This window comes from Sediminibacterium sp. (assembly GCF_051860225.1).
In the GTDB taxonomy this organism is placed as follows: Bacteria; Bacteroidota; Bacteroidia; order Chitinophagales; family Chitinophagaceae; genus Sediminibacterium.
Map to the genome: position 1 here is coordinate 251,280 of NZ_JBHYEI010000001.1, position 115,343 is coordinate 366,622.

Genomic DNA, 115,343 nt, shown 5'->3' on the forward strand with positions numbered 1-115,343 from the left:
TTCAATTTCATACACACCTGGCTTATTAATATTACCACAAGCAGAAATTAATTTGGTTCCGGTAGAACGACCTACCCCAATTTTAGCGTACTCATCTCCACCCATATTAATGATAGGAACCACGGCTGCCAAGGTTTCTACGTTGTTTACCACTGTAGGTCTTTTCCATAAACCTTCAATAGCAGGGAACGGAGGTTTAATTCTTGGATTACCTCTTTTACCTTCTAAAGATTCAATCAATGCAGTTTCTTCTCCACAGATATAAGCACCTGCGCCTCTTTGAACAAAAATTTCACAGTCGAATCCAGTACCTAAAATATTTTTACCTAAAAAGCCAGCTGCTTTAGCTTCATCAATTGCTTGTTCTAAAATATCTACAATCCATGCATATTCTCCACGGATATAGATATAGGTATCATTGCTTCCTAAGGCAAAAGAAGAAATGATTAATCCCTCAATTAATAAGTGAGGTAAAAACTCCATCAAGTAACGGTCTTTAAAAGTTCCTGGCTCACTTTCATCAGCATTACAAACCAAGTGACGAGGAACGCCTTCTGGCTTTGCAATAAAACTCCACTTCATTCCCGCAGGAAAACCAGCACCACCTCTACCACGAACACCACTCTTTTTTACTTCCTCAACGATGGCAGCGGGATCCATTTGCTTAAGCGCTTTTTCAACCGCTCGGTATCCGCCTTCTTTGCGATAAGTTTCAAAGAAACGAATCCCAGGTACATGCGCTTTATCTAATAATAATTTTACACCCATATTCTTAATTATTTATGGCAGCATTTTTTCTGCACTCATCAATAATGGCGTCAACTTTTTCTTTGGTCAAATGCTCCCGATAATGTTTACCTAATTGCATCATTGGCGCATAACCACAAGCACCAAGGCATTCCACCGTTTTTAAGGTGAACATACCATCTGTAGTAGTTTCCCCTGGTTTGATGCCCAATTTGGTACCGATATATTCTATAATATCATCCGACCCATTAATCATACAAGGGCCTGTTTGACAAACTTCAAATAAATGCTTACCAATTGGCTTTAGATTATACATACTGTAAAAAGTAGCAACCTCGTACACTTCAATAGGACTAATCTGCAAGAGTTCTGCAACATAATCCATGGTTTCGGCACTCAACCAACCACCAAAGCTATCTTGTGCTAAATGCAATACAGGTAGTAAAGCACTTTTTTGTTTGCCTTCGGGATAGCGAGCCACCAAGCGGCTAAACTCTTTCAGTTGTTCATCATTAAACTTACTCATACGGTCAAATTATTATGCATCCAATTCACCTGCAATCAGGTTTAAACTACTCATGGTTAAAATGGCATCCGATAACATACTGTTTTTTACCAACTCAGGATATGCCTGATAGTAAATAAAACAAGGCCTGCGGAAATGCAATCTAAAAGGAGTTCTTCCTCCATCACTAATCATATAGAAACCTAACTCTCCATTACCCCCTTCCACAGATTGATAGACTTCTCCCTTAGGCATATCTACCTCACCCATAATTATTTTGAAATGCCAAATCAATGCTTCCATTTTAGTGTACACATCTTCCTTCTTTGGCAAATAGTATTCAGGAACATCCGCATGGTATATTTCGGCTTCTGCACCTTTAAACTCTTGTATTTTATTGTAAGCCTGTTGTATGATTCGCATACTCTGCCACATTTCTTGATTACGAACTAAGAAACGATCATAGTTATCGCCAGTTTTACCAACAGGAATCTCAAAATCAAAATCTTCGTAGCTACTGTATGGGCTATGTACACGCACATCATAATCTACCCCAGCAGCACGTAAATTTGGACCAGTAAATCCATAATTTAGTGCGCGTTCGGCACTGATAGGACCACCGCCAATCGTGCGTTCCATAAAAATTCTGTTACGTGTTAAAAGACTCTCTAACTCACCCAAGGCAACAGGGTATTCTTTTAAGAATTTCTCGAGTTTCGTAAACGCTGTATTTGTGAAATTCCTTTCAAAGCCGCCAATACGCCCAATATTAGTAGTAAGACGGGACCCACATACTTCTTCATATATTTCATAAATTAATTCACGGTATTGCATTACATACAAAAAGCCAGTAAAAGCTCCAGCATCAACACCCACAATAGAATTACAAATTAAGTGATCGGCAATTCTAGCCAACTCCATAATTATCACACGCAAGTAATCTACTCGCTTTGGCGTTTGAACACCTAATAATTTTTCGCAGGTTAAGTGCCATCCCATATTGTTAATGGGGCTGCTACAATAATTCAAGCGATCGGTAATTGGTGTGATTTGATAGAGTGGCCTTCTCTCTGCCAACTTTTCAAAAGCGCGATGAATATAGCCTACGGTTTGTTCACTAGAAACAACCCTTTCACCATCTAACTCCATAATATTTTGGAATACCCCATGCGTTGCCGGATGGGTAGGTCCTAAGTTGATGGTAGTGGTTTTCCGCTCAATGGCGTCTTCTGCTAATGTTATATTATGATCACTCATATTTTTATTTTTATCCGCGTCCAAACATTTCGTCGTCCTTGTCAATTCTGGTTTGATCTTCAAGAGGGTATTCTTTTCTTAGGGGGAAATAATCCATCTCATCCACATTTAGAATGCGCTTTAGATTGGGATGCCCCACAAAATTGACCCCAAAAAAATCATAGGTTTCTCTCTCCATCCAATTGGCAGAAGAGAATAACTGAGTTGCTGTAAAAACATCAGGTGTAGCAACAGGGGTAAATACTTTGAAACGAAGACGGGTATTTTCTACTAGATTGTGTAAATGATAAACTACCGCTAATTCCCTGTTAGTGCTTTCAGGATAGTTTACTGCACACAAATCAGTTAAGAATTGAAAGCTTAAACTAGGCTCATCATACAAGTATTGCAATACTTTTAGATTTAGCTCTTTGGGTGCCTCAAAGCAAAGCATACCATAAGTGTCTTCAAAGTTGAAGACCTGGTCTCCAAACTTTTCAGTTAGTTTTTGCTGAATATATTCGTTGCTAATTGCCATATACTATTGTATTCCGTAACCGTTCAATAATGCTTTATAATGATCGCTATTTCTTCTTCTGATACTTTCTTGACCCACTAATTCCTGAATCTTCATGAATCCATCTAAAATAGCTTCAGGCCTAGGAGGACATCCTGGAACATAAACATCTACCGGAATTACCTGATCAATTCCTTGCAATACACTATAAGTATCAAATATACCCCCACTAGATGCGCATGCCCCAACCGCAATCACCCAACGTGGTTCTGCCATTTGCAAATATACTTGACGTAGAACTGGTCCCATTTTTTTAGCGATGGTTCCCATCACCATTAATAAATCGCACTGACGAGGTGAGTGGCTCATTCTTTCAGCGCCAAAACGAGATAAATCGTAGTGAGAAGCAGCTGTTGCCATAAATTCAATACCGCAGCAAGAAGTTGCATAAGGCATTGGCCAAAGTGAATTCTTACGCGCCAAACCCACCACATCACTCAATTTAGTGGTAAAAAATCCATCACCACCATAGCCATCAGGTGCATCAACATAAGTAACAGAATCAGCAATATTTGCCTCTATCGGATGAATATTATATCTAACTGGACGTGACATATTCCTTTATATTAAAAGTTTAAGACCTATTGATTAATCAAACAGATACCGCAACATTTAGTTCGGTTTAATCTTCCCACTTTAATGCACCTTTTTTAATGATATAGGTGAATCCAATCAAGAAAAATCCTACAAACATCACCACAGCAAGGAATCCATTCCATCCAAGCTCACGGAAATTAACCGCATACGGATAAAAGAAAATAACTTCTACATCAAAAAGAACAAATAAGATGGCTACCAGAAAGTACTTGATTGCCATGGGCTGACGAGCATTACCATGTGATTCAATACCACTGGTAAAGTTTTCTAATTTATCCGCAGTTTTACGCTTTGGACCTACCCAAGAGGAAATTCCAATCATGGTAGCCACAAAACCTGCAGCAAAAATTAACTGAATCGCAATTGGCAGATAATTAGATGCCGAATTGGAAGCACTAGCGTCTAACAAAGTGTATAAAGTACTCATAGCTCTGTTTAAGTCCGCAAAAATACGCTAGTAATAGATATAAAAGAAAAACTCCTCAATTTGAGGAGCTTTTTCTTTAAGTTAATTTTAAAGCAAGTACTTAGCTACCAGTTTTAGCGCCAGCAGCATTGCCTTTTGCACCAGGATTAGAGTAATAATCAATATTTTTCTGAATTGTAGCTTTTACATCTTGTGCAAATTTGTTGTTTTCCTCACCAGCTGTAGGATATAAAACCAACATTTTATCTGCAACAGCTATTGCTTTTTGACAAGTAGCTAAAAATTCTTCAACTGCTGGTGATTTTTCTCCTTTAGTCGTAACCTTAAAGTCTGGACGCTTTTTGATTTCATTAAACAAGTTCACATAGTAATTTATCTTAAAGTATTCATCTAAGAAAATAGCTTTTCTATGTTTTTCTAAATCTACTTTTGCGTAAACCGAATCCAAATAATCCAAATTACTAATGATTAAAGCGGTATCAGTTCCTAAAGCCATGGTAGCTCTTTTAAAGAAGCTATATGGTTGTGGCTTTTCAGGATGAGCAGCCATATAGGGTTTAGCAAACTCGATTACTTGGCTATATGCTTTCGCATTGAAAGCAGAAGAAGTCAACTTGTAATGATCAAATTCGGTTAATTCACCTTTCATTTGCATACCACGCTTCATCCAGTTGACACGCTTCATCCAGTTGAGTTGTGCATTATAAGATTTTGCTTTACCAAACATATCGGCTGCAGCATTAATCAGGGCAATTTGATTGGCTTTAACGGTATCTACCATTAAGGCTTTCTCAATATAGCTTGCTGCTACCGCCTCACTTCCAGGAAACTTGGTTAACACTTCAACTCCTAATTTGTAATCAGAAGCCTGTACCTCAGTAGCAGGTGCAGTTGCAAGAAATTCTTCAATGTATTTTTTAGAAGACAAAGAATCTCCTTTCCTTAAATAGTTATAAGCATACACCACTCCTAATCTTGGAACAGCTTTTAAACCAACTGCAGCATCTAGTTCTTTGGCTTTTGCTAAAGACTCGTCATATTTACCCGCACGGAATAAATAATCTGCTTGATACAATTCATTTCTTGAATCCTTATCAGCAGTTTGAACATATTGATCTAAATAACCCTTAGCTCTGGTAACATCTTTTTCAGAATAATATAGATACAATGCATAATATACAGGAGGAAATGCTGGATCTGCTGTTTTAGCATTATCAAAATATTGGTTAAACAACTCCTCATTGTTTTGGCTCTTGTAGATAATACCAATTCTAAACATAGCTAATGCGCTCTTAGGATCACGCGAAATGGCTTCTGTGTAAGCTTTTACGGCTTCTCCTCCATTTTCACCACCCAATTTCTGATAGCTAATACCCATGTAGATATAAATATCTGGGTTTACCAAATCAATAGCTGCAGCTTGCTTTAGCTTGTCTATACCATACATAGGATCACCCATTTTACTATCTCCATCAGCATTGGCACGACCAATGGCAGTAAGGATTCCAGCGTTAGGCTTTCCTTTGTTTTTTCCTTTTGTTTCAGTGGTTGCAGTAATAGCTTGTTCAAACTTTTGCTTAGCTGAGTTAAGGTCTCCACCTTCGCGTAATTCTACATGACCCATTCCAACTAACAACCAAGCATCACTGCCCAATTCTTGTAAACCTTTTTGATATAACGCTTTTGCAGCAGCCACATCTTCCTTAGACACTTCAATACCGTTGCCGGCTAGAAATGCTTGACCTAACCAATAAATGGCTTGAGGGTCTTTTGAATTGGCATCATAGTTTTTTTGCAGTACTTCTTTTGCACTCTTGTTTTTTTCATAATGCAACAGCTTTATGCCTTCGGCAACTTGTGCCGTTAAGCACTGTACAGCAAATACAGCTGCAAACATCAAAGCAACAGACTTCTTCATGTTCTCTCTTTTTTATAGTTGTTTTGTTATTCCTATTTTATACTACCCTGTCTTTTATGAAAAGCCATTTTAGCCGGAGCTAAAAAAGATCTTCGAAATATTAATTGTCCTCTTTCTAAACTCATGAAATTCATGAACCCAGTTCCTAAACCAGCATGATTCTCTTTTAACACATAAAACAAAGGCCGTGCCAAAGGGTACTGGCCATAAGTTATGGTTGATTGAGAAGGTTTTGCAAACATGCCTTTTTCTAAACAGGCCGTACACTCTACCCTAGCCAATCTAATTTTTTTCAAATATGCTTGTTGTTGTTCGTCGTATGAATCACCGATCCAACTCATCCCAACAAACCCAATCACATCCGTCCTTGAAGTAACTATTTCAATTACTTCTTTACTACTATTCGCAGCTACTACATTGGTTCCAAAATTTCCACCTTTCAACACACTGTCTTTTAAATATCGAACCGTACTTGTAGCAGATTTTCCATCCATTACTGCAGTAATATTATGCTTGCCACTCAAAATATCTTTTACATCTTCGAATGTAAATATGCTGTCAGTTGCATTGTTGTTAACAATTAAAGCTACCGCATCATAAGCCAATTCTGCATACTGCGGATTGTAAGATAAGGTGGATTTATAAAATGCTGCTTCTTTTTCGTCTAATCCTCTAGCAACAATAATCATTCGCGTACTGTCGTTTTGCAAATCACGAAAGCAATCTGCTTCTGACTTGTACGATGCAATGATATTAGCTTTAGGAAATGAAGACCGATGCACTTTAAGCTGCTCTTCAATTACAGGCTTAAAGCTTTCGTCTACACTTATACGAATCGTTCCCTCTTCGGTATTATCTTGAATAGCATTTTTTGATTCTTTAGAATCACAAGAAACAAAGAGCAAAGCAAACAACAAGCAACTAACCCAACTACACTTCATCATAACTAATAATCTTGCTTTATGCCTCTATACAATCTGAATGCGCCATACAGTAAACAGATACTACCAAACAAATTACGGTAAATCGGTTCTGCAGTAAACACCAAATCCATTCCCAATTTTTCTATAAAAAACACCGCCAATCCAACACCCAAAAACAATATCGACATAGAAATATCATAGATCCTTCTAAAGACACTGTACCGTTTTTGGTTTCTTTCTCTTAACGTATTTTCCATACAATCACTTTACGGGATGGGCAATTTAGTAAATATTTTACGTGAGATGCCCGAAAATTAAAAATCCATAAAAACTTTCCTTAAAATTTACTTTTAAACTAATGACTGTTAGCCAAAAACCGCTCGAAATAAGACCTCAAAGGATAGCTAAAGGATAATTACCACACAAACGTTAAATTTGCGGCCTTATGAGCAACAAACCAGCTATACCCCAAGGAACCAGAGATTTCAATGCCGCCGTTGTACAAAAACGTAATTATATTTTTCAAACTATACGAACTGTTTTTGAATTGTATGGATTTCAGCCATTAGAAACTCCTGCAATGGAAAATCTAGATACCCTAATGGGCAAATATGGCGAAGAGGGAGATAAATTGATTTTTAAAATACTCAATAACGGATTAGACAACCCAGCCAAACAAGAACAAATTGTAGCCGATTTTAATAAAGTGCTGGAAGGTAAAAATACCAAGGGGATTACAGAGCGGGCACTTCGTTACGATTTAACCATACCATTTGCCCGCTTTGTTGCTATGAATTTTGGTCAATTAACCATGCCTTATAAAAGATACCAAATTCAACCAGTTTGGAGAGCAGACAGACCTCAAAAAGGAAGATACCGAGAATTCTACCAATGTGATGCGGATGTGGTAGGTAGTAATAGTTTATTAAATGAAGTTGAGCTGACTGCAATATACGCCACTGTTTTTGAACGCTTGAATTTGCCGGTAGAAATTAGAATCAATAGTCGAAAAATATTAGCAGGTTTAGCAGAATTATGTGGTAGTCAAGATTTACTAGTACCTATTACAGTTGCTATTGATAAATTGGATAAAATAGGAATTGAAAAAGTTAAAGAAGAATTATTACAAAGAGGAATTAACCAGGCTCAAATATCCATTATTGAAAAATACCTATCTATTGATGGAGCCAATGAAGTAAAAATTGAGCAACTAAAACAGTTGATGGGAAACAATCCTACCGCTATAAAAGGCATTGAAGAATTGGAATATATTATAGCCTATCACTCCGACAAATACAGTTCCAAATTATTAGTTGATTTTACTTTGGCAAGAGGCTTGAATTATTACACGGGTGTGATATTTGAAATCAAAGCCATTGGCGCACAAATGGGAAGTATTGGGGGCGGTGGACGCTACGATGATTTAACTGGTTTATTTGGTGTTCCGAATATTCCTGGGGTTGGAATCAGTTTTGGCGTAGATAGAATTTATGACGTGATAGAAGAACTACAATTATTTCCTGAAGCAGTACAAAAAGGAACCAAAGTATTGTTCTTTAACTTGGGTATTGAAGAAAGCAAAAAGGCTTTTAACTTGATGCAAGCACTTCGCGAAACTGGTATTGCCACTGAATTGTACCATGAGCAAAGCAAGTTTGATAAACAATTCAAATATGCAGAAAAAAAACAAGTTCCTTTTGTTGTCATCATCGGCAGTACCGAATTAACAGAAGGAACTTGTATTATAAAAAATATTGTAACCGGAGAGCAGAAAACTATTTTACAACAGGAGCTGACAACACAACTTTTTTAGCGGACAAAAAATAAGTTGAGCTGGGCTCTTTTGTACCCACCAACTCATAACCCATGGCTAAGATAGTTACTCCTGTCACTTTCTTATTTCCGTCACGAGTAAACTTTGCAGTTCCCTGAAATTGAGTGATTACGTAAACATCTTCAGCAGACTTTTCTAATGTGGAAGAACCAGCTTGAGAGTTCATCATTAATACGCCGTTTTCTAATACAACAGTAACTTCGGAGACAGGACTTCCCTCCGCAAATTTGTATTTACCAACTAATTGATTTACGGTTGTATCTGTTTGTGCGTTGGTAGCGCTTATAAATCCAACCAACATGAGAGTGAACAAAAGCATTTTTTTCATTGTCAAAAACATTTTATGTAATACAAATTACGCAATTCGGAAATAATGGTTCAAACCTTTTATCACAATTAAGCTTTATTAAAGGCCTTCATAAATAATGGCCGCCCCCTGTCCTACCCCCACACACATGGTTGCTAGTCCATATTTTGTTTGAGTTCTATGCATCTGGTGGAGCAAAGTTGCCGAAATACGCGCCCCCGAACAGCCCAATGGGTGTCCTAATGCAATAGCACCGCCATTTACATTAACGATTGATTCAGGTAAGCCAAGGTCTCTCATACAAGCAATGCTTTGCGAAGCAAAAGCTTCATTTAATTCTACCAAACCCAATTGGCTAATCTGTAACCCAGCTCTTTTCAATGCTTTTTGCGATGCTGGAACAGGACCGATACCCATGATAGCGGGGTCTACGCCAGCAACAGCCATACTACTAATACGAGCAATGGGTTGAAGGTTAAACAATTTAACCGCTTCTTCGCTTGCCAACAATACTGCAGCCGCCCCATCATTAATTCCAGAAGCATTTCCCGCAGTTACTGTTCCCTCTTTAATAAACGCTGGTTTTAAGGTAGCCAGTTTGTCTAAACTTGTTTTCCGAGGATGTTCATCTTTATTCACCCAGCTTACCATTCGATCAACTAACATTTCTACGGCCACTATTTCATCGTTCCATAAACCAGCAGCTTCTGCAGCAAAATACTTTTCTTGAGAATTAAACGCAAATTGATCCTGTTCTTCTCTACTAATTCCCCATGTTTTTGCCACATTTTCTGCGGTTTCACCCATTGTGTAAGGATGATATATTGCAGACAATTTAGGATTGATAAAACGCCATCCAAAACTGGTATCATAAGTTTCTACTTTTCTACTCCAGGCAGCATCTGCTTTGGCCGTTACAAATGGAGCCCTAGTCATGCTTTCTACCCCACCGGCTATGTATAATAAACCTTCTCCACATTGAATGGCTCTTGCAGCATCCATAATGGCCTGTAATCCACTTGCACAAAGCCTATTTACAGTGGTACCAGCCACTGTTGTGGGTAATCCAGCTAATAAGGCAGCCATTCTGGCTACATTTCTATTGTCTTCTCCAGCCTGATTGGCCGCTCCGGCAATTACATCTTCTATGGCCGTAGGATCTATGCTGGGATGGCGTTCTACCAAAGATCGAATGACAGTAGCCAAGAGATCATCTGGTCTTACCGAACTCAGTTTTCCGCCAAAACGCCCAATTGGCGTACGCACTGCATCAATGATATAGCAAGCTTTACTCATATAGAATGGTTGAGGCTGCAAGATATAAGTTATCTTTGCAGAATGAGTGCCTCTTTACCCAATATTCGCCACCAAAGTCAACAAGATTTGGAAACTTACTTCGAAAGTATTGGCGAAAAAAAATTTAGAATCAAACAGGTGCAGGAATGGATATGGCAAAAGCATGCCCACAGTTTTGATGATATGAGTAATCTTAGCAAAGAACTGCGGACTAAAATGGCTGCCGATTTTTCCCTGCCGGCTTTACGTGTAGATGCAACCCAATACAGTAATGATGGAACCGTTAAAAGTAGATTTAAAACTTTTGATGGCCACTTAATTGAGGGGGTATTGATTCCTACAGACGATAGAAAAACTGCTTGTGTATCTTCTCAAATTGGTTGCAGTTTAAGTTGTAAGTTTTGTGCAACGGGCTATATGGAGCGGAAAAGAAATTTGACTTACGATGAAATTGTTGACCAAGTAGTATTGATAAACCAACAGAGTGAACAGGTATTCGAAAAAAAATTAACCAATATCGTATTCATGGGAATGGGCGAACCATTACTCAATTATAATAATGTGTTAAAAGCCATCGAACGCATTTCTGCAAAAGATGGGTTGTTCATGAGCCCTAGAAGAATCACTGTTTCTACGGCTGGTGTTGCCAAACAAATTAGAATGCTCGGAGACGATCAAGTCAAATTTAAATTGGCATTGTCTTTACATGCACCCAATGATGCCAAGCGCAATCAAATTATGCCCATCAATGAAACCAATAATATCAAGGTTTTAACAGAGGCATTAAATTATTTTTATAAGAAAACGGGTAATGAAATTACCCTTGAATATATTTTGTTTAAAAACCTAAACGACTCTGCAAAAGATGCAGAAGAGTTAACCAAAGTATTTAGACAAATACCAGCAGATTTAATCAATATCATTGAATACAATAGTATTGATGCGTTTAAATTTACCAAACCCGACGAGGAAGACACCCAAATATTCATGGATATTCTTGCTGCAAATAAAGTAAATGCAAGATTAAGAAGAAGTAGGGGTAAAGATATTGATGCTGCATGTGGTCAATTAGCAAATAAAGGCTAACATAAAATATATTTAATAATAAATCCTGTTGTAAAACAGCAAATCAACAAAATGCAAAAACGTACAGACAACTTCAGCAAGTTTGCCGAAAAGAAAAAAGGTGCAGCCATTAAAGAAGCCTATCGCCAAGAAAAGAGAAAGAATAAAGCAGATGCAAGAGCAGCTGGTGAAGAAATGAGGGCAAGAAAAAAAGCGAAAGCACGTGGCGAAGAATACATAGATTCCAAAAAAGTTGCGGCGCCACCAAAAGCTGGAAGACCAGCAGCAGCTGGCTCAGCAAAACCTGCAGCAGGTTCATATAAAGCATTTAAAAATGAGAAAGGCGGCAGCACATCCAATAAGGCGGGTAAACCAGCAAAAGCAACTTATCCAGGTAATCCAATGGATGCCGATAAAAAAGAAGCTACCACCAGAGAGTCTTTAATCCCCCTTAATAAATATGTTGCCCATTCAGGTGTTTGTGGAAGAAGGGAAGCAGCAGAATTAGTGAAAGAAGGAAAAGTAACCGTAAATGGCGATAAAATTTTTGAACCTGGTTACAAAGTTTCACAGGCCGATAAAATTTTAGTGAAAGGCAAGCCCATTTTTTTACAAAGAAATTCCGTTTATATTTTATTGAATAAACCCAAAGATTATTTAACCACTGCAAGTGACCCTCAAGGAAGAAAAACAGTGCTTGATTTAATCAAAGGTGCTACACCTGAAAGGGTATATCCTGTGGGAAGATTAGATAGAAATACTACAGGCGTTTTGTTGCTAACCAATGATGGAGAATTGGCGCAAAAGTTGACGCATCCTTCATTTGAAGTAAAGAAAATTTACGAAGTAACATTAGATAAACCTGTTACAAAGAAAGACCTAGATTCCATTGTAAGTGGTATCACTTTAGAAGATGGATTTGTTGCAGCAGATTCAGTAGGATATGCCGATAGCAAGAGTAAGAATGTAGTAGGCATAGAAATTCATAGCGGCAGAAATAGAATTGTACGAAGAATTTTTGAGCATTTAGGTTACGATGTTAAAGCACTAGATCGAGTAATGTTTGCCAACCTTACCAAGAAGAATGTAGAGCGAAGCAAATGGCGTTTTTTAAACGACAAAGAAGTGCGATTGCTAAAGTTCATGAACAAATCTTTTCTTAGAAAAAACAAGACAGAAGCCAACGCATGAGTATTCATATCATAGTAGAAACAGCCGATTTTGTTGCAGTTAACAAACCATCCGGCTTATTAAGTATTCCAGATAGAATGGGTGTAGAAAAGTCGTTAAAAGACTTATTAAAACAACGCTATGGGAATATTTATACAGTCCATCGTTTAGACAGAGATACCAGTGGCATTATCATTTTTGCTAAACACGAGGAATCTCACAAAGCCCTCTCACAACTTTTTGAAAGTAGGGAAATGGAAAAATTTTACCTGGGTTTAGTAAATGGTCAAATGATGAATACCAGTGGAAGCATAGATGCTCCAATAATGGAACACCCAGGTAAAACCACTAAAATGATGACCCATGTAAAAGGGAAACCATCTTTAACCGACTATGAAGTGGTAGAACAATTCAGATTGTTTTCATGGGTGCGTTTTCAAATACATACCGGTAGAACTCATCAAATTAGGGTGCATATGCAGCATATAGGACATAGCATTGTGTGCGATGAAATATATGGAGATGCAAAACCCATTTTGCTTTCTTCTATCAAAAAGAATTTTAAGCTGGCAAAAGTTGCTGAAGAGGAAAAGCCCATTTTATCAAGATTGGCGCTGCATTCTTTTCAATTGAATTTTACTTATAATGAAATTGCTTATCAACTAGAAGCGCCTTTGCCTAAAGATTTGCGAGCACTATTGCAACAATTAAAAAAATGGAAGGGGTAAATTTATTGTTTAAAAACTTTGCCTCCTTTCATTACAAATTGTACCCTGCCCATACTACTTACATCTTGTTGCGGATTACCATCCACCGCAATGATATCGGCCATTTTGCCTTTTTCAATACTACCGATTGAATCATCGCCTAATAAGTCAGCCGCATTTACGGTAGCACATTTAATGGCTTCTAAAATAGGCATACCAACTTCGGTCATATATTGAAATTCTAGCCAATTTTTCCCATGTGCATACACACCAGCATCTGTACCAAAAGCAATTTTAACACCTCGTTTATAGGCTATTGCAAATGTGCCTTGAATAAAATTTCCAATCACTAAAGCTTTGGCTTTTACAATATCTGGATAGTAGCCAGGCTTTTTTGCAGAATCTGCCGTAGACTTACCAGCTACAATAGTTGGAACCAAATAGGTTCCTTTTTCTTTCATTAAGTCCATGACTTCTTCAGTCATATAACTTCCATGTTCTATTGAATGAACTCCACCTAACACAGCTCTTTTCATACCTTCAGCACCATGCGCATGAGCAGCAACTTTAAATCCATAATCATTTGCCGTTTGAACAATCGCTTTTATTTCATCGATACTAAATTGTGCTCCACTCCCGTCTTTAGCCATGCTTAATACACCGCCAGTTGCTGTAATTTTTATTAGGTCTGCTCCATCTTTGTAACGCTGACGAACTGCTTTTGCCGCGTCTTCTACACTGTTCACCACTCCTTCTCTAGGACCAGGATCACCCATTAGGTCTTTTCTATAGTTATTGGTGGGATCAGCATGTCCGCCAGTAGAAGCCAAAGACTTACCTGCAGTATAAACGCGAGGGCCAACAATCCATCCTTTATTGATGGCATTACGTAATGCAATATTGACATTGGTACCTCCTAAATCTCTAACGGCAGTGAATCCACTCATCAAGGTTTTTTCTGCAAACATGACCGATTGAAATGCATAGTCTGCTGGGTTAAACGTAAACCCATTTAAATAACTAGCTGGGCCGGTTTCCGATTCTAAATGTACATGCATATCAATTAAACCGGGCATCACGGTTAACTTCTTTAAATCTATCACAGTGCTACCAGCTGTTGCAGCAGTATACCCTTTTTGCACTTCAACAATTTTATTTCCTTCCACAACGATGGTCATTGCAGACAGTTGAGTAGACGTTTTTACATCAATTAATTGACCGCAATGAATGAGTGTTCGTTGTGCAATTACAGAATTGCCGATTAATAAAATTGCCGCCAAAAAGTATTTACGCATAAAAGGATTTTCAGTAAGATAACCAATTTTGGTTATTTATTGGGCTGAGGAGTATAACGCAAATAAGGTTTAACTACAGTTACTCCTTTGGGGAATCGTTGAATAGCATCAGCTGTACTCACAGCAGGCACTACAATCACATCCTCTCCTTCTTTCCAATCTGCTGGAGTAGCAACACTATATTGCGCGGTTAGCTGCAAAGAATCAATTACCCGCAATACTTCATTAAAGTTTCTTCCAGTAGAAGCGGGATAAGTAATCATTAATTTCACTTTTTTGTCTGGCCCTATAATAAACAAAGAACGAACAGTAAAAGTTTCTGAGGCATTGGGATGAATCATATCATAAGCATGAGCAATGCTTCTATCTTCATCTGCAATGATGGGAAAATCAACCTGCGTGTGTTGGGTTTCATTGATGTCTCCAATCCATCCTGCATGTTTTTCTAAACTATCTACACTTAATGCCAACACTTTTACATTGCGTTTTTCAAATGCATCTTTTAAAGCAGCAGTTCTTCCTAACTCAGTTGTGCAAACAGGTGTATAGTCGGCTGGATGAGAAAACAAAACACCCCAACTGTTTCCCAAGTATTCATAAAAATCTATTGGACCTATACTGGTTTCTGCAGCAAAATTGGGAGCGATATCGCCAAGTCTTAAAGCCATAGTAATTCATTTAAGTTGCTAATATAGTAATTTCCTACCAAAGTAGTAGACTAATAAATTATCCTTTAGCTGAACCATCCTTTTCAGGAGATCTTACCGATCTGGCTTTTTGTAAAGCAGATTTACCAAACTTATTTTTAACGGCATCAATGGCTTTATATAAACTACCTTTTTTATCAGATTCATCAAACAAAGAGCCTTGTAATACATGAGAAGTAAGTTCAGATAAACGAACACCTAATAATCGAATAGGCTGGCCTTTTTGGTAAAGTTTATGAAACAAATCTATTGCAACAGGTATGAGTTCGTCATCGCGTAATGTGTAACTGATGGAAGCTTGTTTTGAAGTAGTATCAAAATTGGGATAACGTATTTTAACAGCAATACAACCCGCTAACTTACCATCTTGTCTTAATTCATAGGCCACTTTTTCGGTCATTCTTACTAGCTCACTCAATAAAAATCCTTCATCGGTTTTATTTTCTTCAAATGTGTTTTCAGTAGAAATAGATTTTGATTCATGATATGGCTGAACAACTCCATCATGTAATCCCTGAGATTTTTTCCAAAGATCTGCCCCTGATTTTCCTAGCACTTTTTCTAATAAGGCAATGGGAGTATTGCTCAATTGTTCTATCGTATAGATGCCCATTTGATTGAGCTTAGCATGCATCGAATCGCCAACACCAGAAAACTTATTGACGGGTAAAGGAGCCAAGAAAGCTTTTTCCATTCCAGGCTGTACAAATAAATAACCATTGGGCTTTGCTTCATCTGTAGCAATTTTTGCAACCATCTTATTGCTAGCCAATCCAAATGAAATAGGCAATCCTGTGGTCTCCGTTATTTCATTTCGCAAATCAATGGTCCATTTATATGGATCAAAAAATTTATCCATCCCTGTCAGATCAATAAAAAATTCATCAATAGATGCTTTTTCAAACAAGGGCGCTTTGGCGGCAATAATATTTGTCACCCATCTAGAATACCTGCTGTATTCTCCTCGTGTACCTCTCACTAAAATAGCATGTGGACAAAGCTTCATCGCTGTTTTCATGGGCATAGCACTTCTAACGCCAAATTTGCGTGCTTCATAACTACAAGTAGTTACCACACCCCTATCAGCACTGCCGCCCACTATAACTGCTTTCCCTTTTAAAGTAGGATCATTTAACATTTCTACACTCACAAAAAAAGAGTCAAGATCTAAGTGAGCAATATATCGTTGAGGAGAGTGCATGGTCTATACCAATATCGTACTTTGAACTGATAGTCTGTTATAATCCCCTGTAAATATCTAACAACCCATCAGGTAAAGTAACATATACTTTTTTTGCAACCCGGTCTATCTTATCTAATGTTTCTGCATGCAGTGGTATTAATGCCTCATTTCCTTCTAAAGTAACGCGCAACAATACTTGATGGGGTTGTTCAATAACTTCTTCAATAGGGCCTAAATTTTCCTCCTCATCTGTGATTACTTCATAGCCCAATAAGGAGATGGGTGCATCTTTACCAGCAAGCTTTCTAAAGTCTGCATCTAATAACCAAACTGGTTTTGCGGTAAATCTTGCTGCAGCTTCCTTACTATAAATACCTTCTAACTTAAGGAAAGTTTCTTCCGCGTCTTTTGCTTTCGCAGTTTCTACAAAATAAGGAATATAAGAACCTTTTGTCTCCTCCACAAAAATGGCAGAAGCTTCTTTTAAATTGGTTTTTTTACCTAATGAATGTTTTAAAATCAATTCGCCCTTTACTCCAAAAACGGCTACTAATTTCCCAATATGAATATAATCCTTCATGCACGCAAGTTACTAATGAATAAGGATAAAGAAAAAGGGCCCGGAAAACCGGACCCTCTTACAGATGTATGAATCATACAATTAAGCTTCTGCAGGAGCTGATTCTTCAGCTGGAGCAGCAGACTCTTCTTGCTTTTCTTCTACTTTCTTAACTACAGGAACATAAGCTCTTTTAGCACTTTGCTTGCTTTTGTGTTCACTGTTTCTGCGAGCGTTATTTTCCTCATGGGTAGCATGCCACTCTTGGAATTTAGTCATTGCAGTTGCATCATCAAACAGTCCTAATTTAACACCGCGTAATAAGTGTTTTAGGTACAATACTCCTTTGAAAGAAAGGATTCTGCGAACAGTGTCTGTTGGCTGAGCACCTTTGTTAAGCCACTCTAAAGCTTTTTGACGATCTAATTGAATGCTTGCAGGAACTGTTAACGGATTGTAAGTACCAATTTTTTGGATAAACTTACCATCTCTTGGTGCACGAGCATCAGCTACTACTATAAAGTAGAAAGGACGCTTTTTACTTCCGTGTCTTTGAAGTCTCATTTTTACTGCCATGTTAAATAGAAATTTAAAGGCGTTATTAAATAGGGTTAATTCCGGTTGAAACCGGGAGCGCAAAACTACATCATTCTAGATAAATTTCCAAAGATTAACGTTTCATGCCTGGGAAACGCCCCCCCATTGGCATATTATTCATCATTTTCATCATTTGTTTCATTTGTTCAAACTGTTTCATGAATGCGTTCACTTCCGTTAAATCTTTTCCAGCACCTTTAGCAATTCTGGCACGTCTGGATGGAGTAAGGCTGTCGGGGTTGGCGCGCTCGAAAGGGGTCATTGAACTAATCATGGCTTCAATCCCCTTAAAGGCATCGTCTTTTATGTCTATATCTTTTACCGCTTTACCTACCCCTGGAATCATACCCATCAAGTCTTTTAGGTTACCCATTTTCTTAATCTGCTGTAATTGGTCTAAAAAATCTTGAAAATCAAATTGATTTTTACGAATTTTCTTTTCCAATTTTTTTGCTTCAGCTTCATTAAATTGAGCCTGCGCTTTTTCTACCAAAGTGGTAATATCCCCCATCCCCAAAATTCGTTGTGCCATCCTCTCCGGATAAAACACATCCAAGGTTTCCATTTTCTCTCCACTGCTGACAAACTTGATTGGCTTATCTACCGTGTATTTAATAGAAAGGGCCGCACCACCTCTAGTATCCCCATCTAATTTGGTTAAAACTACTCCTGTAAAATCTAAGCGATCATTGAATGCTTTAGCCGTATTTACTGCATCCTGTCCCGTCATCGAGTCTACTACAAATAATATTTCTGAAGGATTAACAGCCGCCTTAATATTAGCTACTTCATTCATCATTACCTCGTCAATGGCCAAACGACCAGCAGTATCTATGATGACCACGTTCTTATTGGTTGCCTTTGCTTCTTTGATGGCGTTTAATGCAATGGCTACTGCATCTTTATTCTCCCGTTCGCTGTAAATACTTACCCCAATTTGTTCAGCCAATACCGTTAACTGATCTATAGCCGCAGGTCTATAAATATCTGCAGCTACTACCATTGGACTTTTGCCCTTTTTGGTCTTTAGATAATTGGCTAATTTACCTGTGAAAGTGGTTTTACCACTACCCTGTAAACCGGCAATTAAAATGACAGCAGGTCGGCCTTCTATTTCAAAAACAGCTTCTTGGCCACCCATTAATTCAGTCAGTTCATCCTGAACAATTTTCACCATTAACTGCCCTGGACTTATGGCATTCAGCACTTTTGCACCTACTGCTTTGTCTTTTACTTTATCTGTAAATTCTTTGGCAATTTTAAAGTTGACATCGGCGTCTAATAAAGCCCTACGGATATCTTTCACCGTATTGGCAATATTGAGTTCATTAATTCTTGCTTCCCCCTTGAGGTTCTTAAACGCCGACTCTAGTTTTTCTGATAAATTCTGAAACATGATTACCCACTTATTGATGAACGAGGTGCAAATATACTAGCTTGTGGAATTTGCGCGCATTCCTTATTTTCATATTATAAAATTTATCCTAAATAATAACGCAGTTGTCTGGCTCTGTTTGCAGAACGTAATTTGTTGATGGCTTTGTCTTTGATTTGTCTCACGCGCTCTCTAGTAAGATTAAATCGAGTACCTATATCTTCTAAACTGAGTGCTTGATCTACCCCAATTCCAAAGAAAAAGCAAAGCACTTTTTTTTGTCTATCAGTTAATGTACCTAAACTCCTTTCAATTTCAACATGAAGGGATTCATGGTATGCTAATTTTTCATCTGTTTTTGCTTCGTTGGTATTTTCTAATAAGTCAATTAAACTAATATCTTCCCCTTCAGCAATGGGCGAATCCATGCTTACATGCTTAAATCCTGCTTTCATTGTTGCTGTAACATCTTCAAGAGGCATTTCTAATAAATCGGCAATTTCCTGTGGTGTTGGCTCCCTTTCATATTCCTGTTCTAACTGTTGATATGCTTTGCTTATCTTATTGGATAAACCAACTTTATTGAGGGGCAATCTCACTATTCTACTTTGCTCAGCTAAGGATTGAAGAATACTTTGCCTAATCCACCAAACTGCATAGGAAATAAACCTGAATCCTTTGGTTTCATCAAAACGCATAGCGGCTTTGATCAACCCTAAATTACCCTCATTAATTAAATCAGGCAAGGTTAGCCCTTGATTCTGGTACTGTTTTGCCACTGATACCACAAATCGAAGATTTGCTTTTACTAAACGATCAAGTGACTTGGTATCACCCTCTCTAATTTTAAGGGCTAAACGAACTTCCTCCTCTGGTTCAATCAAATCAACTTTACCAATTTCTTGTAAATACTTTTCTAGACTTTGCGACTCACGATTGGTGATCGACTTGGTTATTTTGAGTTGGCGCATACCCATAACAACTAGATTAAGTTTGGTAAATAATGAACTTACCTAATTTAACATTTTCCTCAGTTTTTTAAAAATAATTTGATAACAATTTGATAACAAAGCATTTAGGCAATAAATAGTTCTTTTATACAAACTTTTATACGGGTAATTTTTGAATTTTGTAAAAAAACATTTGGGTAATAGGTATTATTTAATATCATTGCACCTACCTAGATGGTAAAAGAGAAATAATGAGTAAGAAGCAACTATTTACATTAGAATTTCCGGTAAGATGTTCTCCCGTTATATTGTATGAGTTTTTGGCGTCTCCTGCAGGCTTGCAGGAATGGTTTGCCGACAAAGTGGATGAGTGGGAAAATGTCTATAGTTTTTCATGGGACGGTGGTGTTCCTGAAAAAGCGGAAGTGTTGGATAAAGAAGAAAATAAATTCATTCGATTCCGTTGGTTACACAGCGATAAGAACGAATATTTTGAGTTTAAAATTGAAAAAACGGAGATTTCTAATCAAACCGTTTTAGTGATTAAAGATTTCGCTGAAAAGAGTGAGATTAAAGACCAAAGCCAACTTTGGGGCTACCAAACCAAAGAACTATTCCACAGATTAGGTTCTTAATAATCTGTTAGAATCGATAGCATTTTTTTAAAATTGCTTATCATAAAGTTTTCTATATCATCCCATTCTTCGAGTGGGATTTTTTTTGCCAATTTTAAAAAAGGTAATAATGTTACACTGTACCCATTCCAATCTTGTATAGAAGCATAATTATCTTTTTCAAAATGATGCTGCCATGGATCATTTGCCACACTAAAAAACCAGTCTTTGGTTTCAAAGCCATATTTGCCATAGAGTTGAAAATAACGGTCTATAGACGGTCCGTATTGAGCCAAAAATTTTCCCTTTAAAATCAAATGAATGCTGCAATGGTTGCCCCACCAGAAAAAGGTCCTAATGGCAAAAATATCTGTTTCAGTAAAATACCTAGGAAAATCTAACATTACATAGGGCAGCATTTGATATTGTTCCCCTTTTGAGATCTTTGGAGAAATGGCAAAAACCGGATTTTCAGCAAAATCATCTTGAAGCATATAGGCATCCCTATATTCATTGGCCAGTGAACCAAATAGTTCATAAACCTTCTGAATAATATGGTTCTTTGTTAAAATCCAATCGGCATTACTAACCAATTCCAGTTCCTTTGGCGAAAGTGTTACTTTTGCAGCGCTCATATAGCAATATTAAGCCAGCATCGTGATAAAAAAACTAGATATACTAATAATTCGATCTTTTATAGGTCCATTCATAGCTGCATTTGCTATTTCATTATTTGTGTTGACTATGCAGTTCTTTTGGTTATATATTGATGACTTAGTAGGAAAGGGACTAGACTTAGTTACCGTTTTAAAATTAGTGGGATTGGTGGCATTATTTTGGGTCCCCATGGCTTTACCTCTCGCCTTGTTGTTTTCGTCTATTATGACATTTGGAAACCTGGGTGAAAAGTTTGAATTAGTGGCCATAAAAGCAGCGGGGATTTCGCTAACTCGTTTTATGCGTCCACTACTTATTTTTACCTTTTTTGTTTGTGGAATTGCATTCTTATTTGCTAATAATATTATTCCAGTTACGCAATTGAAATTGTCGGCACTTAAGTATGATATCATCGTTTCTAAACCATCTATTGATATTAAAGAAGGGGTTTTTTACGATAAAATAGATGGGTTTATTATTAAACTTGGTAAAAAAGAGAAAAATGATAGCATCATTCATGATGTAGTCATTTTTGAAAAAGGATTTTATTTACAAGATAATATTATGGTAGCCAAGAGTGGCGTCATGCGTGTATCGAAAGACAAACAATTTTTAGAATTTATTTTAAAAGATGGCTGGAGATATCAAGAGAAAGGGCCAAGGGGGGTAGTAGAAACAGAGTTTACTCGAATGGGATTTAAGGAATATAAAAAGGTATTTGACTTAAAGAGTTTTCAAATGAATAAAACAGAAGACTCTGCATTTTATGACCCAAAAATGTTAAGTATTCGTCAGTTAAATTCGGCAATAGATTCTTTAGACCATATTGATACTTTTTACGCTAAAAAAGCAAAGCTCGAAATTAGCCCATACTTACGCTTCAGTAGATATTCAGATACTGGCTGGGTAAAGATTTTAAAACCTTTACCAAAAGTGAAACCATCCAAACTATTACCAGATAGTTTAAATGTGCAAATCATTGATGCTGCTGCTAATCAATTAGCAACTGTAAAAGGGTCAGTTAGCGTAATGGCCGAAGATTATAAAACAAAATATTTATCCATGCAATTGCATGAAATAGAATGGCACAAAAAATTCACTTTATCTGTTGCTTGTTTAGTCATGTTTTTAATAGGTGCACCACTAGGATCAATTATTAGAAAAGGGGGATTGGGGACGCCGATGGTTTTTGCGATAGTGTTTTTTGTATTATTTCATTTACTGAATACGTTTGGAGAAAAATTTGTTCGCTCAGGACAGACGAATGCCTTAATTGGAATGTGGCTTAGCACTTTTATTTTAGTTCCTATAAGTGCCTTTTTAATTTACAAAGCCATGCACGATTCACAGCTTTTTAACCAAGAATTCTACTATCGAAATTTTAAAGGGCTGCGTAAATTTTTGGCTACCTTTAAAAAATCAAAAACAAAGTAACATGCACAAGTACAATAGACGATTGTTCTTAAAGAACAGTAGCAAAGCAACTCTCGCGGCAGGTATTGGCATGAGTATTTTACCCAAACTGGCATCAGCTGCCAACAATAACCCTTATCAACAACAACCGTTACCTTATGCATACAATGCATTAGAACCCTTTATTGATGCTATTACAATGGAAATCCATTATAGTAAACATGCAGCTAGTTATGCAAAAAATTTAGCAGATGCCTGTTTAGCTGAAAAAGTAAATACAGCTGAGATTTCATTGGAAACATTAATGCAAAATATCAGTAATTATTCTGTAAAAATGCGCAATAATGGGGGTGGTCACTACAATCATGAATTTTTTTGGAAATGCATGAAGCCCGGAACAAGCAGTATGCCATCTGGAAAAATATTGTCTTTAATCAATCAATCATTTGGTTCATTTGAAGCTTTTAAAACACAGTTTTCCGATGCTGCAAAAAATAGGTTTGGCAGTGGCTGGGCCTGGTTAATACAGTCTTCAGACGGAATATTAAAATGCGGGTCAACGGCCAATCAAGACAATCCATTAATGGACATATCAACTTTAAAAGGAAAACCATTATTAGCCTTGGATGTTTGGGAACACGCTTATTATTTAAAATACCAGAATAAACGTCCTGACTATATTAATAATTGGTTCAATTTAGTGGATTGGAATTTTGTAGCAACCCAATTACAATAGGCTGTTTTGAATAATAAAATTGATTTGAAAAAAATTAAAAAGAATATATGAAAGTAAGTTTAAGTTGGAAAGAGGCTTTGGCATTTGATGCATCCGGTGAAGATGGTCATGTAGTAAGAATTGATACCAGTAAAGAAAATGGCGGATTAGATAGTGGCATGAATCCTAAGCGTTTATTACTTGCATCACTATGTGGTTGCAGCGCAATCGATGTAATTGAAATTTTAAATAAAATGAAAGTGACTTTTAGCAAATTAGAAGTTACCGCTGAAGCTGATCAAACAGAAGATCATCCAAAAACATTTACGCATATTGATTTAGTTTATCACTGTGATATAAACCCAGAAGACGAAGACAAACTCAAACGTGCTGTTTCATTATCTATGGATAAATATTGTGGTATTTCTGCAATGTTAGCAAAACATTGTCCTATTAATTATAGCACAGTTTTGATTTAAGAAACCTTTTCAATCCATTTGCGAATTGATTTATAACCTATCAAGTATTTAAAAAAAAGTAGTAGTGCATATTTAAGCGATACCCAATTGATATCTAAAACCAATGCACCCCAAGCTTGCTTCAAAGCAGCTCCTGTATCATTGAGTTCATGGTATACTTTATGTGATAATTGCGCAAAATGTTGAGAGAAGTACTTTTTAGATTTTGCGTTTACCTCATCTCTTATTTCTAATGGAAGGTACGCACGAATGATTCCAATAATCTTAGTAACATCTTCAATATTCCTACCAGACTTAAGCGCTTCAGAGTGTAGGGCCTTTCCATGAATTCTAAAGTTGGCCAGGACTTTTGGCACATAAGCCAACTCGGCATGAGCAGCTATTCTAACGGTCATTTCCCAGAACTCACCATGCTCAGCACCAAAATAGCTTCCTAACTTTTCATACGTGCTGCGCTTAATTACCATAGCAGAAATTTCTGCATTTTGTTTTAATGCAATCGTTCTTACCCAATTTTTCAAAAGACCTCTTTCACTCGCCAAAGGTTGGTGTTTCCAAATGGGTGTTCCTCTTTCGTTGATATATTGAAACTCTGTGAAAGCAGCCCCAACTCTTGGAAACTCATTAAATAAAGCTGAGATTTCATCATAAAATCCTGGTAATACATAATTATCACCATATAAAATATGGATGTATTTCCCTCTCGATAGTTTTATGCTGGTTTCTAAATTTCTTAACTTACCAACTTTGCTAGGCTGTCTAAAATATCCAATTCTTCCTTTTCCAATATCTTTTACTAGTTGCTCAACATCGCCATCCACACTTGCGTCATCTACTACCATCAATTGCATTACCCCTAATCCTTGGTCCATTTCAAGAACAGACAACAAAGTTGTATTCAAAAAAGAATAGGTATTGTCAACAACAATCATCACCGACCATATTGGTTGGTCTGTTACATCATGAAGCGGTGATATAAGCGGTGGCCTCGATGGGATTCGCTCTCTTTGTTCTGGTTTACGCATTTCGGGGGTTAGGTTTCCAAATAAAATACCCAAATTTGAATGTTAAAAATAATGGAATTTTAAATAATACCCACTAAATAAAGCTTTTATGTATGAAAGTAAACAGAATTTTCTAGTCCAAAAGTGGGTAACTGCACTAAGTGTAGTATTGTTTATCCTCAAAATAACCGCTTATTATCTAACCACTTCATTGGCCATTTTATCAGATGCCTTAGAAAGCATAGTGAATATAGTGGCTGGTTTTATAGGCTTATATAGCTTGTACGTTGCAGCAAAACCTAGAGACGATGATCACCCCTATGGTCACGGAAAGGCAGAATTTATTTCGGCAGCAGCAGAGGGAAGTTTAATTATTGCAGCTGGAATACTAATCATCTATGAAACCATTTCAACTATTTTATCCAAACACGCTGTTCAGCAATTAGATCATGGAATGTGGCTGATAGGTGTAACTGCTGTATTGAATTATTTGGCAGGCGCTTATTGCATTAGAATCGGCAGGAAAAATAATTCATTAGCGCTTGAAAGCAGTGGAAAGCATTTGCAAATAGACACTTATTCAACATTGGGTATTTTAATTGCTATTGTATTAATGTATTTAACTAAGCTTTATTGGATAGACAAAGTAATTGCATTGGCCTTGAGTGGATGGATTATGTATAATGGATATAGCATTTTACGTAAATCATTGGCAGGCATCATGGATGAAGCCGATGAAGAAATATTAAAGAAATTCATTCAAGTCTTAAATGTATCCAAAAAACCCAATTGGATTGATCTCCACAACCTTAGGGTAATCAAATATGGCGATTTACTTCATATAGACTGTCATTTAACGCTTCCCTGGTTTTTGAACATTCATGAAGCGCATCATGAAATTGACGAATTATCAAATTTAATCAAAACCAATTTTGGGGATTCAATTGAACTATTTGTACATACAGATGGTTGTTTAGATTTTAGTTGTGCAATCTGCACCAAAGATGATTGTTCCGTTCGGGTGCAGCCATTTAAAGAGCAACTAAATTGGAACTTAAATAATATAGTTTCTAATCAAAAACACCGTATTGCCAAGCAAGGCTAAAATGGTAACTTGCAGGCTCAAATTTTTATAAAATGGATAGCTGGAAACAATACCAAGAAGAGCACAAATCGGAATTTTTAGAAGAACTAATCGACCTACTAAAAATACCCAGCATTAGTGCCCGGTCTGAAAATAAAGCAGATATGCTGCGTTGTGCAGAAGTTGTAAAACAAAGATTAGCAGAAGCTGGAGCAGATACGGTAACGATTTATCCAACTGCAGGGCACCCTATTGTGTATGCAGAAAAAATAATTGACCCAAACAAACCAACCGTTTTAGTATACGGCCATTATGATGTTCAACCTGCCGACCCATTAGAACTTTGGCATAGCGGGCCATTTGAACCCGTTATTAAAGAAGGAAAGATTTATGCTAGAGGATCAGCAGACGATAAGGGACAGTTTTATATGCATGTAAAAGCATTGGAAACTTTTTCTAAAACCAATTCTTTTTATACCAATATCAAATTTTTAATAGAAGGAGAAGAAGAAATTGGCAGTCCTAATTTAGCGGAGTTTGTTAAGGCGAATAAGGAGCTTTTAAAGGCTGATGTAATATTAATCTCAGACACATCTATGTTAAGCATGGAAAATCCCTCTATTGATATTGGTGTAAGAGGACTAAGTTACATTGAACTAGAAATTACTGCTGCCAATAGAGATTTACATAGCGGTGTTTATGGCGGAGCTGTAGCCAACCCTATTACCATATTAGCACAAATGATTGCTTCTTGTCACGATGAAAATAATCATATTACTATCCCTGGTTTTTATGATGATGTAATAGCGGCAACACCTGCTGAAAGAGAAAAAATGGCCAAAGCACCATTTGACGAACTAGCGTATAAAGCAGATTTAGGGATTAACGAATTATGGGGGGAAAAGGGTTACACAACAAATGAAAGAACTGGCATTCGTCCAACATTAGAAGTGAATGGTATTTGGGGAGGTTATACAGGAGAAGGTGCAAAAACAGTATTACCCTCAAAGGCTTCAGCAAAGATTTCTTGCAGATTAGTACCCAATCAATCATCAGAAGTGATTACTAAAAAAGTTTTGGATTATTTCCAAAGTATTGCACCTGCTGGCGTTTCTGTTAAAGCAACTGAGCACCATGGAGGAGAGCCATACATGACACCAATCGATTCCATTGAATATAAAGCTGCAGCAAAAGCAGTAGAAACCTGTTTTGGAAAAGAACCTATCCCTGTTAGAGGCGGCGGAAGCATTCCAATTTGTGCTTTATTTGAAAAGGAATTAGGTTTAAAAATTGTCTTTTTAGGATTCGGATTAGATAGCGACAACCTGCACAGTCCTAACGAAAAATACAATTTAGAAAACTATTACAAAGGCATTGAGACTATTCCATACTTCCATCGCTTTTTTGCAGAAATGAAAGCATAATTATGGCCGCTGAAAAAGAGAAACTTCGGATTGATAAATACTTATGGAGTATCAGGCTTTTTAAAACAAGAAGTCAGGCAGGAGACGCATGCAGCAAAGGGAAAGTTAAATACAATGGAGACTCTGTCAAATCATCTAGAGTAGTTGCTATTGGGGATGAATATGAAGTGAAGACAGAAGCCAAAAAATGGGTAATTAAAGTAACTGGATTATTACATTCTAGAGCAGCTTATCCAGAAGCTATTAAACACTATATAGACATTACTCCTGCAGAAGAGTTAGATAGAATCAAATTTGAAGCTTCAAGTTTTCATACTGGTAAACGTTTAAGTAAAGTAGGGAGGCCTACTAAAAGGGATCGAAGAGATTTGGAAGAATTCATGGATTAAATTTTGATATTAAAACTTAAATATGATGACTATTGATATAATCACAGTGGTGCCTGCCTTATTGGATGGCCCCTTTAGTCATAGCATCATGAAAAGGGCACAAGACAAGGGATTGCTTACGGTTCGTACGCATAATCTTCGAAAATGGGCCATCAATAAACACGCACAGGTAGACGATTATCCTTTCGGCGGAGGTGCAGGTATGGTATTAATGTGCGAGCCATTGGCCAATGCAATTGAAGAATTACAACAAACTACTACTTACGATGCTATCATTTATATGACTCCAGATGGTAAAACATTTGACCAACCGATGGCCAATCAACTATCAATGTTGCAAAATCTATTAATTATTTGTGGGCATTATAAAGGAATTGATCAAAGAATCAGGGACCAGTTTGTAACAATGGAAATTTCTATTGGAGACTATGTATTAAGCGGTGGAGAATTGGCTGCAGCAGTGGTTGTTGATGCAATCGGAAGGCTAATTCCAGGTGTTCTAAGTGATGAAACCTCTGCCTTAACCGATTCTTTTCAAGACAATCTATTAGCCCCACCAGTATATACCCGTCCAGCTGATTTTAGAGGGATGAAAGTTCCCGAAATATTACTACAAGGTGACCCCAAAAAAGTAGAAGACTGGCGTTTTGAGCAATCTTTGGAAAGGACAAAAACAAGAAGACCAGATCTTTTTAAGGAAGATTGAGTTTTCGTTTATCCGTTCATTCTGCCATTAAGCAAATTATTAAGGCTTACTTGTATAATTTAAATCAAATTTGCGTTGGCTAAAACTGTTCCTTACAAGGCCATGTAGTTTATGAGAGTATTTATATTAATGTGTTTAAGTGTTTTATATTTCCAATCTTTTGGGCAATTAAGGAATGGAGAAACTTTCCAAAAGGATTATCAAATCAAGATCGCTAAAACCAATAGTCCAATTAAAGTTGACGGTATTTTTGATGAAGAAGTTTGGAGTAGAGCACAAAAAGTGAGTTCGTTTTGGGAGAAATATCCCGACGACAAAAAAAAGGCTAAACATTCAACCGTTGTTCAAACAGCTTATGATGATAAATTTTTGTATGTAGCTTATACAGCATACGATTCAGGTAAAGTATTTATACAAAGTCTTAAAAGAGATATTGGCCACGATGGGAACGATTGTGTAGCACTCGTACTTGATCCAGTAAATACCCGTAACAATGGCTTTTTCTTTGTTGTAAATGCTTATAATGCGCAAAGTGAAGACCAATTAATATCTGGTGGAGATGGGGTTTCATTCAGTTGGGATCAAACCTGGTTTTCTGAAACAAAAAGATATGGCGATCGTTGGACTGCTGAAATGGCTATCCCTTTTAAATCAATTCGTTATCCAGCTGATAAAAAATTATGGGGTATTAATTTTGTTAGAGTAGACACAAAAACCAATGAATATTCTACTTGGACCAATGTGCCAGTAAATTTTGCCTCACATGATGTTGGTTACACTGGTGCCTTGGTATGGGAGGATGCTCCACCAAAGCCAGGAGCCAATACTGTATTTGTGCCTTTTGTAACTACAGAAGTAACTGAAAATAGATTCAATGGAGATCCAATAAATGCCAAACCCAATACAGGTTTTGACGCAAAAATAGGGCTCACATCATCCCTTAACTTAGATCTTACGGTAAACCCCGATTTTTCTCAAATTGAAGTAGATAGACAGGTAACCAACTTAACTCGATTCAATATCTTCTTTCCTGAAAGAAGAACCTTCTTCTTAGAAAATGCCGATTTGTTTTCAAGCTATGGTATTGACCCAATCAGACCGTTTTATTCTAGAAGAATTGGGTTAGATAAAAACGGAAATAAAATACCCATTCTTTTTGGAGCTCGTGTTACTGGAAATATTGCCAAGAAAACACGTATTGGTTTCATGAATATGCAAACAGGCAGACAGGGTGACTATGCTCCAGAAAATTACACCGCTTTGTCTGTTGATCAGCGTGTATTTAATCGTTCAGTCATAAAGGGGTATTTCTTGAATCGAGCCAATTTCATGACTGATGCAGAGAAAGCGGCAAATCCCTTAGATGCTTTTAGTAGAAATGCAGGTATAGAATATAATTATTCAGATTTAGAAGGAAAATGGGGGGCATGGGCTACATATCATCAGTCGTTTAAACCAGGAATTAAAAAAGATAATGCCTACTATAGTATGGGTATGTCTTACAATAGTCGAAATTTTGGATTTGTTCAAGACCTTACCAATTTAGGAACAAACTATTATGCAGATATGGGCTTCATTGAAAGAATAGAAAACTATGATGCAGCCAGAGACACCTTAGTAAGAGTCGGATTTAAACATTCTTACACCAGTGCAGAGTATAAAATTATTCCTACAAAAGGGAAATTAATCGGAATTAGATTTGAGTTAGAAAACTATATCGTCTTTAACCAAGATAATAGTTTTAATGAACGCAATACCAGTTTTAGTAACAGTATAGAATTCAGAAATACTTCAAGATTTAGTTATGGAATTAACGATTCAGAAGTAGACTTACTATTCCCCATATCATTTACCGGTGCAACCCCATTGCCAATAAATAAGTACAGATACCAAAACTTGGAAGTGAATTATCGGTCCGATTTTAGAAGACCATTTAGTTTCAGGGTAAGTGGAGGAACAGGGGGATTTTATAACGGAACCAATCGAAGTTTATCTGCTGGCATTACCTTTAGGAAACTTCCGAATACCAATTTAGACCTCAATTTTCAATACAATAAATTAGAATTTCCCGACCCCTATGGGTCTACGGAATTATTCTTGATTTCACAAAGAACTGAAATCAATTTTTCTACCAAAGTTTTCTGGACTACTTTTTTTCAATACAATACGCAACGAAACAATATTAATATCAATAGCAGATTGCAGTATCGATTTAAACCAATGAGCGATCTGTTTCTAGTTTATACAGACAATTATTTTACATCGCCTTTATTTAAAAGTAGAAACAGAGCGCTCGTGTTCAAGTTGAACTATTGGTTTAATTTATAAATAATTTATTTAACGCCAATCACAGGAACCTGTTTGTCGTTGATCATTTTATTTAACTGCCTAATATCGATGTCCATGATTTTGCTAAGCTTGATTAATTGTTCATTTGCCTGACCACCTAATTCTGCAAATGCTTCGCGTACTTGTTTGCTAGGAGCATTTTGCCCACTCGACGCCACTCCATACAAACCGGCAATTTTATCATTCAATCGAATAGGGAAGTTTAACACATCTTGACCACTTTTCGCTTTTGTTTGATATAACGCTTCTTCAATAGCAGTTAATTGTTTGCTGATGCTGTCTGCATATTGCTTTAGCTCCTTATTAGCCTTAGCATCAATTCTTGTGGTTAAATCACTTATTTGTGTTCTTACTGTACGAATATTTTTAATCGCTTTTTGTACCTCATTAAATTTATCACGAACAGATAATAAGAAAGATACTTGTTCATCATAATCTGCTTCTGTTGCGGAATATACTGGATTAGGCTTAATAACAAAACTGATTTCTGTTGAGTCATTACCATATTTCAGTTTTGCAGTGTATTTACCTGGAGCAGCTTTAGCATAGCCAATACCTCCGTTCCATAAAATCATACCATCAGCTCTTTCTGCAGGCGGATAGTTTTGATCCCACACAAATTGATTTACTCCTTCACTAATTTCAATTTGATCTTCCGCTGTTTTTGTAAAGCTGCTGAAGGTTTTAATTGGTTTACCTTTTTTGTCCATTATGGTAATGGATAATTTTGAACTATCTGTTACACCCTTCAAATAAAAGTTAATTACAGTCCCCTGTGGAGGATTAGCACCTGCATTGGGTTCTGTTGCCGCAGCACCACGCCTTCTTCTTCCGCCACCTTCAGTTCTATAACTATCATTTACTGGAAATACATGTAAACTTTTTTCTAAGATAACAGCATTTTTTTGTTGTACAATCGTCAAATCATCAATCACCCAGAAAGAACGACCCTGCGTTGCAACAATTAGGTCATTGTCTTTTAAAGCTATATCGGTGATGGGCACAATAGGAAGATTTAACTGAAATGGTTTCCAGCTTAAACCATCATTGTAACTAATATACATGCCAAATTCGGTACCAGTATATAATAAACCTTGTACCTTTCTATCAGCTCTAATTGCACGAGTAAAATGCATATTATTAATACCAGTAGTTATTTTTGTCCAGGTTTTACCATAGTCAGTGGTTTTGAATAAATAAGGTGTGTAGTCATCCAACTTATATTTTGTTCCTGCAAAAAATGCAGTTCCCTTTCTAAAAGGATCTGTTTCAATACAATTCCACATCATCCATTTTCCAGCTTCTGGCGGGGTAACATTAGTCCAATTTTTACCTCCATCCATACTAACATGAATCAGTCCATCATCACTTCCCGTCCAAAGAACATCTTTTTCTAATGCAGATTCTGTTGCCGCAAAAATGGTTGAATAATACTCTACAGAGGTATTGTCTTTGGTAATAGGTCCACCACTAGGACCTTGTTTTGATTTATCGTTGGTTGTTAAATCAGGACTAATCATTTGCCAACTTTGTCCTTCATTTTCTGTTACAAATAAATGGTTGCCTGCAGTATATAATCTTTTAGGATTATGCGGTGAAAAGAAAATAGGAAAATTCCATTGGAAACGGTATTTCAATACATCAGCACCAGCACCCATTGGATTATCAGGCCAAACATTGATGGCTCTATTTTCTCCAGTACGATGATCGAGTCTTGATAAATATCCACCATAGTTTCCTCCATAAACAATCTCTGGATTCAAAGGATCTGCAACCACATGACCACTTTCTGAACCTGCTGTTACATCCCAATCTCTAGAAGTAATTCCAGCACCATTGGTTCTACTTTTAATACGTACAGTAGAATTGTCTTGCTGAGCACCTAAGATTCTATATGGAACAGAATTGTCAGTAGTTACGCGATAGTATTGACCAGTAGGTTGATTGTCCATCGTGCTCCAATTGTTTCCCCCATCAAAACTCACTTGCGCACCACCATCATCTGCAACAATCATTCGTTTTCCATCTTCTGGATCTATCCACAAATCGTGGTGATCTCCATGCGGCGTATTGATGGATTGAAAGGTTCTACCACCATCTGTACTCTTCATGAAGTTTACATTAGGACAGTAAACCAAATTTTCATTTTTGGGATCAACATATACTTTAGTATAATACCAAGCTCGTTGACGAATATTATTATCATTACTAGTTAATGACCAAGTTTCACCGGCATCTTCGCTCTTATATAAACCACCATTGCTGTTTTCAATGATTGCGTAAACTTTTTCTGGATTAGACGGAGCTACAGCCACACCCACAATACCCCATAAGCCCTTCGGCATTCCTTTTTTATTAATCAATGGAACCCATGTTTCTCCACCATCGGTGCTCTTATATAAACCACTTCCTTCACCACCACTCTCCATACTATACGGTGTTCTAATCACTCTCCACATTCCTGCATAAAAAACATCAGGATTACCAGGCTCCATTACTAAATCAGAAGCACCTGTTTGGTTATTGATGTATAAAGTTCTTTTCCAAGTTTTTCCACCGTCTGTTGTTTTATACACCCCCCTTTCTTCATTGGGTCCAAATAAATGTCCCATCACAGCAGCCCAAACTGTGTTTGGATCACGTGGATGAACCACTAAACGAATAATATGTCTTCCATCATTTAGTCCAATATTTTTCCAAGTTCTTCCAGCATCTGAACTACGCCATACACCGCCTAAACCCTCGGCTACATTGCCTCTCATGGTATTCTCTCCTTCTCCCGCATACACAACAGATTCATCACTTGGCGCAACAGCCACTGCACCCATAGTACCACCGAAATATTTGTCTGAAATATTCTTCCAGTTACTGCCACCATCAGTGGTTTTCCAAACACCACCACCAGTTGCACCGAAATAAAAGGTAGTTCTGTTTTTGTAACTACCCGCAACCGCAGCGCTTCTTCCACCTCTATAAGGTCCGATGGAGCGGTATTTTACTTTAGATAGTAATTGATCAGACTGATCGTCTTTCGGCGGAGCAACTTGTTTTACTCGTTCTTTTTTTTGTGCGTCTACTAATGTTGCTGTAAACAACATAAGCATGATTAAGAATATTTTTCTCATATCGAAATATATTTTTTTAAAACCACAATGTTTAGCAAGTAATTTACGGTATATTTAAATATGCACAATCATCGGTCAACATAATTCAATAATCGGCAAATGCACCAAATGGGACAAATAGAAGCAGAAGAGTTCGTTAAACTCTCCAAGCATTTGCCTGATATGATCTATCAGTTTGTTCGACGTCCCGATGGTTCCTACTGTCTTCCTATTGCTTCTATTGGGATAAAAAATATATTTGATTGTGACCCAGAAGATGTTCGCGAAAGCTTTGATCCTATCGTCAAAGTAATCCATCCAGAGGACCTGCCAAAAATGGTTGAAACAATAGAATATGCTTCCCAGCATTTAACAGAGTTTATTTTAGAATATAGGGTATGCTTACCAGGAAAGCCTATTCAATGGATCTATTCTAGATCAACCCCTGAAAAATTGCCAGACGGTTCAATTGCTGCGTATGGTTTTACAGCTAATATTACGGAGCAAAAAATTGCCCTTGAAAAAATAGAAAAACTGGCACAAAAACAGGAAGCGATTTTAAAGGCCATTCCTTTCCTCGTTTTCGAAATAGGAGCAGATAAAGTTATTTATGATTTTCATTCTCAGTCATCAGATATGCTATATTCATCCCCTGAATCGTTTTTAGGAAAGGGATACCATGAAATATTACCTAAAGAAGCAGCAGTGGTTATAGACATTGCGCTAGAAGAAACCTTACAAAAAGGATATTCAAATGGACTACAATATCAATTAGATGTGCCGCAAGGAAAGAGTTGGTTTGAATTAACCTTAACACCGATTAAACATAAATCTGTTGAAGACGAACGATTTATGATGGTAGCAAGAGATATTACAGAAAAAAAGTTAGAGAATGATCAATTATTAAGGCTCTCACACGCAGTTGAACAGAGTACTTCGAGCATTGTGATTACCAATTTAGATGGCGACCTAATTTATGTAAACCAGCAATTCTTAGCTATAACAGGGTATACAGAAGAAGAAGTGATTGGACATAATCCCAGAATTCTTAATTCGGGATATACCAAAAAAGAAGATTACAAAGCAATGTGGAACACCATCAAATCTGGGGGCACCTGGCGTGGTGAATTTTTAAATAGAAAGAAAAACGGCACCACGTTTTGGGAAGATGTAATCATATCACCTGTAAAAGACGATGAAGGTAGAATCATTAATTTCCTGGCTATAAAAACAGATATTACCAAACAAAAAAAGACAGATGAAAAACTAAGAAAAATAGTTTGGAACCAAAGTCATCAGGTACGTGGCCCATTAACAGATATTTTAGGAATATTGAATATCCTAAAAATGAATATTAGTGAAGAGGAAAAAATTACTTTAATGGAACAATTAGAAATTGCTGCCAAACAATTAGACCAGGTAATTCATAAAGTAATTGACGAAACCAAAAAGCCTGTTTAAAAATATTCCCATTTGTTAAGCTATATTAGCTTATGAAATTTACCTTAACTGCTCAGCTAGTTGATATTTATCAAAAGCAGATTTATCCTGCAAAAGTTTTTGTTGAAAATAAAATTATTACGCGAATAGAAGCTATTAATTCTGGGGATACCATTACCAAAGGTTTTTTAATGCCTGGTTTTATAGACAGCCATGTACATATTGAAAGCAGCATGCTGATTCCTAGCGAATTTGCGCGAATTGCCGTATTGCATGGAACAGTTGGCACAGTGAGTGATCCACATGAAATTGCCAATGTATGTGGCATGGAGGGCGTACAATTCATGATTAACAATGGCAAGCAAGTTCCTTTCAAATTTAATTTTGGCGCACCCAGTTGTGTACCCGCCACTGTATTTGAAACAGCAGGTGCAGCACTAAATAGTGATGATATTGAAACACTACTTGCCTCAGATGATATTAAGTACTTAAGTGAAATGATGAACTTCCCCGGCGTGCTGCACAATGACCCCGAAGTCATGAAAAAAATTGCAGCAGCACACCGGGCCGGTAAGCCCGTGGATGGGCACGCCCCCGGCCTTACCGGGGCAATGGCCAAACAATATATAGAAGCAGGCATTTCAACCGACCATGAATGCTTTACTTTAGAAGAAGCCGTAGATAAATTATCCTACGGGATGAAAATCATTATACGCGAAGGAAGTGCTGCTAAAAATTTTGAAGCCTTGGCCGAACTGATAGATGACCATCCAAATATGGTTATGCTTTGTAGCGATGATAAACATCCAGATAGTTTAGTGGAAGGGCATATCAATCAATTGTGTGCAAGAGCGGTGGCCAAAAGTTTGGATGTATTTAATGTGTTGAAAGCAGCCTGCATTAATCCAGTAAAACACTATAACTTAAATATAGGAACGCTACGCGTGGGAGACCCCGCTGATTTTATTATTGTAGAAGACTTGACTCATTTCAAGGTATTGCAAACCTATATTGACGGGCAAGCGCTTTTAACTACTGATGAAAAATCAGCTTCATCCGCGCCAACTGCATCAACTGCAACACCCGCAACATCGCGCCAATCACTCATCCAATCCGTTGCAGCAACCCCCATCAATCAGTTTACCTGCGCGCCCGTTAATGAAGTTGATTTAGCGGTACCAATCGCATCCTACCCCAATCAAGATGGACTTATTCCTGTTATTGAAGCATTGGATGGACAACTCATTACGAACAAATTGTATTTGCCCGCAACCGTTATCAATGATTGCTTTGTTAGCAATACCGCTGATGATATATTAAAAATGGTTGTGGTGAATCGATACCATATGGCGCCGGTTGCAAAATCATTTATTAAAAATTTTGGCTTCCGTACCGGCGCCATCGCCTCCACGGTAGCACATGATAGCCACAATATCGTTGCGGTGGGTGCAACCGATGAAGCAATAGCAGCAGCCATCAATGCGGTTATTGCAGCTGAAGGAGGAGTAAGCTGCGTAGATGGCAATAATGAAACTTTAGTACTACCCTTGCCTGTTGCAGGACTAATGAGTACGGAAGATGGATTTGAAGTGGCTAAAAAATATACAGCCATTGATGCCATGGCCAAAAGTTTGGGAAGCCCATTAAGTGCCCCATTTATGACATTGAGTTTTATGGCGCTTTTGGTGATACCCCATTTAAAATTGAGTGATAAAGGAATATTCGACGGAGATCGGTTTGCATTTCTATAAACTCGTATTTTCGCAACTCAATACTATCTAATGGTCATCAATTTAAGTGAGCAGCATAGCCTGCTAAGCAACTGGGTATCTGAGTTAAGAAATGTAGAAGTACAAGGCGACCGCATGCGTTTCAGAAGAAATTTAGAGCGCATTGCAGAAGTAGCTGCATTTGAAATAAGCAAGCAATTGCCTTGGGAAACAAAGGAAATCCCTACCCCATTAGGAATCCATGAAAGTAAGGTATTAGCCGCGCAACCAGTATTGGCCACGATATTAAGGGCTGGATTACCCATGCATACAGGCATGCTGAATTATTTTGATAAAGCCGACAATGCATTTGTTTCAGCATATAGAAAACATCATCGCGATGGTAGTTTCGAAATCAGTATGGAATACATGAGCTGTCCCGATTTGAATAACCGTGTAGTGATTATTTCAGACCCTATGTTGGCAACAGGCGCATCGGTGGTAAAAACCATTCAGCATATGAAAGCTGAGGGAAAGCCAGCATCATTTCACGTGGTAGTGGCCATTGCCTGTTCAGTAGGCATTGAATATTTAGAAAGAGAATGTGGAGATGATATCACCATCTGGTGCGGAGATATAGACGAGGAATTAACTGCAAAATCTTATATCGTTCCAGGTTTAGGCGATGCAGGTGACCTAGCATTTGGCTCAAAGCTGCAAGCATAGTTTAATTTGTATCTTTAAGACCAAGTTTGGCGTATGCGCAAAGTAATGCTTTTGTGGGTGGGGATGGTTTTTGCTGTGGTAGCTACTGCACAAGATCCGCATTTTTCGCAATTCTTCTCTTCGCCGCTTACATTAAATCCAGCATTTACCGGAAAATTTTTTGGAACTTATAGAGTTGCAGGAAATTACCGGAATCAATGGCCTACCATCAATAATGCATTTACGACAGGCACGGCCTCTATAGATTTTCAGGTAATGCCAAACAAAATGGCTACAGGAGATGCATGGGGAGTAGGATTCATGGCTTTGAACGACAACAGTAGTAATGGGGCAGTAAAATTTAATTATGGAAGTATTTCCACGGCTTATCATAAAAGTTTAGATGAAGATGGAATGCATCAAATTGGATTGGGCGTACAAGCCACTTATGCCAATATGCTCATCAATACCAACAGTCTGAATTTTGAAGATCAGTTAACTACAGCGGGTTTTACACGCATTACCTCTGAGATATTTAATGCAAGTAATCTAAAATCGAATTATGTAGATTTAAATGCAGGCTTATTGTATAACGGAAGTACCAACGATCGAAATAATTTTTACTTCGGAATAAGCCTATATCATATTAATCAGCCAAAGCAAACATTCACTGGTGCTGAATATTTATTAAAACCTAGGACTAATATTCATGTTGGCGCTTATTTTCCATTAAGCCAAACGATTACTATGCATTTGAGTGGATCACAAAGCTTTCAAGCAAAAGCAAGTCAAACCATATTTGGAGGTGCATTGCAGTTAAATGCCACTCCCAATCAAGACAATCCAACTAGTTTATATGTGGGAGGATGGATGCGATGGAGAGATGCTATCATCCCCTATATCGGTATAGAATTTAATAATTTAAGAATAGGGGCAACTTACGATTACAATGCCTCTTCATTAAGAACAGCTTCTATGAATAGAGGAGGAATAGAAGTCTCATTAATTTATATCAGAAGACCAAATACAGATAGACCAGTTAACTGTCCCAAGTTTTAGATTGCTATTTGTTATCTTTGGCAAAAACCCCCTGATTGCTAAAAGAAATTATTATATCCATTCAAGCATACGGTAAAGCACATCAATTTATAAAAGCCAATAAATTGTGGAAATGGATTATTGTGCCAGGCTTATTGTATATGCTATTGTTTATTACTGGCATGTTCTTCTTTAGTCAGAGTGCCAATAATGCCATTGAGTGGATTGCACTTAAAACAGGCTTAAAAGGCTGGCTAGATACAATCGACAATGGATTTTTAGGATTCTTATTTACGATGGGAAGCATGCTCTTATGGATTCTGCTCATGCTTTTTTACTTTTCCTTATTTAAATTTTTATTCCTGATAGTAGGCTCCCCCTTGTTTGCTTATTTAAGTGAAAAAACAGAAGCCATCATTGAACAAAAAGATTTCCCTTTTAATAAAGAGCAGTTTATCAAAGATATAATCAGAGGCGTAAAACTTTCTGTGCGCAATAGCTTGTGGCAAACAGTATACTTACTCAGTATTATCTTTCTTAGTTTGATTCCTGTAGTTGGCTGGTTAACTCCATTTTTAGCATTGTTATTAGAATGCTATTATTATGGTTTCTCTATGTTAGATTATAGTATGGAAAGACATAAAAAATCGGAAGCAGAAAGTATCGCATTTGTGAGTGCACATAAAGGGCTTGCCATGGGCAATGGAATCGTATTTTACTTGTTTCATTTTTTACCCATTATTGGTTGGATCTTAGCCCCTACTTATGCAGTAGTTGCTGCCACTTTAAGCATTTACCCACTAAAGAAAGAAGCCCTTGAACAATCCATCAGTAAAAACGGGTAAAGTCATTTTAATCCCAACGGTATTGCACGAAGATGCTTTGCACACAATTCCTGCATATATAACTGAGGCAATAAAAACCTGTTCGGTATTTTTTGTAGAGAACGAAAAAACCACCCGTCGTTTTTTTAAAAAGCTTTGGAAAGAAATGGTGATAGACAATTACCAATGGCATACCATACATAAAGCAGAAAACGCAGTTACCAAAGCATTCATTGAAGCATTAGAAAAAGGACATACCATTGGAATTGTAAGTGAAGCGGGTTGCCCAGGCATTGCAGATCCAGGACAAATCTTGGTAGAAGCCGCACAGGCAAAGGGTTTTAAAGTGACACCCTTGGTTGGGCCCAGCTCCATCCTAATGGCATTAATGGCCAGTGGAATGAATGGACAGTGCTTTCAATTCAATGGATACTTACCCATTGACTCTTTAGAGAAAAAGAAAAAAATAAAAGCACTCGAAGAAGATTCATTAAAAAATCAATGCACGCATATTTTTATTGAAACCCCATATAGAAACAATCAATTATTGGCAGAACTTTTACAATGTTGTAAGCCAGAAACCCGCATTTGTATTGCTAAAAATATTACGGCCCCTGACGAAATAATTGTAACTAAAACGGTAAAAGATTGGGCAAAAAAAATACCGGAACTTCATAAAATTCCGGTAATCTTTTTAATACAGGCTTAAATAAATAAACTCGCACCATCGCTGCACATGCATCATTGGTTCTTCGGCGCAATGATGGTTTCATTGCCTACGCCTCTTACTTCTAAGATGCTGTCTACAATATATTTTTCTACACCACGCCAAGGCAATGCACCTAAGTAGCGTTTATAATGCACATTAATTTCTCTGCCTGAATTTTGATTCAATACATTGGCTACTTTTTCATCTACTACACTAAACACAAATTCATTGCTTTGCACATTGGCCTTAAACCCACTCTGAATTAAATTGCCTTCATAGGTTTTAAATACGAATCCCTTTTGTTGAAAGGTATTTAGTATTCCAGCTTTGGTACCTTCTGAGTACACAAAATAAAAACGCCAATATATAAATGCAACTAGCAACAAAATGATTATGGTAGTAGCACTCCAAGCAAATTTTTTCATTGTCATATTACAATCCGTATTGATCAACAAGGTAGATTAATGCAGCCATATTCACTGCACCCAAATTCAATTCTCTTTTATTCACGTTTTCGAATACATCAGAACGAGCATGATGAATATCAAAATAACGCTGGCTATCTGGCATCAAACCAGCAATCGGTGTTCCAAAAGTTTTATTGAGTGGACCAATATCTGCACCACCTCCACCAGCTTGCAAGAAGTCGGTACCATAAGGTTTTAGCAAAGGCAACCAGTTTTGAATTTTAGTTAACTGCGCGGGAGAGACGGTGAAACCAAACCCTCGCGGTGTAAATCCCCCCGCATCAGATTCTAAAGCAAATACATGTTTCTCTTTATTTTTTTGTGCTTCTTCTGCATATTTATTTCCACCGCGCATGCCATTTTCTTCATTGGCAAATAATACAAAGCGCAGTGTTCTTTTTGGCTTGTAGCCCAATGTTTTTAATGCACGCATGATTTCGATGGTTTGTACGATTCCCGCACCATCATCGTGTGCGCCTTCATTTACATCCCAACTATCTAAATGACCACCTACAGTAATATATTCGTTTGGAAATTCAGTACCCGTTAATTCAGCCACCACTGAATGACCCACTACATCTGGGCCAAAAGAACCATTGGTGGTCATGGAAACTTTAATGGAACTATTTCGTGTAGTAGACCAAATATAATCAGCGTCTTCATTGCCTAAAGCAATCGCTGGAATTTTAGGATACGCTTCATCATAACCTGTTGTACCTGTATGTGGATTGTTATCGGTCGCTTCGGTTAAAGAACGAATCATTACACCAACCGCGCCATATTTTGCAGCACGGCTAGGGCCTGATCTTCTATATTGACCTGCCTCTCCATATGATTTAAATGTTTGAATATTGGTTGGATTGAATTTATTGTTGAAATATACAATCTTACCTTTCAATTGGTCTTTCTTGGCCTCCATTTCATCAAAATCTTGCACGGCAATTACTTCAGCTACCAAGGGTTTACCACCCGTACCCAATGAATTACCCAATGCCAATACATCTAATGAACGATTGGTTTTTTTTCCGTTCTGTAATACCACAGCAGCCAAGTCTTTGCCGCCTCTTTTCCAATTGGGCATCATGCATTCTTGTAAAAAAACTTTGTCTGCCCCTAATTTTTTAAGGGATGCTTCGCCCCACTGAACTGCTTTTGTATATTGAACAGAACCAGCTAAACGGCCTCCAATTCCTTTAGTGAGTTCGCGCAATAAATCATGGGCCTTACCATTGCGCATAATTTCATCACTTATTTTCTTGATATAAACCGAGTCCGCATTGCTTTGAGCGGAAGCCAGCATTGGAATAAATGCGGCTAGAATAAATAATTGCTTCATTGGCTAAAGTTAACGATTTGATCGATTTGTTATGCTTTGATGAACGGAACGAACAAAAGCGAAAAAAAGCCGTTCTTTACATAGATTAATCTAGCAGTTTATGCGTATAGGTATTGTGTGTTATCCCACATTTGGTGGATCTGGTGTTTTGGCGACCGAATTGGGTAAAGCCTTGGCCGATGAAGGACATCAGGTCCATTTTATTACGTATCAGCAACCCGTGAGATTGAATGTATTTAATACGAATATCTTCTATCATGAAGTGAGGGTACCTACCTATCCTTTATTCGACTACCCTCCCTATGAAGTAGCATTGGCCAGTACCATGGTAGACGTAATCATGAATTACGATTTGGACTTGTTGCATGTGCACTATGCTATTCCGCACGCATCTGCAGCATATATGGCGCGTCAAATTGTACAGAAGAAAACAGGCAGACATGTACCATTCATTACTACGTTACATGGTACAGATATTACCCTAGTAGGAAAGGATAAAACCTATGAACCTGTAGTTACTTTCTCTATCAATGAAAGCGATGCCATCACCGCGGTATCAAAAAACTTGCGCGATGAAACCTTTCAATCCTTTGCAATTGAAAAAGAGATAGAAGTCATTTACAATTTTGTAGACGTTAGCCGCTTCAATAAAAAACCAATTGATGCATTTAGAAAAGTGATTGCACCACATGGTGAAAAAATATTAATGCACGCGAGTAACTTTAGAAAAGTGAAAAGAGTGACCGATGTGATTAAAGTATTTGCAGCTGTTCAGAAAGTAGTGCCTTCCAAATTATTGATGGTGGGCGATGGCCCAGAGAGACCAGCTTGTGAAGAATTGGTGAGAGAGTTGGGGGTAGAACAAGATGTACGGTTCTTAGGTAAACAGGAACAAATAGAAGATATTCTTGCAGTAAGCGATGTGTTCTTATTGCCATCTGAATACGAAAGTTTTGGATTGGCCGCATTAGAAGCCATGGCAGCCAGAACCGTGGTAATCAGTACCAATGCGGGTGGATTAAGCGAAATCAATATTCAAGGTCAAACAGGGTTTATGGCCGACGTAGGCGATACCGCAGCCATGAGCAGTTTTGCCATTGAATTGCTGCGCGATGAAAGCCGACTCAACACCATGAAAGAAGCTGCGTATACACAAGCCACTTTGTTCGATATCAAAAATATCATCCCGATATACGAAAAACTATACGGCAGGTTTTGTAGGATGGGTTTGTGACAACTGCCCAAAAAATAGTACTGACTTTTTATAAAATCCTTACTATTTGTATACTAAAACCATGTGATTCGTCTGCAATGCGAAAAGGTTTCGGTGGCCAATACAAACCAAATTGAACCGCTGGTCGTAAACGGTACTTTTCAGCAACGTGAATATTTAAACCTAGTGGAATAAAAAGACGTTGTACTGAATAAGACCTTCCACTCCAACTGCGATTTTCATAATTAAGTGATCCTAGTACTTCAGCGCCTCCGTTGGTGCTTGTAAAAGTTAATTTGTCTATGCTGCTACTGTAAGTATGTAGAATTGATTGATGATACAAATATTGAATTCCTGAGAAAAAAGACGCTTTTTTCTCAGGACGAAAAATGTAAGTTAATCCAAGTTGCACTCCTAAATAATTGCGTCTTTCGGAAAAGTTTAAGGTTTCAATATTTCGTTGATTCACGGAAGGTATTGGATTTGTCATATATCGTTTCGACAAAAATCCAGTGGGGTGACTTTCTTCTAAACCCACTGAAATACCCAGATTTATTAATAACTTTTTGCTTAGTTTACTATTTCCTTTTAAAGAGAATGCTGTTGAAAAATTAATAGATTTTGTTAGACTGTAAAACCTTCCTGAACCACCAAGTGCATCATGCTGAAAGTTATTTATGTAGTTATTGAATTCAAGTGGATTTTTCATTAGGTAACTTATGGTCAGAGGGTTGTTACCAAAGCTTTGAGTTTCAAAAAAATTTGTGCCTATTTGAAGTTCAGTAAGTTTTTGAGCTCTTGTATTTTGTGAAATTAAAATGATAATTATCAATACATATTTTCTCATATCATCAGAAAAAGCTTAAAGAATATTTTTCTTAGTTTATGACATGAAATTATAATGCTTGGTAGATATTTCTTTATGAACAATTACTAAAATTGTGTTAACAACTGTTCAATACTATTCAACACAATATCACATAGCAGGTGTAGTTCTTCTTCTGTAATAATTAGCGGGGGCGCAATTCTGATTCTATCTGGCGCAAATAAAAACCAATCAGTTACTAATCCATTTTGTACACAAGCATGTGCGATGGCCTGTGCTTTTGCATCTGAAGCAAATTGCAAGCTTATCCACAAGCCATGGCAATTCATCGACACAATGGCTGGGTGTTGCAATCTTGTTGTTAATATATTGGCTTTGTGCTGTACTTGTTCAATCCATGCCCGATTTGCCAAGAGCAATTCAAAAGCCGCTTTGCCTGCAGCGCAAGAAACCGGGTGTCCGCCGAATGTAGTAATATGTCCTAAAACAGGAGCATAAGTTAAAGTATTCATGAGTCGTTGGTCGGCTATGAATGCACCCAGAGGCATCCCTCCCCCCAATGCCTTGCCCAATAATAAAATATCGGGCACAATGCCGTATTGTTCAAATGCCCATAAAGTTCCTGTTCTACCAAAGCCCGCTTGTATTTCGTCTAATATCAACAACACACAATGTTGATCACATTTTGCGCGTAAAGCTTTCATCCATGTTTCGGAGGGAGCAGTGACGCCGCTTTCTGCCTGAACCGTTTCAATAATCACACAGGCTGTTGCTGAATCAATGGCTTCAATCAATTCATCAGAACCATAATTAAAATGATACACATCGGGCAACAAGGGTCTGAATGCGTTTCTAAAGTATTCATCGCCCATTACACTCAATGCGCCCTGAGTACTGCCATGATAGGATTTATTGGCTGCAATAATTTTAGTGCGGTTGGTAATGCGCTTAGCCAGCTTCATTGCGCCTTCTGTGGCTTCTGCCCCACTATTGGTAAAATACACGCAGTTTAATGAAGCAGGTAAATATTCCGTGAGCAGTTTTGCATAAGCTACCTGAGGTTGTTCAATAAACTCTCCATACACAATCACATGCATATAGGCAGCCGCTTGATCTTGCACCGCTTTAATAACAGCGGGATTACTATGTCCAATATTGCAAACACTAAAGCCAGATATACCATCAATGTATTTTTTTCCGTCCGTATCAGTGAGCCACACCCCTTCTGCACTGGCCATTTCAATGCCAATGGGTTTGGGCGAAGTTTGTGCCACATGGTCTAAAAATAATTGACGATGATTCATTTGAGCCCAAACTTATACTAAGATTGTCGATTATTTATATCTTCATTGCAAATTCTATTATGGCTACTATTTTACCTGTACTTGGCAAACACCCTCAAATGGGTTCAGATTGTTTTATTGCACCCAATGCAACCATTGTAGGAGATGTAGTGATGGGCGATGAATGCAGTGTATGGTTTAATGCGGTCATTCGCGGAGATGTACATTATATTAAAATGGGTGACAAAGTAAATGTGCAAGATGGTGCGGTGATTCATTGCACTTATCAAAAAAATCCAACCGAAATTGGCAACCGCGTTTCTATAGGTCACAATGCATTGGTGCATGGATGTACCATTCACGATGATGTGTTGATAGGGATGGGATCAATCGTAATGGATCGCTGTGTAATTCATTCTAATTCAATCATTGCTGCTGGCGCTGTTTTATTAGAAGGCACAGTGGTAGAATCAGGAACGATCTATGCTGGCGTACCTGCGAAGAAAGTAAAAGACTTATCACCCGATATGGTACATGGGGAGATTGATCGGATTGCCAATAACTACGTTCAGTATGCTTCTTGGTTTAAGGATTATAACCACAACAATTTCTTGAAGCAATAACTAATACTTTTTGTCTTCCATCGTATCTAAGATGGTTAAATAACTCACGTATCGGTCTTCGGAAACTGAACCAATACCTACTTGTTGCTTCACTGCGCAGCCTGGTTCATTAATATGCATGCAGTTATTAAATTGACAATCGTTGAGCAATAAACGCATCTCCGGAAAATAATGCGAGAGTTCCGATTTGCTAACGTCTACAATCCCCAATTCCCTTACCCCTGGTGTATCAATGATATGGGTCTGTTCATCTATGTCGAACATCTCCGCAAAAGTAGTCGTGTGTAATCCCTTCCCACTCCAATCGCTTACTTCCTGTGTTCGCAAATTAAACTGGGGAAATAAATGATTGATAAAAGTGGATTTCCCTACGCCACTATGTCCACTTAACAATGTGGTTTTATTGGTCAATAGATTTTTTACTTCTTCTAGTCCTTGATTGTTCTCGATACTGGTTAGCAGAACTTGATACCCTGCATTGGTATAGATCTCTTTCAGCTCATGAAACTTCTCCATTTCTTTGGCCCTGTATAAGTCTGCTTTATTGAAAACAATAATGGCAGGAATATGATAAGCTTCGCAGGAAATTAAAAATCGATCTATAAAACCTTGAGAAGTTTTGGGGTCACGCAGCGTTGCAAACAATAAACTTTGATCTAGATTGGAAGCAATAATATGGTGCATCCGTTTGTTATGTGGAGACACTCTGGCCACATAATTTCGCCGATCATGAATTTGGTGAATGATGGCCGACTCTTCTTGAACATCTTCAATATCCATTTCTACCTCATCTCCTACTGCAATAGGGTTGGTAGATGTATGACCATCAATTTTAAAAATACCTTTTGCACGGGCATTATAAAATTGTCCATTTGCAGCTTTTGCTACATACCAGCTACCCGTTGATTTGTATATTTTGGCCTTCACAAGTACGAAGATACTAGCAGCACGCACAATTTTTGCGAAATATTAACCCAAATAAAGCCTAAGAGGGCTTAACAGAACTATTTCAAGGGATTAAAAAGAATATCTTTGACCCATGGCAAAATTTGCGCACGATGAAATAGTGCCTTTTAAAGAAAGTGAGCTGGCAAAAAAAGACCAGGTAGCAGATATGTTCAATAATATTGCTTATCGCTACGATTTCTTGAACCGTTTTTTGAGTGTAGGGATTGATGTGGGCTGGCGTAAAACGGCCATCAAGCAACTCAAAACAATCGCTCCAAAAAAGATATTGGATGTTGCAACCGGCACGGCCGATGTAGCATTATTAACCGAGCAGCTATTAAAACCAACAGAAATTGTTGGGATTGATATTTCTGATGGCATGCTCAGTTTTGGAAGAGAGAAAATTAAAGCTAAGGGCTTAGAAAACACCATTACTTTACTCAATGGAGACAGTGAAAATATTCGTTTTAACAACGATTATTTTGATGCCATTACAGTAGCTTTCGGGGTAAGAAATTTTCAAGACCTGAGTAAAGGTTTAAAAGAAATGCACCGCGTGTTGAAACCGGGCGGCAAGGCAGTTATCTTAGAATTTTCTAAACCCAGTTCAATTGGCTTTAAACAATTGTATCAATTTTACATGAATTATATCACTCCTTCTATTGGTAAACTCTTTTCAAAAAACAAAGATGCTTACCAATACCTCAACGATAGCGTGCAGGCATTTCCGGAAGGAGCTCAATTTTTAAATATACTGAATGAAGCAGGCTTTACCCAAACCTATTTGAAGAAATTAAGTTTCGGAATATGCACTATTTACTGCGGAAGCAAATAGTCCTGCTCGTAATTGGCCTAATGGGTCTTTTACAGTATAGCTATGCTCAAAAACAACTCTACCGGATGCACCGGGAAGATCAACTGTATTATTTTGGCATTACGCTGGGATATAACAGTTCTTATTTACAAGTAAATAAATCTAATTTATTTACCCAATCAGATAGTATTCTACTGGCCGAACCTGGCTCTAGTGGCGGTATAGCAATGGGATTATTAGCAACTGGCCGTTTGGGAGAACATTTTCAAATTAGAGCTAATCCGCAACTCATTATTGGTGGTGCTAGAAGTATTCGTTATGAATTGGGAAGTGCTAGAGTAGGTGAAGGAAGCACCCAAATTCAGCGGCTACCATCCACCTTGGTTAGCTTTCCCTTTCAACTGAAATTTAACTCAGATAGGATTGGCAATTTTAGAACCTATATTTTGGGTGGACTAAAATATGATATAGATCTGTCTTCTAATTCCACTGCAAGAAATGCAGATGATATCATTAAATTAAAGAGAAATGACTTTGGTTTTGAAGGGGGTATTGGGTTTAATTTTTACTTACCCTTCGTAACTATTTCTCCTGAAATTAAAATCAGTTACGGCTTAACCAATTTACATCAAACCGATGCGGCTTTGAAATACTCCAATGTTTTAGACAAAATCCAGTCTAGAATGATACTATTTTCTATACATATTGAAGACTAAGGTTATATGCTGCGGATTAAATAAATTGCAGCATGCAACATACCATAATTAAGAATGCGAGTATTGTTAATGAAGGAGTAATCATTCAAGGTGATTTATTGATTAGCAACGATAGAATAGAAAAAATTGGAGGTAGTATTGATATAAAAGCTAGGGCTACCGAAATAGATGGAACTGGTTTACACGTATTGCCTGGTGTGATAGACGACCAAGTACATTTTAGAGAACCGGGCCTAACCCATAAAGCCAATATTTATACCGAAGCAAAAGCAGCTGTTGCAGGCGGAACCACTTCGTTTATGGAAATGCCCAATACTTCTCCTGCTGCATTAACAGTCGATTTATTAGAGCAAAAATACAGTAGAGCAGCAGAATCATCTTTAGCGAATTACTCCTTTTTCATGGGTACTTCTAATGATAATTTAGAAGAGATTCTACAAATCAATAAAAAGAAAAATCAGGTTTGTGGAATTAAAATTTTCATGGGCTCTTCTACTGGAAATTTATTAGTAAACAACACTTTGCAATTAGAGAAAGTATTTGCAGGAACAGAATTATTGATTGCCACCCATTGCGAAGAAGAATCCTTGATTAAAGAAAATCTAGCCAATTTAAAATCAACTGGTAAAAAATTAACAGCTGCAGATCACCCTATTATTCGCAACGAAGAAGTGTGTTTTGAATCTTCTTTTAAAGCCATTCAATTTGCCAAAAGAAACAATAGTCGTTTACATATTTTGCATATTAGTACCGAGCGTGAACTACAATTGTTTACGAATATGTTTCCGCTGAAAGACAAAAGAATTACTGCAGAAGTTTGTGTACACCATTTACATTTTACCGCGGACGATTATGATCGTTTAGGCAATCAAATCAAATGCAACCCTGCCATTAAAGGACCGTCTAACAAAGAAGCATTGTGGAAAGCACTATTAGACGATCGTTTAGACATTATTGCTACCGATCATGCCCCACATACCTGGGAAGAAAAGCAAGAAGATTACGAACATGCCCATGCAGGTTTGCCCTTGGTTCAACATTCATTACAATTGATGCTACACTATGTAAAAGAGGGTCGTATCAGCTTGCCAAAAATGGTAGAAAAAATGAGTCATGCGGTAGCCGACTGTTTTCAAATACACGAGAGAGGGTATATCAGAGAAGGCTATATGGCAGATTTAGTACTGGTCAATCTGAATAAACCCTATACCATTCGTAAAGATAATATTCTGTATAAATGCGGCTGGAGTCCTATGGAAGGAATGACCATGCCTTCCAGCATCGAAAAAACTTTTGTAAATGGCCATATGGTTTATGGAAACGGAGTGTTCGATGAATCTAAATGGGGAGCAAGAATGGAATTCAGGAGAGATTAAAACCACTATAATAGCCAGCAGCCTATGCAAGTTGATAAAGTTACATTACATGATCTCTCTGTTTTTCATTCAGAGGAATTCCAATCGGTATTCCATCATATCAATTTAACCCATACCAATGGGGGTAGAGAATATTTGCGGCATATATTGGCCCATCCACTAGATAGTGTAAAAGCAATTGAGCAAACACAACAGACCATTCAATTTTTAAGTACAATCATTCATCAATATCCAGTAAGCCCAACCAATGGAACCGTGTTGGTCATGGAAAAGTTTTATGAGTCTCCCATCAATAACTATCCATCTGATATTGGAGTGGTCAACGCGTACATCTATAAATGGTTAAACCTTGCCGATTATTCCTTATCAAAGTTTACCGTAGAACACGCATTGGATTTTGTTCAAGGGATGGAAAAAATAGCTGCCTTGATTAGTACGGAAACTGCTTCGGTTTGGCTTTCACAAACGGCAGAAAGGATTCAACAACTGTTGAATAAAGAAATGGTACAGGCTATGATACAGTCCAATAAAAAAGACCTATCAACCACTACCATACTAAAGTTTGCGCAGTTCTTAAAAATGCGCTACCGCAATGCCACAGAAGAATTAATAGATATCCATAGTAAACTAGATGCTTACTTAAGTTTAGCAAAAGCTGCTAAAAAATTCCATTTTAGTTACCCCGAACTAATTGAAACCAACGAACCTTGTATTGAAGCAGAGGGCTTGTATCATTTTCTATTAGAAGTGCCTATTCCTTATCATCTAACCTTAAATAGAGACGCCAATTTTATTTTTTTAACAGGCGCAAATATGGCAGGCAAAAGTACTTTTATTAAAGCGGTAGGATTGGCTGCTTATATGGCGCATATTGGTATGGGGGTTCCTGCTACAAAAATGAAATTGAGTAGACTGGATGGCATACTGAGTAATATTCAGGTTAGCGATAATATTTTAAAAGGAGAGAGTTTCTTTTTTAATGAAGTACAAAGAATTAAAAAAACCATTGAAAGAATTAGTGACGGGAAAAAATGGTTGATTTTAATTGACGAATTATTTAAAGGAACCAACCAAGAAGATGCAGTTAAATGTAGTACCGTGGTCATTGAAGGATTGAGAAAGCTACCCAATGCATTATTTGTTCTTTCTACCCATTTATATGAAATAGGACATAACTTAAAACATCACTCTAATATTCAGTTCCGTTATTTTGAAACAGCCGTTCAAGACGATCAATTGGTTTTTAGTTACCAATTAAAAGAAGGGATTAGCAATGATAGACTGGGCTACCTTATTTTGAAAAGAGAAGGTGTGGTAGGCATGTTAGAAAATTTATAGTATCTTAACGATAAAATGATACTAGATGAAATTCCTTGTAAAATTGGTAGGCATTTCGATGATTTTGGTGGCCCTATACAATGTATGGGTTGTCATTGATGTTCCACCTCCCGATAAAGTATTGGCCAGCAGTGCGGTTGACAGCAATAGCATTGTATCTGCCGGAGTTGATTCGGGCAAAGGAAATTTGTTGGGGATTCAACCAGTGTTACAACCTATTCATTACGCCAATAAAGTTACCCTTAGAGAAAATTTACGTAGCTACCTGAAAGCTGCAAAATTGCGGGGATATCTCAATCCTAAAACAGTGGTTGTTTTTCCGGAATACATTGGCAGCTGGTTAGTTGCCATGGAACAAAAAAGCAGTGTTTATGAAAAAGCTGATTTAACAGATGCAATGACTGCTGTGATTACCGCGAATCTATTCAAATTTGCTGTTGCATATTTTTCTACACCTGATGGTGTAACCGAAAAAGATAAGTATGCGGCTTTTGCTATGAAAGCAAAACAAATAGCCAATGCTTATCATGAAATTTTTAGTGAACTCGCATCAGAATTTAAAGTAACCATTGTGGCTGGGTCTGTTGTTTTACCAGAACCTTCCATTAATGAAATGGGCAAACTAAAAATAAGCCGTGGTAAATTATATAATACCAGTGCGGTTTACAGCCCAGAAGGAAAATTACAATCTCCATTAGTTAAAAAAATATTCCCCATTAATGATGAAGCTGGATTTACTGCAAGTGGGGATCCAACTCAGGTTCCTGTATTCAACACCCCTTCCGGAAAATTAGCAGTATTGGTTTGTGCAGACAGTTGGTATCCTGCTGCTTACGCAAAATTAGGTACTGATATAAAAATGATTGCAGTTCCTTCTTTGGGTGCGGTTGATTCTGTTTGGAATGCTCCTTGGAATGGTTACAATGGATTTAAAGCACCCGACGATGTAGACACTTTAGACTACAAAAAAATCACAGAAGGAGAAGCTTGGCAGAAATATTCAATGGGGCCAAGAGCCAATAATGTAGATATCCCTTTTGGATTAAATGTTTTCTTTACGGGAAATATGTGGGGCAAAAAAGCAGAAGGAAGAGTGCTCGTCTTAGATAAAAACGATTTATCTGTTTTACCAGCTACCACCAATTCCGGTAGAATTGTTAACCTCTGGTTACATTAATTTATGCAGTACGATGTTGTGGTGATTGGTGCTGGCTATGCTGGATTAGCCGCTGGTTTGGCTTTGCAAAAAGCAGGAAAAAATATACTATTGTTAGAAGCTCGCAATAGATGTGGCGGCAGAATTTTAACCGAATATTTTAGTGAACAGGATTACACCGATCTAGGCGGCCAGTGGATAGGCCCTGGGCATGAAAGAATGTATCAACTGGCCGCCGAATTTGGCATAGATACTTTCCATACCTATGATAGTGGAAAGAGCACACTGCTATTAAACAGCAAAATAAAACACTATAAAGGGTTGATTCCGCCCCTGCCCTTATTTGCTTTATTGAGTTTAGATAGAGCCATCAGCAAAATAAATAAACTAGCAAAAACCATTGATCTAGAACATCCTTATCAATCACCCAATGCAGCAAAATGGGATGCCATGAGTTTGCAAGATTGGATGAACAGCCAAATGAAAAGCGAAACAGCTAGAAAAATGTTTGCGGTTGCAACGGAAGCCATTTTTGCAACCGACGCATCAACGATTTCATTTTTACACGCACTGTTTTACATCAAGAGCAATACTCATTTAGACTTCTTAATGAATGTAAATAAAGGCGCTCAACAAGACCGAATAAAAGGAGGAGCACAAAGCATTTGCTTTAAAATGGCAGCAGCTTTAGGGGATACCATTCACTATGAAAAAGTAGTAACGCATATACACCAAGAAGACAGTAAAGTAACAATTAGTGGTCAAGGATTTAGTTATACAGCTGCGCATTGTATAGTAGCAGTGCCCCCTGCTGTATCTACTGAAATCAATTATACCCCAGCAGTACCATCTAACCAATGGCAATTGATGAAAGCCAGTTTTATGGGTACGGTGGTAAAATGTTATGCAGTGTATGATCGTCCATTTTGGAGAAAGGAATTTAAAAATGGATTGGTAGCCGCCCCCGATGAATTAACTAGTGTGGTATTTGATAACTCTCCATTCAATGGTAGCAAAGGCATTTTAATGGGCTTTAGTTTGGCAGAAAAAGCCAAGCAATTAATGCAGCATAATCAAGCAACCAGAAAAGAAATAGTGAAAGAAGGATTTGTAAAAATGTTTGGACCAGAAGCAGCCAATATAGAATACTATACCGATAAAAGTTTTACCGAAGAACCATTTACCAAAGGATGTTATGCAGGCATGTTTCCTCCAGGCATACTCACCCAATTGCAAACATCACTAGCCACTCCATTCCAACGCATTCATTGGGCAGGCACAGAAACCAGTACCCAATTTAATGGTTATATGGAAGGCGCTGTTAGAAGTGGGGAAAGGGCGGCGAGGGAGATTTTGGAATTAAGGATTGATGCAGTAAACAAAATTGAAATTAATAAATTCTGAATATTTAGGATTTAAGATATTTAAAGCACTTTATAAATAATCAAGATAAAATTTAAGTACCACTAAAATTAAAAAAACTGTTCTTCGTATAAAATTTCTTCAAACTGATTGATAAAAGCTTTTTCCGCTTTTATGATTATTGATAATCTATATGATAAAATATTATCTGAAATAGAGTAATTTGATAATATAAATTTCTTAAGCTTTTCATCCAAGAAATAATTGGCCGAAAATGTATTAAAATCGCTTCGAGATAATAAACTTTTGATATTAAGTAATTTATCTTGAATTAAATTCCTTTCGTTGAATTCTGAAATGTAATTAATTGTAACAATAGCATTTTCAGGCGTTTGAACATGAGGAAACAAATAGAATATCTTGTAGTGGTCTACCTGTTCAGAACGAATAGGGTGAAAATTATTAGAATAATTTAACAAAAAAAGTACAAGTGCATTTGCTCGAACACTTCCTAATGCGATTTTCCTAGGAAAATCTGCAACTTGAAATTTGATAGTTGGTTTATCATTATATACTGGAGATTGATTATCTAGTTTTACGAAATCTTTAAAATGATTGAATGCCGCCCTCTGTTTACTCAAAGAGTAAATAGTAAAATAATTTGAATATGTGGTCACCCAAAACCATTTTTTTAAATTATTAAGTTGGAGTTTAGTTGGATTTTCAACTTCTTGAAAAAAATAAGATAAAAAGATGAGCTGACTACCATATGGCAGCAGTTTACTATCAATGACAAGCAAATCTTCAAACAAAAACTGTACTGCACGCTTAATACTTTTAATAGAAGATCTAGCTTTATTAACAAAGACTGGTTTGTCTTTAATTATATCATTTAGTTTTACATCAAAAAATAATTTACCATAAGATGTTTGAATACATTGTAAAATCAAATCCCTTTTAATTTCATCAAAATTGTAAATAGCTAAATCTTCAATCAAAGTATCTATTTCTTCACCAAGAGTAAATTTATTGTCATTATAAGTTAATGCCGAAAGCATCCAATCAGTTGATATTTTCATGCCCATAGAATTAATTCGAGAAAAAATATCTACAGCATCCTCAATAGCCCCCCCTATAATTTGTATTGCTGGCAATTCATAATCCAATAATGTTGAAGCCAAAACTCTCGCCCGATTAATAAGAAGATCAGCCTTTTTATTATCGTCATAAGCCCTTCTAAGTTCATCTGAGTAATTCAATAATGCAAACGTATCAATCAAGATATTCACGGGCAAATATGAAACTTCTTTGGGAGTTCCTCTAGATAAAGTGAACTCTTCATTTTCCAAATCATAATAAATGGAAAAATCACTTACAATATTATCTAATACATCTAAACTAGTTTTTTGGGGGCTGACTAAACATCCAAACAAAGTAGTTAATCTTTGAAAACCATCTAATATATAGAAGTATTCAAAATTTGGCTTAGTTGGTTTCATTTTATAGGGCCCAATAATGTCTTTGGTACTAAAAACCTCGTCGGGTTTCCAAAATAAAACAGAACCAATTGGGTACCCTTTTTTAAGGCTTTCAAAAAGATCTAACTTTTCTTTTTTTCCCCAAACAAAATTTCTCTGGAAAGAGGGCACTTTTAATCTTCCATTCTCTATATCTTCTATATAATTTATAAGCCTTGTAACCCTTGGTGTCACTTTTAATTTAGTACTCATAATCGTTGGCTTATTTCTGTTAAAATACTTACAAGCTCGTTAGGATCAACTTGATGGTTACATCTATTTTGCAAATCAGCACCCTTGACAACATCCAGATTGAAAAGTCTCGGTAATAACTGCTTGTAGTCATTATTTCCCTCCTTATCCATAATTATTGGGTATTTTCTTAATATAACACTAATATCTATTTTTCTCTTTCTGAATATCATATAATCTTCTTGAGATAAATCGCTATATAAATCTTGTATATTAGGATCAAGACTTTTAAAGTTAACATCTTTAAACCCATTTTCAATATCAAAATAATCTTTTTGCAATGATGTGAGCTTTTGATAAGCATTTATAAAAATATCTTCCTTTTCTAATTCTTGAAAAACAATATTCGGAAGGTAATTTTCTATTTCTCTTTTTTCTAATACATGATAAGATATATTCTTAGAATTCAAAAAATCAAAAACTTTATTTTTGTTAGTTACCGAATCTTCAGGGAAGGTCTTGTCGCTATCCATAATAACAAAAATTCTCAAGTAAGAATATTTATCTTTGGGAAGCCCTTGAAAACTTAAAGCCTTATTCTCAATGAAATTAGGAATATTATTACACCCCCCTGCATTACCATATTCAAACCAACCAAAATTTATAGAATGTTGAATTTTCTTTGCATGTTTTTTAAAATTTTTAATTAAAGAATTGATGAAATAAGAATCATTTAAACTATTCTCAAGAAGTAATATAAATGGGGGTGATAGATATCTTATTCCCTCTTCTATGCCCATTTTATTTTGATTAGTAGGGTCAATTTCTAAATCTGGCTTTAAGCTTCCTTCAACATATGAGCTAAAATAATTTTCAATTGTATCTCTACTATCAGAGTCTAGGCTTTTGAATATTTCGGTGTCCCTAACCAAACTCAATTCAACAAAAAAACTGTACCGATGATTAAATGAACATAACTTTAATAAATAACTTATTGACTGAAAGTTATTCTTATCCAAAAATGCTCGGTAGGAAATTTCAATTACCATTTTTCATTTTCAATTGAACAGATCTTAAGGCCAAAGTTTCATCTAGGGTCTCTTTAAAAATATGTTCAGGCCAAAAATCGACAGAACCATCATCATTGACATTAATTTTCTTAAGGGTACTCATGTTTAAATCATCATCACTATCAACCCAATAAATGGCAAGATCAGATTTAGGTAATGTACCTTCTGCAACAAGCCTCCTTAGTCTTAGTACAAAGCTTGGGGAATGTGTTTCAATTAAATATTTTTTGTCAAGTTGTAAGGCAGTAATTGCAAACAATTCGGCTAAATTAGCATGAGCAATTGGATGCAAATGTAATTCGGGTTCTTCAAAAATATTTAATGTAGGCTCTCCATTTGCTATAAAGGCACTAACGATAAGTGGAAGTGCTTGACTCATTCCTTGTCCAGCATCTGCAATATTTATAGAAAAATATTCAGGTACATCTTTAAACAAATGAATCTCAAAAAATGGCATTTTATCGTTTACAACTTTTAATTTCCAGCCGTTAAAATTTTGTTCAAACCAATTACTTACATCATTAATAACAGTACTTTCAGACTTTAAGGATTCAGCTGCAAGAATTTGATAAGCGTTAAGACCATCATTTCCGATATTTGGATCTTCAATATTACTAGTGAATTGAAAAATTCTTATACTCTGGGAAAAAACTCGAAATGGGCCTACATAATTTGTTTTAAATAAGAAAGAACTGATATCAATTAATCCTGGTGACGCTTCATTCTCAATGTAATTAATATGCTTCAATACAAACCCATTAAACAGACAACTATATTGTTTGTTATCTACATTATTAAAGTAGACTTGTGGTGACACGTATTTCAAATCATAATTAGTATCTAGCTTCCAAGAAAATATATTGGGCAATGAGTTCATCTCATACCCTGGAATTGTCACTTCAATTTCAAGTTCTTGCTGATTATGTGAAAAAAGATGAAAATAAATTGGTCGACTTGGCTGGCGATAACTGAAAACATCTCTGTACTCAGCACCAAGCATAACACCGTTATTATTAAACTTAAATGCCTCTGCAAATTTCCCCTTGACTGATTGTTCTAACAATGTGGGTAGCTTACATATTGCACTTTTTCCAGAGCTATTTTTCCCAATCAACACAGTAATTTTCTTGAGTTCGAGCTCCTGTATTTCTGTAAAAGATTTATATGATTTGAAGAGTAATTTTTCAAGCATATTTTAAAGTTCTAGTTCACAATAAATACTTTGCTAATTTATAATACTTCAAAGCTATTAAGGAATTAAAGGTCTCAGAGAAATAGTATAAATAGTTAAAGTTAAATAATATAAATAAATAATTTTTGATAAGTTAGCTAGAAGACATTAAAAATTCTTTTCCCACGAATCTAGAATGTAAAACTATAATAAAAGTATGCAAATATATTTTATCAATTTTTAACTTCTGAATACTCATAAAATCAACATTTTGAATGAATAGGTAGATTTTGTCATTAAAAAGGAGAACAAAACAGCCAATTTAAAAGTCAAGAAAAAGCATAAATCTCTTCATACTTACTTAAATATCAATCAAGTAACAATTCCTTATATGATATAATTAGTTTAATTTTTGTTTGAAATTGTTCTTGGTTTATAAGTTATAAATATCTCATCTAAGACTTACTCCTTTCTTCTAAGTAGATTTCTTTTGCTATTTTTGAAATTAATTTATTCAGAATGCTCTATTTATTTGGAATTGGCATTAATTTTTTTCTAATCCTTCTGCTTTTTTCAAAAAAAGACAAAATATTAGCTGATAAGTTTTTGTTAGCTTGGCTAATAATCATTTGTTGCCATTTATTGCTTTTTGTTGTTGCTACTTCAATACCTGGGAATAAATATATTGACGTATTTGCGATTGCTCCCCTTTTTCCTCTATTACACGGACCAATGCTGTATTTGTATTCAGCAGCATTGACGAATATGCTACCTGAAAATAAAAAAATATGGACTTTACATTTCATACCTTTTATTGTGGTTTTAATTATAATTAGTCCTTTTTTAATATTATCCCCAGAAGAAAAAATAGCTATAATTGATTCCGGAGGCAAAGGATTTGAAATTCAGATAAGAATTAATAATTATTCTACGTTAATTTCTGGAATCGTTTATGTAATATGGTTGTTTGTGATTTTAAATAAGCACAAACAAAATATTGCCAACCAATTTTCTTATGAAGAAAAAATCAAATTAAACTGGCTGCGATACTTAATTTACGGGCTGGGAATTATCTGGATAATTATAATTGCACAAAAAATAAATGAGACATCTTACGATAATCTGATTTTTGGCTTTGCTGTTGTATTGGTCATTATCATTGGTTATTTTGGTATCAAACAAGGAAGGATATATAGTAACACAATTAGTCAACAGCTAAATAACAACTTTGAAATAAGTTTAAATCTTGAAAAAATTGAAAATAATATAACTAATTCAGAGATTTCTGAGATTAGACTAAATCAAAGCTTAGATAAGAAAGGCCAAAATTTAGTTAAAAAGAAATATGCAAATTCAGGGCTAACAGAAATAACATCGCAAATACAATATGAAAAGCTGAATGAATTGATGCAAATTGAAAAATTTTATACGGAGCCGGAACTTACTCTTTCAGCTTTAGCGGAGAAATTGGATATTTACCCGAATCATTTATCACAAATAATTAATGAAAAAGAAGGTAAAAACTTCTATGATTATATAAATAAACTAAGAGTCGAGGAATTTATACGCCAAGTTCTTTTACCTGAAAATTCGAAGTTTACTATGATGAGTATAGCATTAGATTGTGGGTTTAATTCAAAATCATCCTTTAATAAGAATTTCAAGAAAGTCACTGGACAATCTCCAACAGAATATCTAAATAAAAGAAGTCTTGATTCGATTTTATAAGTACTCTCCTACACTGTAAGCCATATTTTTAGTTATTACTAATCTATTCGCCTGATAATCAATCGCTAAACAATAAGCCTCGCCATATAGGATAACCCCTCACTTGGAATTTTGAGTTTAATATTTGCATAAATCAAAAAGCAATGGTAATACAATCATTGTTTATTGCCATTCTATCTATTCAACTCAAAATCAAAAAAATGAAACAACTTATTCCTCTTTTTTTTGTTGGCTTGATAAGCCAGCACAGTTTAGCACAAAATAATGGAAGTGAGTCCATTCCATACATAAACCAAAGCTACTCCAATAGTGGGAAATTGTATACTGAACTGATTAATCCTCAAAACCCAGATTATCAACTTTCAGATAGTTTGAATAAGTATATAGGCAACTATCTACTTTCTGGGCAAACTGTAAAAGTTAACGTAAAAGATAATATACTAATTGCCTCAATTCCTGGTCAACCAGAATATGAATTAGTTTTTACAAGGGACCATATGTTTGAAGTAAAGGGAGCTCCTGGTTTTACGGTTTCTTTTGAAAAAAATAAGAGTGGGGATATAATAGGATTTACCCTAAATCAACCAGATGGAAAAATTAAGGCTAAAAAGGTTTCCGAAGAAATATTGAATAACACTGAAACACCAGTTAAACTTTCACTAGAACAGATAGAAAAATTTACTGGAAACTATATGTTATCAGGCAATATCATAAAAGTATACATCAAAGAGAATACACTTATGGTCAAAATTTCTGGTCAGCAGGATTTTGAATTAGTGGCTAATAGTGAAAGCAATTTTAGTGTAAAAGGAGTAGCTGGTTTTAGTCTACAGTTCCAAAAAGATAATAAAGGAAATGATACTGAATGCATTATTCGCCAACCTGGAGGAACTGTAATTGCTAAAAAAACATCTAATTAATCATTTTAAATATAAAAAAATAAAAGAAGTGATTATGAAAAATAGAACATTTATTATAAAAATAGTTTGTTTATTCTTATTGAATATAATTAGCAAACAAATATTCTGTCAAGTTCCCAAGTTAAAAGAAATAACTTATGAAGAAATAAAAGCTAATGGACAAGCTGTAAAAATAGTACACGGATTTATTGATGTACCAGAAAATAGAGAAAAACCAAATGACCGAATAATAAGATTGCCTGTGGCTATTTTAAAATCGCCACTAAAAGATGTAGGAGAACCAATATTTTATTTTGAAGGCGGACCTGGGGGCTCAAATATGTTAGACTTGAAAAGTCTAGGTTTAGTAACTAATCATGATATCATTTGCGTGGGTTATCGTGGTGTAGATGGAACAGTAAAACTACAATCAAAAAAAGTTGGAAAAGCAACAAAGGGATTAAATAATAAACTACTTAGTGATAAGTCTTTAGATAACTTAGAAAAAGCGATAAAAGAGTTTGCTGCATCAATAAAAGAAAAAGGTATTGATATAAGCAAATATACTATGCTAGATGTTATAGAAGATATGGAATATACCCGTAAGGCATTAGGCTATGTAAAAGTGAATTTATTTAGCGTTAGCTATGGAACAAGAGTAGCATTAATATATAGTTATAAATATCCAGAGGTAATTAAGCGATCAGTAATGGTAGGTGCAAACCCCCCAGGCCATTTTGTTTGGTTCCCTGAAAAAACTGAACAGATTCTTGATAAATACGACAGTATTTATAAGGCTACCAATATTTTCAACTATAAGGGTTCAATTAAAGCAGCTATAAACCAAGCATTTGATAAAATGCCCAAACGTTGGCGGGTATTTAAATTGGATGCCGATAAAATTAAAACTTCAACATTTCAAATGATGTTATCTAAAGAAGGAGCTGTTGAAGCGTTTGATGCATATTATAATGCAGCAAATAATAAGGATTATAGTGGTCTTTATATGATACAGACACTATTTGATAAGGGAATTACTAAAAATATGGCATGGGGAGATTATTTTCAAAAAGCTGCAAGTGCAGATTATAATCCAACTGTAAATTATCGAGATTGGTTAAGATCTACAAGAACCACTTTGGGACCTACATCCTCATTACAAGGTTGGGGAACTATCAAAGCCTGGCACTCATATTCAATACCAGAGGAATACCAAAAAGTTCAAAAATCAAATACTGAGACATTAATAATAAGTGGGAATCTAGATATATCAACCCCTTCTGATTTTGCCACTGAAAAGTTATTACCAGCAATGCCAAATGGTAAGCAAGTAATCCTAAAAGATTATTCACATAATTTATTAAGCGGGAAACAAAATGGTACAGTATTTGGATTAATATTTAATTTTTACGATACAGGAAAAGTAGACGAAACAGGTCTACTGTATGATCCTATAGATTTTTCAGAAGTTAGATCGCTAAGTACAAAAGCAAAAAAGAAATATTTCTCTCTTTTACTGAACAAGATTTTCTAAAAAATAAGATTCAAAAGCTGTTTGTTTACAATTTTCTGTTGTTTGTAGAAAGCATCCGCTTAGGGTTACAAAGTTTCTATAATCTTACATATAGAAAATCAATAAAGATATTATGAAAAGACTTGACCTGATTATAGTTTCTATTTTGTTTATTTCAACAAAAAGTTATTCCACTTTAAATAAAGATTCAATAAAAATTATAATTACTATAAGTGGATTTACTCATGGGTTTAATGATAGTACATGGCTTTACTTGGATAAAGCAGAAAATTTTGGAACACCAATAGATTCTGTAATGATAATAAATGGGAAATTTTCCTTTAAAGTAAAAAAGACTTTAAATGATATTCCACAAAACTTTGCCATCAGAACAAAGTCTTTTACAGACTATAAATTTTTCTGGGTAGAGAATAAATCTATTGAATTTAGTGGCATCAAAGGCAGCTTTAGAAAATCTTTAATTAATGGGTCTTTATCAGAAGAATTGAATCAATTGTTTGAAAAACTAAGAAATCCAATTGAAAATGAAATCGATAGTTTATTGAGAACTATTGGCAAAACTGATAGTTTAGCTTATAAACGAGTTTTACAACTAGAAAAGAAGCTTGATGAACAATCAGCACAATTAATTTTAAAATATCCTAATCAGTTTATAACGACTTATTTATTAAGTGTCTATTGTATCAAATGGGGTAAAGAGATAACGAGTTCTATATATGCCAAAATTCCCAGTAAATTCAAATTAACAATACACGGATCTAAAATAAAAAATTATTTAGATTTAAATAGGCAGATTAAAATTGGTGATCAATTTGTAGATATTCAGCAGAATAGTATTAATAAAGTCCAATTAAAACTCTCAGATTATCGTGGGAAATTTATATTACTGGAATTTTGGGCTTCTTGGTGTGGCCCATGTAGGAGGGACAATCCTTTCTTAGTTGAATTATATAATAAATATAAATCGAGTGGTTTTGAAATATTTGGAGTCTCTCAAGATGTAAATGAGCAAAGCTGGAAATCAGCGGTTGAAAAAGATAAACTTTCGTGGCCAAATGTTAGTGATTTAAAAGGAAGTGAAAATGCTGCTGCATTAGTGTATGGAGTTCATGAAATTCCAACGAATTTTTTAATAGCTCCTAATGGAAAAATTATTGGAATAAATTTGCGTGGCATAGAACTAGATAAAAAGTTGAAAGACTTATTTAATGTTAAAACCCTAAAAGATACTCTCGCTGAAAAAGTAATGGCTGAGCAAGATAAAGAAATTTATGGACTGAAAGGGAATACTAAATCAGATTTTCTTTTGAGTAGTACAACAAAATAAATACAAATATTAATTAACCTTAAAAAATTTGCTTCTTTGAAAGATATAATCCTATCGTTAGTTATACTAGGCAGCACAGTTGTGGCATGTAAAAAAAGCGATACCAACCCCTCTTGTGATCCTAATATAACAACTCTAACAGGCATATACAAAACTACCGCTATAATATACAAAGCCAATAGTTCAGGGACAGAGCAAGATATTTTTTCAACACTTGATGCATGTGAAAAAGATAATGAAATAATACTTAATGCCAATGGTATTGCGCAATATATAGATATTGGTTTAGTTTGCTCACTCAATGCAAATTCTACAAGTACATGGTCAATAAGTGGCAATACAATAACTATGGATGGAACAATTGGATCAATTCAGTTTTTCGATTGTAAAAAATTAATAGTAATAACATCGCCAGGAATTTTTCCAGGAGATATATATAGGGTTACCTATGAGAAAAAATGAGAATAATAATTACACTAAAGCAACAATTTAAAGAATGAAAATAATAATAGCAATTTTTACTACTACTTGTTTGTTGTTTTCCTGCAAAAAAGAGATGTATATAAATACACCAGGAATGTTGGTCCCTAAAACAGTTGACCAAAATACAACTATACCATCAATTACAATAAATGGAGCAAAATTACATTCCGAAACATTTGGTCATCCAGATAGTGCAATTATAATTGTATTGCATGGTGGACCAGGGAGTGATTACCGTTCTTTACTTAGATGCAAAGATTTTTCAAATCAAGGTTATAAGGTAGTCTTCTATGATCAAAGAGGATCCGGACTATCGCAACGCTTTTCAAAAGAATCATATTCAATACAGATAATGCTTGATGAACTCACTGGAGTAATAAATCATTATAAAACTATTGCCAACCAAAAGGTATTTCTGTTGGGACATTCCTGGGGGGCTATACTTGCAACTGCGTATATTAATAAATACCCTACTAGAATAAATGGGGCTGTTTTAGCTGAGCCAGGAGGCTTGATTTGGCAGGACATTCTTGACTATATTAAACGTTCGAGAGATATAAACATTACAAAAGAATTATTTAATGATTTGTTTTATATGGACCAATTTATAACAGGAAAATTGAATGAGCACGAAATACTAGACTATAAATTTGGTTTGCTTACTACTGCAGATGGGGCAAAAGATAATCCAACTGGAAACGAAGGTCCACTACCAATGTGGAGAAATGGAGCAATAATAAATAAAAGCATGTTTGAAATTGGTGAAAAGGAAAAACCAAATTGGACAACAAATCTCCATCAGTTTAAAGCTAAAGTTCTTTTCGTTTACAGCGAAAATAATAAAGCTTATGGCTTTGAATATGCGAAAAAGGTTTCAGCTCCTTTTTCAAATACCCAACTATTTAAAACATTAGGGGGTGGACATGATATGCTATCATTTTCAACTGGATGGAATAATACTTACCCCGTAATGTTAAACTATTTTAACTCAATTAAATAATTTATCATAATGACTAAATCGAGAAATAAAATAAAGCTACAGTTGACATTGGCACTAATAATTTTTTCAAGTTCCCTAATTGCTCAAAATATAAATTGGGCCAGCCTACAAAAAAATCAAAGACATATAATCAATATTAATACAGGTATTGACTTTGGGCTAACTTATGGCATTGGTTATGGGCACCAATTAAAATCTAAACATCCAATTATACTGTCGGGAGAATTTTCCCTTCCCTCGGGCAATAATCTACTAGACGATTTTAAAATAAAGATTGGCGGAACAATTCATCTTGCAAAAATTGAAAATTTTCAAGTCAGTGCTAGACTTTATAGTGTATTCAGGAGGTACGAAAATACCTTAGTAAGACTAGTGAACTTTGGAAGTGATATAAGTGCTACTGCAGGTTATTATAAATCTGGTTGGCATTTTGCTGTAGAAATAGGATTTGACAAATCCATTGTTACACACTTTAAACATTCAAAATTATATAAAGAAAATTATCCCGATGTACAAGATGGTTGGTTTGAACCAGCAACAGGTGGTAATTTTTTCTATGGATTTCAATCAGGTATTTCATTTAAAAAACATGATATATATCTAAAATTAGGTAAACTCATTACACAGGATTTTAGAACAACACCTTCTCTTCCAATATTAGTTCAGCTAGGATACAACTCTAAAATAAAATAAATTTTATAAATGACTCAAATAACTACAAAAAGCATTCATCTAATCCTTTTGTATATTTTTTTTGTTACCAATAATTCATGCACGTCTGCAAAAATACCTTTAAGCATACCACAAAATAGCACTAGTAAAAAAGTAAATACAATAAATGTTTCTGGTATAAAAGGCAAAAAATTGCCTGGTTCTAAAAGCCAACTTAGATTCGATAGTAAATTTTCAGGAACGTTTACAGATGGTTGGTCAGTAAGTAAAGGCACATATGATAAAACAACTGGAGGAATATTTACAGCCGAAGAAATTAAACGAACTTTACTATTGAATTTAGGCTTAGACATAAATGATGTAACTGCAAGATCTACCAATAAATTTCAATTTTATATTACTAATTTAACAGACTCAATTTTCATATTTTGCAAACAAGAGAAGACTGATCATAGCAAAAACTTTAAGTACAATAAAACAAAAGATTTTTCTATCCCTAAATCCGAGGAATCAAATTTTAGTGCAATTCTATTGACAAGTTCTAATACAAATAAAATTGAATGGAAACTTAATCTAAATTATAAAATAGAAATTACCCCTGGTTCATTTTCTACATTGTTGAGGGAAGGCACTACAAAGGAAAGTGGACTTTTAACTAATAACACAGACACTATATTAATCAAGCCATTAGTAATTAATCTTTCAAATCAAAAAAGTGAAAGCAATTCGATTACAACGCCCTTTAAAATTGTAGGTGGATATGAATTTATAATGCAAGAAAAAACAATTGGTATTGTTGACCTATATCATTCATCTTTTTCATTTTTCAGTGATACAAATGCAAATTATGAGCTAATAATTGCAGCTACTTCAACAGCTTTATTACTTAGAAATAGATAATAATTTATAACCAATTTAGATACTAATCATGCTAAAAAGAATAATACTAAACAGCAAGAATCTAATAAACTTTCCAGAATTTGAAAAAAGCTTAATTGAACTTTCTGTATTTGATAATAAAATTGAACAAATTCCAGATGAACTTTGGAATCAATCTACTTTAGAAGTCCTTAATCTTTCTTGCAATAAGATTAAATTCATTTCTGATAGAATAAGAAACTTAATAAATCTAAGAATGATTGATTTAGGGCATAATCAGCTTATTGAAATACCAAAAAGCATTGGTGAACTATTAAGGTTAGAAACATATTTGTACCTCCATGATAATAAAATTGAAAAGTTGCCAATAGAAATTTGTAACTTATCAAGACTGCAGTATTTAAATATCAGCAATAATAGAATCATTGAATTGCCAGTTGATATTGGTAATTTAACCAGCTTAGTGGAATTAAAACTTGAAAAAAATAATCTAAATATAATTCCACAGTCATTTGGCAATTTGAAATCATTGATTGAACTTAATTTGGCTAATAATATGATTTCAGATTTACCTGAACATTTTAATGAATTGAATAAGTTAAAGGTCTTAAACTTGGAAAGTAATTTCATTAGTAGTATACCAACTGAAAATAAATATTTGAGAGAAATACATTTACGGAACAATAAAATAAAAGCTATACCAGTATCCATAAAACAATTGAAATATTTGAGAAAAATTGATTTAAGAGGTAATAATATTTCTGAATTACCAATAGAGATACTGGAATTAGAAAACTTAGAGAGAATTGACTTGAGGTGGAATCCAATTGAAGTAATACCCAATTGGATTGAAGAACTAAAGAGAAAATGTATAGTATACCTATAAATCTATGTGTGGGAAACCAAGCGACTGGGTTAATCAATTTTTAATAAATCGATAGAAAGCATTTAATATCGTAGCAAAATGACAAAGACATTCTTTTCAATTCTATTTGTATTGACAGTATTTTCTGTTTCTTTTGGACAGACAACTACTAAAATGCGTTATGAAGACAAAATTAGAATACGCGAAGCTATCAATATTTCAAATCAGTTTGGGGAGGAAATTTGGAAAGGAATTAATCAAGTCCCATTTGTTGTTTTGCTCATCGAAGATAGCGTAGAGTATCTGATTAACCATCCTTATCCTTCTAACGATTTTAAATTATCGGAAAACGACTCAATACTAAAAACTAAAATATTTTACAGACCAAGAAAGTTTCCTGATTGGTATCTTGCTACCTTTCCAGCAGTAAATGGAGTAAACTGTATTGTAGTTGGTACACCAGAAAAAACAAATAAAAGTTCAACAGCTTGGATTGTAACGTTACTGCACGAACACTTTCACCAATACGAATATACATACCCCGATTATTACAGAAGTGTCGACAAACTAGAATTGTCAGGTGGTGACCAATCAGGCATGTGGCAATTAAACTATGCTTTTCCTTACGATAGTAGTATTATTATTGAACAATATAAAAAATACATTGCAGCATTGTCGAAATCATTTTCAAGTATTGACAATAGATCATTCAAAAAAGATTTCAAAATTTATATATCGGAACGAAATAAATTTAGGCAACTTCTTAAACCTGCCGATTACAGATATTTTTCATTTCAAGTATGGCAAGAAGGTATTGCAAGATATTCGGAGTATAAATTTTTGCAGGAATTAGACAATTATCAACCTTCAAAAGATATAATACAATTACCTGACTTTATTTCGTTCAAAGAATATAAAAGCGAATTTATTATTCGTGAAAAAAATGGACTCGAAAAGTTAAAAGTAAATATTGATAAAAGAATTTGTTTTTATGCAGTTGGATTTGTCGAAGGGATTCTACTTGACAAACTAAACCCAGAATGGCATGACAGGTTTTTGAGAGATAAATTTTATATAGAAAAATACTTTAAAAAATAAGAATCGGAAGAATATGTTATATAATTAACTTTTGACATTTTTGGTTAACCAATTCTCTATAAATTCAGCTACTTCTTCCCAACCCTCTTGTACACATATACAATGAGAACGTCCTTTAAATTCTTTAAAATCGGTTACACTTTTTTTGTCTTTATAAGCTTTAACATTTTTAATGTTCAAACTAATTGGAATGATATGGTCTTTTTCAGCACTAATAAACAGAAGTGGTTTATGTGGCTTATTAAAAGCAATTTCGCCATCATTAAACCTGCTGCTTCTTGGAATATTTCTACTTTCAGGCACAACAGCCTTTTCATAAATTTCATCTGACTCTTGTCGTGTCAAAGTGTTACAAATAGCATAATGAAACCATTCTTTTGTACCACAATACAAGCTATTACCTTTTAATGGATTTATCACTCCTATATTTGATTTAATAAAACTCCACTTTAAACTAAGAACTCCTTTGGGTGAAGCAGAAGTTATGCAAACTCCTACCGAACCTTTTTCAGCTTGAATAAGTTTTTGTACAATAAGCCCACCCATGGAATGCCCAATTAAAATAGGCATAACATCTCCCAAAGTTTCAATAAATTTTGCATAGAAATCAACAACATTGGCCATTCTAATATTGGCTAAAGCTTTATTTGGATTTTGCCTCAGTTGATTTGGAATGCCATCGTGGAATGGATAGTTTGGTGAATGGCAAATAAAGCCTGATGCTTCAAAAAATATTTTCCATAATTTCCAGCTTTCAGCATTTTCGTGAAGTCCGTGTATAAATACAATTATTTTACTAATTTTCATCTCAATAAATTTATAAACTATCAATAACATCTTTGTAGCCTCTACCTATTGGAATGCTTATGCCATTTACTTCAACCATTTCTGCAGTATATGATTCAATTTTTTTTATTGAAACTATAAAGGAACGGTGAATACGTTTGAAGAGTTCAGTAGGTAATAAAGATTCAATTTCATGTGTGCTCAATTTGGAAACGAATTCTTTTTTTGTAGTAACAATTTTGATGTATTCCCGCTGGCTTTCAATATAAATAATATCAGAGAATAAAATTTTTACTTTCTTTTTTTGAACATTCAAAAAAAGATATTCTCTAACGTGCAAAAGATCATTTGGCTGCAGTTTCTCTACCACTGTTGTTTTTACTTTATTTACAGCTGCGAGAAAACGTTCGAATTCAAATGGCTTTAAGAGATAATCTGTTACGTTTAAATCAAACCCTTCAACAGCATATTGATGATAAGCTGTAGTTATAATTACTGCAGGTGGATGGGCAAATGTTTTAAGAAAAGTCATCCCTTTTAATTTAGGAAGATGAATGTCTAAAAACATTAAGTCAATGCTATTTGAACGGAGCCAATCAGTTGCAAGGATTGCATCTTTAAAGCTTTTCTCTAATTTTAAAAATGGAACTTGGGATATGTAATCTGATAGCACTTTTACAGCTAAAGGTTCATCTTCAATTATAATACACTTTATTTCAGACATGGCTTAACAAATTGATTGTTAGGGAGGATGTAAAAACTGATGTTTCTTTCTGAACGGTTAAATTATAATCTTTATATAGGAGTTGCAATTGTCTACGCAAGTTCGAAAGTCCAATATTCTCTTTGACTTCATATAAATCAGATGATTCTTCAACAGAGTTTTTAACAATAAACAGCAATTGTTGATTGGAAATAGAAAGCTGAATATCTACAAATGGCTGGTTTCTCGTTTCTGAAACGCCATGTTTAAAGGCATTTTCTACTAATGGGATAAGAAGTAGTGGAGGCAGGGGTTGTTTTATATCTTCAACAACTTTATTAAACTTTATTGTTAATGAATCATCGTAACGAAGTTTCTCTAATGCAATATAATCACTCAGTATTTTAAGCTCTTCTTCTATTGCTATATATTCCCCACTGGTTTCATATAGCATAAAACGTAATATTTTTGACAATCTCAAAATAGATTCCGGTGCTAAATCAGATTTATCTCTAGATAGTGAGTAGATATTATTTAAGGTATTAAATAGAAAATGTGGGTTGGTTTGAGACTTAAGATAATTTAATTCTGCTTCTTGCTTTTCAATACGCAACTGCTTTGAAGTGCTTATCAATTTTGTATAATTGTAAATATGGCGCACAATTGTAAAAAAGAATAAATATGTAAAACTAAATTGAGAATGAACAAGAACATCATTGAGTAGAGAAGTATCAGGTATGAAAGATGTATAAACATCTGCCTGAATCCAAAAATATCTCCAAGCGTATAAACCAAATGTATAGAAGACCAAAAGGCTTGCTATAAGCAAGAACCCAATTAAAACCCACTTGAGAGTTAATTTTATAAACGGAAGAGTAAACTCAAATAATATAAAGTTGAGTACTGTTATGAACATAACAAGCAAAAAACTATTTATAACTCTTGGTATAATTGTTCCTGGATAAGCAAATGATTCTACGAATGAGTATAGCAACAAAAAAGCAGCTGCAGTCCATAAATAAAAGTTTAATTGCTTAATATCAAGGATTCTCTTCATTAATTAATTTATACTCTAAAAATAATTAAATCTTTCTTAAAATAATTATTAGTCTATGTAAATAGAATTAAGATATACTAATAGCCCGTTAGTGTAAATCAAAATGATCAAAATATATAGAGTTTGTTCAAAAATTATTGTACTCAATCTACTATACTATCTACCCTCAGATGTTTTTTGTTTACAAAAAGCTGTTGTTTATTGAACATGGTTTAAAATGTTGTAATAATTTATATAGTGTTGTATATATAACATTGCTACTATGAATCATATTATAAAATTTGGAGAAGATGTCAAGGGATTCAATATCTCAGTTTTAAACGAAAGAGAGATACGAGCTGCTGCTGGAATAATGTTCTTAGCTACATTCATTTCATGGATTCAAATATTATTTGAAGGGAATTTTGTCCCAATTAAATACGTCTTAACAATTTTTCTTTCAGATTTTAGTATTCGTTTATTTATCAGTCCAAAATTTTCTCCTATCCTAATTATTGGACGCTTAATTGTAAGCAATCAAAATCCAGAATATGTGGGTGCTAAACAAAAAGTGTTTGCATGGTATATCGGATTGATTTTATCAGCAACTATGTTTGTCTTGATGGCAATTTTTAATACATACAGTTATATCACTGGAACTGTTTGTTTACTATGCCTCATCTTAATGTTTTTTGAAACAGCTTTTGGAATTTGCTTGGGATGTAAAGTTTATAAACTATTTTATAAAGAAAGAGCACAATATTGTCCAGGTGAAGTTTGTGAATTAAATGAAAAACATGAAATTCAAAAGGTTTCAAAAAATCAAATATTTGTCTTCTTTACTTTTGTTTCTATTGTATTTATTGCAGGAATCTTGTTCAATGAAAAACTAAATGAAAGACCACGTGACCTATTCCAAAAACATATCAAATCCAAAGTTACTCAGCCGTAATTATATTTCTTAAAAGATAAATCTATGAACTCAAAAAAAACAAGCAATTTAGAAGATACTAAAGTAAATATCAAAATTAAACTGTCTGCATTATGGGCTTCTGTAACACTTTGCTATTTGTATGGAGATTATTTTGAGTTATATGTTCCTAGAAAAGTAGAAGGATTGATAAATGGAGAAAATTTATTGAATACCCCAACAAATTTATTTGCAGCTACTTTATTACTCGCAATTCCGGCTATGATGGTTTGTTTATCAATTATTCTAAAATCTGTAATAAACAAATGGCTCAATATTGTTGTAGGATTATTTTTCACTGTTATAATGGTATTGATTGCATTTACTTCAATTATGCCTTGGCGTTTTTTCTATGTGTTCTTAGCAATAGTGGAAAGTGTAATCACTTTAATAATAGTTCAGTATGCATATAATTGGCCTAGGCAAATTAAAAATATTCAAAATTAGGCATTTCATTATATATACATCTTCCAGCAAGCATTGGTGAAATCGGAATATGTTTCTGCATGTTAATTATTGGTACAAAGTTTAACATGTCTTCACAAAATAAAATAGAAATTGACTAAACAATACCTACAAAAAAAAAGAAAGCTTCTAAACACAGTTATATCAATATGGTTCTTAGTAGCAGTATTGGGGCAATGGATTTTTGCTACTTACGTGATTTTATTTTATGGAAATGCAACTGCAAAAGGGAATTTTGAAAATTGGAATAAAGTGTTACCACGTGGGTATGTTGCAGGTGAAACACTTGGAAATCTGATTGTTGGAAGTCACTTATTTTTGGCGGCAATAATTATTATAGGTGGGCCACTACAGTTGACTCCCCAATTAAGAAAATATGCTCCAGTTTTTCACAAATGGAATGGTTATCTATATATTTTGACTGCCATAATACTAAGCTTAAGTGGACTTTATATGGTATGGATTCGAGGTTCTATAGGCGGATTGATACAACATTTTAGTATTAGCATTAATGCAATACTGATTATGATTGCTGCAATTTTTGCAGTAAAATATGCTATTATTCGAGATATTAAAAATCATCGTATTTGGGCGATCCGATTATTTCTGGTGGTCAATGGTGTATGGTTTTTTCGTGTTGGCTTATATTTTTGGTTGTTTATTAATCAGAAACCAGTTGGTTTTAATCCTTATACATTTGAGGGGCCATTTTTATATTTTCTTACTTTTTCTCAATACACTTTACCATTAGCAATATTTGAACTTTATTTAAAAGCAAATAAAAGTTCAAAAAAATGGCTTTTACAAATTGCCACTTTTGTAATATTCATTTTCACTATGCTAATGCTAATTGGGATTTTTGCTGCCTCAGTAGACTTATGGTTTCCAAAAATGAATGAATAGATTTTAAAAGTTTAATGAAACAATTCAAATTTATAAATCCCGCAAATAAACAAATATGAAAAAAATTAATTTATGAAAAAAAAATCTATTTATTTCTAATATTTTTATTAGTAACGCTATTTTCTTACGGTCAAAATTAAATGATTGATTTAGCAAAACTTTATAAGGAGAATAAACTTATTACGTTCAATCGAACTGTTTCTGTTGTAAATGACGCTAATGGAGAATTTTTAAAAATTTCAGAAGCCAAAGATCAAGGACTAGTTTGGCTACCAATTAATATGTTCACAACTGGTATAATTAAAGTTGAAATGCGAGGAAAAGATGTTCTCCAACGAAGCTTTATTGGAGTAGCATTTCATTCAACAAATGATTCAACATACGATGCAGTTTATTGTCGTCCATTTAATTTTAAATCTACAGATTCAATAAGGAGAATTCATGCTATTCAATATATTTCACATCCATTTTATACATGGAAATATTTTCGAGAAAATAAAAACACCGTATTTGAGAAAGAGATTAAAAATACACCAGACCCCAATGATTGGTTTGAAATGACCTTAGTAATCAAAAAGAAGAGTATAGATGTTTTATTAACGACTCTGATAATCCCGTTTTAAGCATATCAAAACTTTCCAGCATTAATGAAGGAAAAATAGGTCTTTATATAGGAGATAGTAGTGGTGCCGATTTCAGAAAAATTTCAATTAGCTCAACTAATTAATGTAAATTAATTAGATTAAGTATTTGAAGTTATTCCATCGATTCAACTACAATAGGTGCAACTTTTCCTCAATCACAGAAAGCTATTCATCCTATAATTGTTAATGACCCAGCACATTTATGGAATCATCCATTTGGAATTTCCTGCAGTACAGCAGTTTTGCCAGAGTTAATCATGCATCCAAAGGTTAAGTTAACAGACCTTATTTGTTCCGTTACAACAGACGGCAGAATAGTATTTAATGAAAAAATAAAATGCCTATTGGCTGCTTCAATAAATCCAGATATGGGAGACTTAATGCCAATAAAAGTTTGGCACAATAGAAGACCGTATGAATATTGGATTTTTAATCCTGCAGGATATCAATTAGATGTTATAGATTTTGAACGATCGGAAATTTGGTTAGTAAAGTCAGGGGTAGAGCAAGAGCAACAATTCTTTACTGACCCTAATATTTTTTTGATAGAATTAAGAATACCCTCTATCCAGAACAAAAGGTAATCAAGAAGCTCTCCTTAAAAGATACAATTGAAAAAGATTTCATTGTAGTCCATTTTTTAAATGACGGACTTGGGTATTTTGTATCGTAATCTTTAAAAGTTAAAATTCTAAATGAGAAGTGTACAGGTATTATACTCACTTAAACATTTAGTTATTCCTATTTAGATTAACAAGGCAATAAGATATCCATCAATTCTTTTTTGTTGTATGCTTTATTCCCCACCCCTCTTTATCTAAACATCTATAGCGAACTGCTTCTGCAAAATGATCAAAACTAATTTGTTCGCTACCTGCTAAATCTGCAATGGTTCTACTGACTTTTAAAATTCGATCATAAGCCCTTGCACTGAGGTGATTTTTTTTCATAGTGTCTTCTAACTCAACTGACTTGGTGTGCTCTATTTTGCAGTACTTCCTCAAATGCTGTGTGGTCATTTGTGCATTGGTATAAATACCCGACTTTCCTTTGTAGCGGTCTGCTTGAATGGCTCTTGCATTGATGACTCTTTCCCGAATAATGGATGAATCTTCTTCAACTGTATCCTTAGTCATATCATTAAATTCAATTGCATCTACGGTGATATGCAAATCAATTCGATCCAATAAAGGGCCAGACACTTTATTTAAATAACGATTTACTTGACCCGATTCACAAGTGCATTCTTTTTGTTTATGGTTGTAATAACCGCAAGGACATGGATTCATTGAAGCCACCAACATAAAGCTGGCCGGAAATTCTTGCGATACCCTGGTCCTGGCAATACTAATGGTGCGTTCTTCTAATGGTTGTCTTAGCACTTCTAATACCGATCGATTAAATTCAGGTAATTCATCTAAAAAAAGTACACCATGGTGTGCCAGGGAGATTTCGCCTGGCTGCGGATTTGATCCACCCCCTACCATGGCAATATCTGAAAGCGTATGATGCGGCGAGCGAAAAGGTCGCTGACTAATTAATGCTGCGTTGTGTTGTAGCTTACCTGCCACACTATAAATTTTAGTGGTCTCTAATGCTTCGGCCAAATTCAAAGGCGGTAATATGGTGGGCAATCTTTTGGCCAACATGGTTTTGCCTGCGCCTGGGGGACCAATTAAAATAATATTATGTCCACCCGCTGCAGCCACTTCCATTGCACGCTTCGTGATTGCCTGCCCTTTTACTTCATTAAAGTTGGAATTGAATAGATAACGATCATTAAAAAATTGATCGCAGGTATCCATTTCTTCTCGCTTCAATATTTGCTCGTATGAAAAAAATTCAACCAATTCTTTTAAAGTACTCACCCCATATACTTCTAACTCATTCACCATACTGGCTTCCTTCGCATTTACTTTAGGTACAATCAATCCCCTAAACCCTTCTTTTTGTGCTTGTATTGCAATGGGTAAAGCACCTTTGATACCATTGACTGTTCCATCTAAGCTTAACTCACCCATGACCACAAAATCTTTTAGTTTTTCCGCATGGTCTAATTGTTCACTTGCACCTAATATTCCTAATGCAATTGGCAAGTCTAATGCTGAACCAGATTTGCGAATATCGGCTGGTGCAAGGTTTACAATTACTTTGGTTCTTGGCATATGAAAACCCATATTCTTAATGGCGCTTTCTGTTCGATGCAAACTCTCTCTCACCGCACTATCTGGCAAACCTACCACTGCGTAGCCTTGACCCATACTCACATTCACTTCAATACTAATGGTAATGGCATCTACGCCCTGTACCGAACTTCCAAATGCTTTTATAAACATATACTGATATTAATAACACAAAATGAACATTCAATTTGACATTACTAATAGTAATTATACCTAACTTTCTACCATGAAAAAACGGTTGCTTGTACTCATCTTTCTGATGGCAGTAGTGCATGTTCATGCGCAATGGAAGCCTTTTCGATTTGCATTTATTTCTGACACACATATAGGATCTCCTAACGGGCATGCAGAAGAAGACTTGCGTAGAACAGTGGCAGATATCAATAGCATGAATGATATTGCTTTTGTAGTGCTTACAGGCGATATCACCGAATTGGGTACCGACGCAGAAATTAAATTGGCTAAAGAAATTTTGTCCGAACTAAAAGTTCCCTATTATATTCTAGCAGGAAACCATGATACAGGATGGAGTGAAAGCGGCGGGGTTAGTTTTGGTAAGATTTTTGGATACGATAAATTCAGTTTTAATTTTAATGGCATTCAATTTTTAGGTTGTGCATCGGGGCCTTATGTAAGAATGAGTGACGGCCATATTCCGCGTGATGCGGTGAATTGGTTAGACCAAGAATTAAAGAAATTAAAACCCAATCAACCAGTTGTTTTTTTAAATCATTATCCATTAGATAAAGATTTAGACAATTGGTATGAAGCAGTAGATCGTTTAAAAAATCATCGCACGTTGGCTGTTCTAAATGGACATTGGCATACCAATAGAAGATTGGATTATGAAGAACTACCTGCTGTGGTAGGACGTTCCAATCTCAGGGCCAAAGCGGCTTTCGGCGGATACAATTTAGTAGATGTAGGTTTAGACTCGATGATTTTTTCAGAACGTACACCAGGTATTGAAACCAAAAAAGCATGGACAGGAATTGATTTAGCGGAAAAAAAATTCAGTGCTAAAAAATATGATCGCCCGAACTATTCAATGAATGACAGCTTTCCTTCGGTAAAAGCACGTTGGATATATGCTTCTGATGCGAATGTAATTTCAACACCTGCTGTTACATCAAACCTAGTCATTTTTGGAAATAGTGTAGGAAGTATTGATGCCATTTCTAAAACTGATGGTAAAAAGAAATGGGCTTTTAAAACCAAGGGCGCTATTTATTCAAGCCCTGCCATTTTTCAAAATAAAGTAGTGGTTGCATCAGGTGATGGAAGTATTTATTGCTTGAATAATAATACCGGAAAATTGATCTGGCAATTTAAGGCTGATGCTGCAGTATTGGGGTCTCCACTTATTCATGACAACAAAGTATATATAGGGGGAAGTGATCACCATTTCAGGTGCTTAGACCTTGCTACTGGCAAACAACGTTGGAGTTTTGGAGCGCTGGAAGGACCTGTGGTTAGTACCCCCATTTTCAGTAATGGAAAAATTATTTTTGGCTCTTGGGATCGTCACTTATATGCCCTAGATGCTTATACAGGAGTGCTTTCCTGGAAATGGAATAATGGCTCTATGGTTCGCAATTTTGCTCCAGCTTCTTGTATACCAGTTGTGCAAGATGATATTGTTTATATAGTTGCCCCTGATCGTTATTTATCTGCTATCGATATCAATACGGGTACCACTTTATGGAGAAGTAAAGAGGTAACTGTAAGAGAATCCATTGGTATTTCTGCAGATGGAAAATGGTTGTATTGCAAAACGATGTCCGATGGATTTGCTGTATTTCCAACAGGAAGAAATATGCAAACATTGGCATGGAAAAAAGATTACGGCTTTGGTTATGAGCATGTACCTAATATGCCTGTTGAAAAAGACGGCAAAGTATATTTTGGTACAAAGAATGGCATCGTGTACGGCATTGATCCTTATACCCGCGAAAAATTATGGCGCTATAGAATTGACAACTCAATGGTGAATACAGTGAACCCAAGTGCTGCCAATGAGTTGGTTGTTGCTACAATGGATGGTAAAGTAACCTTACTCGAATTGAAATATTAATATTGACCGGTACTTAACATGACCAGCGTACAAGCTTCAATAGTTTCAATACCATTCTGCTGAGCAATCGCTTCTAGTTCATCGTTTTCAGTGCCTGGATTAAAAATAATGCGTTGCGGTTTTAATCCAACAATATAATCGTAGTAAGGCTTTTGTGCAGTTGGATTTAAGTATAAAGTTACTGTATCAATTGCATGTGCTGAAGGTGGTTCGGTTTCAATTTGTACTCCTGCAACCATAGCGGCTTTCCTTCCCACGGCTATCACTTCATGCCCATATTTGCGCAATCGAGTGACTGCTTCAAAACTATACCTAGCAGGGTTTTCAGAAGCACCTAAGACTACTGTTTTTTTCATTATTCGTTCTCCTTAATCAAAGACTTATGAGAAGCATCACAATAAGGTTTATTCTTAGATAAACCACAGCCACAAAGTGATACTTTTTCTTTTACATCCACCGTACCATCTGGCTTATGAATATAAGATTTAGAAGTAACTACAATAGGGCCCAAAGGCTTAATTAAAATATCTACTCCGTCTTTTACAATTGGTTGTTCTTGTTCCATATAGTAAAGATACGAATGCTTTACTTGATGGTATAACGAAACCCTAAAAATCCTCGGATTCCTTGATTAGGTGCAAACATATACGTGGGATCAAAACTGAGCGCATAGGGATTGTCTGCAGTTGCACGAACCTGTCCGTTGGGCTGAAATTGCACCCCTTTATCAAATGGATCATTGGCCCTTGCAATCAAAAATGGACTAAAGCGGGTTGGCAAAAAGTTCAATAAGTTTTTTACACCACCATATATTTCAATACCGCGCCAATAATGAAAAGTAAACTGCACATTTTGCAAACTATACCAGGGGGAGTAAGGCTGCCGTGGATCGAGCGATCCTAACAGAGGCATACGCATGGGACTGTAAACATTACCTGTGTAATCAATATCTAAATGAATCGATGGAATACGATAAGACAAAGACCAGGTTCCCGAAAATCGTTCCGTTAAAATCTGCTGTTCTTTTTGACCGTTCTCATGCAAAGCAACATCCATATAAGTTGCACCAATATTTAATTTGATCCCATTGTTCAATGCAATATCTGCATTTGCGGAAACCCCTTTACTAATGGCATGTCCATTTAAATTAGCATAAATAATCTGATTAGGATTTGTTTCAAAATCACCTACAATTCGATTATTGAAATAAGTATAGAATGCAGAAAAATCAAGGGTGGTAGCAGTACTACCCTTTCCATATAGTTTATGGATATAATTTAAATTAACATTAAATGATTGCTCAGGTTTTAACTGTTCGGCTAATACCACTTTTCTAGCACCTGATAATGCAGCATGGTCTTCGGTAAATATATTCACTACCCTAAAACCAGTCCCCATATTTAAGCGTAGGAACTGATGATTGTTAATGGTGTATTTATAGGCAACCCGTGGAGTAAAAATATTTCCATGTGCCGTATTGTAATCGTAGCGAAGACCTAGTAGCAATTTATGTTTTTCATTGAACGTAATTTCATCCTGCGCAAAAATGCCTGGCAATACAATGCGCTGTGGTTGTGTTCCAAATTTGGAAGGATCGATTGATCCAGTTGCGGGGGTATTATCATTATAATAAGTATAACGCAAGGCAGAACCTAATAAGAAGTCGTGTTTACCAATCGTCTTATCCCATACCATTTGCGCAAATCCTACTTGTTGCTTACCCATGTACAATGTATTGCCATACATGCTATTTTGGTGATGGTGATTCAATGAAAAAGCAAGACTAATTTTTTCTGTAGTAGGCAATTGATAATTACCCATTAACTCCACCCGATTGGTGAAAATACTTTCTCCATAAACTTCGTCTGTTCCCCTAAAACGCTTGTTCCAATTCATCTGTCCACCCCAACGATCTTCATAAAAATAACGAGCAGCTAAATTAAGTGCACGATTATTCTTTTGTTGGATGGACCATTTTTGAAAAATTGAAACCCTTTGTTGCAAAGTCAAATCAGTGAATCCATCTTTATTGTTATCAATTGGATTACTGTAATTAAAGTAGTTAAGCCCAGTTAATACGGTGGTTTTGCTCCCCACTTTAGTGGTAAAACCTAGATCGGTATTTACTTCTCCCCAAGTAGTTGCCATCATATCTGCGGATAGATGAGGGGCTGTTCCTGTTTTTTTAGTAATCACATTAATTAGTCCACCAATAGCTTCACTACCATACAAAGTAGAAGCAGGTCCTTTTACAATTTCAATTCTATCTACCATTGAAGCTGGGATACCGGATAAACCATACACGGTAGATAAACTACTCATAATGGGCATCCCATCTATTAACACCATTGTATAAGGACCTGGCAACCCATTGATTCTAATTTCCCCTGTGTTACAAATATTGCAATTGTTCTGAGGCCTTACGCCATTGATATGTAACAACCCTTCAAAAATATGGAAGGCAGGATTCTTTTTTAGAAAAGCTGCGGTATACACTTCAACAGGCACAGGACTTTCTACTCGCTTCACTTCTTTTAGCGTACCTGTTACCACTACTTCATTTAAGACCCCCTCATTGGGTTTTAATAAACGGGACGTATCTGCAGGAACCTGCGCTATTAGCTGTTGCAGCAAAATTAAATGCAGACATGACAGTCCTATTATAAGCTTATAAAAACGCATTGAATTGTAGCTGTTTTAGTTAAAAACTGCGTAAAACTATATTTGTTAGACTAGTCTAACAAATTTTTATTTTGATTTTAGCTTACTTTTAACCCATGCAAGCCTTATCGTATACCGAAGAAAATTACTTAAAGGGATTATTTAAACTGACCGAAGAGCTCGGGGCAAAAGAGGAAGCGGGCACCAATGAAATTGCCAACCACTTAGGCGTAAAGCCCGCTACGGTAAACGATATGCTGAAGAAACTGAAGGACAAAAAATTGATTCATTACGAACGCTATGGTAAATCTTCTTTAACTAAAGAGGGTAAAAAAAGAGCTATTGAGATTGTAAGAAAGCACCGATTATGGGAAACTTTTTTACACGAGAAGTTAGCATTTAACTGGGATGAAGTGCATGAAGTTGCAGAGCAATTAGAACATATACAAAGCAAAAAATTAATTGATAAATTAGATCAGTTTCTCAATTATCCATCAGCAGATCCGCATGGTGATCTTATTCCCAATGCAAATGGCGAGCTCAATATTCTTCCCCATAAAACCTTAATAGAAGAATTAGTAGGGCATCACTGTAAAATGGTTGGTGTAAAAGATAATTCTGCAGAATTTTTAAAATACGTAGATAAATTAGGCCTATCAATTAACCAACCCATCAAGGTAAAAGCAAAACAAGCTTACGATAATCAAATTGATATTGAAGTAAATGGCAAGAAGCACAGTATCAGCCCCAAGTTTGCCGAGCAGATCATTATTGTATGCCCAACTTGTAATAAAAAATAAATAAGAATACTTTAATCGATATTTACTTCACCCTGTTTCATTTTATTCAATACTGTTTCAAATGCTGCAGCAGAAAAACGCATAGTAGTTCTTAGTTTAATGGCTTTTTCTTCCCAATTAATGGCTTCAGCTTTATTGCCTGTTCTATATAGTAACCTTGCATAGGTATCCATCAATTCTGCCGATTCATAAAACTCTAACCCTCGTTTAGCTAATAATAAGGCCTTACTTAAGTATGCAGGATTTTTAGAAAAAGTATATACATCCCATGCGCCTTCATTCAACGCATTGGCATAAAATTGTCCTCGGGGTGCAAATGGTATCACACTTCGTTGTACGCCTTGAACACGAACAGTTTTACCTAACTTATTACGAATGCTATCTGGAATTTGAGCAAAAACTTCAGGGGGAATCCCCGAACCAGTAGTATTGAGCAACTTTAGTTGCGCCAATGAATCTTCTTTGCGAATATCTTCAGGTTTTATATTCATAAAGTAACGTTCATAAAAAGAAAATACATTACGCATATAATTAACCGTATCATTGACGCCTTTATAATAGGTAAGCATTAGCTGCATATTGGCTTTAGGTCCCTCTTCTGGCTTGTCTGCAGCAAAAGTATTTTGCCTAAATGCAGCAACTTGATACGCAAAACCGAGGTTTTTATCTTCAATTGCTTTATTGATAGACTTAAATGCAATTCTACTATTAATGACCTGACGTTCTCTCAAAGGAATATTATACCAAGCTATCATGTAATTATCTTTTTGCTTTTCTACAAATTTTTGTGCTGTAGAACCAACAATAGGTGCGCATCTCAAAACATATTGAAGAAAAGAAATAGAAGCTGCTGAATCATACGGTGCTTTTTGTGTGAGTTCGTCAATAAGATCTGGATGAGGTTCAAATCCAATCTTTACTACTTTGTCTACAAGCTTTCGAATCACTACAAAATCACCAACTTTATTATAATAGTCTTGTTTCAATTCTTTGAATGAACCAGTATTCGAACGCATTTCTGCAATGGCACGTTGAATACCCTGAATATAGGGATACGCAGACGTAGAGCTTGAAGGTAATATTTGTAAAATATTCAACTGTGCATCAAACCAAATAATACCAAAAAAATCTTTAGGTACTGTATAAATAGAATTTGCTACAGTAAATTCAACAGGAAAACGAGGTTGCCGAATTAAAATACAATTGCTATCTATGCTTTTTTTTGCAGCCACCAATCCTGCTTCTGCAACATCATTACACTGAACACATTTTTCCGATGTAATTACTAGCATTACTAATTTATTTTCCTTATCCGCTTTTTTAGCAGCTTCTTCAAGAGTAAGTGTAGAAAAATGAGGCTGCGCAAATACACCAACTGAGCATAATGCTAGCAGGATAAAGAAATAAGACTTTAACATAGATTGATTATTGGAACATGAATATAAGCATCAATAATCAATCTCCAAACGCAGTTTGTCTTTAAGTTCACGAAGCAAGGGATATTGTTCAGCAATCCGTTCAAATTTTTGCTTACTATTCAATCGCATATACAAAGGCACATCTTCTTTTTCACCCTCTTCTACTAAAACAGTAAAACTAATCGCTCGATTATTAAACTGCGTTTGTAACTGATCTAATAAAACGGTCTTTTCGCTCTCCACAAATTTCTGTGCAGTAACTGCAGAAACACGAACGGTAAAATGAATATCACTATCTATTTCTAAACTAGCGATTTTAAACGTACCAACTGCAGAATGTTTTAATTGCTTTTCTAATTGCAAAATATAAGCATCCCAAAATGAGCGGAGACCTTCTTCCGTTAATGGCATTGCTTCTTTTACCTCTTCAATCTGGTAATTGCTGCCCGCTTTTTCTTTGAGTGCTTCTAATAAAGACTTCTTAGGTCCTGTTTTGATGGTACCTACAGGTGCAGGTGATTGAGTAGGAACCAAATTTTCTTTTACGAACAATTTAGGACCCGCTGCATTCGCAGATACGGTAGTAGTTCCATTTCCCGAACCCTGTGCCGGATGAACAGTATTGCTTACACTGGTAGCAGCAGGCGGTGCTGGTGGTGCCAGTGGCTGAATCATTTTTGTTTTGAAAGCAATTGGACCGTCAACTCGTTTTTTTTTAACTACAGCTCCCTTATCGGTCGTTAATTCAATTGCTTGTTGCAAAAAACTCAACTTAATTAAAGCAAGCTCTACGTGTAAACGCTTATTGCGAGCCATCTTATAATTAACTTCCGTATCGTTTAAAATATTTAATGCACTTACCAAATAGCTTAGAGAGGTTTGTTGTGCTACCTGTGTATATTTTTCTTGCATACCTTCCACTACTTCTAAGAGTGCAGCCGACTTCGGGTCTTTACAAACTAATAAGTTTCTAATGAATTCTGCAAATCCATTCAACACCAAATCACCTTCAAATCCTTTGCGGTTGATTTGATCAAATAGCAACATCGCTCCTGCCATATCTTGTTGATGCATGCATGCTAGCAATTGGAAGAAATAATCTTCGTCTAAAATATTTAAATGCTCTAAAGTATTTTGATAAGTAACCGTGCCATTGGTGAAACTCACAATTTTATCTAGAATACTCAGCGAGTCTCGCATACAGCCTTCACTCTTTTGAGCAATCACTTGCAATGCTGCTTTTTCTGCATTAATATGCTCTTTGTCTACAATTTCTTGTAAATGTTCAACTGTATCGTTATTAGTAATTCTTTTAAAATCAAAAATTTGACACCTACTTAAAATGGTAGGTAGAATTTTATGTTTCTCTGTTGTGGCTAAAATAAAAATAGCGTAGGGAGGCGGTTCTTCTAATGTTTTCAAAAATGCATTGAACGCACTTGAACTGAGCATATGAACCTCATCCACTATATACACTTTGTATTTACCAGCTTGTGGAGCAAAACGCACTTGTTCTACTAATGCCCTTATATCATCTACAGAGTTATTACTAGCAGCATCCAACTCATGTATATTCATTGAAGTGCCTGCGTCAAAAGAAACACAACTATTACATGTATTACAGGCTTCACCTTCTGCCGTTTGATTGGTACAGTTAATGGTTTTTGCCAAAATACGTGCACAGGTCGTTTTACCCACCCCTCTAGGTCCACAAAATAGAAATGCATGTGCCAATTGATTATTACGAATGGCATTCTTTAGGGTAGTAGTAATATGCTGCTGCCCCACCACTGTATTAAAGTTTTGGGGACGATATTTACGTGCTGATACGATGAAATTGTCCATAAAAATTGCTGCAATATAACTTATTTATAGTCCATCTCAGGATGCCGTTCAAAAGGATATTTTTCATTGAATATATAACGGAAAGTAACCATTCTTCGGCTTTGTGTTCCGCCCAAACTTTTGTAAATATTGACCATTTTAGGATTCCAATCTCCTGCCCAACCCATCTCATACTGCTCGTACCATCCTTTACCCTGCAAAAATAAACCAGCTGCATAAATTAAGTAGCTATCAACGCCCAATGCCTGGTATTTTGGTACAACGCCAAAAGCCAAACCAGTTAAACGTTTATTGGTTCCCCTCCACTTCATCCACAAAAGTTTCAGTTTTTGGATGATCCCAAATTGTCCGTTGAAATGTTTAAAATATTGATTTAGATCGGGAATATTAATAAACATAGCTATCGGATCTTCTTTGTAATAAGCAAACCATACTACTCGCTCATCCATAATGGGCTTCATTTTACTAAAGAGCTTTACTACCTGTTCTTTGGTAATTTCTTTGGCTTCTCCATGCTGTGCCCATGCAGCATTGTATACCGTAGCAAAATCTCCTGCATATTTATTGAGTTCACTCAGCTTTACATGCTTTGCTGAATAATCGGGTTTTGCATTAAACTTGGCATATCGCTCTGGAAATTTTTCTGGCAAAGGATCATCTACATTCATGTAATAGTAGTACTGATTGTAATAATTCTTAAACCCATATCCCTCAAACAACCCTTCATAATAAGATGGATTAAAAGACATCCCATACATGGGTTCTTTGTCAAAACCCTCTACCATTAAACCCCACCATTTATCGCGGTCGCCAAAATTGATTGGACCATCCATGGCTTCCATGCCCATTTCAGCTAACCATTGTTTTGCCGTATCAAATAACAAATTAGCAGTTGCTTGGTCGTTGATACAGTCAAAAAAACCAACTCCGCCAGTTTTATATTCCGTTCCTTTATTGATGTACTTATCGTTCGTAAAAGCTGCAATTCTACCAACCAACTCACCACCATCTGTATAAGCAACCCAGCGTATGGCTTTTCCCCATTTGAAATATTTGTTTTTTGTAACATCAAATACCTCATTTACTTCATTGTTTAAGGAGCGGATATAATTCGGGTTTGATGCATTCATGATTGCATTTACAGTTAAAAAGTCCTTGACTTGTTCTGCGTCTTTTACTTCTACTATTTGCATATCCTTCTTTTACTTTTGAAATAATTTTTGAGCCATTTTTTGATCGTGCTGATAAATATCTCTTCTAAAATGCAACACACCAGCTTGATCTACCCATGAAGTAAAATAAACAAGAAAAACCGGAATTTTCTTTTTTAAAGTAACCCATTTTTCTTTCTCCAAATACATCAAGCTATCAATGGCTGTACTGGTATAATTCGGCTGATCACGCAATAAAAACTCAGCAAATTTTTTAGGCTCTGCAATTCTGATACATCCATGGCTTAGCCCTCTATTAGTTTGAGCAAATAAATTTCTATTGGGCGTATCATGTAAATAAATATTAAACTCATTAGGAAATAAAAACTTAACTCTTCCTAAAGCGTTATTGGCACCAGGCTTTTGCCTAATCTGTGGAAGTCCTCCTACATACTGGGTGATTTCCATATTATGTTTGGCAATGTATCCTGAATTTTTTCTAATAGCTGGCAACAATTCCTTACGCACAATACTTTCTGGCACATTCCAATATGGACTAAATACAACATACTGAAGATTCCCTTTAAATATAACTGTATTATTAGCTGATGAACCCACAATCACATTCATTTGCAACAGGTTTTTGCCTGCTTCAAATACACGCAATCTAAATTCAGGAATATTCACCAACACATATGTACTATCTTGTTGCGGTGGCATCCACCTAGCCCGTTCCATATTAATTAATAACTGCTCAATTCTTTTTTTAAGCGGAACATTTAAATCGGCAATCAATTTATTCCCAATAACCCCATCCACATCAATACCATGACGTTCTTGAAATTTTTTAACCGCCAATACTAGGCTTGTATCAAAAATGGGGGTATTGGTTAATGAGTCATTCTGCAAAAACTGAAGTCGCTTCTTTATTCGAATGATTAATTGACTTGTATCATTACTACGCAAAGATTTTTTAAGATTAGGTATTGAATCAAGCACTTCTTTTTTTTGCATTTCTACTAAACGAAATAGCCATTTTTCCATCCGAGGGTATTGCAAACTTACTGGCGCATAATTAATCACATCGGTGGCTTTTTTCTCAATAATAGAATCTAATAAAGCATGAAGATTTAATTTTTTTCTAGGTATATACCATCCCAAATCTGCAAGATTAATATCTGCCCCTTTATACATTTTTGCAGCATATTTGAAAAACTGTCCAGTAAACATTAGTTCAGTAAATAATACTTCTTTGTTAGGTTTTATTGCTTTAGCTGGTTTATTTGAATAAACAGCATATAAGTCACGGAATTGTTTATTAAATAATGCACTATCTTCTAAACGAGTAATATAGTCGTTTTGTAAATTGTAAAAGTGGTGAGCTTGCTCAGATAGACCAGTAGAATCAAACCAAGCATATTCATAGTTTCGATCGGTATAAAAATCAACAAACTGTTGCTCAAATTCTTTCACCCAATTATTTTCTGCTATAAATTGTTGTAGTGATGCGCTATCTAAGAATAAGGGATTGTATGAAGTAGTCAATGTAATTGAACTATCGCGGATTACTTTTTTATCTTTCACATTATTCCACCCACAAGAGAATGCAATCAAAATTAACAACCCTAAAAAAGAAAACGAAGATTTACCCATTTTGCTAAGGTACAAATTGTAAGTAGGATTATCTGTTCTGTAAAAGCACAGCTGCCGCTATCCCTGCAGTTTCTGTGCGAAGACGGGTATAACCCAAGCTAATCATAGTGGCCCCAGACTGAGCCGCCAACTTAATTTCGTCTGGTGTAAAATCGCCCTCAGGGCCTATCAATAACAAAGTATTAACGGACCGATCTACTGATTGAAGTGCCTTTTTCTCCCCTGGCTCGCAATGTGCCAAGAGCAATTGAGCATTGCGGGGTTGTTGTATCAATGATTTAAACGCAATCGGATCATGCAAAACTGGCTTATAAGTTTGTTGGCTTTGCAACATGGCTGAAACTAAAATATGTTCCCAACGTTCTTTTTTAAAGTGTGTACGTTCCGTTCTATCCGCAATCAAAGGATAAAATGATGCAATTCCAATTTCAGTTGCTTTTTCTAAAAACCATTCCATTCTTGCAGCATTTTTCACAAAAGAAATGGCAATACTATTTTGAGGATTCGGTGAAGCAATTTGTTCAAATGCCGACAATTGAACAACTGTCTTTTTTTTATCGGAAGCAACTATTTCGCCCGAGCATTTTAATCCAAGTCCGTTGGTTAATAAAATAGAATCCCCTTCTCTCATTCGTAATACCATGCTACAATGTTTACTCGATTCGGCTGAAAGAGAAAACAAACCAGGCATTACTGGCAATTGAGGTTCATAAAAAAAAGGGGTAGACATCTGAGTTGAAGTTTAAGCTATTTCAAAACTAGCACCATGATTCCTTCACTGGCAGCTTTTATTTTAGGCAAATAATAATGCTTGCCGTTATATAAAATATGTACAGGTTTAGTATCGTTGGGATCTAATAAAAAATCAATTCCATTCATGAATGGAATTGATTTAAAAGTTGGAATTAAATTACCAGTACTATTACCATCCCCATTTTCAAAAATGAAATGGGCAATTGCAGTTTTTGTTGCAGGAGAAATGGTTTCTGAAGCTAAATTAAGTCCGTCAATTGTTAATGAATCTCTTCCTGCTATAACGGCTCGATTACTACTAAAAATAGCCAACACTGATTGTTGATCATTAGAAGGCAAAGTATTTAACAACAAAGCAGTCATCCCAGTTTTTGGCAAAGCCCTTAAATAAACCAATGGATCATCTGTAGTAAAAGGTTCATGAAAATAATGTACCGTTCTTTGCCCGCCAGCAGGTTTTAAAACAAACTCATAAGCAACAGCTGCTTGTGCTTTAAAGGGCCCCCAATTTCCTTGCTGATCAGTATTATATTTAAAAATTGGCTTTTCATCCATTCTTTTCCCTCGGTTTAAACTGAAGCCATACACTTCTACAACAGCATTCGCTAAAGGGGTGTTTTCACCCATTAAACAAGCTTTACCGGCAATGATTGGTTGCTTTTTAATTTTAACCTTTTGTTGGTTGGTGATTGACGGATTAAAGAAATGAAACATTTCCCAAAAAGAAGCCTCACTTGTTGCAACTTCATAATGATCACTCTCTTTTTGTTGCACATTTAATGCCCCGGGTATATCACCTGCTTTCACTACTTTATCACCCAATGAATAGATATTCAGTGTACTAATTTGCCCGTTGTTACCAGCGGGTTTCGTTTGCTTACTACTTCCTATATGAACATATTTGGCCACTTTTAAAGCCCTATCAGCATCATTTAAATACCCATAGCCAACACCGCCTCCTGCAGAATGACCAACCAAATTAACCCGATTAGCTCCTGTATTAGCTAATACCATATTGATAAAAGAATCTAATTGATTGATGGTATTATTTTTTGCGCCAACACTATTCCAATCAAATACATGTAATTGAGATGGCAGATAGCCATTAGCAATGAAACGTTGAAATTGTGTTGAATAAGTATCCCCACTTCCTAAAAATCCATGTATAAATACTAGGGGTAATTTCTCTTCTGCATTTTGAGCAACAACTGGCTTAATTAAAATAAGCAACACGAAAAACAGCAAGCTATATTTCTTCATGCAATAGGGTAATAAATTTATTTAAAACTAGAAAGGTTGATCATTGTCTATTCCTTCATCAAAATCAGCTGAATTATTCATCTTACTGCCCTTTTGAATAAAGAAGGCTGTTTCCCCATTTCCTTGTGACATAGAAGAAGTACCCATAGATTTCCAATTACTAGGGCCTGGATCAACATCCATGTCCTCAAATTTTTGAATCTCCAATTTAGCACGCAACTTAATGGTTTCTAAAGAGCCATTCCTGTGTTTAGCTATTCTAATATGAGTTTCACCACTAATACTTTCTCCCATTTCATTATTATTTACCTCGTAATACTCAGGACGATAAATAAACATAACCATATCAGCATCTTGTTCAATAGCACCCGATTCACGAAGGTCACTCAATTGTGGCATTTTACTTTCCTTACGGGTTTCTACCGCACGGCTTAACTGGCTTAATGCAATGATGGGAACTTTTAACTCTTTAGCCAACGATTTTAAATTTCGAGAAATATTGCTGATCTCTTGTTCACGGTTTCCTCCCTTATCATTGCTTCCGCTCATTAATTGCAAATAGTCTATGATGATGATTCCTACATGATGTTTGTTCACCATTCTCCTAGCTTTGGCGCGAAACTCAAAAATATTCAGTGCAGCTGTATCATCAATAAACAAAGGGGCATTTTCTAATTTCTTTATCCCTTTACTATGCAGTTGTTGATATTCATGGTCTTCTAATTTACCACGACTAATTTTTTCCATTTTGATTTCACTCTCTGCACTCAAAATACGCTGCACCAACTGTGCTGCACTCATTTCAAGCGAGAAGAAACCTACTCCAACAGGTTTAGTAGGATGTAACGCTGCATTACGAGCAAGGTTCAAGGCAAAAGCAGTTTTACCCACAGAAGGACGAGCTGCTAAAATAATTAAATCGGTTGGCTGCCATCCATAAGTCACTTTATCTAACATACTAAAACCGCTAGGCACCCCAGAAATTTCATCTGTCTTAGTTCTAAGTTCATCAATACGAGTAATCGCTTCAATTAGCACACCGCCAATATCTTCAAAGTTTTTCTTTAAATAGTTATTAGTGATATTGAACATCTTGGTTTCAGACTCATCAAGTAAATCAAAAACATCTGTTCCTTCTTCGTAAGCATCTCCAATAATTTCACCGCTAATTTTAATCAACTCACGTTGAATAAATTTTTGCAAAACAATACGAGCGTGTGCATCAATATTTGCAGTAGATACAACAGAATTAGTTAGTTTGGTTACAAAATAAGGTCCCCCAACCAAATCTAATTTTTCTTGCATTTTCAATTCTTCTACCACCGTTAAAATATCGATTGGTATTGATTTTTGTTGCAAGCTTTGCATCGCAAGAAAAATATATCGATGTGCATCAACATAAAAACATTCTGGCTTAATGATTTCAGAGACGGTATCAAACGCACTTTTTTCTAACATCAATGCACCCAAAATCGCTTCCTCTAACTCCTTTGCTTGAGGAGGTATTTTCCCGTATACCATGGTACTCAAGTCTATGGCTGGTTTTCTTCTTTTTCTGTCTTTATTTAAACTAGTAATCTCCATTGGATTTTGTACTTATACTTTTAAAAAACCTGTTTTTAGTTCCCTACCTATGTTACCGAAACGTTAACAAACTAGTAAGGGGGAGCGAATATAATGGTATGGAATTGGTACTGGAAATTTTTTTGGGCTCTATTTATTCCACAGCCAATTCCCAGCTTATCCACAGCAAAACCCCTTGAATTCACACAAAGTACTAAGCTTATCCCCCATTTACAAAAGTTTTCCTCTATAATTTGAAGAAATTAACATTAGTAGGTTAACAAAGAAAAATTAAAAAAACAGGGTTGGTTTGAACGGAATGAATTAAGTATAAATACAGTTGGTAAAAACTTAGCCTAACTTTAAAGGGAATAGTCCAAAATATCCAAAATGAAACAACCCTATAATTACGATACTGTTAGTGAAGCATTAAATGACCTAGCAAAACGCGGCTTTACACACGACTTTAATATCCACGAAGAAGCTGATTGTTTAATCTGCACAAATACGATGACTCAGCTTTCACCTGAAGAATTTGAAATAGTAGAAACCTATCGTTTTGAAGGAGATACAGACCCTGCAGACGAGATGATTATTTTTGCCATTTCTTCTAGAAAACACAACCTTAAAGGAACCTTATTAAATGGCTATGGTATATATGCAGATTCATCTAATTCAAAGATTGTAGAAAAATTAGTTGAAAATACTGCAGCAGTAAAACCGATAAAACGAGCAACATTCTTGATACCTATTAGTCGAGAACACCACCATGGATTATTACTTTGTTGGAAAATAAAAACAGGTTTATCAAAAAGCATTTCCCCCTTAAGAATTAAAGCATATGCAGACTGGTTTTTTAAGTCTCATTTACTACCACATTTTGAACTAGAAGAAAAATTAGTTTTTCCCATATTAGGTAAAGACCATCCCTTGATTATTAAAGCATTGGATGATCATAAAAAATTAACAGCGTTATTTAACGATTCAACTGAAGTTGAAAAAGCATTAAAAGAAATAATGACCAATTTAGAAAGTCATATTCGATTTGAAGAAAGAGTAGTATTTAATCAAATACAAGCAATCGCTTCACCAGAAAATATTCAAAAAATAGAAGAACTGCATGCTACAGAAAAATTTATTGACAATACAACCGACCCATTTTGGAACTAACTACAAAAAAGAAAAATAATTGTAATAGGGGGTGGTTTTGCTGGAGTGCAGCTTATTAAAAATTTAGATGAAACCCTTTTTGATATTTTATTAATTGATAAGATTAATCACCATCAATTTCAACCATTATTTTACCAAGTAGCAGCTTCACAGTTAGAGCCAGCAAGCATTTCCTTCCCATTAAGAAATATATTCAAGAATAAAAAGAATCTTCAAATAAGACTAGCGGAAGTATTATCTGTAAACAAAAGAGAACACACTATTGACACATCAATAGGATCGTTCAATTACGATTTTTTAGTGCTTGCTGTTGGATGCACCACCAACTTTTTCGGGAACGAAACAATAAGACAACACAGTTTTACTTTAAAAACAACTAATGATGCAATTGAAATTCGAAATCATATTCTGCAAACATTTGAAAACATTATTTCCGCAGAAGACAATGATAAAGAAGCATTATTGAATTTAATCATTGTGGAAGCAGGGATACTTTAAATAGCATGAGTGAGCTTGCAAAAAAGACTTCTAGAAAATACCTAGGAGAAATGGGCGTTCACCTCATTACAGAAACATTTGTCAAGAATTATGATGGGCTTACACTTGAATTAAGTAATGGGAATACCCTACAATCAAAAACAGTTATTTGGGCAGCCGGGGTGATTGGTAACAAAATAGATGGATTACCCACAACTGCAATAAAACAAGGAAATAGAATAGCGGTTAATAGAAACAACTTAGTAGAGGACACGCAAAATATTTATGCCATTGGAGATATTGCTTTAATGGAGACCCTCAAGTATCCGAAGGGACATCCACAACTAGCCAATGTAGCCATTAATCAAGCGAAGAATTTAGCGAAAAACCTAAAACGCTTAATAAGGAATAAGCCGCAAAAAGAATTTGAATACACTGATCTGGGATCCATGGCTACTATTGGACGAAATAAAGCCGTAGTAGACTTACCGTTTTACCATTTCAAAGGATATTTTGCTTGGTTAGTTTGGATGTTCTTGCACCTAATGCTCATTTTAAGCGTAAGAAACAAACTCATCATTTTTATCAATTGGGTATGGGCTTATTTTACCAAAGACAGTTCTCTTAGATTGATATTAAAGCAGAAATAATCCACTTACGCCGAATACCTTAAATTCGCATTTTAAACCATCGTCGCTTTACTATGACTATCAGTTACAATTGGCTTTGTGAATATTTACCGGATGCAATAGAACCAGCTCAACTGTCTAAAATCCTTACTTCCATTGGTTTAGAAGTAGAGAGTTTAACACAGTATGAAAAAATTAAGGGGGGATTAGCGGGCGTGGTGATTGGAGAGGTATTAACCTGTGAGCAGCACCCTAATGCGGATAAACTAAAATTGACCACTATCAATATAGGTAAAGAAGCACCATTGAAAGTGGTTTGTGGCGCAGCCAATGTAGGAGTAGGACAAAAAGTAGCCGTAGCAACAATTGGTGCAACCATTTATCCAATATCAGGTGAACCCATGACCATGAAAGCCGCTAAAATTAGGGGTGAGGAAAGTCAGGGAATGATTTGCGCAGAAGATGAACTTGGATTGGGTTACAGCCATGATGGCATTATGGTATTGCCAAATAGTTTAACGCCAGGTACACCTGCAGCAGAATACTTTAAACCTTATTCGGATTATATTTTTGAAATTGGGCTTACGCCTAATCGTATGGATGCCATGAGTCATTTAGGCGTTGCGCGTGATGTGGCTGCTTACTTAACCCATCATCAAAAAGAAACCCGTGTTAAACAGCCTTATGCCAATGGATTCAAGGCTGATAACCAGGAGACTCCAATTAAAGTAACCGTTGAAAATACCCATGATTGCCCTAGGTATGCGGGAATAACTATTTCCGGAGTTACCGTTGCACCTTCTCCAGAATGGTTGGTCAATAAACTGACCGCTATTGGGGTAAGAAGCATCAACAATATTGTAGACATCACCAATTTTATTCTGCACGAAACAGGACAACCGCTTCATGCATTTGATTTGAAAGCCATCACCGGAAACGAAATCATTGTAAAAAATGTAGCAGCTGAAACAAAATTTACGACCCTAGACGAGAAAGAAAGAAGTTTACATGCAGAAGATTTAATGATTTGCAATGGCAATGAAAGCATGTGTATTGCAGGTGTTTTTGGAGGAAGCAAAAGTGGTGTAACAAACGAAACAACTGCTATCTTTTTAGAGAGTGCATGTTTCCATTCTACTACTATTCGCAAGACTTCTATGCGTCATGGCTTAAGAACCGATGCAGCCACGCGTTTTGAAAAAGGAATAGATATTTCAAACACCGTAAATGTATTAAAGCGTGCAGCCCTTCTAATTAAAGAGGTAGCAGGTGGAACCATTTCTTGTGATTTGATTGATGTTTACCCCAGTCCAAAACCAAAGACAACGGTCACCATCAAAAACCATTACCTTAAAAAATTAAGTGGAAAGAATTACCACGCAGATAAAGTAAAGCGCATTTTAACTTCATTGGGTTTTGTGATTGCCAAAGAAGGATTAGATGAGCTAATGGTGGAAGTGCCTTATAGCAAGCCAGATATCAGTATTCCGGCAGATATTGTTGAAGAAATTTTACGTATTGACGGCTTAGATAACGTGGAAATCCCAACCATGATTAGTATCAGCCCTTCGGTAGAAAAACTAGGCATCAAAGAAAACTTAAGAGAAAAAATAGCTTTGTTCTTAGTTGGGAAAGGATACACAGAAATACTTACAAACTCTATAACCAATAGTAAATATTTTGACGAAGCCACCGCGGCTAAAACGGTCAAAATGATGAATAACTTGAGTGCAGAGTTAGACGTCATGCGCCCATCTATGTTAGAGAGTGGGCTTGAAACCATTGCCTATAATGCAAATAGAAGAAATACCAATTTGCAATTATTTGAATTTGGGAAAACCTATTTAGTAGACGGGGAAGGTTTTAAAGAAGAAGAACATTTCTGCATTTTTGCAACAGGTAATAGCACAGAACAAGGATGGAGAAACAAAACTACTCCTATTGATATTTATGCCATGAAGGGATTGGCAACCGCTGTACTACAATGGTGCGGGCTACAAAATATCAGCATGGAAGAATCGGCCGAAAACCCTGATACCATTGCGATTTTTACCAATAAACAATTATTGGGGACCCTACAAATGGTGGGCAAAAACAAATTGAACCAATTTGATTTAAAGCAGCCAGTATTTATGCTAGACCTCCCTTTTGCACAATTGGTAAAAGCTGTACAAAAATTAAAAATAGTTTATAAAGAAGTCAACAAGTTTCCAGCTGTTCAACGTGATCTGGCATTGGTAGTAAGCAAACAAACCCGATACGAACAAATTGAGAAAGCAGTACAGGGGCTTAAAATAAATAAGCTACAGCAAATGAATTTGTTCGACGTATTCGAAAGCGATAAACTAGGTGCCGATAAAAAATCGATGGCAGTCAATTTTACTTTTTCAGACGACACCAAAACCCTAACAGATAACGAGATTGATGCAATGATGAATAAATTAATCAAGTGCTTTGAAAACGAAATAAATGCTGAAATCAGAAAATAACAACTAATTTTCTTCTATGTCTCAGCTGAATGAACATATTATAGAATTGCAAGAAAAACTGCAAACCCTATTGAAAGCTTATCGCCAAGTTCAAAAAGAGAACCAGCGATTAGAAACCGAGCTCAACAGTATGAAGCAATTACAAGCAAGTAATAACGCTGCTTTAAGTGTATTGGAACAAAAATTAGTTGCTGCAAGAATGAGTACGGGCAATTGGGATCCGGAAGAAAAACTTAAACTGCAAAAGAAAATAGACACTTACCTTAAAGAAATAGATAAATGCCTGGCGTTGCTGCACGCTTAATTTTATGTCTGAATTAATACCTGTAAATATTGTTGTTGCCGACCGAACTTACCGCTTAAAGATAGAGCCAGAAGATGAAGAAATGGTGCGCAAAACCGCTAATACCATCAACGAAAAAATAACAGAATTCAAAAGTAATTTCGCAGGTAAAGACACCCAAGACTATTTGGCCATGGTTTTGCTATGGTTTGCGACCGAACAAAAAGACAATGCAAAATTGGCTTTATTGGCAGACGAAACTTCTAAACAAATCAAAGAAATGGCTCAAACCATTGATAAAGCGTTGGAAGATCAACCTTAATTTCTATTCCTATTCTAAAATCTCCTATCTTCTTGTTATCTTCGTAACTAGTCAATTACTTATTATTATAAAATGAGGTTTGATCTGTTAAATAGAATTGTGAACGTTTTAAACACTTGCCAACAACATGGATCCAATAATTATTTCCATCATATCAGCTGTAGTAGCCCTTGTAGCGGGGATTATAGCGGGTAAAGTCATTTTTGCAAAAAACACTAAAAAACAAGTTGAAGAGGCCGAATTACAGGCACAATCGATCTTAAAAGAAGCTGAACTAAGAGCCGAAACCCTTAAAAAGGAGAAGCAATTAGAAGCAAAAGAAAGATTTGTACAGCTAAAGTCGGAACACGAGCGTGAAGTAAACGATCGGAACCGTAAAATTGGTGAAATAGAGAACCGCATCAAGCAAAAAGAGATTACAATTAACCAGAAAGAAGCCAGCATAGAAAAGCAGGTGAAAGAAAACGACGCGATTAAGGAAAACTTGAATCGTCAAATAGAACTGGTTAACAACAAGCGTACAGAGCTAGAAAAGCACCAAGAAGAACATATCCGCCGCTTAGAAAAAGTGGCTGGGTTAACTGCAGAAGATGCTAAAGCTCAGTTAATTGAAAGCTTAAAGCAAGAAGCACATACACAGGCATTGGCTTTACAGCAAGATATCATTGAAGACGCCAAGCAAAAAGCCAATAAAGAAGCGCGTAAGATTGTGATTCAATCTATTCAACGAACTGCTGCAGAGCACACTATTGAAAATACCGTAACCGTATTCAACTTAGAAACCGACGAAATCAAGGGTCAAATCATTGGTAGAGAAGGGCGTAATATCCGAGCAATTGAAGCGGCTACTGGAGTTGATTTAATTGTAGATGATACGCCAGAAGCTATTATCCTCAGCAGTTTTGATCCACTTAGAAGAGAAATTGCCCGCTTGAGTTTACAGCGTTTGGTATCAGATGGACGTATTCACCCAGCTCGTATTGAAGAAGTGGTAGAAAAAACCCGTCGCCAGCTAGAGGACCAAGTAATGGAAATTGGAGAGCGCACTGTGATAGAAATGGGTATCCATGGCTTACACAAAGAATTGATTAGAATTGTTGGTAAAATGCGTTTCCGTTCTTCTTATGGCCAAAACTTACTGATGCATAGCCGTGAAACAGCCAATTTATGTGGGATTATGGCTTCCGAGTTAGGCATGAACCCTAAACTGGCTAAAAGAGCTGGATTATTACACGATATAGGGAAAGTTCCTGATGAAGAAACCGAGTTGAGCCACGCATTATTAGGGGCTAAATTAGCCGAGAAATATGGCGAAAACCCTGCGGTAGTTAACGCAATTGGGGCTCACCACGACGAAATGGAAATGCTTTATGTGATTTCTCCAATCGTTCAGGCTTGCGATGCCATTAGTGGTGCAAGACCAGGTGCCAGAAGGGAAATTATGCAGCAATACCTGCAAAGAATCAAGGATTTAGAGAATCTTGCGCTGGCTTACCAAGGGGTAGAAAAAGCCTATGCAATTCAAGCGGGACGTGAGTTACGCGTGATTGTAGAAGCAGATAAAGTAAGCGATGTAGACAGCGATAAACTCAGTTTTGAAATAGCACAAAAAATACAAACAGAAATGACCTATCCAGGTCAAATTAGGGTAACGGTAATCAGGGAAAAGCGAGCAGTAAATGTAGCTCGATAGAAAATTCAGGAAAATTTGCATTTTTTAAAATATTCCCATTACCTTTGCCGTCCGATAAAAATAAATGTTATGCAGGCAGCAGTACAGTTTGTTCACGAACAATTAACCGCTAAGAAAGAATTACCTAGCTTCAAAGCTGGTGATAATATTACCGTTAACTATAAGATTGTAGAAGGTGGAAAAGAGCGTATCCAGTCTTTCCGCGGAGATGTTATTAAACTACAAGGTGTAGGAGCTACTGCTTCATTTACCGTACGTAAAATCTCTGATGGTGTAGGTGTTGAGCGTTTGTTCCCTATCCTTTCTCCAAATATTGAGTCAGTTATCTTGAACAAAAAAGGTAAAGTACGTCGTGCGAAGTTGTTTTACCTACGTGAAAGAAGCGGTAAGAGCGCTCGTATTAAAGAAAAACGTTTCTAGTAGAACGTTAAATTATAGAGAAAAGCGTCCCGATTTATCAGGGCGCTTTTTTTATTTAATATCCTCAACTATAATAATATCATTTGATTTTGGGTAAATTTTTTCGCCTGATTTATACTTGTAAATATATTGGTGTTTGCCGCCTTTTTCAATAATGTATTCCCATATAAGATCATTTTCATGAGAATATCTGTCAATATCTTTTCTGTTCATTTTTAAGTGACTCAGATTTGTAATTTTAGATTCTTTATAGAAAAGAAAGTAGAAATTTAATGTGCTATCAAAATTCTTTGTTTTGAAATAGTCAACATACTCTTTAATCAAAGAATCTCTGTCGCTTTCTTTAACAGATTCATCTACAACATAGTATCTCAGTTGGTTAATCGTATGTTTACTCGCATTTATGAATGTGTCGTTATGATTAAAAAAATCTAGCTCTTTTATGTTTTTAAATGATGGATTCTTTTCATAATTAGTACAACTTATGATAAAAAAAAATATGAGAATGGATGAAAGAATTTTTTTCATAGCTAATTTCAAAGTTGAGAATAAATCTTTTCCTTAACGGTAATAACAGTTTTAAATGGGACATAATCAAGAGTTCTTTGTAAAATCCACCAAGATGAAAAACCGCCATGATAAAACTGATATTTTAAAACATCAGTTTTATCAATCCCAAAGTGATCAAATATTGTAATTGTTACTTCAGCACTCCAACTTCCTGATGCCCCCATTTGGAATTTATCTATATGAATATCTGTAGATTCTGTATCATTTATCAAAATCTGTAACCCGTGAAATTTATTGAATAAGCCATTAAATTTTGGTCGATAAGTCAAATTTAACTCTGAAATAGAATTTAAATTACCACCAGTTTCCCTTAGTTTATCATTTAACTCCTTGCCAAACTTTTTGATATAGTTTATCATGGCACTGCTTTGAGCTACTTTAGCATTAAGTAAAGGATTGGTGTATTCACCTCCTGTTCTATCTTTAAATTTTTGAATCATTTCATCTGCAACAGATTTTAATTGAAAATCAAAAAATGTACAAGCATGAAAAAGATCCTTCATCTGATTAAAATGCCATTCTTTAGGCATTATTGGATATAAATTTAAAATCCCAGTAGTATTGCCGTCTGTCCCATGAAGCATATCCTCAATATTTGGCTGTGTTCGACGAGATTTAGCAATTAGTCTCCCTGGTGGGGTTAAGCTTCCATTTCCTGGATCTACTTCATCTGATAGGCTAACCCCATTATTGATTATTGGCTCATCGGGAGCATCATATGGTTGCTCTGGATAATTAAATGGATAATCATAACTATATACCACAAATGGTAACCAACCACTTGTTCCATCACAAGCATTATTTTGTTTTATTTGTTGGAATGAATTAGGAAGTGATGCCTGTGATGGTGGGCCTTCGCATGGAATTGGTGGGAGATCTGATCCTCCATTGTTATTTCCACCCCCAGATGAGCCTCCGCCCTCTGATCCGCCTCCTATATCCCCATAATTAAACCCTAACCAAGTAAAGTCCCCACCGTTTAAATCCTGAGTCCAGCCACAAATTGGGGTAGCTCGTAAGTAACATAATCCACAATTATTTAGGTAATCACAAGAATTTCCACAATACCAAGGAGTACCACATATGTAAAAATCAAGACAAACTAAATTCTCTATGTCTGACCCTAGGATTCCGTTAATTGAAATTGTATTTTTAACTAAAATTCCTAGCTTTCTATTATTGGTACTTCGAGTTGAAGGCGATGTAAATAAATTATTATCCTTAATAGTAAATTCTTTATGTCCAAATGTCCTGTAATCAAGCATCATAAAAAACAATGCATGTCTTTCCGCAGTAGAATCTACAGATGTTGATCCATGAGTTTTGTTTTTATACTGCCAATCGCTAATATAGTTTATTGTTGTATCAGAAATTGCAGCTTTAACAACCATTACTGCGTTTACATTATTTTCATCTTCTTTCACAAATGGTATATAATATGTATCCTCTATAACCTTTGAAGGATTGGAACTTGATTGAACGTAACTAGAATTACGAATTCTTGATACGTTTACGGTGCCTGTTGCTTTGAACATTTTATCCCATAATGGGTAACCTATGCGCTTAACTGTCTCTTCTACAAAATGGGATTTACTGTTTCTGCGCTTTACAAATTCGAGAATTGCATTTTCTTCTACTCTCAAACTTCGATGAAACGCAAAAAATTTACTTTCCACTGATTCTGTTTTCATTGGTTTTTCGACAATGAGCATATCAGTTTTACGGCAGGATACAAATACAATGGTAACAACTAAAACTATAAGCGCACTCCAATTAATTATTTGTATCAACCGTTACGAATTCACACATCTATATCGAAAAATTCAGGTGCATATGATGTTGGGGGAGCATTTATGAGCAGGAATTACTACAAAAATGTTTTAACTGAATTGTAATTGGGATTTATCATTCATTTTGAAAATTTCCAAATAAAAGTAAATATTTTTTAATATCAAATACTTTTGGGAAAATATTGAGCTAAATACATGTTACATTCAACTTATTTATCAGAAATTAGTTGCAGAGCCTGCTATTTATCTTAACTTTACTTCATTAAAATAAACACTATGGGAAGTTTAGGTTTTCAGGAATTACTGATCATTGGTATCGTAGTCCTAGTTTTATTTGGTGGTAGAAAAATTCCTGAGTTCATGAGAGGTCTTGGTAAAGGTATCCGTGAATTTAACGACGCCAAGAACAACGTGAAGAAAGAATTAGAAGAAGGCATTAAAGAAAAAGACAGCACAACCGCGTAATGTTTGGTTTTACTACAATCAAAGCATTTCATACAGCATTGCAAAACGGCCAAACCACTTGTGTGGAGGCCGTTCTTTTTTATACTAAGGCCATCGCTGAAAATGCACACTTAAATGCATTTTTAGAAGTGTATGAAACCGAAGCACTAGAAAGAGCTAAGCAGTTAGATGCAGCAGCAGCCAATGGCGTGCTAACAGGTCCATTACACGGAGTAGTAGTGGGACTTAAAGATGTGATTGCCCATAAAGGGCATACCCTAACTGCCAGCTCAAAAATGTTGGGCAATTTTGAATCGGTTTACAACGCCACAGCTACTCAAAAATTATTAGACGCAGGAGCCATTATTATTGGCCGACAAAACTGCGATGAATTTGCCATGGGGAGCAGCAATGAAAATTCTGCATTTGGCCCCGTGCGCAATGCAGCCGATACCAATAAAGTTTCAGGAGGTTCTTCGGGGGGATCGGCAGTTGCCGTTCAAGCCGGACTCTGCATGATTAGCCTGGGCAGCGATACGGGTGGATCGGTAAGACAGCCAGCAGATTTTTGTGGCGTAGTGGGCATCAAACCAAGCTATGGCAGAATTTCTCGCTATGGATTGATTGCCTATGCGTCTTCCTTTGATCAGATAGGTATTTTTTCTAACACTGTTGAAGATGCAGCATTGGTTTTGGAAGTAATTGCAGGGGCAGATGAATATGACAGCACGGTTTCAGAACTTCCTGTTGAACAATACAGCCAAGCAGTTGCAAGTGGCATAGCCAATCTTGCAAGCGACTCGCATGGCAACCCTAAAAAATACAAGCTCGCTTATTTTAAAGAAGCATTGTATCATCCTTCTTTAGACCCAGCCATACAAGCACAAATATTATCTTTCATACAAAGCATGCAAGCAGCAGGGCATACCGTTGAAGCCATTGATTTTAATTTATTGGAATATGTGGTGCCCACTTATTATGTATTAACCACTGCAGAAGCATCCAGCAATTTATCTCGATACGATGGCGTGCGCTTTGGACATAGAACCAACAAAGAAGGAATTGATTTAACCGAAATGTATAAAGCTTCTCGCTCAGAAGGATTTGGCGAAGAAGTAAAAAGAAGAATATTACTCGGCACATTCGTGTTAAGCGAAGGATTTTTTGATGCTTATTTTACCAAGGCACAACAAGTTCGTCAACTGCTGAAACAACGCACCGACGCTATTTTCAGCGAATACGATGCCATACTCTCTCCAACTGTTCCAGCCACCGCATTCAATATTGGAGAAAAATCGGACGATCCTATTGAAATGTTCTTGGCAGATATTTATACCGTGTACCCCAACCTAGTAGGTATCCCCGCTATATCCATTCCCTTGTTTAAACATCCCAATGGAATGCCCTTTGGTTTGCAACTCATGACGCGTTCTTTTGATGAAATGAATCTATTACAGTTGAGTGCTCAATTGATGGAGCTTAAATCATGAAAAACTGCAGTTATAATCCACCTATAATAAAACAAACGGGCTTAGGTTTTTTAAATCGAGCGCTTTTCTTGGCGGCAATTTTTTGTTTAATATCGATAGCATTATCCGCACAAAAAGACAGCACCACCGATAAGTTTGGTTTTAAATCACTCTTCAAAAATAAGTTTGATGCATCCAAGCCTTATGCCGCACAACTCAATCCCAGAGCGGTTTCCTTTGTACAAGAATACATGCGCAAGCATACCAAGTCGTTAGAAAAAATGAAGCTATGGGGTAAGCCTTATTTTGATTTATACGATGGAGTACTGACACAATATGGCATACCTAAAGAGATGAAATACCTCAGTGTAATTGAAAGTAATTTAGGTGCAGGGGTGGTTTCTTGGGCGGGTGCTGCAGGCCCTTGGCAAATCATGGATTTTGAAGCCAAGCGTTTTGGATTAAGTGTGCGCAACCCCGATGAACGCATGGATTACAATAAGAGCACCCATGTTGCTGCTAAAATAATGCGTGAATTATTTGCGCAGTTTAACGATTGGCTTTTAGTAGTAGCTGGCTACAATGGAGGTGCAGGAAGGGTTAGACAAGCCATCAAAAAAACAGGCAGCAGAGATTTTTGGCAATTGCAATACCATTTACCCGAAGAAACGCGCAACCATGTAAAGAAATTTATTGCAACACATTATGTAATGGAAGGGGGGGGTGGATGGACAACTATGACTGCTGCTGAAACCAAATACCAAAAAGAAAATACCCCACAAAGCGGGAATACATCATTACTTAGCGCAGAAGAGCTGGCTAACTCAACTGAAATTTTGATAGCTGGAAGGTATCAATCGTTAATACTAGCAAACGAACTGAGTATCGATATACAACAGTTTAATCGTTGGAACCCTGGATTTGAAAAAACCTTGGCTTCGGGAAAAGAATACACCATGCGCCTTCCTAATGAGAAAGCAGCATTGTTTCAAGCTAAGAAACAAGCCATATTAGGAGCTTCACTTAGGGCATTGCTAGGCAGCAATTAAACACAGTGCACGGTCGCATTTAGTTCACAGCTTTATCAGCACAACAACTGCTCGCAAATGCATCAGGCTTGGCTTTGAAGGCAAATCCCATTCCCAAAATATAACCCATGGCTTCGCGCAACGCATCATTGCTTTTAAACATAGGATTCGTATTAATGTCTGCATGCACTTCCATTTCAATATGGTGCTCAATAAATAATGGACAAAGCTCATAGGCAATTTCAATGCTCTTGGCCACTTCGGTTAGCATACGCTCTTTTAAATGATACCGCTGTTTTGTTTTTTCGTTGTGGATGTACATGAAGCCTCCACTATGTTCTCTCAAAAAAACAATCACGGTTGCAAACTCCGTGTCTTCGCCTTTTACTTGGCTGTCGGTACCAATACAAACTTTCAATTTAGTGCCATTTGCAGCTTCTCTTTTAATGGCTTCTTCTACTGCATCTTTGATGGGTAAGATGATGTTTTCTCCATTGAATTTTCTCCAACGCATAAAATAGGGTTTTCTGAAGTTACCAATTAAAAGCCCTATTACCCGTTAAACAAGATGATCTTATTATTAACAGCGGTGGATAAGGCCTCAAATGGTAACTTTGCGCTAACCATGAAACTACTGTTACAATACCTGAAACCCTATAAATGGCTGATTGGACTAGCCTTGTTATTGGCAGCCATTAACCAGAGCTTTAGCATGCTCGATCCCTATTTTTTCGGAAAGCTATTAGACCAATATGGCATGCACCCATTGCAAACAGGCTATTTTAATGAGCAAAAACAATTTGTTGCAACAGGCACGCGTACCGAATCAGAATTTATTTGGGGCGTTCTAGGGTTTTTAGGCATCTTGATTAGTGTAGCCATGATCTCTAGAATTGCCAAAGCATTTCAAGATTATTTTAGCAATGTAATTGTACAAAAATTTGGAGCAAAAATTTTTACGGATGGATTAAAGCATTCGATGCAGTTGCCTTATCAAGAATTTGAAGACCAACGAAGTGGCGAGACCTTATCGATTCTATCTAAAGTAAGAACCGATACAGAACGATTCATTATTGCCTTCATCAATGTACTCTTCAGCATATTAGTAGGCATTGTATTTATATCGGTTTATTCATTCCGATTGCATTGGAGCATCATGCCCATTTATGCAGTAGGCATTGTATTTCTTTCTTTGCTTACTAGCTTTTTAAGCAAGCGCATCAAGGCCATCCAAAAAGATATTGTAAAAGAAACCACCACCCTAGCAGGCACAACCACAGAGAGTTTGCGCAATATTGAACTGGTAAAAAGTTTGGGATTAACCGAACAAGAAATTGGGAGGCTTAATAAAAATACTTACAAAATATTAGGACTTGAATTACGTAAAGTAAAGAGCATTCGTTCTTTAAGTTTTGTACAAGGCACATTTGTAAACTTACTTAGACAAATCATCATGTTCACTTTGTTGTGGTTAGTGTTCCAAGGAAAACTCACCGCAGGAGAAGTAATGACATTAACTTTTTACTCTTTCTTTATTTTTGGACCATTACAAGAAATAGGAAATATTATTCTAAGCTATCGCGAAGCAGAAGCATCCTTGAATAATTTTCATAACCTGATGCAAAAGCCATCAGAACCCAAACCTGCAAATCCCAAGGCAATTGGCGCAATTAATGATTTGTCCTTTAAAGACATCCGATTCAAACACCAGTCGGCCAGTTTTCATGCACTCGATGGCATATCGTTCCAAGTAAAAAAGGGCGAGACAATAGCTTTTGTAGGCCCATCAGGTGCAGGCAAAAGTACCTTAGTCAAATTGCTCGTGGGACTATACCATACGCAAGAAGGATCAGTAGAATACAATGGAGTTCATGGGCATGAAATAGACATGGAAGAACTTCGTAACCAAATTGGATTTGTAACACAGGATACCCAATTGTTTGCAGGTACTTTAAAAGAGAATTTATTGTTTGTGGCGCCCAATTCCAGTGACGAAGAAATAAAAGCCGCATTGCATAAAGCCAGTTGCGATAATTTATTGGCCAAGGCCGATAAAGGCATCGACTCATTAATCGGCGAAAGTGGATTGAAGCTCAGTGGTGGAGAAAAACAACGATTGTCGATCGCCCGCGCCTTAATCAGGCAACCCAAACTATTAATTTTTGACGAAGCTACTTCAGCCTTGGATAGTATTACCGAAGAAGAAATTACCAATACCATTCGATCTATTTCGGCATTAAAGGAACAGATCACCATTATGATTGCGCACCGCTTAAGCACCATCATGCATGCCGATCGAATTTATGTGCTAGAAAAAGGCAAAGTGGTAGAAACTGGTAGTCATGCAGAACTCTTAACTGAGAAGGGTTTATACTATGCTATGTGGCGTCAACAAATTGGGGAGAGGAAGGGGTAGGTTATTGGAAGATTAGAAAAAACCAACCACTTCAAAGTGCAATCCCCCCCCGGAAATGACACTCGTCAGTGGCTGGCTGATTTGTCAAAATCTAATACAAGGTAAACATCTAAGATTCTCCGACTAGTAAAAAAGGTAAAGGAACCGATTACCAAATAGGTTATTTCCTATATTTTGCAGTGTATTTGGACCAAATCCTGCGAAAAGTGAAAAAACTACTTGTTTTGTTATTAGGACTATTTATGTCTGGAAGCATTTTTGCAGCAGAATTAGATAGCGTATTAACAGTAAAAAATTCCCCTTTCTTTAAAGACTTACTAAATAAAAAAGATCCTATACAACCCTTGAGGTCGCCCAAATTTGGATTTATCAATCCGCAACACAAGGATTTAAAAAGACGTACATTTCAAATTTTTACCCTTCAACAAAGGCTTTATTTACACTTTAATGGATCGGGATTATTGTACCAATTAGACAATCCCAACGACTCCATCTTAACATTTAAGCGAATAGACGATACCGAAAATTATAATTATAATCTTGAAGCCTTTTTATTTACGCATGGTAATGAGATTTATAATATTGGGGGATATGGTTATTGGAGAACCAGCGGAACGCTTAGAAAATATAATAACAAAGACTTTGAGTGGGATGCAGAACCTGTTGACCAAGAAATTCATATGCCGTATGCCGATCAATTAGGAACATTTGGTCAATTAGCTTGGTTTAATACTCATACCCAGCACTTATATATTCCATATCAGCGGATCATTAATGAAGGAGTTAAAACTAACAAAGAGGATGAGCAGTATGAAAAAAAAGTGTACCGTTTAGACTTAAAAACCAAAACATGGAAAAAGCTAGGGAAAACCCATCCCGATTATTTTGAATTATTGCAAAACACAAAATGGGTATTACCCACCGACTCTGGTCAACTCATTTGTTTTAATCATAAAGTGTATCAAATCAATTTTGAAGAAAATACTATTAAAGAAAATGATGATCCAAGTCTTATGCAAAGCTTAGAAAGAATCAATTATGACCACGTAGCTTATTATCATAACCAAACCATCTATTATCTGAATGGAAAAACGCAGCAGTATGATTCTGTAAAAGTTCGTTCAGCAAGTTTTGAGAAATCCGATTTCAAGGTTTGGAAGAAAAGTAATACTGGAACAATATTGGGCATTGCACCCATTTTTATCATACTAGCTGCTGCAGCTGCCAGAAAAAGAGAAGCTAAGAAAAAACGAGCTGAAGTATTGGAAAGCGCTCAGCAACAAAAGCCAATTGGGGCTGCTGTAAAAATAAAGTTCAATCAAACAGAACGTCAATTGCTAAGGCTTTTATTAGACAAATCCAAGCAAAACGAAACCACTAACATCACAGAGATCAATTATGCTTTGGGCATTAAAGACAAAAATATAGGTCTTCAAAAAAAGGTTAGGAGCGATGTAATGAACAGCATCAATGAAAAGTTCAACTTTTTACAGGAAGATGATACCGACCTTATTTGTAATCTAAGAAGTCAAGAGGACAAGCGCTACTTTGAATACTTTATAGATAAGAGCAATATTGAATTGCTAGAAATTATGTTGAAAGAGGGGGACGATTAATTACATAATGGACCCATCCCATAATTTTTCTAAGAAGATTTTCCACGGCATTACTGTGATATCACCTATTTGTCTTTCTAGAGGGTCATTACTTACCACAATTAAATTTTTAACTTTGTATTCCTCTGCAAACGCTTTAAGTCCTTTTAAATGGCGGGTTTGAACATTATCTGTCCCTTTTACTTCAACAGCAACTTCATGGTCGCCTAAAATAAAATCAACTTCAATTTGTGAAGTAGTTCTCCAATATGAAATTGGGTAATTTTTATCAGAGTAATTGCTGTGTGCATACAACTCTTGGTAGATGAAATGCTCAAATGCATTTCCGAATGACTCACTGCCCATTACAATTCTACCACGTTTCAATAAGTTATTTGCTATACCTATATCAAAATAATAAAACTTAGGGGCCACAATAACTCTTCGTTTGGGCTTTTTCTGAAAAGCAGGCACGAATCGACCAATCAATGTATCTACTAAAATTTGAAAATACTCTTTCACAGTCGTATGACTAACGCCACATTCAGTTGCGATATTAGTGTAGTTAACCATTTCTCCATTTGAAAAAGCAGCAGCTTCTAAAAACTGTGTGAAAGCATTGATATTTCTAATTTTTGCCTCGGCAATAATTTCATCTTTTAAATAATTACCTATATAAGCATCTATTAACTTTTTGGGATTATCTGATAAATAATGCCTTGGCAATAACCCATTGTTTAAAGCTTTAATTAAATCGAATTCTGGAATTTCTGATTGTAATAATGGATATAGTTCGTAACGAAGTGCCCTGCCCCCTAATAAATTTGAACCAGCTCTTATAATTTTTCTAGGACTAGATCCACTCAATATAAACTGAATCGAATGATTGACTATTAGCCAATGTATTTCATCTAGTAATTCAGGAATTTTTTGAATTTCATCAACAATTACAATATTTCTTGTTTCACTTGCTAAGATGGTTTCTCTAAACTGTGAAGGGTTTGCTTGATATCTTCTATAAACGTCAGATTTAAGTAAATCAAACCATATAGCATTGGGAAAAAGCGATTTCAATAAGGTACTTTTCCCCGTTTGACGGGCACCCCATAAGAAAAGGCTTTCTTTACCAGCCCCCTCAAATACCTGCTTTCGTGTGAACATATGCCAAATATTTACTTTCATTTTTCATGATATTTGAAAGCAATACTTTCAAATATCATGTTTTTTGAAGGTTAAATATACAACTAATCTTTGTCTTTATCAAACTTGCTCTTGATGTATTCGATAACAGTAGGGTCTTCTAACCCCTCCATATCACTTAATTCCAATTCAAGGGCTTTAGTACTGAGCTGAATCTCCCAAAGCGAAATGGCTAAAGAACAAGAAAAACTTAATAAGCTAAAAGCAAAAACCCAGTGACTCATGACCATCCATTCTATGTAAATAAAATACATACAGATAATGCAGCTTAAAAATGCCATTACCCCTAATGCCTGCATTTGCTTGATGAGCTTGATCCGAAATCGTAGGTTTTTAATTTGAGCATGAACCACTACATTATTTTGGGTTTTATTGTATTCACTGTGTAAACTTCTTACCCTGGTTGCCAATGCTAAAAATCGATTGGTATACGCCAACATAATTAAGCTAATTGCAGGGAATAAAAGTGCAGGAGTGTTGATGCTTATGTCCATAGAGTTTAAATTTAAGCAATAAACACAAACGCACCCCTTTCACAAGGAGTGCGTTTTCTTCTTTGTAAAACCAAACCAACAAAAAACTATTTCAATTTCCACTCTAGTGGAATATTCAAGCGGAGGGTAAAATTGCGGCCCATATTAAATACACCTGAACGTCTGGTTACTAAATTATCTGCTGTGTACTTTAATCTGCTCAAATGATTTTGATAGGCAACATCGGTAATATTATTCGCAGCTAAATTAATAGTGGCAAATGTTCTTCCCTTGCTTTGGATATCTGCACCAATTCCAAAATTGAGTAAAGAGAACCCTTGTGTTGCTGTTTCAGTATTATAAGTAGTGAATACCCTGTTTTGGGTAAACATATTATCCAACTCTAGCTTCACATAAAAATTTCTTAATGCACCATTTGCTGCTTTTGCAAAGTCTCCTCTTAATTCGGTAGTCCATCTTGCAGGTGGAATAAATGGTAAGCGATTGTTTCCTTCGTAAAGTGTATTGAATCTACCTGCTACATAAGAGAAAGTGCTAGCCAAGTGCAACCAGTCTAATGGATGCGGATGTATATCTATCTTGGTTTCAAAACCATACAGTCTTGCATTGTTTTGTCTAAATTGAAATGCCATAATATCTTCTCCATCTACATTCACTAATGAATCTCCACCAAACACACTATTCAATTTAGAATAGAAAATATAATTGCTGATGCTATTGTAAAAAGCGGTTACTTGAAAACTAAAATGTTGGGTATTTACTTCAATACCTGCATCGGCTTGTATAGAAGTTTCATTCTTCAAGTTTTGATCGCCGTGCTCGTATCGATTCGTTCCTTCATGGGTTCCATTGCTGGCTAACTCAGAAACTGAAGGCGCTCTATAGCCTCTAGATAAATTGGCTTTCAATGTTACCGCTTCAGATGCGTTGTAACTTAATCCAACTGATCCACTGATATTGCTAAAGGTTTTGCTGAAACTATTAAACTTCACTTCTGTTCCTTCAGTAAATCCTTCGCTATTTAATTTTCTATAATCGCTTCTAAGTCCTCCACTCAATGTCAATTTATCATTGAATGTTTTTCGAGTGTAAACAAATAAACCCGCATCAAATAATTTATATTCTGGAATCAATACTTCATCTGCTTTATTTTGATTTTGTTGCTGCATTCCATTCACACCAATACTGGTCTTCCATCCGTTCATATCGGCAAAATGGTATTGGAGATTATAGTTGACAGTACGCAAATCAAAATACAATTCAGGACTAGTGGGCGCTTCTGGGTCTCCAAATTCTTTTCGCTGGTTTCGCTGATAGCCAATATTAAATTGAAGTCTTCCTGTTCCCAATGCAATATTATTGTCTAAAGCAATTTTGAAATGATTGATTCCTTGTGATGGGGTTTGCAATTGGCGTGAATTCAAATCTGCATCAGAAGCGATTCTTTCTAGTGGAGAACCTGCAAACAAAATAAATTTCCCTGTTGCATCATCCCTGTCTCCTTCTACTAATCCTAAGTTTTGATTAAAATTACTTACCATCAAATGACTGTAACCCCATCTTTTATTGATGCCAATATATCCACCAAAATTTCGTTCATTAAATCTGCTTCCTAATACCCTTCCATCGTATTTATTTTGATAGTCTTTTGCACTTTTAAATGAACCATACATATTGTAATTGAATCCATTTTTAAAATGAGCTGCTGTATTAAAATTATTACTGATTAATCCATTATTGCTATTGGTTGAAACATTGTAATTGGCTCTAATACGGCCCTGTTCTATTGGTACATTCGTAATAATATTTACTACTCCTCCCATTCCATCTGATCCATATAATAAGGAGGCTGGACCTTTTAATACTTCTACTCTTTGAACACTTGCTTCATCAATTTCAATACCGTGCTCATCTCCCCATTGCTGTCCTTCTTGTCTAACACCATCGTTTATAGTAATGACTCTATTGTATCCTAATCCTCTTATGATGGGTTTGCTAATAGCAGGCCCCGTGCTCAATGCACTCACTCCTGGAACCAATTTGCTCAACGCATCAATAATATTGGTTGAACTTCCACGCATCAAATCTGTTTTTCTAATAACTGAAATGGCTTGTGGATTTTGTGAAATTCTTACTGCAGATGCAACACCTGTAACAGTGACTGCTTCATGCTCTACTACCGATTGCTTTAATGCAATGTCTAAAACTTGTGCTTGAGTAATGTCAATTGTTTTTAAGAATGCAGCATAGCCCATAAAACTAACTTCTACCAAATATTTTCCTGAAGGAATTTGGGCTGTCTGATAACTCCCATCAGCTCCTGTGATGGTACCCGTTTTTAACTCATGCAAATAAATGGATGCTCCCGCCAATGGCTTGCCCGTTTGGGCGTCGGTCACTTTACCTTTTAATGAACCATTAGCTAAAGCGGTGGCCGTAATCCAACCTAAACAAAACATTGTCAACACAATTGATTTCATATGCATCTATTTTTGCTACTATGTTGCAAATATAGGAAGGCATTTGATTTTTTACATCATTGTTGCAAAAATATTTTTAGGAGTGGATTTTACCTGACTTTTAGCATAGGCCGCACTTGCTGTACTGCCATATTTTGAAAGCGTGCATAATAAACACCTGTTGGTAAAAAGCCACTATTAAAGCTAACAGTATAAGTACCTGCTGGATATTCTTTATCCGTTAATACCGCCAATACTCTTCCAGAAGTGTCAATGATTTGTATCATTGTATGTCCACCTGCAGTTTTAAATGTAATAACTGTACTCGACGTAAATGGATTGGGATAGTTACTAATTAACTGCTCTGTCGACAATGGCTGTGGACGTTTGCATACTGTTCCACTCACCAATGGTAAGTTCTGATAATTCTTGAGCATGATTTGTTGTAAATCGGCGTCGTCTACGCATAACCAATTGCTTAACAAAGTTGAATACACCGACCTGAAATCGTATTGAAATGGTACATTGTCTCCCACTCCTACATTCGCACCAAAATTAGGGGTATTGCCAGTAACCCCTCCAATCACTTGTTTCCCAAAAACAAATACAGGGGCGGCTGCGCCGTGATCGGTGCCACTACTTGCATTACTCTTCACACGTCTTCCAAACTCGGAGAATGTCATACCCACCACTTTATCATCCACTCCTAAAAATGCTAAATCATTTTGAAATGCTTTGATTGCATCGCTTACCCTTCCTAATAAAGTAGCATGTGTTCCGGTAGTTGTATCACTAGCATTCACTTGTGATGCATGCGTATCAAAACCTCCAATACTAACCATATATACCCTAGTTTTCAATCCTCCTTTAATTAATCTGGCAACAATTTTTAACTGATCGGCCAATGTATTATTACTAGGATAAGAAACCTGTGTGGGCACTTTGGCAGCAGCATCTTTTATCACTGATGCATATTGTTGTGTTTGTTGAGTAACCTGTCGAATATAAGTAAGTTCCTTCCCTGCAGGAGTTGCTGGTGCTGGATCCTGCACCCCATTAATTAAGTTATAAAAGTTATTAGGATTACTGATACTCATCGCCATACTTACAGAGGGGCCTTGCATAGTGAGTGATGTAGCCGATCCTATTTGTATGGCCAAAGGGTCTTTCATGTTTGCATTGGGATAACCAGTTGGAAAATTGGGATACTGATAGTCTAAGTACCGGCCTGCCCATCCACTGTTCACAACATTATTACTATCGCTCGCACTCATCCAAATATCCGTTGCTCTAAAATGGGAGAAGCTAGGTTGTGGATAGCCTACTGATTGTATGATATTGAGTTTTCCTTCGTTATATAAACTTTGTAATCCAGTCATGGCTGGATGCAATCCTGCTTTATCTACACCCGTTAATTTTAATACCTTATTTTCTGGTATAAAAATATTTGAGCGTGCGTTGGCGTAGTTGGCAAAGTTCTCAATAGGCACTACCATATTCAATCCATCATTGCCTCCATTTAATTGTATGATGACTAATATATGATCGTTCTGTTCCGCTTGCATTTGAAGGGCTGCAGCAAATACAGAGGAAGCACCAAATACTTTAAAAGAAAATCCACTGACCAATGAGTGTAAAAGAATACCAGCTGGCAAAGTATTTTTTAAAAAGTCTCTCCTTTTCATAAAATTGGTTTTAGGCAAGTTGGTATTCGGCCAGGTTCATTAAATATTTTATTAGGTCGCGAACTTTATTACGCACAGTAGTAGCATTAGCGGTATTGGTGGGATTACTGATGAATAGATTCCAAGCATCAGTCCAATAATGATCGCTGGTTTGTCCACTCAATAAAATATCTCTTTTAATTTGAGCTTTTGATGTTTCTGATAAATCAATTCGAAACAAATGAGCAATCAATTCATTCAACAAAATATTTGGATCTGCTGGATTAGTGAATGTTCGTATAAGGCTTACTCCATCAACTTGTATACGGTTCCCATTAAAGCTATACCCATTAATTACCATGGTATCTGTAAATTGGTTGCGCTTTGGTAATGTATCGCTATTAATCCAAATTTGATAAAACTGCGGTTCTTGATAATATGCTTTCCACCCACTTACATCGGGTGGATCTCCTATATTTTGTTGCATATTACTCACCCAATTAACCAAATAATTCCAATGTCCATAATTAGTAATGTAATCTGCACTCGGAGGAAATTTTAGATTTGTTTCTCTGCAAAATCCTACTACTAAATCAACTGGACTTTTTATTTGACAAGCTCTAGAAAGTGTATCAAAAAAATGTTCACTTTGCAAAAGTGCACGCAGAACCGGTTTAACTTCATAATTACTGGTACGGAATAAATTCGCTAATGGAGTGATGATATTAGTTTCCACCGAAGCGTCAATATCATAATATACAAACCAGCGATACAATCTTCTACAAATATATTTCGCTACTTCTTGTACATTAAAAATCATATTAATAAATTCATCCAGTTCAATATCGCCTGCAGTAGCACCCGTTCTTCCAGCTATTACTGTATTGTTATAAAAAGAAGAAAATATTTTTGGATTAGTATCATGCCTATTGGGATCAAAAAATGAAGTAAAAGTGTTTGAATTATTTCTCCAGCCTGTTAATACTCTTGCAGCTGCTTTTACATCTGCTTCTGTAAACAAGGAATCAGGACCTTTTCCACAACAAAATAATTCTTGAATCTCACGTGCATAGTTTTCATCTGGAGCTGTTCTTGAATTTAGTTGACCATTTAAATATACCAGCATTGCTGGATTAACAGTGACCGCTCTGGTAAGGGCCTTAAAATTTCCTAAAGCCTGTGTTCTTAATAATTGATGATGCTTATAAATATATTGTGCATTACTTACATCATTCATTTCAGTTGCAAAATGATTATGCCAAAACAGGGTCATCTTTTCTAGTATAGATCTATCTTGATTGATCATTCTACCCATCCACCATTTCTTGAACGATCCTCTTCGTTGGCTTTGGACTGTTCCATCATTGTTTACATCTCCCACCCAAGTAGTCCCTTGTAAAATACTAGTGTCGGGTGAAGTTGCTGTGGTAGAAGTTGTATATTCCTTTAATGGTGGTGGTGGATTAGTGTTTACTGGATTCAAAAGCTCCTCAAGCACATCAGCTAGTGTTTTCCCCCCAAAATAATTAAGGTCATCCTTACTTACACCAAATAAAGTCCTTTTTAGCAAATGTTGTAATTCTATTTGTGTAAAACTACCCGTATAAGGGGCTAAACCAGTAAGCGGCGGGG

The 115,343-nt window shown here is 35.9% G+C and carries 108 protein-coding genes (2 of these 108 cut by a window edge); 57 read left to right on the forward strand and 51 right to left on the reverse strand.

What is annotated here, in order from left to right; all coding sequences use genetic code 11:
* The 9 genes from nuoF to ACTIEI_RS00960 form a co-directional block, all read right to left on the reverse strand.
* Positions 1 to 768: the 5' portion of an NADH-quinone oxidoreductase subunit NuoF gene (gene nuoF / locus ACTIEI_RS00920; protein WP_439504394.1), read on the reverse strand. It extends 585 nt beyond the left edge of the window; only the first 768 of its 1,353 coding nucleotides appear in the window; it begins with the start codon at positions 766 to 768; the stop codon falls past the left edge of the window.
* 4 nt (positions 769 to 772) lie between these two features.
* Positions 773 to 1,273: an NADH-quinone oxidoreductase subunit NuoE family protein gene (locus ACTIEI_RS00925; protein WP_439504395.1), complete on the reverse strand. Its 501-nt coding sequence runs from the start codon at positions 1,271 to 1,273 to the stop codon at positions 773 to 775.
* A 12-nt stretch (positions 1,274 to 1,285) separates the two neighbouring features.
* On the reverse strand, positions 1,286 to 2,509 hold the full coding sequence (locus tag ACTIEI_RS00930) for an NADH-quinone oxidoreductase subunit D (RefSeq protein WP_439504396.1): 1,224 nt from the start codon (positions 2,507 to 2,509) through the stop codon (positions 1,286 to 1,288).
* A 10-nt stretch (positions 2,510 to 2,519) separates the two neighbouring features.
* Positions 2,520 to 3,026, reverse strand: a complete 507-nt coding sequence (locus ACTIEI_RS00935) for an NADH-quinone oxidoreductase subunit C (RefSeq protein ID WP_439504397.1) — start codon at positions 3,024 to 3,026, stop codon at positions 2,520 to 2,522.
* A gap of 3 nt (positions 3,027 to 3,029) precedes the next feature.
* Positions 3,030 to 3,620, reverse strand: a complete 591-nt coding sequence (locus tag ACTIEI_RS00940) for an NADH-quinone oxidoreductase subunit B (protein ID WP_295188770.1) — start codon at positions 3,618 to 3,620, stop codon at positions 3,030 to 3,032.
* 67 nt (positions 3,621 to 3,687) lie between these two features.
* Positions 3,688 to 4,089, reverse strand: a complete 402-nt coding sequence (locus ACTIEI_RS00945) for an NADH-quinone oxidoreductase subunit A (RefSeq protein ID WP_439504398.1) — start codon at positions 4,087 to 4,089, stop codon at positions 3,688 to 3,690.
* Between the two features lie 100 nt (positions 4,090 to 4,189).
* Positions 4,190 to 6,007: a tetratricopeptide repeat protein gene (locus tag ACTIEI_RS00950; protein WP_439504399.1), complete on the reverse strand. Its 1,818-nt coding sequence runs from the start codon at positions 6,005 to 6,007 to the stop codon at positions 4,190 to 4,192.
* A gap of 32 nt (positions 6,008 to 6,039) precedes the next feature.
* Positions 6,040 to 6,951 (reverse strand): PstS family phosphate ABC transporter substrate-binding protein, encoded by a 912-nt coding sequence (locus ACTIEI_RS00955; protein ID WP_439504400.1) that lies wholly within the window; start codon positions 6,949 to 6,951, stop codon positions 6,040 to 6,042.
* 2 nt (positions 6,952 to 6,953) lie between these two features.
* On the reverse strand, positions 6,954 to 7,187 hold the full coding sequence (locus ACTIEI_RS00960) for a hypothetical protein (protein ID WP_439504401.1): 234 nt from the start codon (positions 7,185 to 7,187) through the stop codon (positions 6,954 to 6,956).
* Positions 7,188 to 7,375: 188 nt separating this feature from the next.
* Between ACTIEI_RS00960 and hisS the strand changes: the two genes are divergently transcribed.
* Complete coding sequence (gene hisS, locus ACTIEI_RS00965; RefSeq protein ID WP_439504402.1) at positions 7,376 to 8,743, forward strand: histidine--tRNA ligase; 1,368 nt, start codon at positions 7,376 to 7,378, stop codon at positions 8,741 to 8,743.
* Here the strand turns inward: hisS and ACTIEI_RS00970 are convergent.
* Positions 8,706 to 9,092 (reverse strand): hypothetical protein, encoded by a 387-nt coding sequence (locus ACTIEI_RS00970; protein ID WP_439504403.1) that lies wholly within the window; start codon positions 9,090 to 9,092, stop codon positions 8,706 to 8,708. The genes hisS and ACTIEI_RS00970 overlap by 38 nt on opposite strands.
* Before the next feature lie 78 nt (positions 9,093 to 9,170).
* Complete coding sequence (locus ACTIEI_RS00975) at positions 9,171 to 10,367, reverse strand: acetyl-CoA C-acyltransferase (protein WP_439504404.1); 1,197 nt, start codon at positions 10,365 to 10,367, stop codon at positions 9,171 to 9,173.
* A gap of 42 nt (positions 10,368 to 10,409) precedes the next feature.
* On the opposite strand from ACTIEI_RS00975, the gene rlmN reads away from it, so the two are divergent.
* The 3 genes from rlmN to ACTIEI_RS00990 are packed head-to-tail and all read left to right on the forward strand — an operon-like array spanning position 10,410 to position 13,330.
* Positions 10,410 to 11,453, forward strand: a complete 1,044-nt coding sequence (gene rlmN, locus ACTIEI_RS00980) for a 23S rRNA (adenine(2503)-C(2))-methyltransferase RlmN (RefSeq protein ID WP_439504405.1) — start codon at positions 10,410 to 10,412, stop codon at positions 11,451 to 11,453.
* 51 nt (positions 11,454 to 11,504) lie between these two features.
* Complete coding sequence (locus ACTIEI_RS00985; protein WP_439504406.1) at positions 11,505 to 12,623, forward strand: pseudouridine synthase; 1,119 nt, start codon at positions 11,505 to 11,507, stop codon at positions 12,621 to 12,623.
* Complete coding sequence (locus ACTIEI_RS00990) at positions 12,620 to 13,330, forward strand: RluA family pseudouridine synthase (protein ID WP_439504407.1); 711 nt, start codon at positions 12,620 to 12,622, stop codon at positions 13,328 to 13,330. Before ACTIEI_RS00985 ends, ACTIEI_RS00990 begins: the two co-directional genes overlap by 4 nt.
* Before the next feature lie 2 nt (positions 13,331 to 13,332).
* Here ACTIEI_RS00990 and ACTIEI_RS00995 read toward each other — a convergent pair whose 3' ends face one another.
* The 7 genes from ACTIEI_RS00995 to ACTIEI_RS01025 all read right to left on the reverse strand — a co-directional run bounded on the left by ACTIEI_RS00995 (position 13,333) and on the right by ACTIEI_RS01025 (position 19,996).
* Entirely contained in the window at positions 13,333 to 14,604 is a 1,272-nt protein-coding gene (locus tag ACTIEI_RS00995) for an amidohydrolase family protein (protein ID WP_439504408.1), read from the reverse strand.
* A gap of 32 nt (positions 14,605 to 14,636) precedes the next feature.
* Positions 14,637 to 15,272: a peroxiredoxin gene (locus ACTIEI_RS01000; RefSeq protein ID WP_439504409.1), complete on the reverse strand. Its 636-nt coding sequence runs from the start codon at positions 15,270 to 15,272 to the stop codon at positions 14,637 to 14,639.
* A 58-nt stretch (positions 15,273 to 15,330) separates the two neighbouring features.
* Positions 15,331 to 16,512 (reverse strand): DNA polymerase IV, encoded by a 1,182-nt coding sequence (gene dinB, locus ACTIEI_RS01005; protein ID WP_439504410.1) that lies wholly within the window; start codon positions 16,510 to 16,512, stop codon positions 15,331 to 15,333.
* A 37-nt stretch (positions 16,513 to 16,549) separates the two neighbouring features.
* Complete coding sequence (rimM, locus tag ACTIEI_RS01010; protein ID WP_439504411.1) at positions 16,550 to 17,074, reverse strand: ribosome maturation factor RimM; 525 nt, start codon at positions 17,072 to 17,074, stop codon at positions 16,550 to 16,552.
* An 81-nt stretch (positions 17,075 to 17,155) separates the two neighbouring features.
* Positions 17,156 to 17,629: a 30S ribosomal protein S16 gene (rpsP, locus tag ACTIEI_RS01015; RefSeq protein ID WP_439504412.1), complete on the reverse strand. Its 474-nt coding sequence runs from the start codon at positions 17,627 to 17,629 to the stop codon at positions 17,156 to 17,158.
* 94 nt (positions 17,630 to 17,723) lie between these two features.
* The gene (ffh, locus tag ACTIEI_RS01020; protein WP_439504413.1) at positions 17,724 to 19,046 is read right to left on the reverse strand and encodes a signal recognition particle protein; all 1,323 of its coding nucleotides are present in this window, start codon (positions 19,044 to 19,046) and stop codon (positions 17,724 to 17,726) included.
* A gap of 83 nt (positions 19,047 to 19,129) precedes the next feature.
* The gene (locus tag ACTIEI_RS01025; protein WP_439504414.1) at positions 19,130 to 19,996 is read right to left on the reverse strand and encodes a sigma-70 family RNA polymerase sigma factor; all 867 of its coding nucleotides are present in this window, start codon (positions 19,994 to 19,996) and stop codon (positions 19,130 to 19,132) included.
* Positions 19,997 to 20,226: 230 nt separating this feature from the next.
* On the opposite strand from ACTIEI_RS01025, the gene ACTIEI_RS01030 reads away from it, so the two are divergent.
* Positions 20,227 to 20,610, forward strand: coding sequence for an START-like domain-containing protein (locus tag ACTIEI_RS01030; RefSeq protein WP_439504415.1), 384 nt, complete (start codon positions 20,227 to 20,229; stop codon positions 20,608 to 20,610).
* On the opposite strand, the gene ACTIEI_RS01035 is transcribed toward ACTIEI_RS01030, so the two are convergent.
* Positions 20,607 to 21,224: a hypothetical protein gene (locus ACTIEI_RS01035; RefSeq protein ID WP_439504416.1), complete on the reverse strand. Its 618-nt coding sequence runs from the start codon at positions 21,222 to 21,224 to the stop codon at positions 20,607 to 20,609. The genes ACTIEI_RS01030 and ACTIEI_RS01035 overlap by 4 nt on opposite strands.
* A 22-nt stretch (positions 21,225 to 21,246) precedes the next feature.
* Between ACTIEI_RS01035 and ACTIEI_RS01040 the strand changes: the two genes are divergently transcribed.
* From ACTIEI_RS01040 to ACTIEI_RS01050, 3 genes are read left to right on the forward strand one after another with little or no spacing between them, the layout of a single operon-like run.
* Positions 21,247 to 22,680 carry an LptF/LptG family permease gene (locus tag ACTIEI_RS01040; RefSeq protein WP_439504417.1) on the forward strand — a complete coding sequence of 478 codons (1,434 nt, stop codon included), beginning with the start codon at positions 21,247 to 21,249 and terminating at the stop codon, positions 22,678 to 22,680.
* Between the two features lies 1 nt (position 22,681).
* Complete coding sequence (locus ACTIEI_RS01045) at positions 22,682 to 23,395, forward strand: superoxide dismutase (protein ID WP_439504418.1); 714 nt, start codon at positions 22,682 to 22,684, stop codon at positions 23,393 to 23,395.
* Between the two features lie 47 nt (positions 23,396 to 23,442).
* The gene (locus tag ACTIEI_RS01050; protein ID WP_439504419.1) at positions 23,443 to 23,853 is read left to right on the forward strand and encodes an OsmC family protein; all 411 of its coding nucleotides are present in this window, start codon (positions 23,443 to 23,445) and stop codon (positions 23,851 to 23,853) included.
* Here the strand turns inward: ACTIEI_RS01050 and ACTIEI_RS01055 are convergent.
* Positions 23,850 to 24,878, reverse strand: a complete 1,029-nt coding sequence (locus ACTIEI_RS01055) for a glycosyltransferase family 2 protein (RefSeq protein WP_439504420.1) — start codon at positions 24,876 to 24,878, stop codon at positions 23,850 to 23,852. The two genes, ACTIEI_RS01050 and ACTIEI_RS01055, sit on opposite strands and share 4 nt — an antisense overlap.
* A gap of 88 nt (positions 24,879 to 24,966) precedes the next feature.
* On the opposite strand from ACTIEI_RS01055, the gene ACTIEI_RS01060 reads away from it, so the two are divergent.
* The 5 genes from ACTIEI_RS01060 to ACTIEI_RS01080 all read left to right on the forward strand — a co-directional run bounded on the left by ACTIEI_RS01060 (position 24,967) and on the right by ACTIEI_RS01080 (position 30,788).
* Positions 24,967 to 25,962, forward strand: coding sequence for a cation diffusion facilitator family transporter (locus tag ACTIEI_RS01060; RefSeq protein ID WP_439504421.1), 996 nt, complete (start codon positions 24,967 to 24,969; stop codon positions 25,960 to 25,962).
* Positions 25,963 to 25,994: 32 nt separating this feature from the next.
* Positions 25,995 to 27,365, forward strand: coding sequence for a dipeptidase (locus ACTIEI_RS01065; protein ID WP_439504422.1), 1,371 nt, complete (start codon positions 25,995 to 25,997; stop codon positions 27,363 to 27,365).
* Positions 27,366 to 27,367: 2 nt separating this feature from the next.
* A complete protein-coding gene (locus tag ACTIEI_RS01070; RefSeq protein WP_439504423.1) occupies positions 27,368 to 27,754 on the forward strand; it encodes an RNA-binding S4 domain-containing protein in 387 nt (128 codons plus the stop codon).
* Between the two features lie 22 nt (positions 27,755 to 27,776).
* Positions 27,777 to 28,460, forward strand: a complete 684-nt coding sequence (trmD, locus tag ACTIEI_RS01075; protein WP_439504424.1) for a tRNA (guanosine(37)-N1)-methyltransferase TrmD — start codon at positions 27,777 to 27,779, stop codon at positions 28,458 to 28,460.
* A 111-nt stretch (positions 28,461 to 28,571) separates the two neighbouring features.
* Entirely contained in the window at positions 28,572 to 30,788 is a 2,217-nt protein-coding gene (locus tag ACTIEI_RS01080) for a DUF5916 domain-containing protein (RefSeq protein WP_439504425.1), read from the forward strand.
* A gap of 5 nt (positions 30,789 to 30,793) precedes the next feature.
* Here ACTIEI_RS01080 and ACTIEI_RS01085 read toward each other — a convergent pair whose 3' ends face one another.
* Entirely contained in the window at positions 30,794 to 33,934 is a 3,141-nt protein-coding gene (locus tag ACTIEI_RS01085; protein WP_439504426.1) for a WD40/YVTN/BNR-like repeat-containing protein, read from the reverse strand.
* 108 nt (positions 33,935 to 34,042) lie between these two features.
* On the opposite strand from ACTIEI_RS01085, the gene ACTIEI_RS01090 reads away from it, so the two are divergent.
* From ACTIEI_RS01090 to ACTIEI_RS01115, 6 genes are read left to right on the forward strand one after another with little or no spacing between them, the layout of a single operon-like run.
* Positions 34,043 to 35,374, forward strand: coding sequence for a PAS domain S-box protein (locus ACTIEI_RS01090; protein ID WP_439504427.1), 1,332 nt, complete (start codon positions 34,043 to 34,045; stop codon positions 35,372 to 35,374).
* Positions 35,375 to 35,406: 32 nt separating this feature from the next.
* Positions 35,407 to 37,104 carry an adenine deaminase gene (gene ade, locus ACTIEI_RS01095; protein WP_439504428.1) on the forward strand — a complete coding sequence of 566 codons (1,698 nt, stop codon included), beginning with the start codon at positions 35,407 to 35,409 and terminating at the stop codon, positions 37,102 to 37,104.
* 30 nt (positions 37,105 to 37,134) lie between these two features.
* Positions 37,135 to 37,788, forward strand: a complete 654-nt coding sequence (gene upp, locus ACTIEI_RS01100) for a uracil phosphoribosyltransferase (protein ID WP_439504429.1) — start codon at positions 37,135 to 37,137, stop codon at positions 37,786 to 37,788.
* A 33-nt stretch (positions 37,789 to 37,821) separates the two neighbouring features.
* Positions 37,822 to 38,826 (forward strand): PorP/SprF family type IX secretion system membrane protein, encoded by a 1,005-nt coding sequence (locus ACTIEI_RS01105; RefSeq protein ID WP_439504430.1) that lies wholly within the window; start codon positions 37,822 to 37,824, stop codon positions 38,824 to 38,826.
* Between the two features lie 35 nt (positions 38,827 to 38,861).
* Positions 38,862 to 39,650 (forward strand): EI24 domain-containing protein, encoded by a 789-nt coding sequence (locus tag ACTIEI_RS01110; RefSeq protein WP_439504431.1) that lies wholly within the window; start codon positions 38,862 to 38,864, stop codon positions 39,648 to 39,650.
* Positions 39,622 to 40,338 carry an SAM-dependent methyltransferase gene (locus tag ACTIEI_RS01115; protein ID WP_439504432.1) on the forward strand — a complete coding sequence of 239 codons (717 nt, stop codon included), beginning with the start codon at positions 39,622 to 39,624 and terminating at the stop codon, positions 40,336 to 40,338. Before ACTIEI_RS01110 ends, ACTIEI_RS01115 begins: the two co-directional genes overlap by 29 nt.
* A gap of 32 nt (positions 40,339 to 40,370) precedes the next feature.
* Here the strand turns inward: ACTIEI_RS01115 and ACTIEI_RS01120 are convergent, their stop codons facing one another.
* Positions 40,371 to 40,763 carry a hypothetical protein gene (locus tag ACTIEI_RS01120; RefSeq protein WP_439504433.1) on the reverse strand — a complete coding sequence of 131 codons (393 nt, stop codon included), beginning with the start codon at positions 40,761 to 40,763 and terminating at the stop codon, positions 40,371 to 40,373.
* Between the two features lie 7 nt (positions 40,764 to 40,770).
* The gene (locus tag ACTIEI_RS01125) at positions 40,771 to 42,141 is read right to left on the reverse strand and encodes a M20/M25/M40 family metallo-hydrolase (protein WP_439504434.1); all 1,371 of its coding nucleotides are present in this window, start codon (positions 42,139 to 42,141) and stop codon (positions 40,771 to 40,773) included.
* A gap of 100 nt (positions 42,142 to 42,241) precedes the next feature.
* Here ACTIEI_RS01125 and bshA point away from each other — a divergent pair, with 100 nt between their 5' ends.
* Positions 42,242 to 43,375, forward strand: coding sequence for an N-acetyl-alpha-D-glucosaminyl L-malate synthase BshA (gene bshA, locus ACTIEI_RS01130; protein ID WP_439504435.1), 1,134 nt, complete (start codon positions 42,242 to 42,244; stop codon positions 43,373 to 43,375).
* 28 nt (positions 43,376 to 43,403) lie between these two features.
* On the opposite strand, the gene ACTIEI_RS01135 is transcribed toward bshA, so the two are convergent.
* Both ACTIEI_RS01135 and ACTIEI_RS01140 read right to left on the reverse strand, forming a co-directional pair.
* Positions 43,404 to 44,201, reverse strand: a complete 798-nt coding sequence (locus ACTIEI_RS01135) for a hypothetical protein (protein WP_439504436.1) — start codon at positions 44,199 to 44,201, stop codon at positions 43,404 to 43,406.
* Positions 44,202 to 44,287: 86 nt separating this feature from the next.
* Positions 44,288 to 45,484 carry an aspartate aminotransferase family protein gene (locus ACTIEI_RS01140; RefSeq protein ID WP_439504437.1) on the reverse strand — a complete coding sequence of 399 codons (1,197 nt, stop codon included), beginning with the start codon at positions 45,482 to 45,484 and terminating at the stop codon, positions 44,288 to 44,290.
* Positions 45,485 to 45,543: 59 nt separating this feature from the next.
* Here ACTIEI_RS01140 and ACTIEI_RS01145 point away from each other — a divergent pair, with 59 nt between their 5' ends.
* Positions 45,544 to 46,086, forward strand: a complete 543-nt coding sequence (locus tag ACTIEI_RS01145) for a gamma carbonic anhydrase family protein (protein ID WP_439504438.1) — start codon at positions 45,544 to 45,546, stop codon at positions 46,084 to 46,086.
* On the opposite strand, the gene rsgA is transcribed toward ACTIEI_RS01145, so the two are convergent.
* Positions 46,087 to 47,013: a ribosome small subunit-dependent GTPase A gene (rsgA, locus tag ACTIEI_RS01150; protein ID WP_439504439.1), complete on the reverse strand. Its 927-nt coding sequence runs from the start codon at positions 47,011 to 47,013 to the stop codon at positions 46,087 to 46,089.
* A gap of 112 nt (positions 47,014 to 47,125) precedes the next feature.
* Here rsgA and ubiE point away from each other — a divergent pair, with 112 nt between their 5' ends.
* Genes ubiE through ACTIEI_RS01180 form a run of 6 tightly spaced genes read left to right on the forward strand, consistent with a single transcriptional unit; the run spans position 47,126 to position 53,838 of the window.
* Positions 47,126 to 47,869 (forward strand): bifunctional demethylmenaquinone methyltransferase/2-methoxy-6-polyprenyl-1,4-benzoquinol methylase UbiE, encoded by a 744-nt coding sequence (gene ubiE, locus ACTIEI_RS01155; protein WP_439504440.1) that lies wholly within the window; start codon positions 47,126 to 47,128, stop codon positions 47,867 to 47,869.
* Between the two features lie 20 nt (positions 47,870 to 47,889).
* Positions 47,890 to 48,564 carry a porin family protein gene (locus ACTIEI_RS01160; RefSeq protein WP_439504441.1) on the forward strand — a complete coding sequence of 225 codons (675 nt, stop codon included), beginning with the start codon at positions 47,890 to 47,892 and terminating at the stop codon, positions 48,562 to 48,564.
* 32 nt (positions 48,565 to 48,596) lie between these two features.
* Positions 48,597 to 49,940, forward strand: coding sequence for a dihydroorotase (locus ACTIEI_RS01165; RefSeq protein ID WP_439504442.1), 1,344 nt, complete (start codon positions 48,597 to 48,599; stop codon positions 49,938 to 49,940).
* 24 nt (positions 49,941 to 49,964) lie between these two features.
* A complete protein-coding gene (locus tag ACTIEI_RS01170) occupies positions 49,965 to 51,278 on the forward strand; it encodes a MutS-related protein (RefSeq protein WP_439504443.1) in 1,314 nt (437 codons plus the stop codon).
* Between the two features lie 25 nt (positions 51,279 to 51,303).
* Entirely contained in the window at positions 51,304 to 52,455 is a 1,152-nt protein-coding gene (locus tag ACTIEI_RS01175) for a nitrilase-related carbon-nitrogen hydrolase (protein ID WP_439504444.1), read from the forward strand.
* Positions 52,456 to 52,458: 3 nt separating this feature from the next.
* Positions 52,459 to 53,838 carry a flavin monoamine oxidase family protein gene (locus ACTIEI_RS01180; RefSeq protein WP_439504445.1) on the forward strand — a complete coding sequence of 460 codons (1,380 nt, stop codon included), beginning with the start codon at positions 52,459 to 52,461 and terminating at the stop codon, positions 53,836 to 53,838.
* 68 nt (positions 53,839 to 53,906) lie between these two features.
* Here the strand turns inward: ACTIEI_RS01180 and ACTIEI_RS01185 are convergent, their stop codons facing one another.
* Genes ACTIEI_RS01185 through ACTIEI_RS01195 form a run of 3 tightly spaced genes read right to left on the reverse strand, consistent with a single transcriptional unit; the run spans position 53,907 to position 57,767 of the window.
* Positions 53,907 to 55,526 carry a DUF262 domain-containing protein gene (locus ACTIEI_RS01185; protein WP_439504446.1) on the reverse strand — a complete coding sequence of 540 codons (1,620 nt, stop codon included), beginning with the start codon at positions 55,524 to 55,526 and terminating at the stop codon, positions 53,907 to 53,909.
* A complete protein-coding gene (locus ACTIEI_RS01190) occupies positions 55,523 to 56,554 on the reverse strand; it encodes a hypothetical protein (protein WP_439504447.1) in 1,032 nt (343 codons plus the stop codon). The genes ACTIEI_RS01185 and ACTIEI_RS01190 overlap by 4 nt, the downstream gene beginning before the upstream one ends.
* A complete protein-coding gene (locus tag ACTIEI_RS01195; protein WP_439504448.1) occupies positions 56,544 to 57,767 on the reverse strand; it encodes an AAA family ATPase in 1,224 nt (407 codons plus the stop codon). Before ACTIEI_RS01195 ends, ACTIEI_RS01190 begins: the two co-directional genes overlap by 11 nt.
* Positions 57,768 to 58,265: 498 nt before the next feature.
* On the opposite strand from ACTIEI_RS01195, the gene ACTIEI_RS01200 reads away from it, so the two are divergent.
* The 10 genes from ACTIEI_RS01200 to ACTIEI_RS01245 all read left to right on the forward strand — a co-directional run bounded on the left by ACTIEI_RS01200 (position 58,266) and on the right by ACTIEI_RS01245 (position 68,231).
* Positions 58,266 to 59,474, forward strand: coding sequence for a helix-turn-helix domain-containing protein (locus ACTIEI_RS01200; protein WP_439504449.1), 1,209 nt, complete (start codon positions 58,266 to 58,268; stop codon positions 59,472 to 59,474).
* Between the two features lie 200 nt (positions 59,475 to 59,674).
* Positions 59,675 to 60,394 (forward strand): hypothetical protein, encoded by a 720-nt coding sequence (locus tag ACTIEI_RS01205; RefSeq protein ID WP_439504450.1) that lies wholly within the window; start codon positions 59,675 to 59,677, stop codon positions 60,392 to 60,394.
* 34 nt (positions 60,395 to 60,428) lie between these two features.
* Positions 60,429 to 61,907, forward strand: a complete 1,479-nt coding sequence (locus tag ACTIEI_RS01210; RefSeq protein ID WP_439504451.1) for an alpha/beta fold hydrolase — start codon at positions 60,429 to 60,431, stop codon at positions 61,905 to 61,907.
* Between the two features lie 112 nt (positions 61,908 to 62,019).
* Positions 62,020 to 63,234 (forward strand): redoxin domain-containing protein, encoded by a 1,215-nt coding sequence (locus tag ACTIEI_RS01215; RefSeq protein WP_439504452.1) that lies wholly within the window; start codon positions 62,020 to 62,022, stop codon positions 63,232 to 63,234.
* Positions 63,235 to 63,270: 36 nt separating this feature from the next.
* Positions 63,271 to 63,696 (forward strand): lipocalin family protein, encoded by a 426-nt coding sequence (locus tag ACTIEI_RS01220; protein WP_439504453.1) that lies wholly within the window; start codon positions 63,271 to 63,273, stop codon positions 63,694 to 63,696.
* Positions 63,697 to 63,730: 34 nt separating this feature from the next.
* Entirely contained in the window at positions 63,731 to 64,717 is a 987-nt protein-coding gene (locus ACTIEI_RS01225; RefSeq protein WP_439504454.1) for an alpha/beta hydrolase, read from the forward strand.
* A 9-nt stretch (positions 64,718 to 64,726) separates the two neighbouring features.
* Positions 64,727 to 65,410 carry a hypothetical protein gene (locus ACTIEI_RS01230; protein WP_439504455.1) on the forward strand — a complete coding sequence of 228 codons (684 nt, stop codon included), beginning with the start codon at positions 64,727 to 64,729 and terminating at the stop codon, positions 65,408 to 65,410.
* A gap of 9 nt (positions 65,411 to 65,419) precedes the next feature.
* Positions 65,420 to 66,289: a hypothetical protein gene (locus tag ACTIEI_RS01235; protein ID WP_439504456.1), complete on the forward strand. Its 870-nt coding sequence runs from the start codon at positions 65,420 to 65,422 to the stop codon at positions 66,287 to 66,289.
* A 28-nt stretch (positions 66,290 to 66,317) separates the two neighbouring features.
* On the forward strand, positions 66,318 to 67,154 hold the full coding sequence (locus ACTIEI_RS01240) for a leucine-rich repeat domain-containing protein (RefSeq protein WP_439504457.1): 837 nt from the start codon (positions 66,318 to 66,320) through the stop codon (positions 67,152 to 67,154).
* Between the two features lie 78 nt (positions 67,155 to 67,232).
* Positions 67,233 to 68,231, forward strand: coding sequence for a hypothetical protein (locus ACTIEI_RS01245; protein WP_439504458.1), 999 nt, complete (start codon positions 67,233 to 67,235; stop codon positions 68,229 to 68,231).
* Between the two features lie 24 nt (positions 68,232 to 68,255).
* Here the strand turns inward: ACTIEI_RS01245 and ACTIEI_RS01250 are convergent, their stop codons facing one another.
* The 3 genes from ACTIEI_RS01250 to ACTIEI_RS01260 are packed head-to-tail and all read right to left on the reverse strand — an operon-like array spanning position 68,256 to position 70,777.
* Positions 68,256 to 69,038, reverse strand: a complete 783-nt coding sequence (locus ACTIEI_RS01250) for an alpha/beta hydrolase (protein WP_439504459.1) — start codon at positions 69,036 to 69,038, stop codon at positions 68,256 to 68,258.
* A gap of 10 nt (positions 69,039 to 69,048) precedes the next feature.
* Positions 69,049 to 69,741 carry a LytR/AlgR family response regulator transcription factor gene (locus ACTIEI_RS01255; RefSeq protein WP_439504460.1) on the reverse strand — a complete coding sequence of 231 codons (693 nt, stop codon included), beginning with the start codon at positions 69,739 to 69,741 and terminating at the stop codon, positions 69,049 to 69,051.
* Positions 69,734 to 70,777, reverse strand: coding sequence for a sensor histidine kinase (locus tag ACTIEI_RS01260; protein ID WP_439504461.1), 1,044 nt, complete (start codon positions 70,775 to 70,777; stop codon positions 69,734 to 69,736). The genes ACTIEI_RS01255 and ACTIEI_RS01260 overlap by 8 nt, the downstream gene beginning before the upstream one ends.
* A gap of 262 nt (positions 70,778 to 71,039) precedes the next feature.
* Here ACTIEI_RS01260 and ACTIEI_RS01265 point away from each other — a divergent pair, with 262 nt between their 5' ends.
* From ACTIEI_RS01265 to ACTIEI_RS01285, 5 genes are all read left to right on the forward strand, one after another.
* Positions 71,040 to 71,708 carry a DUF4395 domain-containing protein gene (locus ACTIEI_RS01265; protein ID WP_439504462.1) on the forward strand — a complete coding sequence of 223 codons (669 nt, stop codon included), beginning with the start codon at positions 71,040 to 71,042 and terminating at the stop codon, positions 71,706 to 71,708.
* Positions 71,709 to 71,732: 24 nt separating this feature from the next.
* Positions 71,733 to 72,173: a DUF6326 family protein gene (locus ACTIEI_RS01270; RefSeq protein WP_439504463.1), complete on the forward strand. Its 441-nt coding sequence runs from the start codon at positions 71,733 to 71,735 to the stop codon at positions 72,171 to 72,173.
* 213 nt (positions 72,174 to 72,386) lie between these two features.
* Positions 72,387 to 73,094 (forward strand): DUF2306 domain-containing protein, encoded by a 708-nt coding sequence (locus ACTIEI_RS01275; RefSeq protein WP_439504464.1) that lies wholly within the window; start codon positions 72,387 to 72,389, stop codon positions 73,092 to 73,094.
* A gap of 140 nt (positions 73,095 to 73,234) precedes the next feature.
* Positions 73,235 to 73,717, forward strand: coding sequence for a hypothetical protein (locus tag ACTIEI_RS01280; protein ID WP_439504465.1), 483 nt, complete (start codon positions 73,235 to 73,237; stop codon positions 73,715 to 73,717).
* A 278-nt stretch (positions 73,718 to 73,995) separates the two neighbouring features.
* Complete coding sequence (locus ACTIEI_RS01285; RefSeq protein WP_439504466.1) at positions 73,996 to 74,322, forward strand: hypothetical protein; 327 nt, start codon at positions 73,996 to 73,998, stop codon at positions 74,320 to 74,322.
* A gap of 189 nt (positions 74,323 to 74,511) precedes the next feature.
* On the opposite strand, the gene ACTIEI_RS01290 is transcribed toward ACTIEI_RS01285, so the two are convergent.
* On the reverse strand, positions 74,512 to 76,074 hold the full coding sequence (locus tag ACTIEI_RS01290; protein ID WP_439504467.1) for a YifB family Mg chelatase-like AAA ATPase: 1,563 nt from the start codon (positions 76,072 to 76,074) through the stop codon (positions 74,512 to 74,514).
* 73 nt (positions 76,075 to 76,147) lie between these two features.
* Between ACTIEI_RS01290 and ACTIEI_RS01295 the strand changes: the two genes are divergently transcribed.
* Positions 76,148 to 77,995 (forward strand): outer membrane protein assembly factor BamB family protein, encoded by a 1,848-nt coding sequence (locus tag ACTIEI_RS01295; protein WP_439504468.1) that lies wholly within the window; start codon positions 76,148 to 76,150, stop codon positions 77,993 to 77,995.
* Here ACTIEI_RS01295 and ACTIEI_RS01300 read toward each other — a convergent pair.
* The 3 genes from ACTIEI_RS01300 to ACTIEI_RS01310 are packed head-to-tail and all read right to left on the reverse strand — an operon-like array spanning position 77,992 to position 80,629.
* Positions 77,992 to 78,351: a CoA-binding protein gene (locus tag ACTIEI_RS01300; RefSeq protein WP_439504469.1), complete on the reverse strand. Its 360-nt coding sequence runs from the start codon at positions 78,349 to 78,351 to the stop codon at positions 77,992 to 77,994. The genes ACTIEI_RS01295 and ACTIEI_RS01300 overlap by 4 nt on opposite strands.
* Complete coding sequence (locus ACTIEI_RS01305) at positions 78,351 to 78,560, reverse strand: CDGSH iron-sulfur domain-containing protein (RefSeq protein WP_439504470.1); 210 nt, start codon at positions 78,558 to 78,560, stop codon at positions 78,351 to 78,353. Before ACTIEI_RS01305 ends, ACTIEI_RS01300 begins: the two co-directional genes overlap by 1 nt.
* A 20-nt stretch (positions 78,561 to 78,580) precedes the next feature.
* Positions 78,581 to 80,629, reverse strand: coding sequence for a TonB-dependent receptor plug domain-containing protein (locus tag ACTIEI_RS01310; protein WP_439504471.1), 2,049 nt, complete (start codon positions 80,627 to 80,629; stop codon positions 78,581 to 78,583).
* Positions 80,630 to 80,772: 143 nt separating this feature from the next.
* On the opposite strand from ACTIEI_RS01310, the gene ACTIEI_RS01315 reads away from it, so the two are divergent.
* Positions 80,773 to 81,456, forward strand: a complete 684-nt coding sequence (locus ACTIEI_RS01315) for a metal-dependent transcriptional regulator (protein WP_439504472.1) — start codon at positions 80,773 to 80,775, stop codon at positions 81,454 to 81,456.
* Between the two features lie 11 nt (positions 81,457 to 81,467).
* Here ACTIEI_RS01315 and ACTIEI_RS01320 read toward each other — a convergent pair whose 3' ends face one another.
* The 7 genes from ACTIEI_RS01320 to dnaB are packed head-to-tail and all read right to left on the reverse strand — an operon-like array spanning position 81,468 to position 91,120.
* Positions 81,468 to 82,874 (reverse strand): hypothetical protein, encoded by a 1,407-nt coding sequence (locus ACTIEI_RS01320; RefSeq protein ID WP_439504473.1) that lies wholly within the window; start codon positions 82,872 to 82,874, stop codon positions 81,468 to 81,470.
* Between the two features lie 30 nt (positions 82,875 to 82,904).
* Positions 82,905 to 84,719, reverse strand: coding sequence for a DNA polymerase III subunit gamma/tau (locus ACTIEI_RS01325; protein ID WP_439504474.1), 1,815 nt, complete (start codon positions 84,717 to 84,719; stop codon positions 82,905 to 82,907).
* 20 nt (positions 84,720 to 84,739) lie between these two features.
* Positions 84,740 to 85,912, reverse strand: coding sequence for a hypothetical protein (locus ACTIEI_RS01330; protein WP_439504475.1), 1,173 nt, complete (start codon positions 85,910 to 85,912; stop codon positions 84,740 to 84,742).
* Positions 85,913 to 85,921: 9 nt separating this feature from the next.
* Positions 85,922 to 87,523 (reverse strand): L,D-transpeptidase family protein, encoded by a 1,602-nt coding sequence (locus ACTIEI_RS01335; protein WP_439504476.1) that lies wholly within the window; start codon positions 87,521 to 87,523, stop codon positions 85,922 to 85,924.
* A 28-nt stretch (positions 87,524 to 87,551) separates the two neighbouring features.
* Positions 87,552 to 88,253, reverse strand: a complete 702-nt coding sequence (locus ACTIEI_RS01340; protein ID WP_439504477.1) for an RsmE family RNA methyltransferase — start codon at positions 88,251 to 88,253, stop codon at positions 87,552 to 87,554.
* Between the two features lie 17 nt (positions 88,254 to 88,270).
* Complete coding sequence (locus ACTIEI_RS01345; protein WP_439504478.1) at positions 88,271 to 89,536, reverse strand: alpha/beta fold hydrolase; 1,266 nt, start codon at positions 89,534 to 89,536, stop codon at positions 88,271 to 88,273.
* Positions 89,537 to 89,563: 27 nt separating this feature from the next.
* A complete protein-coding gene (dnaB, locus tag ACTIEI_RS01350) occupies positions 89,564 to 91,120 on the reverse strand; it encodes a replicative DNA helicase (protein WP_439504479.1) in 1,557 nt (518 codons plus the stop codon).
* 369 nt (positions 91,121 to 91,489) lie between these two features.
* On the opposite strand from dnaB, the gene ACTIEI_RS01355 reads away from it, so the two are divergent.
* From ACTIEI_RS01355 to rplS, 8 genes are all read left to right on the forward strand, one after another.
* On the forward strand, positions 91,490 to 92,269 hold the full coding sequence (locus ACTIEI_RS01355; protein WP_439504480.1) for a hemerythrin domain-containing protein: 780 nt from the start codon (positions 91,490 to 91,492) through the stop codon (positions 92,267 to 92,269).
* A 24-nt stretch (positions 92,270 to 92,293) separates the two neighbouring features.
* A complete protein-coding gene (locus ACTIEI_RS01360) occupies positions 92,294 to 92,767 on the forward strand; it encodes an NAD(P)/FAD-dependent oxidoreductase (protein WP_439505531.1) in 474 nt (157 codons plus the stop codon).
* A 5-nt stretch (positions 92,768 to 92,772) separates the two neighbouring features.
* Entirely contained in the window at positions 92,773 to 93,396 is a 624-nt protein-coding gene (locus ACTIEI_RS01365) for an NAD(P)/FAD-dependent oxidoreductase (protein ID WP_439504481.1), read from the forward strand.
* A 53-nt stretch (positions 93,397 to 93,449) separates the two neighbouring features.
* Positions 93,450 to 95,864 (forward strand): phenylalanine--tRNA ligase subunit beta, encoded by a 2,415-nt coding sequence (gene pheT / locus ACTIEI_RS01370; protein ID WP_439504482.1) that lies wholly within the window; start codon positions 93,450 to 93,452, stop codon positions 95,862 to 95,864.
* Positions 95,865 to 95,880: 16 nt separating this feature from the next.
* Positions 95,881 to 96,168, forward strand: coding sequence for a hypothetical protein (locus ACTIEI_RS01375; protein WP_439504483.1), 288 nt, complete (start codon positions 95,881 to 95,883; stop codon positions 96,166 to 96,168).
* A gap of 4 nt (positions 96,169 to 96,172) precedes the next feature.
* Positions 96,173 to 96,469: a cell division protein ZapA gene (locus ACTIEI_RS01380; protein WP_439504484.1), complete on the forward strand. Its 297-nt coding sequence runs from the start codon at positions 96,173 to 96,175 to the stop codon at positions 96,467 to 96,469.
* Between the two features lie 127 nt (positions 96,470 to 96,596).
* The gene (gene rny / locus ACTIEI_RS01385) at positions 96,597 to 98,162 is read left to right on the forward strand and encodes a ribonuclease Y (RefSeq protein ID WP_439504485.1); all 1,566 of its coding nucleotides are present in this window, start codon (positions 96,597 to 96,599) and stop codon (positions 98,160 to 98,162) included.
* A gap of 69 nt (positions 98,163 to 98,231) precedes the next feature.
* The gene (rplS, locus tag ACTIEI_RS01390; protein ID WP_439504486.1) at positions 98,232 to 98,582 is read left to right on the forward strand and encodes a 50S ribosomal protein L19; all 351 of its coding nucleotides are present in this window, start codon (positions 98,232 to 98,234) and stop codon (positions 98,580 to 98,582) included.
* Between the two features lie 51 nt (positions 98,583 to 98,633).
* Here rplS and ACTIEI_RS01395 read toward each other — a convergent pair whose 3' ends face one another.
* Both ACTIEI_RS01395 and ACTIEI_RS01400 read right to left on the reverse strand, forming a co-directional pair.
* Positions 98,634 to 99,110, reverse strand: a complete 477-nt coding sequence (locus ACTIEI_RS01395) for a hypothetical protein (protein ID WP_439504487.1) — start codon at positions 99,108 to 99,110, stop codon at positions 98,634 to 98,636.
* 8 nt (positions 99,111 to 99,118) lie between these two features.
* Positions 99,119 to 100,843: a DUF3289 family protein gene (locus ACTIEI_RS01400; protein WP_439504488.1), complete on the reverse strand. Its 1,725-nt coding sequence runs from the start codon at positions 100,841 to 100,843 to the stop codon at positions 99,119 to 99,121.
* A 375-nt stretch (positions 100,844 to 101,218) separates the two neighbouring features.
* On the opposite strand from ACTIEI_RS01400, the gene ACTIEI_RS01405 reads away from it, so the two are divergent.
* Genes ACTIEI_RS01405 through ACTIEI_RS01415 form a run of 3 tightly spaced genes read left to right on the forward strand, consistent with a single transcriptional unit; the run spans position 101,219 to position 103,904 of the window.
* Positions 101,219 to 101,407 carry a Sec-independent protein translocase subunit TatA/TatB gene (locus tag ACTIEI_RS01405; protein ID WP_295190796.1) on the forward strand — a complete coding sequence of 63 codons (189 nt, stop codon included), beginning with the start codon at positions 101,219 to 101,221 and terminating at the stop codon, positions 101,405 to 101,407.
* Positions 101,407 to 102,876: an Asp-tRNA(Asn)/Glu-tRNA(Gln) amidotransferase subunit GatA gene (gene gatA, locus ACTIEI_RS01410; RefSeq protein WP_439504489.1), complete on the forward strand. Its 1,470-nt coding sequence runs from the start codon at positions 101,407 to 101,409 to the stop codon at positions 102,874 to 102,876. The genes ACTIEI_RS01405 and gatA overlap by 1 nt, the downstream gene beginning before the upstream one ends.
* Positions 102,873 to 103,904, forward strand: a complete 1,032-nt coding sequence (locus tag ACTIEI_RS01415; protein WP_439504490.1) for a transglycosylase SLT domain-containing protein — start codon at positions 102,873 to 102,875, stop codon at positions 103,902 to 103,904. Before gatA ends, ACTIEI_RS01415 begins: the two co-directional genes overlap by 4 nt.
* 19 nt (positions 103,905 to 103,923) lie before the next feature.
* On the opposite strand, the gene ACTIEI_RS01420 is transcribed toward ACTIEI_RS01415, so the two are convergent.
* On the reverse strand, positions 103,924 to 104,397 hold the full coding sequence (locus ACTIEI_RS01420; RefSeq protein WP_305267838.1) for a ribonuclease H-like YkuK family protein: 474 nt from the start codon (positions 104,395 to 104,397) through the stop codon (positions 103,924 to 103,926).
* A gap of 111 nt (positions 104,398 to 104,508) precedes the next feature.
* On the opposite strand from ACTIEI_RS01420, the gene ACTIEI_RS01425 reads away from it, so the two are divergent.
* Together ACTIEI_RS01425 and ACTIEI_RS01430 are read left to right on the forward strand one after the other, a co-directional pair.
* Positions 104,509 to 106,299, forward strand: a complete 1,791-nt coding sequence (locus tag ACTIEI_RS01425) for an ABC transporter ATP-binding protein (protein WP_439504491.1) — start codon at positions 104,509 to 104,511, stop codon at positions 106,297 to 106,299.
* 206 nt (positions 106,300 to 106,505) lie between these two features.
* Positions 106,506 to 107,915, forward strand: coding sequence for a hypothetical protein (locus tag ACTIEI_RS01430; protein WP_439504492.1), 1,410 nt, complete (start codon positions 106,506 to 106,508; stop codon positions 107,913 to 107,915).
* Here ACTIEI_RS01430 and ACTIEI_RS01435 read toward each other — a convergent pair whose 3' ends face one another.
* The 5 genes from ACTIEI_RS01435 to ACTIEI_RS01455 form a co-directional block, all read right to left on the reverse strand.
* A complete protein-coding gene (locus ACTIEI_RS01435) occupies positions 107,916 to 109,076 on the reverse strand; it encodes an ATP-binding protein (protein WP_439504493.1) in 1,161 nt (386 codons plus the stop codon). It lies immediately after the preceding gene.
* Positions 109,077 to 109,138: 62 nt separating this feature from the next.
* Positions 109,139 to 109,588: a DUF2721 domain-containing protein gene (locus ACTIEI_RS01440; RefSeq protein WP_439504494.1), complete on the reverse strand. Its 450-nt coding sequence runs from the start codon at positions 109,586 to 109,588 to the stop codon at positions 109,139 to 109,141.
* 86 nt (positions 109,589 to 109,674) lie between these two features.
* Complete coding sequence (locus tag ACTIEI_RS01445) at positions 109,675 to 112,068, reverse strand: TonB-dependent receptor (RefSeq protein ID WP_439504495.1); 2,394 nt, start codon at positions 112,066 to 112,068, stop codon at positions 109,675 to 109,677.
* An 89-nt stretch (positions 112,069 to 112,157) separates the two neighbouring features.
* Positions 112,158 to 113,732 carry a DUF1501 domain-containing protein gene (locus ACTIEI_RS01450; protein ID WP_439504496.1) on the reverse strand — a complete coding sequence of 525 codons (1,575 nt, stop codon included), beginning with the start codon at positions 113,730 to 113,732 and terminating at the stop codon, positions 112,158 to 112,160.
* Between the two features lie 10 nt (positions 113,733 to 113,742).
* Positions 113,743 to 115,343 carry the 3' portion of a DUF1800 domain-containing protein gene (locus ACTIEI_RS01455; protein WP_439504497.1) on the reverse strand. 19 nt of this gene lie beyond the right edge of the window, so the window shows 1,601 of its 1,620 coding nt (coding positions 20-1,620); its start codon lies off the right edge, out of view; its stop codon occupies positions 113,743 to 113,745.

Coding starts and splice junctions, on each gene's coding strand:
- ACTIEI_RS00925 (WP_439504395.1), bottom strand. CDS start 1,273: ATGAGTAAGTTTAATGATGAACAACTGAAAGAGTTTAGCCGCTTGGTG.
- ACTIEI_RS00930 (WP_439504396.1), bottom strand. CDS start 2,509: ATGAGTGATCATAATATAACATTAGCAGAAGACGCCATTGAGCGGAAA.
- ACTIEI_RS00935 (WP_439504397.1), bottom strand. CDS start 3,026: ATGGCAATTAGCAACGAATATATTCAGCAAAAACTAACTGAAAAGTTT.
- ACTIEI_RS00940 (WP_295188770.1), bottom strand. CDS start 3,620: ATGTCACGTCCAGTTAGATATAATATTCATCCGATAGAGGCAAATATT.
- ACTIEI_RS00945 (WP_439504398.1), bottom strand. CDS start 4,089: ATGAGTACTTTATACACTTTGTTAGACGCTAGTGCTTCCAATTCGGCA.
- ACTIEI_RS00950 (WP_439504399.1), bottom strand. CDS start 6,007: ATGAAGAAGTCTGTTGCTTTGATGTTTGCAGCTGTATTTGCTGTACAG.
- ACTIEI_RS00955 (WP_439504400.1), bottom strand. CDS start 6,951: ATGATGAAGTGTAGTTGGGTTAGTTGCTTGTTGTTTGCTTTGCTCTTT.
- ACTIEI_RS00960 (WP_439504401.1), bottom strand. CDS start 7,187: ATGGAAAATACGTTAAGAGAAAGAAACCAAAAACGGTACAGTGTCTTT.
- hisS (WP_439504402.1), top strand. CDS start 7,376: ATGAGCAACAAACCAGCTATACCCCAAGGAACCAGAGATTTCAATGCC.
- ACTIEI_RS00970 (WP_439504403.1), bottom strand. CDS start 9,092: ATGAAAAAAATGCTTTTGTTCACTCTCATGTTGGTTGGATTTATAAGC.
- ACTIEI_RS00975 (WP_439504404.1), bottom strand. CDS start 10,367: ATGAGTAAAGCTTGCTATATCATTGATGCAGTGCGTACGCCAATTGGG.
- rlmN (WP_439504405.1), top strand. CDS start 10,410: ATGAGTGCCTCTTTACCCAATATTCGCCACCAAAGTCAACAAGATTTG.
- ACTIEI_RS00985 (WP_439504406.1), top strand. CDS start 11,505: ATGCAAAAACGTACAGACAACTTCAGCAAGTTTGCCGAAAAGAAAAAA.
- ACTIEI_RS00990 (WP_439504407.1), top strand. CDS start 12,620: ATGAGTATTCATATCATAGTAGAAACAGCCGATTTTGTTGCAGTTAAC.
- ACTIEI_RS00995 (WP_439504408.1), bottom strand. CDS start 14,604: ATGCGTAAATACTTTTTGGCGGCAATTTTATTAATCGGCAATTCTGTA.
- ACTIEI_RS01000 (WP_439504409.1), bottom strand. CDS start 15,272: ATGGCTTTAAGACTTGGCGATATCGCTCCCAATTTTGCTGCAGAAACC.
- dinB (WP_439504410.1), bottom strand. CDS start 16,512: ATGCACTCTCCTCAACGATATATTGCTCACTTAGATCTTGACTCTTTT.
- rimM (WP_439504411.1), bottom strand. CDS start 17,074: ATGAAGGATTATATTCATATTGGGAAATTAGTAGCCGTTTTTGGAGTA.
- rpsP (WP_439504412.1), bottom strand. CDS start 17,629: ATGGCAGTAAAAATGAGACTTCAAAGACACGGAAGTAAAAAGCGTCCT.
- ffh (WP_439504413.1), bottom strand. CDS start 19,046: ATGTTTCAGAATTTATCAGAAAAACTAGAGTCGGCGTTTAAGAACCTC.
- ACTIEI_RS01025 (WP_439504414.1), bottom strand. CDS start 19,996: ATGCGCCAACTCAAAATAACCAAGTCGATCACCAATCGTGAGTCGCAA.
- ACTIEI_RS01030 (WP_439504415.1), top strand. CDS start 20,227: ATGAGTAAGAAGCAACTATTTACATTAGAATTTCCGGTAAGATGTTCT.
- ACTIEI_RS01035 (WP_439504416.1), bottom strand. CDS start 21,224: ATGAGCGCTGCAAAAGTAACACTTTCGCCAAAGGAACTGGAATTGGTT.
- ACTIEI_RS01045 (WP_439504418.1), top strand. CDS start 22,682: ATGCACAAGTACAATAGACGATTGTTCTTAAAGAACAGTAGCAAAGCA.
- ACTIEI_RS01050 (WP_439504419.1), top strand. CDS start 23,443: ATGAAAGTAAGTTTAAGTTGGAAAGAGGCTTTGGCATTTGATGCATCC.
- ACTIEI_RS01055 (WP_439504420.1), bottom strand. CDS start 24,878: ATGCGTAAACCAGAACAAAGAGAGCGAATCCCATCGAGGCCACCGCTT.
- ACTIEI_RS01060 (WP_439504421.1), top strand. CDS start 24,967: ATGTATGAAAGTAAACAGAATTTTCTAGTCCAAAAGTGGGTAACTGCA.
- ACTIEI_RS01065 (WP_439504422.1), top strand. CDS start 25,995: ATGGATAGCTGGAAACAATACCAAGAAGAGCACAAATCGGAATTTTTA.
- ACTIEI_RS01070 (WP_439504423.1), top strand. CDS start 27,368: ATGGCCGCTGAAAAAGAGAAACTTCGGATTGATAAATACTTATGGAGT.
- trmD (WP_439504424.1), top strand. CDS start 27,777: ATGATGACTATTGATATAATCACAGTGGTGCCTGCCTTATTGGATGGC.
- ACTIEI_RS01080 (WP_439504425.1), top strand. CDS start 28,572: ATGAGAGTATTTATATTAATGTGTTTAAGTGTTTTATATTTCCAATCT.
- ACTIEI_RS01085 (WP_439504426.1), bottom strand. CDS start 33,934: ATGAGAAAAATATTCTTAATCATGCTTATGTTGTTTACAGCAACATTA.
- ACTIEI_RS01090 (WP_439504427.1), top strand. CDS start 34,043: ATGGGACAAATAGAAGCAGAAGAGTTCGTTAAACTCTCCAAGCATTTG.
- ade (WP_439504428.1), top strand. CDS start 35,407: ATGAAATTTACCTTAACTGCTCAGCTAGTTGATATTTATCAAAAGCAG.
- upp (WP_439504429.1), top strand. CDS start 37,135: ATGGTCATCAATTTAAGTGAGCAGCATAGCCTGCTAAGCAACTGGGTA.
- ACTIEI_RS01105 (WP_439504430.1), top strand. CDS start 37,822: ATGCGCAAAGTAATGCTTTTGTGGGTGGGGATGGTTTTTGCTGTGGTA.
- ACTIEI_RS01120 (WP_439504433.1), bottom strand. CDS start 40,763: ATGAAAAAATTTGCTTGGAGTGCTACTACCATAATCATTTTGTTGCTA.
- ACTIEI_RS01125 (WP_439504434.1), bottom strand. CDS start 42,141: ATGAAGCAATTATTTATTCTAGCCGCATTTATTCCAATGCTGGCTTCC.
- bshA (WP_439504435.1), top strand. CDS start 42,242: ATGCGTATAGGTATTGTGTGTTATCCCACATTTGGTGGATCTGGTGTT.
- ACTIEI_RS01135 (WP_439504436.1), bottom strand. CDS start 44,201: ATGAGAAAATATGTATTGATAATTATCATTTTAATTTCACAAAATACA.
- ACTIEI_RS01140 (WP_439504437.1), bottom strand. CDS start 45,484: ATGAATCATCGTCAATTATTTTTAGACCATGTGGCACAAACTTCGCCC.
- ACTIEI_RS01145 (WP_439504438.1), top strand. CDS start 45,544: ATGGCTACTATTTTACCTGTACTTGGCAAACACCCTCAAATGGGTTCA.
- ubiE (WP_439504440.1), top strand. CDS start 47,126: ATGGCAAAATTTGCGCACGATGAAATAGTGCCTTTTAAAGAAAGTGAG.
- ACTIEI_RS01160 (WP_439504441.1), top strand. CDS start 47,890: ATGGGTCTTTTACAGTATAGCTATGCTCAAAAACAACTCTACCGGATG.
- ACTIEI_RS01165 (WP_439504442.1), top strand. CDS start 48,597: ATGCAACATACCATAATTAAGAATGCGAGTATTGTTAATGAAGGAGTA.
- ACTIEI_RS01170 (WP_439504443.1), top strand. CDS start 49,965: ATGCAAGTTGATAAAGTTACATTACATGATCTCTCTGTTTTTCATTCA.
- ACTIEI_RS01175 (WP_439504444.1), top strand. CDS start 51,304: ATGAAATTCCTTGTAAAATTGGTAGGCATTTCGATGATTTTGGTGGCC.
- ACTIEI_RS01180 (WP_439504445.1), top strand. CDS start 52,459: ATGCAGTACGATGTTGTGGTGATTGGTGCTGGCTATGCTGGATTAGCC.
- ACTIEI_RS01185 (WP_439504446.1), bottom strand. CDS start 55,526: ATGAGTACTAAATTAAAAGTGACACCAAGGGTTACAAGGCTTATAAAT.
- ACTIEI_RS01190 (WP_439504447.1), bottom strand. CDS start 56,554: ATGGTAATTGAAATTTCCTACCGAGCATTTTTGGATAAGAATAACTTT.
- ACTIEI_RS01195 (WP_439504448.1), bottom strand. CDS start 57,767: ATGCTTGAAAAATTACTCTTCAAATCATATAAATCTTTTACAGAAATA.
- ACTIEI_RS01200 (WP_439504449.1), top strand. CDS start 58,266: ATGCTCTATTTATTTGGAATTGGCATTAATTTTTTTCTAATCCTTCTG.
- ACTIEI_RS01205 (WP_439504450.1), top strand. CDS start 59,675: ATGAAACAACTTATTCCTCTTTTTTTTGTTGGCTTGATAAGCCAGCAC.
- ACTIEI_RS01210 (WP_439504451.1), top strand. CDS start 60,429: ATGAAAAATAGAACATTTATTATAAAAATAGTTTGTTTATTCTTATTG.
- ACTIEI_RS01215 (WP_439504452.1), top strand. CDS start 62,020: ATGAAAAGACTTGACCTGATTATAGTTTCTATTTTGTTTATTTCAACA.
- ACTIEI_RS01225 (WP_439504454.1), top strand. CDS start 63,731: ATGAAAATAATAATAGCAATTTTTACTACTACTTGTTTGTTGTTTTCC.
- ACTIEI_RS01230 (WP_439504455.1), top strand. CDS start 64,727: ATGACTAAATCGAGAAATAAAATAAAGCTACAGTTGACATTGGCACTA.
- ACTIEI_RS01235 (WP_439504456.1), top strand. CDS start 65,420: ATGACTCAAATAACTACAAAAAGCATTCATCTAATCCTTTTGTATATT.
- ACTIEI_RS01240 (WP_439504457.1), top strand. CDS start 66,318: ATGCTAAAAAGAATAATACTAAACAGCAAGAATCTAATAAACTTTCCA.
- ACTIEI_RS01245 (WP_439504458.1), top strand. CDS start 67,233: ATGACAAAGACATTCTTTTCAATTCTATTTGTATTGACAGTATTTTCT.
- ACTIEI_RS01250 (WP_439504459.1), bottom strand. CDS start 69,038: ATGAAAATTAGTAAAATAATTGTATTTATACACGGACTTCACGAAAAT.
- ACTIEI_RS01255 (WP_439504460.1), bottom strand. CDS start 69,741: ATGTCTGAAATAAAGTGTATTATAATTGAAGATGAACCTTTAGCTGTA.
- ACTIEI_RS01260 (WP_439504461.1), bottom strand. CDS start 70,777: ATGAAGAGAATCCTTGATATTAAGCAATTAAACTTTTATTTATGGACT.
- ACTIEI_RS01265 (WP_439504462.1), top strand. CDS start 71,040: ATGAATCATATTATAAAATTTGGAGAAGATGTCAAGGGATTCAATATC.
- ACTIEI_RS01270 (WP_439504463.1), top strand. CDS start 71,733: ATGAACTCAAAAAAAACAAGCAATTTAGAAGATACTAAAGTAAATATC.
- ACTIEI_RS01280 (WP_439504465.1), top strand. CDS start 73,235: ATGATTGATTTAGCAAAACTTTATAAGGAGAATAAACTTATTACGTTC.
- ACTIEI_RS01285 (WP_439504466.1), top strand. CDS start 73,996: ATGCATCCAAAGGTTAAGTTAACAGACCTTATTTGTTCCGTTACAACA.
- ACTIEI_RS01290 (WP_439504467.1), bottom strand. CDS start 76,074: ATGTTTATAAAAGCATTTGGAAGTTCGGTACAGGGCGTAGATGCCATT.
- ACTIEI_RS01295 (WP_439504468.1), top strand. CDS start 76,148: ATGAAAAAACGGTTGCTTGTACTCATCTTTCTGATGGCAGTAGTGCAT.
- ACTIEI_RS01300 (WP_439504469.1), bottom strand. CDS start 78,351: ATGAAAAAAACAGTAGTCTTAGGTGCTTCTGAAAACCCTGCTAGGTAT.
- ACTIEI_RS01305 (WP_439504470.1), bottom strand. CDS start 78,560: ATGGAACAAGAACAACCAATTGTAAAAGACGGAGTAGATATTTTAATT.
- ACTIEI_RS01315 (WP_439504472.1), top strand. CDS start 80,773: ATGCAAGCCTTATCGTATACCGAAGAAAATTACTTAAAGGGATTATTT.
- ACTIEI_RS01320 (WP_439504473.1), bottom strand. CDS start 82,874: ATGTTAAAGTCTTATTTCTTTATCCTGCTAGCATTATGCTCAGTTGGT.
- ACTIEI_RS01325 (WP_439504474.1), bottom strand. CDS start 84,719: ATGGACAATTTCATCGTATCAGCACGTAAATATCGTCCCCAAAACTTT.
- ACTIEI_RS01330 (WP_439504475.1), bottom strand. CDS start 85,912: ATGCAAATAGTAGAAGTAAAAGACGCAGAACAAGTCAAGGACTTTTTA.
- ACTIEI_RS01335 (WP_439504476.1), bottom strand. CDS start 87,523: ATGGGTAAATCTTCGTTTTCTTTTTTAGGGTTGTTAATTTTGATTGCA.
- ACTIEI_RS01340 (WP_439504477.1), bottom strand. CDS start 88,253: ATGTCTACCCCTTTTTTTTATGAACCTCAATTGCCAGTAATGCCTGGT.
- ACTIEI_RS01345 (WP_439504478.1), bottom strand. CDS start 89,536: ATGAAGAAATATAGCTTGCTGTTTTTCGTGTTGCTTATTTTAATTAAG.
- dnaB (WP_439504479.1), bottom strand. CDS start 91,120: ATGGAGATTACTAGTTTAAATAAAGACAGAAAAAGAAGAAAACCAGCC.
- ACTIEI_RS01355 (WP_439504480.1), top strand. CDS start 91,490: ATGAAACAACCCTATAATTACGATACTGTTAGTGAAGCATTAAATGAC.
- ACTIEI_RS01365 (WP_439504481.1), top strand. CDS start 92,773: ATGAGTGAGCTTGCAAAAAAGACTTCTAGAAAATACCTAGGAGAAATG.
- pheT (WP_439504482.1), top strand. CDS start 93,450: ATGACTATCAGTTACAATTGGCTTTGTGAATATTTACCGGATGCAATA.
- ACTIEI_RS01375 (WP_439504483.1), top strand. CDS start 95,881: ATGTCTCAGCTGAATGAACATATTATAGAATTGCAAGAAAAACTGCAA.
- ACTIEI_RS01380 (WP_439504484.1), top strand. CDS start 96,173: ATGTCTGAATTAATACCTGTAAATATTGTTGTTGCCGACCGAACTTAC.
- rny (WP_439504485.1), top strand. CDS start 96,597: ATGGATCCAATAATTATTTCCATCATATCAGCTGTAGTAGCCCTTGTA.
- rplS (WP_439504486.1), top strand. CDS start 98,232: ATGCAGGCAGCAGTACAGTTTGTTCACGAACAATTAACCGCTAAGAAA.
- ACTIEI_RS01395 (WP_439504487.1), bottom strand. CDS start 99,110: ATGAAAAAAATTCTTTCATCCATTCTCATATTTTTTTTTATCATAAGT.
- ACTIEI_RS01400 (WP_439504488.1), bottom strand. CDS start 100,843: ATGAAAACAGAATCAGTGGAAAGTAAATTTTTTGCGTTTCATCGAAGT.
- ACTIEI_RS01405 (WP_295190796.1), top strand. CDS start 101,219: ATGGGAAGTTTAGGTTTTCAGGAATTACTGATCATTGGTATCGTAGTC.
- gatA (WP_439504489.1), top strand. CDS start 101,407: ATGTTTGGTTTTACTACAATCAAAGCATTTCATACAGCATTGCAAAAC.
- ACTIEI_RS01415 (WP_439504490.1), top strand. CDS start 102,873: ATGAAAAACTGCAGTTATAATCCACCTATAATAAAACAAACGGGCTTA.
- ACTIEI_RS01420 (WP_305267838.1), bottom strand. CDS start 104,397: ATGCGTTGGAGAAAATTCAATGGAGAAAACATCATCTTACCCATCAAA.
- ACTIEI_RS01425 (WP_439504491.1), top strand. CDS start 104,509: ATGAAACTACTGTTACAATACCTGAAACCCTATAAATGGCTGATTGGA.
- ACTIEI_RS01435 (WP_439504493.1), bottom strand. CDS start 109,076: ATGAAAGTAAATATTTGGCATATGTTCACACGAAAGCAGGTATTTGAG.
- ACTIEI_RS01440 (WP_439504494.1), bottom strand. CDS start 109,588: ATGGACATAAGCATCAACACTCCTGCACTTTTATTCCCTGCAATTAGC.
- ACTIEI_RS01445 (WP_439504495.1), bottom strand. CDS start 112,068: ATGAAATCAATTGTGTTGACAATGTTTTGTTTAGGTTGGATTACGGCC.
- ACTIEI_RS01450 (WP_439504496.1), bottom strand. CDS start 113,732: ATGAAAAGGAGAGACTTTTTAAAAAATACTTTGCCAGCTGGTATTCTT.